The sequence below is a fragment of the Streptomyces sp. NPDC086787 genome, from assembly GCF_044745865.1.
Taxonomy (GTDB): Bacteria; Actinomycetota; Actinomycetes; order Streptomycetales; family Streptomycetaceae; genus Streptomyces.
This window is the reverse complement of record NZ_JBIVBC010000015.1, coordinates 57,672-164,711: the sequence shown is the minus strand read 5'-3', so window position 1 is coordinate 164,711 and position 107,040 is coordinate 57,672. Positions and strand designations below refer to the sequence as shown.

Here is a 107,040-nt window from a genome sequence, read left to right as displayed (position 1 = left end):
AGGAGATCACCCAGAACGGCCTCGGCGGCGCCGACGTGCACGCCGAGACCTCCGGGGTGTGCCACTTCGCCTACGACGACGAGGAGACCTGCATCTCCGAGGTGCGGTACCTGATGTCGCTGCTGCCGCAGAACAACCGCGAGAACCCGCCCCGGGCGGAGGCCTCCGACCCCGCCGACCGGCGCGGTGACGCCCTGCTCGACCTGGTCCCGGTCGACGGGAACCGGCCCTACGACATGACCAAGGTCATCGAGGAGATCGTCGACGACGGCGAGTACCTCGAGGTCCACGAGCGCTGGGCCCGCAACATCATCTGCGCGCTGGCCCGGCTCGACGGCCAGGTCGTCGGCATCATCGCCAACCAGCCGCAGGTCCTCGCGGGTGTCCTGGACATCGAGGCGAGTGAAAAAGCTGCGCGTTTCGTCCAGATGTGTGACGCTTTCAATATCCCGATCATCACGTTCCTGGACGTACCGGGGTTCCTCCCCGGCGTCGACCAGGAACACGGCGGAATCATCCGGCACGGCGCCAAGCTGCTCTACGCCTATTGCAACGCGACCGTTCCGAGGATCTCGCTCATCCTGCGCAAGGCCTACGGCGGTGCCTACATCGTGATGGACAGCCAGTCCATCGGTGCCGACCTGACCTACGCCTGGCCCACCAACGAGATCGCCGTCATGGGTGCGGAAGGTGCGGCCAACGTCATCTTCCGCCGTCAGATCGCCGAGGCCGAGGACCCCGAGGCGACGCGGCAGAAGATGGTCAAGGAGTACAAGGCCGAGCTGATGCACCCGTACTACGCGGCCGAGCGGGGTCTTGTCGACGACGTGGTCGATCCCGCCGAGACCCGCGAGGTGCTCATCAAGTCGCTGGCGATGCTGCACTCCAAGCACGCCGATCTGCCGTCCCGCAAGCACGGCAACCCCCCGCAGTAACCCCGCGGAAACCTCTCTCACGGAGACTGACACCCATGGACAACGCTGACATCCGCGTCGAGAAGGGCCACGCCGAGCCCGAGGAGGTCGCCGCCATCACGGCGGTCCTGCTCGCCCGTGCCGCCGTCCGCGGCTCGGAGCCGACGCCGGCCCACCGCGGCCGCGCCAAGGCAGGCTGGCGCCGCCTGGAACGTGAACCCGGCTTCCGCGCCCCGCACAGCTGGCACTGAGCCGGAACCCGTACGACTCGAAGGGCCCCTCTGGAAACAGAGGGGCCCTTCGGCGTGCCCGGAGGCGGGGGACATGCGCCCGTTTCGGTGCGGCCACATGCCCGGTATGACGGGTGTGAACCGGCATTACCGCAGGTAACGTGCCCGAGTGCGAGACAAGCGCGCCCGTATCGCCCTGAAAGTGTGCCCGGTTGCGGTGGGCTTGTACTGGAGGTGTGACAGACACGTGCTTGGATACGCCTCGTGTGCGCCCCCACTACGACCGAAGTTTGGCCGAATGCGACTGGAAGGGGCGCCCTTCCGACCGAAGGGCGCCCCTTTCCACGCGTATGGCTCCCGCTAGCGCAGCCGCGCCATCAGCGCGTGCTCGACCAGCGTGATCAGCGCCGACTTCGCGTCGGCGCGGTGCCGGGCGTCCGTGGTGATGATCGGCGTGTCGGGGCCGATCTGGAGGGCCTCGCGGACCTCGTCCGGGTTGTACGGCTGGTTGCCGTCGAAGCCGTTGAGGGCGATCACGAACGGCAGGCCGCTGTTCTCGAAGTAGTCGACGGCGGGGAAGCAGTCGGCGAGGCGGCGGGTGTCGACCAGGACGATCGCGCCGATGGCGCCGCGTACCAGGTCGTCCCACATGAACCAGAAGCGGTCCTGGCCGGGCGTGCCGAACAGGTACAGGATGAGGTCCTGGTCCAGGGTGATGCGGCCGAAGTCCATGGCGACCGTGGTGGTCGTCTTGTCCCCGGTGTGGGTGAGGTCGTCGATGCCCGCCGAAGCTGACGTCATGACGGCCTCTGTGCGCAGCGGGTTGATCTCCGAGACGGCGCCCACGAACGTGGTCTTGCCCACGCCGAAGCCGCCCGCCACCACGATCTTCGCGGACGTGGTGGAGCGGGAAGGACCGCCGCTAGAGCTTGCGAAGTCCACTGAGCACCCTTTCGAGCAGTGTCACGTCTGGCTGGCCGCCGGCGTTCTCGTCGCCGCCGGGCTGATGGATGGCGACCAGGCCCGCCTCCGCCAAGTCGGCGACGAGGATCCTGGCCACGCCGAGAGGAATGGTCAGCAGTGCCGAGATCTCGGCGACCGACTTGATCTCCCGGCAGAGGTTGCAGATCCGCTGATGCTCGGGCAGCTGGCCCTGCATCTGGTGCGGCTGCGCGGTGGTGTGCACCAGCGCCTCGATGGCGAGCTGGTACCGCGGGCGGGTCCGGCCACCTGTCATGGCGTACGGACGCACCAGGGGGTTGTGCGACGCGGCGGGCGCCGGCTCAGGACGACGCTGGGGCTGCACCGGCTGGATGCGCGGCGCCGACGGCTGGTCGTACGGCGAGGGTCCGGGACCCTGCGGCGAGTACGGCTGCCGGTGGCTCGGGGCGGAGGGGAAGTTGTACCGGTTCGAGCCGTCGCCCTGACCCTGGGCAGGGCCGTACGACCAGTTGCCCGAACTCGAACCGCCTGGGGGTGTGTCCACTTTTTCTCCTCCTCCGACCCTGCCGGGCACCCATCCCTGTGGAGCCGCGTCCCGAAACCTTAAGGCCCCGGGACGCGAAACCGCACCGTCTGTCTGTTAGTTGAGAAGGCTTCCCTGGAGTTCCGCACGCAGGTCCGGAGTGAGGACCGTGCCCGCGCGGTCGACCAGGAGTGCCATTTCGTACCCAACGAGGCCGATGTCCGCCTCCGGGTGCGCCAGGACCGCCAGCGAGGAACCGTCGGAGATGGACATGAGGAAGAGGAATCCCCGTTCCATCTCCACAACCGTCTGGTTCACGCTGCCCCCCTCGAAGATCCGGGAGGCGCCTGCCGTCAGAGACGTCAGACCGGAGGCGACGGCCGCGAGCTGGTCGGCGCGGTCGCGGGGGAAGCCTTCGGACATAGCCAGAAGGAGTCCGTCGGCGGAGACCACCACCGTGTGGGACACACCAGGGGTGTTGTCCACGAAGTTGGTGATCAACCAGTTGAGGTTCTGCGCCGCCTGGCTCATCGGGCTCACACTAACGCTCCTGGTTGTAGGTGCTGTCAGGGCCGAAGCCCTGGCCGTTCGTTTCACTGCCTGCGCTGCGTCCGCGCTGGACGCCTCGACGCAGGTTGCTCAGCCTGCCCCGGACGTCCTCCGGGGCACGGGAGACCTGGGGTCCGCCCTGGGGGGTGCTCTCCGCCGTGCCCTCGACCAGGTTGGCCTTGGGTACCCGGCGCGGCAGGCCGGAGGAGGTGACTCCGCCCGCCTTGGGCTTGCGAAGCTGCGACGCCTGCTGCCAGCGCTCGTCGTTGGCCGAACGCCAGCTGCTGTCGCCGTTGCTCTCCGGTGCGGAAGCCGGCGGTTCCTGGCGGCCGCGCGCCACACCGTTCGAGCCGTTGGTGCCGTTCGCGGTGGATCCGCGGCGGGGCAGCCCGGCGTCGGTCAGCTGGTGCGGGGCGCTGGAAGCCGGTCCCGGACGGTCGAAGCCTACGCGGTCCGGCTCGCCCACGTCACGGGCCTGCGCGGATTCCGCTTCGGGAGCGTACTGGGGGGAGTACCCGTTCCGGTAGGTGTCCTGCTGCGGCCAGTCGTCCTGGTGGGACGGCTGCTCGTAGGCCTGGTACGCCTCGGAGGCACCGTTGTGCGTCGGGGCGGGAGCCTCCTGGGCGGATTCCGCATAGGTGGACTCCGGGTAACCCGCGCCCGCGGAGAACGTGTCGTTCTGCGACAGGCCGCCGTTCGGCGCGAAGTACTGCTCGTCGTACGCCGACTGCTGCTGTCCGTCGTACGCCGACTGCTGGTGACCCTCGTACGACGACTGGGTGTCGTACGCCGACGGCTGCTCCTGGTACCCCGTGGGTCCGGCGTCGTAGCCCTGACGGGTGTCGAACCCGTCGCCGTACGCCGGATTCTCGGACGCCTCGACGCCCTCCTGCCCGTGGGCCTGGGCCTCCAGGGCCGCCCGGCGCTCCTCGCGCATCAGCGAGCGACCCACCGGGTCCAGCTCACGGATGTCGTCGGGGACCTCGGTGTACCGGCTGTCGTCGAAGCCCAGCTCGGCCGCGGTACGCATCGGCGGCTGCTGCTGCTGAAGGGCGAAGCTCTCACCCTGGAACTGCTGCTCCGGGATGATCTGGGAGACCGTGAACTCCTCACGGTCCAGCTGCTGCTCGCCACCGCCACCGTGCGTGATCGCGTCCGGCAGCATGACCAGCGAGGTGGTGCCGGCCTGCTCGCCCGAGGGGCGCAGCTGGACGCGGATGCCGTGCCGGTCCGACAGTCGGCCGACCACGAACAGGCCCATGCGCTGGGATATCGCCGCGTCCACCGTGGGCGGGTTGGCGAGCTTGTGGTTGATGTCCGCGAAGTCCTCGGCCGTCAGACCGATGCCCTTGTCGTGGATCTCGATCATGACGCGGCCGTCGGGGAGACGGGTCGCGGTGACGCGCACCTTGGTCTGCGGGGAGGAGAACGTCGTGGCGTTCTCCAGCAGCTCGGCCAGCAGGTGCACGAGGTCGGTCACGGCGCGGCCGTGGATCTCGGCCTCCGGAACGCCGGAGAGCTCGATGCGCTCGTACTGCTCCACCTCGGAGGAGGCGGCGCGCAGCACGTCGACCAGCGGTACCGGCTGGTCCCAGCGGCGGCCGGGCTCCTCACCGGCGAGGACCAGGAGGTTCTCGCCGTTGCGGCGCATACGGGTGGCGAGGTGGTCCAGGCGGAAGAGGTTCTCCAGCTGGTCCGGGTCGGCCTCGTTGTTCTCCAGGTCGGTGATCAGGGTCAGCTGGCCCTCGATCAGCGACTGGTTGCGGCGCGACAGGTTGGTGAAGATCGCGTTGATGTTGCCCCGGAGCAGAGCCTGCTCGGCGGCGAGCCGGACCGCCTCGCGGTGGACCTGGTCGAAGGCGCGGGCGACCTCGCCGATCTCGTCCGTGGTGGTGATCGGGATCGGCGCCACGCGGGTGTCGACCCGGCCGGGGTCGGTACGGGAGAGCTGGTCGACCAGCATCGGCAGGCGCTGCTCGGCGATGCCGAACGCGGCGTTGCGCAGCTGGCGCATCTGGCGGCTCATCTGGCGGGCGACCAGACCGGCCAGGATGAACGCGGCGAGCAGGGCGATCACGACGACCGCACCGGTGATGAACGCCGAGGTCTTGGCGTCGTCGGCGATGTCGGAGGCCTCGTTCACCGCCTTGTCCGCGAGGTCGAACTCGAGCTGGCGGTAGGCGTTGTACTTGAGCGTGTTGAACGCCCACCAGTTCTGCGCGGTGATGCCCTTCGCGGCGAGGTCGGCACGCGTGGAGTTGCTGGTGTCGCTCAGCGTGGACAGGGCCACGACCATTTTGGTCGGGTCGGACGGCGGGGCCACGTAGTCCGGGTTCTTGCCCTTGGCCTGCTCGATCAGGTCCTTGCCGTCGGACTTGATCTTGCTGATGGCCTCGACGAGCTTCCGCGCGTCGGCGGTGGTGCCACCGCCCTTGTACTCCTCGATGGCAATGCCCTCGAGGTAGGCGTACGAGGAGAGGGAGACCCGCTGGGTCGCCAGGTTCGGCTGGTCCGGACCGGGCTTGACCAGCAGGTGCATGCCGATCGACCGCTCCAGCGACGTGGCGGCCTTGGTCAGCGAGATGGCGTAGACGGTACGGCCGTAGGACGTGATGTTGCCGGTACCCAGACCGAGCTCGTTGGCGAACTCCATCAGGGGGTGGGCGACCGCGACGTAGCCCTCCTCGGTCTTCACGCCGGTCAGCTTGGTGGTGTAGGCCGCCGTGCGCAGCGTCTCGAGCTGCGGCTCCGCGTCGTGGACCAGGTCCAGCCGACGCTTCAGGCCCGAGGTCTGCGGCATGTCCTTCGCCGCCTCCTCGAACCCGGCGGAAGCCTTGTCGGTGAGCTTGCGGGCGGCCACGACGTCGCCGTTGTCCTGGCCCTTGCCCTGGAGGAGGGGAGCGGCCGTGACGTCACGCTCGTTGTAGAGGGCGTCGGCGTAGTTGAGGGCGGCACGCACCAGGCGGGCGGTGTTCTCGGCGTCCCGGGCTTCCTGCCAGGTGTCGATCGAGCCCTTCACCTGGAAGCCGCCCATCACGAGGCCGACCAGCACGGGTATGAGCAGGATCGCGTTCAGCCTCGCCGGGACCCGCCAGTTGCGCGGGGAGAACCGGCTCCCGCTCGGCGCGGGGGCGGCCGCCGGCTCCGAGCCGGGTACGGGGGAGGGCGCCGCAGCGCGCGGCGGCGGGGTGAAGTTGCCCCGGGCCGACGGCTCGGGACCGTTCTTGCTTCGCCTCACTCGACCAACAACCTCTCGGCGGCGGGCACCTTACGTCGTGCCGCAGTCTCTCAGAGCCCGGTGTGTCATCGACAGTTACTTACGTCTTTGACTATTGGGTAGTTCAGGCATTCCAGCACGACGACCAGCGCACTTCCAAACAGTGCGAATGCCGGAGAAGGGCCGCTGGCCGCCACAGATAAATCGGTCATAAAGAGCGAGGCGCGTCAAAAGGCGGGGCCTTCGTGAGCACAGGGGCACCACGTGACAGCGACGCGTGGTGAGGTCGGCCGAACTCTCTGCTGAAACGTTATGAACACCGAAGCCGGCCGTGTCCAAGGCCACAGCCGGCTCCGTAAACGTATACGACAACTGCCGTATCGCGCTCCACACTTATGTACTAGCGCAACCGTGCCATCAGTGCGTGCTCGACCAGCGTGATCAGCGCCGACTTCGCGTCCGAGCGGTGCCGGGCATCCGTCGTGATGATCGGGGTGTCCGGTCCTATCTGGAGGGCCTCGCGCACCTCTTCGGGCTGGTACGGCTGCTGTCCGTCGAAGCCGTTGAGCGCGACGACGAACGGCAGGCCGCTGTTCTCGAAGTAGTCGACGGCGGGGAAGCAGTCGGCGAGGCGGCGGGTGTCGACCAGGACGACGGCGCCGATGGCGCCGCGTACCAGGTCGTCCCACATGAACCAGAAGCGGTCCTGGCCGGGCGTGCCGAACAGGTACAGGATGAGGTCCTGGTCCAGGGTGATGCGGCCGAAGTCCATGGCGACCGTGGTGGTCGTCTTGTCCCCGGTGTGGGTGAGGTCGTCGATGCCCGCCGAAGCTGACGTCATGACGGCCTCTGTGCGCAGCGGGTTGATCTCCGAGACGGCGCCCACGAACGTGGTCTTGCCCACGCCGAAGCCGCCCGCCACCACGATCTTCGCGGACGTGGTGGCCCGGCCCGCGTCAGAGCTTGCGAAGTCCACTGAGCACCCTTTCGAGCAGCGTCACGTCAGGTGCGCCGCCGTTGTTCTCGTCGCCACCCGGCTGGTGGATGGCGACCAGGCCGGCCTCGGCGAGGTCGGCGACCAGGATCCGGGCCACACCGAGCGGCATGGCGAGCAGCGCCGACACCTCCGCGACGGACTTCACCTCACGGCACAGATGGCAGATGCGCTGGTGTTCCGGGAGCAGCCCCATGAGCGCTGCCGGGTCGGCCGTGGTGCTGATCAGCGCCTCTATGGCGAGCTGATAGCGCGGCCGGGTCCGGCCGCCGGTCATCGCGTACGGACGTACCAGCGGCTGGTCGCCCTCGTCCCCGTACGGCTCCGCGTACGGATCATGAGAGGCGGTGGGCGGGGTCATGAATCCTCCGGGCTGGACAGCAGGTCGGTCAGTCTTGCCGTCAGATGGGGCCGGTGGGGGGATTGTGGCGGCCGGACGGTGGTTTGGTGAGACGGGTGGTGCCGGGGTCGGTCAGTGGAGCAGACTGCCCTGGAGTTCGGCGCGCAGGTCGGGCGTGAGGACCGCCCCGGCACGGTCGACGAGCAGGGCCATCTCGTAGCCGACGAGGCCGATGTCGCACTCGGGGTGAGCCAGCACGGCCAGGGACGAGCCGTCCGAGATGGACATGAGGAAGAGGAAGCCGCGCTCCATCTCCACGACCGTCTGCGCCACATTGCCGCCCTCGAAGATCCGGGAGGCCCCGGCGGTCAGCGAGGTGAGGCCGGACGCGACGGCCGCCAGCTGGTCGGCGCGGTCCCGCGGGAACCCTTCCGACATCGCCAGAAGGAGACCGTCGGCGGACACGACGACGGTGTGGGACACACCAGGGGTGTTGTCCACGAAGTTGGTGATCAACCAGTTGAGGTTCTGTGCCGCCTGGCTCATCGGGCTCAACTAACGCTCCTGCTGGTGAGTGGGGCTCGGGTAACTCCCGGTCTGCGGACCGTTGCCGGCCTGCCGACCCTGAGCGATGCCCCGACGGAGATTGGTCAGCCGGCCGCGTACGTCGTCAGGCGCACGCGAGACCTGCGGACCTGCTTGGTGCTGTTGCTGCTGAGCCGTGCCCGGGACGAGGTTCGCCCGGGGCACCCGGCGCGGCAGGCCGGAGGTGGTGACACCGCCCGCGGCAGGCTGCCTCACGCGCTCGGCCTGCCGGACGAGTTCATCGTTCGGCGAGCTGCGCCAGGAGCTTGCGGCGGGACGCTCGGGGGCCGCCGGAGGGGCGGCGGGGGCCGGTGCGGGAGCCTGCGGCTGCGCCGGGACCGGAGCCGTGCCGTTGTTCTGCGGCTGCCGCTCCTGCTGGCCGTGGCCCTGCTGGCTGTGGCCTTGCTGGGCCTGCCCCTGCTGACCGTGCTCCTGCTGGGCGCCGTGGAACCAGTTGGTCTCCAGGGTGTCGTACAGCGGGGTACGGCCGTCGCCCGGGCTGGTCGCCGGCGGCAGCGCCTCGGGCTCCTGACGCACCGGTCGCTGCTGCTGTTGCGGCTGCTGCGCCTGCTGCTGTGGCTGCTGCGGGGCCGGGATGCGCGGCATCTCCGCGGCGCCGTACCCGCCCGCCTGCGTCCGCTCGAACTGGCCCGTCTGCTGGGCGTCGTGCTGCGGACCCTGCTGGCGTCCCGGCAGGGAGTGCTGCCCGGTGTTGCCGGAGCCGTTGTCGTAACCCGGCGTCGTGAACTGGCCGGTGGAGCCGTTGTCGTAGGCCTGCGGGGCGGCGAACTGGCCCGTGGTGGAACCGTTCTGCTGCCCGCCCGGGGTGCCGTAGACGTCGGAGCGGACGAACGAGCCGGTGTTCTGCTGGCTGTTCGTGCCGGGGCGGGCGAACTGGCCCGTGTTCTGGCCGGTGTTGTTCTGGGCGCCGTTGGCGCCACCGTTGGCACCGCCCAGGTCAGGACGGGGGAACTCGCCGGTGTTGCCGGGGCCCTGGGCCTGCGCCCGGGGTATCGCCGGCCGCTGGGCCGTCGCGTCCGGCCGGTCCTCGATGCGCGGCATGGGCGCGGTCTGCGCCGTGTCCGGCTCGTCGTGGCCGCGCGGGGTGTCCAGCGAGGCGCGGGACCCCTGCGGGCGCGCCTGGTCGTCGTGCCAGCCCGGGTTGGGCTGCTGCTGGCTGGGGCCACCGGGCAGCTCGGGCCGGGCCCCGCCACGCGGCGGGAGCTGCGGCCGGCGGCCCTGGCCGGAGGCGTTGTCGCCGCGCTTCGCGGTCACGGGGCCGCGGCCGCCGAACAGGTCCTGCTGCGGTGCGGCCGTACCCGCGGCCTGAAGGTCCTGCGGAGCGGCCGGCGTCTGCCCGCCGCCGAACATACCGGCACCCGCGCCGGCCGGAGCGGGCCGACCTTGCTGGTTCGTCGTGGGGCCCTGCTGGTTCGTCGTGGGGCCCGGCTGCTGCGGGCCACGGGGTCCGCCCTGGCCGGTGCCGGGCAGTGCGGCCCGCGGGCCCTGGCCGGCGCCGACCTGGCCGCGCGCACCGGCGGCCGCGCCGAGACGTCCGCCGGACGCCGATCCGCCGGCCGGGGCGCCGCCGAAGGCACCGCCGCCGAACGCGCCACCGCCCTGGCCGCCGGACTGGCGGGCCGCAGCCGCACCGGCCGCGGCCTGCGCGGCGGCCGGGCCGCCGGTCGGCAGGGAGGGGCCGGGCTTGCCCGGGGCGGGCTTCTTGCCGCCCTGGGCGACGTCCACGGGCAGCATGACCAGCGCGGTCGTACCACCGGAGTCGGAGGGGCGGAGCTGGATGCGGATGCCGTGCCGCTGGGACAGCCGGCCGACCACGAACAGACCCATGCGGCGGGACACCGACACGTCCACGGTGGGCGGCGAGGCGAGCCGCTCGTTGATCGCCGCGAGGTCCTCGGGGGAGAGGCCGATACCGGTGTCGTGGATCTCGATCAGCACCCGGCCGTCGGGCAGCGCGTGACCGGTGACCTTGACCTTGGTCTGCGGCGAGGAGAAGGAGGTGGCGTTCTCCAGCAGCTCGGCGAGCAGGTGCACGAGGTCGTTGACCACGCGGCCGGCGACCTCGGTGGTCGGCACGGAGGCCAGCTCGATGCGCTCGTACTGCTCCACCTCGGACGCGGCGGCGCGGAGCACGTCGACCAGCGGGACCGGGCGGGTCCACCGGCGACCGGGCTCCTCACCCGCGAGGACGAGAAGGTTCTCACCGTTTCGGCGCATACGGGTGGCGAGGTGGTCGAGCTTGAAGAGGGAGGACAGCTGGTCCGGGTCGGCCTCGCGGGACTCCAGTTCGGAGATGAGCGACAGCTGACGCTGGATGAGGCCCTGGGAGCGGCGCGAGAGGTTGGTGAACATCGCGTTGACGTTGCCCCGCAGCAGGGCCTGCTCGGCGGCGAGGCGGACCGCCTCGCGGTGCACGTCGTCGAAGGCCGCGGCCACCTTGCCGATCTCGTCCCGGGAGTGCACACCGACCGACTCCACGGACGTGTCCACGTCCTGCGGGTCGGACTCGGACAGCTGCTTGACCAGCTCGGGCAGACGGTCCTGGGCGACCTTGGTGGCGGTGTCCTGGAGGCGGCGCAGCGAGCGGATCATGGAGCGGGCCACGACGAAGGCGCCGACCAGCGACACGCCGAGGACGAGGAGGATCAGCGCACCGGAGATGATCGCGTCGCGCTCGGTGGCGTTGCGCAGCTCGCGGGCCTTCTGCTCCATGTCCTCGAGCAGCGTGTGCTCGATCTTCTTCATCTGCTCGATCTTGGTCGAGCTGTCGTCCACCCAGTCGCGGTAGGAACGCTTCGGCTGGTCCTTGATGCCGTTCGTGGCGGCGAGGCTTCGCCTGGCGTACGTGTCCGAGGCCGTGATGGTCGGATTGCCGCTGGCGATGGGGTCGAGCAGCTCCGCGGCGTTGCCGCTGTAGATCTGCTTGAAGATGGCGACCTCGGAGTCCTGGCTGTCGAGCGCCGAGTTCGCGTAGAGGCGGTCGTTCTCGGAGAGCCTGCCGGCCTCGGTGTTGTTGTCGGGCAGGGCCGCGGCGATCACGGCGCGCTGCACGGACGCCCACTCCTTGGCGGTGGAGAACGCCGCCAGGGCGCGGGTGCGCTGGATCATCTCCGGGTTGCTGGACGCCTCCGCCATGTCCTGCGAGAGGTCGATCAGCTGGGTGATCAGGCGGTGGTACTCGTCGACGGTCTGCGTCGAGTTGTTCGTGGACTGGTACGCGGACTTGCGGATCTTCGCCAGCCGCTCCAGCTGGGCGCTGATGCCGACGATGCTGGCGCGGACGCCGCGGAGCTGGCCGTCCTTGCCGGCTTCGGTGATCGCCTCGGAGGTGTCCTTGAAGTTCTGGGAGGCGCGGTCGGTCTTGTCCTGGTAGCCCTTGACCGTGTAGTCGGTCGCCTTCAGGCCGTGCGACAGGGGACCGGCGGACTGGTCGCGCTCCTCCTGGAGTGCGGCGGCCAGCTCGGTGGCCTGCTTGGTGATGTCCGTCAGCAGCTTCATGTTGTCGAGCTGCTGGATGTCGTCCAGGTTGTCGCCGATGCGCAGCGCGCCCAGCGAGGTGGCCGCGACGACCGGCAGCGCGAGCAGCGACACCAGGCGCGTGGAGATGCGCCAGTTGCGCAGTGCCAGGCGCGAGCCGGTGCCGGTCGGGCCGGCGGCGGGCTTCACCTCGGGTTCCGGGTTCGCCGGTCCGGCCGCTCCGACCGCTCCGACCGCGCCGGGACGCCCGGAGCGCTCGCCGCTGTCGCCGGCCGTGGCCGGGCCTGGGTTCTGGGCGTGCTGGGGCGAGGAACCGCGGTCGGTCCCGCCGTGCGGCTCCGGCTCGGCCGAAGCGCTGCCATTCCTCTTGAAACGTCCCTGCACTAGCGTCGCAACCTCTGGACCAGGCACCCCTCCGCAGGAACGGAGGGACACGGTGTCGGCGTTTTGGGGAGCGTCCTGAATACGCGCCCCTGGGTGTTACTTGAGACCGGCGCCGGCTCCCCCCTGCTCGGCCGCCACTCGGCGCTGCGTTGCGCCGTTGCGCCCCGGCTCGTTCCCGCGGCGGTCCGTGGAATTCCAGCACAGTGCCGGATCTCCAACAAGGCCCGTGGACCGAGCTGTGACCTGAGTGACGGTATGTGAGGGACGTGTCACGAGACGTGGAATATGATCTCGTACATACCGGACTTAACCGTGCGAGTGAAGGGTCACGAGGGGGTGCTCGGACGGTGTCCCAGTCGCCATGATCAGGAGCGGAATGATGGCTTCAGGGGGCCAATGTCCGTTTCGTTGCGGTGATTTGTAGGCCTGAATTGACCATTTTGTTCCCATGTTCGTGAGCAAACTCACACGCTAATCATGGGTAGTTCACGACCCCGGCGGGGAATCCGCTGTCTAGCCTGGCGCTTTACAAGAGGGCGCCTTCTGTCAACCCGGCGGAGGTGCCCACCCACCACCACGACAGGGCTCTCTCCACCGTGAAGACGATGATGTTCCGCACCATAGCCAACCCCCGTCGCACGACTCTGGTGCACCTCGACGACGCCGGCGAGCTGATGACCGCGGAGCTGCCGGAACACTCCATCGATCTTCCCGCCCAGACCGCCAACCCCCGGCGCACCATCCTCATGGAGGCTCCCCTCGCCTCCTCCGCCGTGCGGTAGTACGGCCCACGCCTGCCGGGCGTTCAGGACGACCGACGCCCGGCCCCGATGGGCGGGGCACCGCCTCCTTGCCGCGTTAGCCTGGAGCGTCAGACTCCAGCTCAGTTAAGGGGCGCAAGGATCCCGTGCGCATCGCCAGGTTCTCCATCGACGGGAATGTCGCCTTCGGCGCCGTCGAGGGCGACAAGCAGGACGAACTCGTTCTCGACATCATCAAGGGCATTCCGTTCGCGGATTTCGAGCTCTCCGGCATCAAGGTGCCGCTGAGCAAGGTCAGGCTGCTCCCGCCGGTGCTCCCCAACAAGGTCGTGGCCTTCGGCCGGAACTACCCGGAACACGCCAGGGAGCTGGGCAACGAGGTGCCCGACGCCCCGTTCGCCTTCTTCAAGCCGTCCACCTCGGTGATCGGCCCCGGTGACGAGATCCAGTACCCCTCCTTCTCCGAGGAGCTCCATCACGAGGCCGAGCTGGCCGTGGTCATCGGCCGTATGTGCCGTGAGGTGCCGCGCGACCGGGTCAAGGACGTGATCTTCGGCTTCACCTGCGCCAACGACGTCACCGCCCGCGACGTCCAGCGGCGCGAGAAGCAGTGGGCCAGGGCCAAGGGCTTCGACACCGCCTGCCCGCTCGGCCCCTGGGTGGAGACGGACCTGGACCTCGCCACCGCGAACGACCTGACCATCCAGCTCACCGTCAACGGCGAACAGCGCCAGCTGGGCCGTACGAGCGAGATGAGCCACCCGGTCGAGGACCTGATCGTCAACATCTCCGAGGCCATGACGCTGCTCCCCGGCGACGTGATCCTCACCGGCACACCCGCTGGGGTCGGCCCCCTGCACGTCGGCGACGAGGTCGCCGTCACCATCGAAGGCATCGGCACTCTCACCAACAAGGTTGTCAAGCGTGGCTAGCGCACCCGGCTCTCACATTCGCCTGCGTTTCTGTCCCTCCCCCACCGGTAACCCCCACGTGGGCCTGGTCCGCACCGCCCTGTTCAACTGGGCGTACGCCCGGCACCACCAGGGCACGCTGGTCTTCCGCATCGAGGACACCGACGCCGCCCGCGACTCCGAGGAGTCGTACCAGCAGCTGCTCGACGCGATGAGCTGGCTGGGCTTCGACTTCGACGAGGGCCCCGAGACCGGCGGCCCGCACGCGCCGTACCGCCAGTCGCAGCGGATGGACATCTACCAGGACGTCGCCCGGAAGCTGCTCGACGGCGGCCACGCGTACCACTGCTACTGCTCCCAGGAGGAGCTGGACAGCCGCCGCGAGGCCGCCCGCGCCGCCGGCAGGCCCTCCGGCTACGACGGCCACTGCCGCGACCTGAGCGACGGGCAGGTCGAGGAGTACCGTGCGCAGGGCCGCGAGCCCATCGTCCGCTTCCGTATGCCCGACGAGACGATCACCTTCACCGACCTTGTCCGCGGCGAGCTGACCTTCACCCCGGAGAACGTCCCGGACTACGGCATCGTCCGCGCCAACGGCGCCCCGCTGTACACCCTGGTGAACCCGGTCGACGACGCGCTGATGGAGATCACCCACGTCCTGCGCGGCGAGGACCTGCTCTCCTCCACCCCGCGCCAGATCGCCCTGTACAAGGCGCTGATCGAACTCGGCGTCGCCAAGGACGTCCCGGCCTTCGGCCATCTGCCCTACGTGATGGGCGAGGGCAACAAGAAGCTGTCCAAGCGCGACCCGCAGTCCTCGCTGAACCTCTACCGCGAGCGCGGCTTCCTGCCCGAGGGCCTGCTCAACTACCTCTCGCTCCTCGGCTGGTCGCTCTCGGCCGACCAGGACATCTTCACGATGGACGCGATGGTCGCGGCCTTCGACGTCGCCGACGTGAACCCCAACCCGGCCCGCTTCGACCTGAAGAAGGCCGAGGCGATCAACGCCGACCACATCCGGCTGCTCGACGTGAAGACCTTCGCCGAGCGCTGCCGCCCCTGGCTCCAGGCCCCCGTCGCCCCCTGGGCGCCGGAGGACTTCGACGAGGCCCAGTGGCAGGCGGTCGCGCCGCACGCGCAGACGCGTCTCAAGGTGCTCTCCGAGATCACCGAGAACGTCGACTTCCTCTTCCTGTCCGAGCCGGTCCACGACGAGGCCAGCTGGACCAAGGCGATGAAGGAGGGCTCCGACGCGCTGCTGCGCACCGCCCGCGAGAAGCTCGACGCGGCCGACTGGGCGTCGGCGGAGTCCCTGAAGGAGGCCGTCCTGGCCGCGGGCGAGGCGCATGGCCTCAAGCTCGGCAAGGCCCAGGCCCCGGTCCGGGTGGCCGTCACCGGCCGCACGGTCGGCCTCCCGCTCTTCGAGTCCCTGGAGATCCTGGGCAAGGAGAAGACGCTGGCCCGCATCGACGCGGCGCTGGCCAGGCTCGCCGCCTGACCGGCCCGAACCCCGAGGGGCGGCAACCGGAGTTCCGGTCGCCGCCCCTCGGGCGTGATGCCCGTCACCGGCCGTGACGGCCGCCCCTCGTGTGCGGAGCCCCTCCGGGCGCTACCGTCGGTGTCATGGCGATCCGAGCCGTCGTCTGGGACATCGACGACACCCTCTTCGACTACACGTCCGCCGACCGGGCGGGCATGCGCGCACACCTGGTGGCCGAGGGGCTGTTCGGCGGGTACGCCACCGCCGAGGAGGCGCTGACCCGGTGGCGCCAGGTCACCGACCAGCAGTGGGCGCGGTTCTCGGCGGGGGAGGTCTCCTTCGGAGGGCAGCGCCGCGACCGTGTACGTGCCTTCCTGGGCCGGGAGATGGCCGACGCCGAGGCCGACGCGTGGTTCGAGCGCTACATCGGCCACTACGAGGCGGCCTGGGCGCTCTTCCCGGACGTGCTGCCGGCCCTGGACGTGCTGGCCGCCAGCCACCGGCACGCGGTGCTGTCCAACTCCAGCATCGCCGTGCAGGACCGCAAGCTGCGCACCCTCGGTGTGCATCACCGCTTCGAGGTCATCCTGTGCGCCGCCGAGCTGGGCGTCTCCAAACCCGATGCCGGTGCCTTCCTGGCGGTCTGCGACGCCCTGGAACTGCTTCCGCGCGAGGTGGCGTACGTCGGCGACCACCCGGAGATCGACGGGCGGGGCGCCGCCGAGGCCGGTCTGCTGTCCGTGTGGATCGACCGCGGCGGGGTGTACGCGGACGGCACGGCGGCGGCCGTGACGCACCGGATCTCGACCCTTGCCGAACTACCCGCGATCGTCGGCACGGATAGTCGTTTTGGAGCCCCGTCCACCTTCGGGTAATGTTCTTCCTGCGCCCAGGGAAGCAGGCCGAAAAGCCGGAAGCCCGGGGCGCGAAACTAGAACGACATCCCCTCAGGGACTTGCGTTCCAGTGGCCTATGGTGTAATTGGCAGCACGACTGATTCTGGTTCAGTTAGTCTTGGTTCGAGTCCAGGTAGGCCAGCTCGCAGAGCTCATCTGCGCCCAGCGGATCACATCCGCGAGCCCCCGTTGTGTAGCGGCCTAGCACGCTGCCCTCTCAAGGCAGTAGCGCCGGTTCGAATCCGGTCGGGGGTACTGGTTCCGATCAACTCGGAATCGCTAGGGCCCCCGTTGTGTAGCGGCCTAGCACGCCGCCCTCTCAAGGCGGTAGCGCCGGTTCGAATCCGGTCGGGGGTACTGAACTGGTCTAAACCATCATTGGTCTATGGTGTAATTGGCAGCACGACTGATTCTGGTTCAGTTAGTCTTGGTTCGAGTCCAGGTAGACCAGCTCGGACCTGCGGAAACGCAGTGTCCAGGCCCCCGTTGTGTAGCGGCCTAGCACGCCGCCCTCTCAAGGCGGTAGCGCCGGTTCGAATCCGGTCGGGGGTACGCACGGATGAAGGCCCCCCACTTCGGTGGGGGGCCTTCGTCGTTGTCCGGGACGGTTTCCGCCGGGCGTCACGTCACTCGAAGCCGTACCGTCGGGCGGACTCCTCCTCCTGGGCCAGCCGGTGCAGCGCCTGGAGCATCGGCTCGATGAGCACCGCCGAGACCACCGCGCATTCCGCCTTCTCCGCCTCCGAGGGCTGCGACTCGACGAAGTCCAGGTCGAGCCCGGCCGCCTCGTGCATCAACCGGGCGTAGAGCAGGAGCCGTTGGGCGTCCCAGTCGTAACCGAGCCGACGGAACGCCGCGATCGCCACCACCAGTGAGCGGTACGCGGGGGAGACCGTCGTCAGCATCATGGAGTTGGTCCAGCCCAGCGACTCCAGCAGTGCGCCCGCCTCCCGGTGCGCGGCCCGGACGAAGGCGTCGTCCTCGTCCGGCTCCGGCACCTGCGGCAACGCCCACAGGGCCGCCCCCAGCCGGATCGTGCGGCCCAGGGAGTCGTCGTCCACATGGCGCAGTACCTCGCGCGCCGTCGCCACCGGCATCCGGCCGACCTGGATCATCGCCCGCACCAGCCGCAGCCGGCGCACATGCTCCGCGTCGTACTCGGCGGTCGTCGCGTTGACCTGGCGGCCCGGCGGCAACAACCCTTCGCGCAGGTAGTACTTGATCGTCGCGGTGGACACACCGCTGTGCTCACTCAGCTCGGCAAGCCGCATGTCTTGCGCCCCTCCTTGGACAGTGCGACTATCCAAGCATCACTCAAAGGATAGCGGCGCTATCCGACAGGAGCAGGGGGCCCTCATGTCCGCGAAACCGGTACTCGGACGCACCACCGCAGCCGCCGACGGCGATGTCGTCGTCCTGCTGATCGGCATGCGGGTCAACCGCTTCCGGGCGGTGCACCAGTGGCCGTTCGTGTTCACCGCGATGTCCCGCATGCTGCGGGAGCTGTCCAAGGCGCCGGAGCGGGGCATGCTCGGCCACGTTCTGCTCACGGCGTCGCCGCGGACGTACTACGTCGTCCAGTACTGGGAGTCCAAGGAAAAGCTGTACGCCTACGCCGCCGCACCCGACGCCTTCCACCACAGGGTCTGGCAACTGGTCAACCGCAAGGACCGGGCCGGAAAACTGCGCGGACACGTCGGCGTGTGGCACGAGACGTACGTGGTGCCGGAGGGCTCGTACGAGTCGGTCTACGGCGACATGCCGCCCTTCGGCCTGGCGGCGGCCCACGGCCAGATCCCGCTGGAACGCCGCGGCCGCTACGCGAAGGACCGCTTCGCGTACCGCTCGGGCCGGACGGCCGAAGCGGAGAAGACGGGCTGACGGGGTCGCGGTGCGGCGATGCGGCGGACCCCGCGGGTCGGGGGAGGGGGCGGACGTGCCCTGAGGCTGAGAGCTCTCGCCGGCGCCGGGCTTCCGGCACTCGGCTTCCGGCGCCGGGTTTCCGGCGCCGGGTTTCTGGCACTCGGGCTCCGGCATTGAGCCTGCGGCGGGCTCCGGCCCCGGGTTTCCGGCACTCGGGCTCCGGTATTGGTCCTGCGGCACCCGGCACCCGGCACCCGGCTTCCGTCGCCCGCTTCCGGCGCTCGGGCTCCGGCATTGAGCCTGCGGCACTCGGGCTCCGTCGCCGGGTTTCCGGCGCTCGGGCTCCGGCACCGGGCCTCGGGCACCGGCACGGAGCCCCGGAGGCGACGCCTGGCGTCGAAAAGGGCCCGCCGCGGCGTTGAGGCGGGCCCCTTTCGGTGCTGTTGTCGTCTCTGAGGGCCCCGAAGGGGCCGAGGGGGTCGAGAGGGCGGGGGGTCAGCCCGAGCGGCGCAGGGCCTCGGAGAGGCGGCCGGCGGCGTCGATGACCGCCTGGGCGTGCATACGGCCCGGATGGCGGGACAGGCGCTCGATGGGGCCGGAGACGGACACCGCGGCCACCACACGGTTGGACGGACCACGCACCGGCGCGGAGACCGAGGCGACGCCCGGCTCGCGCTCGCCGATGGACTGGGCCCAGCCCCGGCGCCGTACACCCGAGAGGGCCGTGGCCGTGAAGCGGGCGCCCTGGAGACCCCGGTGCAGCCGCTCCGGCTCCTCCCAGGCGAGCAGGATCTGCGCCGACGAGCCCGCCTTCATCGTGAGCGTCGAGCCGACCGGAACCGTGTCCCGGAGACCGGACAGACGTTCCGCCGCGGCCACGCAGATCCGCATGTCGCCCTGGCGCCGGTAGAGCTGCGCGCTCTCGCCGGTGATGTCGCGCAGGTGCGTGAGCACCGGGCCCGCCGTCGCCAGCAACCGGTCCTCGCCCGCGGCCGCGGCCAGCTCGGCCAGCCGGGGTCCGAGGATGAACCGGCCCTGCATGTCCCGCGCCACCAGCCGGTGGTGTTCCAGTGCCACGGCCAACCGGTGGGCCGTGGGCCTTGCCAGTCCGGTGGCCCCGACCAGACCCGCGAGGGTGGCCGGACCGGACTCCAGAGCGCTCAGGACAAGGGCTGCCTTGTCCAGAACGCCGACGCCGCTACTGTTGTCCATGCAACGATACTCGCGTCTCACTCTGTGAAACGCAAGTTCAATTTTCCGCGAGACGCGCAACCCTGGTTATGCACAGCAGGCCGCACAGCCGAAGGGAATGCGATGGGTAGGACACTCGCGGAGAAGGTCTGGGACGACCACGTCGTCCGGCGCGCCGAGGGCGAGCCCGACCTCCTCTTCATCGATCTGCACCTGTTGCACGAGGTGACCAGCCCGCAGGCCTTCGACGGCCTCCGCAAGAACGGCCGCCCGGTGCGCCGCCTCGACCTCACCATCGCGACCGAGGACCACAACACCCCGACCCTCGACATCGACAAACCCATCGCCGACCCGGTCTCCCGCGCCCAGCTGGAGACCCTGCGCAAGAACTGCGCCGAGTTCGGGGTGCGCCTGCACCCGCTCGGCGACGTCGAGCAGGGCGTCGTGCACGTCGTAGGCCCGCAGCTGGGCCTGACCCAGCCCGGCACGACGGTGGTCTGCGGCGACTCCCACACCTCCACGCACGGCGCCTTCGGCGCGCTGGCGTTCGGCATCGGCACCTCCCAGGTGGAGCATGTGCTGGCCACCCAGACGCTGCCGCTGGCCCGCCCGAAGACCATGGCCATCACGGTCGACGGCGAGCTGCCCGACGGCGTCACCGCCAAGGACCTGATCCTGGCGATCATCGCCAAGATCGGTACGGGCGGCGGCCAGGGCTACATTCTGGAATACCGCGGCTCCGCCATCGAGAATCTCTCGATGGAGGCCCGGATGACCATCTGCAACATGTCGATCGAGGCCGGCGCCCGCGCGGGCATGATCGCCCCCGACGAGACCACCTTCGACTACCTCAAGGGCCGCCCGCACGCCCCCGAGGACGCCGACTGGGACGCGGCCGTCGCCTACTGGAAGACCCTGCGCACCGACGAGGACGCGGTCTTCGACGCCGAGGTCGTCATCAACGCCGCCGAACTGTCGCCGTTCGTCACCTGGGGCACCAACCCCGGCCAGGGAGCGCCGCTTTCGGCATCGGTCCCCGACCCGGCTTCGTACGAAGACGCATCGGAGCGGCACGCCGCCGAAAAGGCCCTGGAATACATGGGGTTGGCGGCCGGCCAGCCGCTGCGCTCCATCGGTGTGGACACCGTCTTCGTAGGTTCCTGCACCAACGGTCGTATCGAGGACCTGCGCGCCGCCGCGGACATTCTGCGCGACCGCAAAGTCGCCGACGGCGTAAGGATGCTGGTCGTCCCGGGCTCCGCGCGGGTGGGCCTCCAGGCCGTCTCCGAGGGTCTGGACGTGGTCTTCAAGGAAGCCGGCGCCGAATGGCGGCACGCGGGCTGCTCGATGTGTCTCGGCATGAACCCGGACCAGCTCGCCCCCGGAGAGCGCTCCGCCTCCACCTCCAACCGCAACTTCGAGGGCCGGCAGGGCAAGGGCGGACGCACCCACCTGGTGTCGCCGCAGGTCGCGGCCGCCACCGCCGTCCTCGGCCACCTGGCCTCCCCGGCCGATCTGACCGCGCAGACCGCCGCCCCCGCGCCCGCTGGAGTCTGAGAGCCATGGAAGCATTCACCACCCACACCGGCCGGGCCGTCCCGCTGCGCCGCAGCAACGTGGACACCGACCAGATCATCCCTGCTCACTGGCTCAAGAAGGTGACCCGGGACGGGTTCGAGGACGGGCTGTTCGAGGCCTGGCGCAAGGACCCGGAGTTCGTGCTCAACCGTCCCGAGCGGCAGGGCGCCACGGTCCTGGTCGCAGGCCCCGACTTCGGTACCGGCTCCTCCCGTGAGCACGCCGTCTGGGCGCTCCAGAACTACGGCTTCAAGACCGTGATCTCCTCCCGCTTCGCCGACATCTTCAGGGGCAACTCGCTGAAGAACGGCCTGCTCACGGTGGTTCTGGAGCAGTGGACCGTGGACGCGCTGTGGGATCTCGTGGAGAAGGACCCGCAGGCCGAGATCACCGTCGACCTGGAGGCCCGCGAGGTGCGCGCCGAAGGCGTCACCGCCGCCTTCGAGCTGGACGAGAACTCCCGCTGGCGGCTGCTGAACGGCCTGGACGACATCTCCATCACCCTCCAGAACGAGGGCGACATCGCCACTTACGAGGCCAAGCGGCCGTCGCACAAGCCGCGGACGCTCCAGGCCTGATTCCTGGACCCGCCGGGGTCGGTATCCGGCCACCGCAACCTCCTCTCCGTACCCCCGATCGCCACGATTGGGGGTACGGCCATGTCTGCACCCGAACGGCCCTGGGCGTTCCCGCAGGTCCGCTCAACTTGGCGCGTTAGCAGGGTGATTACTGGGGTACGTGAGTACTGTGATCACAGTCTTGGCAAGTGCCTGGAAGGCCATTTGAGCGGCAGTTGCACCCTGCGCAGGCGACAACTCGCCCCAGATGGCACAATCTGTGCATGGAACGTGACGGCCAACTCGAGCTCCACGCGGTGGTCGCGGACCAACTCAAGGAAGCGCACACAAGAGTGCGCGAACTGCAAGTCCCGGAGGGCGTACGGATGGCGCTGACCCGGAAGCTGCTGGTCATTACGGCCGCGGCCAAACACGATCTCGCCGCTGCGGCAAGGCGTCTGGATCGGTTCCTGGCGGACCTCGACGAGGGGCGAATCCCCGGCGGGGAACGCTGAACCGCCCGAGCCGGCCGAGTCCGTTGCGGCACAAGGGTGATTAGGCCGTTTCGTGTTTGATTTGCGGTATATATCTGCCTAACGTGCGAAAAAGCTTGAACACTTTCGTTCTGGCGATGTCTCCGAAGGGGAAGACGTGAACAAGGCGCAGCTCGTAGAAGCGATTGCCGACAAGATGGGCGGCCGCCAGCAGGCCGCCGATGCTGTCGACGCGGTCCTGGACGCCATCGTCCGCGCGGTCGTCGGCGGGGACCGGGTCTCGGTCACCGGCTTCGGGTCCTTCGAGAAGGTGGACCGTCCCGCTCGCTACGCCCGCAACCCCCAGACGGGCGAGCGGGTTCGGGTCAAGAAGACCTCCGTTCCGCGCTTCCGCGCCGGTCAGGGCTTCAAGGACCTGGTCAGCGGTTCGAAGAAGCTCCCGCGCGGTGGAGAGGTCGCCGTCAAGAAGGCCCCCAAGGGCAGCCTGACCGGGAGCGCCGCCGCGACGGTCAAGAAGGCCGCCGCGAAGAAGACCACCGCCAAGAAGGCCACCGCCGCGGCGAAGAAGGTCACGGCGAAGAAGACGACCGCCAAGAAGACCACCGCGGCCGCCAAGAAGGTCACGGCGAAGAAGACCACCGCCAAGAAGGCCACCACCGCGAAGAAGGCCACCGCGACAGCGAAGAAGACCGCCGCGAAGAAGGCCCCCGCGAAGAAGGTCACGGCCAAGAAGGCCCCCGCCAAGAAGTCGACCGCGCGCAAGACCACCGCCAAGAAGGCCACGGCCGGCCGCTAGAGCTTCTCTTTCGGATCCTTGTCCGATCCGAAGGACTCGGGGCAATCACACGCCGGGTCGGACTCCCGCGGGAGCCCGGCCCGCGGCGCGTCCGGGTTCCGGGGGCCGGTCAGAACGTCTGGAGGGTCACCAGCGTCACGCGGACGTCCGCCGCGGCACCCCGCTCCGGCTCCATCTCGATCCGCACCCGCTGCCCCGGCCGCAGCAGCCGAAGACCCCCCGCGTCGAACGCCGCCGCGTCGAAGGGCACCGGCGTGCCGTCGTCGAGCAGCACCTGACCGCAACGGGTCTCGGGGTCGTACGTGTACGCGGTCGCCTGCATGACGGCAGCGTACTCCCGGCACATCCCTCCCCACCGCCCCCAGCCCCAAGCCCCCCGGGCACCCCACCCCAGCACCGCCCCCGACGCCACTTCCGGTACCGGCCACCTGGCTCGGCCCCGGCACCGCCTGCGGCGCCGACCCCAGTCCCGGGCGCGGTTCCCTGGCTCGGCCCTGGCCCCCGGCCCCGGCTCCGCCCGCGATGCCGACCCCAGTCCCGGGCGCGGTTCCCTGGCTCGGCCCCCGGCTTGGCCCCCGGCCCCCGGCTTGGCCTCCGCCCCCGGCTCCGGAGCTTGGCCTCAGCGTGGGGCTGGTCCCGGCGCCCGCTCCCGGCACCTGGCCGCTGGCCGGGTTCGGCCGCCCGGCTCGGCCTCCGACCTCGACTCCGGCGCCTGGCTCCAGTGGCTGGCCCCGGCCCCAGCTCGGGCCTGGGCTACGGCTCGGCTCACCGGCCCCGGTGCCCGGCCCCCGCCGCCGGTCCTGACCTGGGGCCCTGACCTGACCTGGGGCCCTGACCCCGGCTCTGGCCCCGGCCTGAGTCCCAGCCTCGGCGCCCGGTCCCCAACTCTGGCCTCGGCCCGCGGCTCGACTTCTGGCTCCGGCCCAGCTTCTGGCCATGGCCCTGGATACGGTTCTGGGCCGGTCTCGGCTCTGACTCCGGCCCGGTCGGGCCCCTGATTCCGCCTTGGCTCTGTTTTTGGCCCCGGCCAGGCTCTGTTCCGGCGTCGGGCCTTTTGCCCGGCCACCTGGCCTCTGGGCCTCCGCTCCCGCGCGGCACGTGCTTCCGAGGGCCCACACCCGCCGAGCACCAGACGTCGTGATGGGCAGGGCCGAGCAACCGGGCGTGACAGCCCGGTGATAGCCCGCTGACCTGTCTCACCTCCACCGCTCCGGGCTCCGAGTCTGGGTCCCCTGAATCGGCTCCGGTTCCGGCCCGGCCTCGCACCCGGCTCCCGCTTCGGCCCCAGCCCTAGCCCTGGCTCGGCTCGGCCCTGCCCCTGGCTCGGCCCCGGTCAGGTCCCGTTCCCGCCTCGGCCCTCAGCCCTGGCTCGGCTTCAGCCACGGTTCGGCTCCGGCCAGGGCCCTGCTCCGGCCTCGGCCCCAGCCTTGGCTCGGCTTCAGCCACGGTTCGGCCCCGGTCAGGGTCCTGCTCCGGCCTCGGCCCCAGCCATGGCCCGGCTCCGGCCAGGGTCCCGCTCCGGTCGCGGTCGGCACCTCCTCGGCCGTCCTGGCGGCTCAGGATCCCGGGATCAGGAGTCCCGCCGTTGCCGTCGACGTATGAGGCCCCACGCCCAGGGTCAGGGCCGCCCGGAGGTCTTCGCCGGTGTCGACGTCCTGGCGTACCGAGTCGACGTCGGCGAGGGGCAGCTCCGTGGCGCCGGAGGCGTGGTGACGGGAGCGGGAGTCGCCGCCGAAGAGCGGGCGCAATTCCGTGCCCGGGATCGCCGCCAGCAGCGTGGTGCCGATTCCTGCCGCGTCCGGGAGAAAAGCGCGCGGGAATTCCGCCGCCGAGTTCAGCACCCGGGACAATTCCGCGGGGCGCAGGGCCGGCAGGTCGGCGTTCAGGGCCGCCACCGCCGCCGCGGGATGCCAGGAACGCACGACGCGTGCCCCGTGCGCCAGGGCGGCGTTCAGCCCGCCGCCCGGCTCGTCCGGGACGATCCGGGCGCCCAGCGCCGCCAGCTCACGGCCGGCCAGTGGGTCGTCCGTGACGACTGCCACATCGCCAACCTCCGGGCAGGCCAGCGCCGCGGCCACGGTGTCCTGCGCGAACGCGAGGGCCAGCCCCGGGCGAACCCCCTCGGCGGCCGTGTCCGCGAGCCTGCTCTTGGCCCGCGCCAAGGGTTTGAGGGGTATGACCAAGGTCCACCGCACCGTCGTACCGTCCCTCCCGCGCCCTCCCGTGTCGCCGTCATTGTCCCCCGGGTCCCGCGGCGGTCCCGGTCGCGGGGCGTACGGTGTTCTCGACAGACCGGCTGCCCGGGGCGACACTTGTGCGGCTCCCGGTCCGGGGAAACCCCCGGAGGAAGTCCTAGAGGAAGGTGTCCGCGTGTCCCGCCGCAGAATCGGGTTCTGGTACCGCTTCGCAGCGGTCCTGTGCAAACCCCCCCTGGTGGTTCTGATCAAGCGGGACTGGCGCGGAATGGAGAACATTCCAGCCGACGGCGGATTTATCACCGCGGTGAACCACAATTCACACGTGGACCCCTTCGCGTACGCGCACTATCAGTACAACACCGGACGGGTTCCGCGTTTCCTGGCGAAGAGCGGGCTTTTCAAGAAGGGATTCGTCGGGGCCGCGATGCGCGGCACCGGACAGATCCCGGTCTATCGCGAGAGCAGCGACGCGCTCAGCGCGTTCCGCGCCGCGATCGACGCCGTGGAACGCGGCGAGTGTGTCGCCTTCTACCCGGAGGGCACCCTCACCCGCGACCCGGACGGCTGGCCCATGACCGGCAAGACCGGTGCCGCGCGCGTCGCGCTCCAGACCAGGTGCCCGGTCATCCCGGTCGCCCAGTGGGGCGCCAACGAACTTCTGCCGCCGTACGCCAAGAAGCCCAACCTCTGGCCGCGCAAGACCCACCGCGTCCTGGCCGGCCGGCCGGTCGACCTGACCCGTTTCTACGGCCAGGAGATGACGCCTGAGCTGCTCAAGCAGGCGACCGAGGCCATCATGGCCGACATCACCGGCCTGCTGGAGGAGATCCGCGGCGAGAAGGCCCCCGAGGCGGCCTACGACCCGCGGCGGGAGCGGATCGAGCAGCGGCGCCGGACGGCGGAGCAGACGCACAGCGGTCAGGTGGGCAGCCAGCCGGACAGGCAGGCGGAAGGGCAGAGCAAGTGAGCAAGCCGGTCAAGGCGGCGGTCTTCAGCGCGGGTTCGTGGGGCACGGCCTTCGGCATGGTGCTCGCCGACGCGGGCTGTGAGGTCACCGTCTGGGCGCGCCGCCCGGAGGTCGCCGAGGCGATCAACTCCACCCGGACGAACCCCGACTACCTGCCGGGTGTCGAGCTCCCGGAGAACCTGCGGGCCACCACCGACCCGGCCGAGGCCGCGGCCCTCGCCGACCTCACCGTCCTCTCGGTCCCCGCCCAGACGCTGCGCGCCAACCTCGCGCAATGGCGGCCGCTGCTCGCCCCCGACACCGTCCTCGTCTCCCTGATGAAGGGCGTCGAGCTGGGCTCCGCGATGCGGATGAGCGAGGTCATCGAGGACGTCACGAAGGTCGGCGCGGACCGGATCGCCGTGGTCACCGGGCCCAACCTGGCCCGCGAGGTCGCCGCCCGCATGCCCGCCGCCGCCGTGGTCGCCTGCACCGACGAGACGGTCGCCCAGCGGCTCCAGGCCGCCTGCCACACGCCCTATTTCCGCCCCTACACCAACACCGACGTCGTCGGCTGCGAACTCGGTGGCGCGGTCAAGAACGTGATCGGGCTCGCGGTCGGCATCGCCGACGGCATGGGGCTCGGCGACAACGCGAAGGGCTCGCTGATCACCCGGGGCCTCGCCGAGACCACCCGGCTCGGCCTGGCGCTGGGCGCCGACCCGCTGACCCTCTCCGGACTCGCGGGCCTGGGCGACCTGGTGGCCACCTGCTCCTCACCGCTCTCCCGCAACCACACCTTCGGCACCAGCCTCGGCCGGGGCATGACCCTGGAGGAGGCGAGCGCGGTCACCAAGCAGACCGCCGAGGGCGTCAAGTCCTGCGAGTCCGTGGTGGATCTGGCCCGCAGGCACGGGGTCGAGATGCCGATCGCGGAAACCGTGGTGGACATCGTGCACGAGGGCAAGCCGCCGGTCGTCGCGCTCAAGGAGCTGATGTCGCGCAGCGCGAAGCCCGAACGACGCTGAGCGACCCGGCCAACCGAACGCTGTATCGAGGTTGTACCACCGGGTACTCTCAACCCGATATGAGCACCGAGAACCTCCCCCAGAGCCCTGAGCAGCAGACTCGCAAGCCGCGCGTGGCCGTCGTGTTCGGCGGCCGCAGCTCCGAACACGGGATCTCCGTGGTCACCGCGGGCGCCGTACTGCGCGCCATCGACCGGACCAAGTACGACGTCCTGCCCATCGGCATCACCAGTGACGGCCGGTGGGCGCTCACCGCCGACGAGCCGGACCGTATGGGCATCACGGACCGCCGTACCCCGGAGGTGACGGATCTCGCCGAGTCCACCGAGGGCGCCGTGGTGCTCTCCGTCGACCCGGCCAACCGCGAGGTCGTCTACAGCGAGCCCGGATCGGTGCCCAAGGCGCTCGGCGAGGTCGACGTGGTCTTCCCGGTGCTGCACGGCCCCTACGGCGAGGACGGCACACTCCAGGGGCTCCTGGAGCTGTCCGGGGTGCCGTACGTGGGTTCCGGTGTGCTCGCCTCGGCCGTCGGCCAGGACAAGGAGTACATGAAGCGGGTGTTCACCTCCTTCGGGCTCAAGGTCGGCCCGTACGTGGTGATCCGGCCCCGCGAGTGGCAGCTGGACGAGTCGGCCGCCCGCAAGAAGATCGTGGACTTCGCCGGGGAGCACGGCTGGCCGCTGTTCGTGAAGCCCGCGCGCGCGGGTTCCTCGATCGGCATCACCAAGGTCGACGACATCTCCGGCCTGGAGGAGGCGATCGCCGAGGCACAGCGCCACGACCCCAAGATCCTCGTGGAGGCCGCCCTGCGCGGCCGGGAGATCGAGTGCGGTGTCCTGGAGTTCGAGGACGGCCCACGCGCCTCCGTGCCGGCCGAGATCCCGCCGCCGGACGCGCACGCCTACTACGACTTCGAGGCCAAGTACATCGACTCCACGCCCGGTGTCGTCCCGGCGCCGCTCAGCGGCGAGGAGACCGCCGAGGTGCGGCGGCTCGCGGTGGACGCCTTCGAGGCGGCCTCCTGCGAGGGCCTGGTCCGCGCCGACTTCTTCCTCACCGAGGACGGCGAGTTCGTGATCAACGAGATCAACACGATGCCCGGCTTCACGCCGATCTCGATGTATCCGGCGATGTGGCAGGCGACCGGGATCAGCTACCCGGAGCTCATCGACCGGCTGCTGTCGGCGGCGCTGCGCCGCTCGACGGGGCTGCGCTGACACCGCGCGGAGTCACGGAAGTCGGGCCGGCCAGGTCGTTCCGGCCGGTCAGTTCATGGAGGCGATCCCGGTCGGGATCGCCTTCTTGACGCCGGGCGCCATCCCGGTGAGGACCCGTGCGCTGTCGTCCTGACCCGACAGTTCCTTCGGCAGGGTCAGCTGTACATAGGCTTCGCGCTCGGTCGTGGTGAACCGCCACGTTCCGTCGTCCCGCTTCTCCATGAGCCAGCCGACGCCGTCGACGTCCCCGCCGATCGCGTTCGGGTCCTCGCCCTTGGCCACCTCGGGGTCGATCATCTTCGGCGGCCGGGTGACACCGCAGCGCAGTATGATCGCCGGGCTTCCCCAGCCCGCCGTGTAGGCGGACCGGGGCTCGGGGTCGTTACGGCTCCGTCCGTCCAGCTTCCGCGGCAGGGCCTCGTGCAGGTCCCGGCAGATCCTGGCCGTCTTGGCGTCGGGGGTGGGAACCGCGACGTCGGCACTGTCGTCTGCCGAGGAGCAGCCCGCGACGGTGACCAGCAGGGCGAGTACGGACGACCCCGCGAGAGTGCGGCGCCGGTGACGGAAGATGTTCACCGGCCAAGGGTAGACGGGGGCTACAGATGCACGACCGGGCAGGTCAGGGTGCGGGTGATGCCGTCCACTTGCTGGACCTTGGCGACCACCATGCGGCCGAGGCCGTCGACGGTGTCGGCCTGTGCGCGCACGATGACGTCGTAAGGTCCCGTCACGTCCTCGGCTTGGAGGACTCCGGGGATCTTGCCGATCGTCTCGGCGACGGTCGACGCCTTGCCGACCTCGGTCTGGATCAGGATGTACGCCTGTACCACGGAACCTCCAAGGCGGCCACGAGGATCATGTGGGGAAAAGGAACGCCACGGTATCGCGTCGCCGCCCACCACGGGGAGACCCCGGGCGACCGGGGCCCCCGCCCCAGGGTAAAGGCGCGGCACAGGTTGACGGTCACCTCGACCGTATCGGGGACGATGAAGACACGCGAGCCGGTCGACAAGGTACGGACAGGTATAGAAGGGGCGCCAGGACATGAAGGGCACTGTTGGTGAGCTGGGGGAGTTCGGGCTCATCAGGGAGCTCACCTCCCGTCTGACGACCACCCCGGTGGTCCGGGTCGGCCCCGGTGACGACGCCGCGGTGATCGCGGCGCCCGACCGCCGGGTCGTGGCGAGTACCGACATCCTGCTGGAGGGGCGGCACTTCCGCCGCGACTGGTCCACGGCGTACGACGTGGGACGCAAGGCGGCCGCGCAGAACCTCGCGGACATCGCGGCCATGGGCGCCGTACCGACCGCGCTGCTGCTCGGCCTGGTCGTGCCCGCCGAACTCCCGGTCGCCTGGCCCAGCGAACTGATGGACGGCCTGCGCGACGAGTGCCAGGTGGCGGGTGCCGCGGTGGTCGGCGGCGACGTGGTGCGGGGTGACACGATCACGGTGTCGATCACCGCGCTCGGCGATCTGCGCAACCAGGAGCCGGTCACCCGGGGCGGTGCCCAGCCCGGCGACCTGGTCGCGGTGACGGGCTGGCTGGGCTGGTCCGCTGCCGGGTACGCGGTGCTGTCCCGGGGTTTCCGCTCACCGCGCGCCTTCGTCGAGGCCCACCGCCGCCCCGAGCCGCCCTACCACGCGGGTCCGGCGGCCGCCGCGCTCGGCGCCACGGCGATGTGCGACGTGAGCGACGGGCTGATCGCCGACCTCGGGCACATCGCGGAGGCCAGCAAGGTCCGCATAGACATCCGCTCCGGCGCGATCGACATCCCGTCGCAGATGAACGACATCGGGCAGGCCGTCGGCGTCGACCCCATCCAGTGGGTGCTGACCGGCGGAGAGGACCACGCGATCGTGGCGACCTTCCCGCCGGACGTGAAGCTGCCGGCCCGCTGGAAGGTGATCGGCGAGGTCCTCAACCCCTCGGCGCTGCCCCAGGTGACCGTGGACGGGGCGCCGTGGACGAGCCGGGGCGGCTGGGACCACTTCGGGAGCATCGAGTCGTGAGCGCACCGCTGCCCGGGTCCGGCACTCCGGACCCGGGCAGCGGCACTTGTGCGAAAAGGCCCGGCCCACCGTGAGGTGGACCGGGCCTTTTCGAGCGAACCAGCAGTGGCCGCGCGCTTAGCGATTGGTCAGCGCGAGACCTTGCCGGCCTTGATGCACGAGGTGCAAGCGTTCACGCGCTTCGGCGTCCCGCCCACCACGGTACGAACGCGCTGGATGTTCGGGTTCCAGCGACGGGGCGTACGGCGGTGAGAGTGCGAGATGTTGTTGCCGAAGCCCGGGCCCTTGCCGCAGACGTCGCAGTTGGCAGCCACGGGTCACTCCAAAGACTTCAGATGCATTTACGGTCGATCCCGGCAGGCCGGGGTCGAGATCCTAGAAGCTGAGATCTTGAGTGGCGTTGCCAGGGGGAATGGCCCGATCAGATCGGGCAACCGGAGCAGCATACAACGCCTGCTCCGGTACCGCGAAACTATCACGCAGCTCAGGGCCCCGACCTCGGCCCTCCTCCGGCGGCGACCCGTCCGGGGGCTACCCTGCGATGCGACGGCCGAGGCGGCTCAGGGAGGCTCAGGTGGCGCGGGTGCCGCGGACATTCGACGCTGTCGCGGTGCGCACCTGGTGCGCTCTCGCGCTGCGGGCGCTGGGGCAGGCGCGCGAGGAGATCGACGCGATCAACGTCTATCCGGTGGCCGACGGTGACACCGGCACGAACCTGTATCTGACCCTGGAGTCGGCTGCGGCGGCGGTCGAGGCCGTGTTCGCCGGACACGAGGCGGGCCCGGCACAGGGCGCGCAGCCTTCGCTGGCCGACGCCGTGCACGCCATGGCGCACGGCGCTCTCATCGGGGCCCGGGGCAACTCCGGGACCATCCTCGCCCAGCTGCTGCGTGGCATGACCCAGGTGCTCACCGCCGACGCCGGGACGGCCCACGCGGACGGGCCGCTGCTGCGGCTGGCCCTGCGGCACGCGGCGGATTCCGCCCGCCGGGCGGTGGCCCACCCCGTCGAGGGCACGGTCCTGTCCGTGGCCTCCGCCGCCGCCGAGGCCGCCGAGGCCGCCGAGGCCGCCGAGGCCGCCGAGGGGGACTGCGGGACGGTCGCCCGGGCGGCCCACCAGGGGGCCTGTACGGCCCTCGCGGCCACCCCCGGGCAGCTCGCCGTCCTGGAGCGGGCGGGAGTGGTCGACGCCGGCGGGCAGGGCCTGGTGGCGGTGCTGGCGGCCCTGGTCGAGACGTTCACGGGGGAGGCGCCCCGGGACGATTCCGCGCCGTACGCGCGCGTGGAGCCCGCGGCCGGTCCGGAGGGCTGCGCCGACCGGGACGCCACGACCGGCCCCGCCTTCGAGGTGATCTACCTCCTGGACGCCGACGACACCGCCGTGGCGCGGCTGCGGGAGCGTCTCGACGCGCTCGGGGACTCCCTGGTCGTGGTCGGCGGGGACGGCCTGTGGAACGTCCATGTGCACGTCGACGACGCGGGTGCCGCCGTGGAGGCGGGCGTCGAGGCCGGACGGCCGCACCGGATCCGGATCACGCACTTCGCGACCGCGGGCGAGCCCACCGGAGGCGGGCGGCCGCCCCGCGAGCGAGTACAGCGGGCCGTCGTGGCCGTGGTGCCCGGGGAGGGCCTGGCCGGGCTGTACGCCGAGGCCGGCGCGACCACCGTCCTCGCGCGCCCCGGAGAGCCGCCCGCCAGCGGGGAACTGGTCGAGGCCGTACGGCGCGCCCACGCGCGCGAGGTGGTGCTGCTGCCCAACGACGCCGAACTGCGGCACACGGCGGCCGCGGCGGCCGAGCAGGCCCGCACCGAGGGCATCCGCGTCGCCCTCATCCCGACCCGCTCCGCGGTCCAGGGAATGGCGGCGCTGGCCGTGCACGAACCGCAGCGCCGGTTCGACGAGGACGTCGTCCAGATGACCTCGGCGGCGGGCGCCACCCGCTACGCCGAGGTCACCGTCGCCGAGCACCAGTCCTGGACCATGGCCGGCATCTGTCAGGCCGGAGACGTCCTGGGCCTCATCGACGGCGATGTGGCGGTCATCGGCACGGACGTCATCGCCGCCGCCGAGACCGTCCTGGACCGCATGCTCCAGGCGGGTGGTGAACTGGTCACCCTCGTCCTGGGCGACCAGGCCCCCCAAGCCGTCACCGACCGCCTGGAGTCCCGCGTCCGCGAGTCCTACCTGGCCGTCGACACGGTCGTGTACCAGGGCGGCAGGCAGGGGTCGCTCCTCCTCATCGGCGTGGAGTGACCCCTTCGCCGGTGCGCTCCGCGGCGGCCGTCACCGTGCGCCGAGCCGCAGGATCCTCTGTGCCTCGGCCCGGCGCGACCGAACCGTCTCGTCCGAGGCGTCGGCGTCCTCGTAGGCGTTGAGCACCTCGCGCGCGCGTGCGGTCGCGTTCTCCCGGTGGCCCAGTTCCTCCTCCAGCCAGCCCGCGACCAGCAGGGCCGCCGTGCGGTCGGGCAGGGCGGCATCGCCCAGGGTGCCGAACACCGCGGCCGCCCGGGCCAGCTGGTCGAGGGCCTGCTCGGCCGCCCCGGCGTCCTCGGGTGCCGAACGGGCCAGCAGCTCACCGAACTGGCGGTGCGTGTGGCCGAGTTCGGCGGTCATCCGCTGCCGCTCCGCCGGATCGTCGCAGTCGGCCGCCACCGCGCACTCCTCGACCGCGCCGGCCATCAGCTCCCGCGCCCCGGCCGTCCCGCCCTCGGTGCGCAACGCCAGCCACGCGCGGGCGCGCAGCGAGCGGACGAGGCCGAACACACTGCCCAGTGAGCGCCACAGATCGCCCGCGCGCGTGTAGGCACGGTCCGCGTCGTCCGCGAGCCCCGCCTGTGCGAGCGACTCGGCGGCGAGATGGGCGAGTGTCGCGTGGTCGTCCTGCTCCGGCCACAGCCGGGCGATCTCGGCGGCCCGCAACCGCTGCTGGGCGGCCTCACGGTGCTCGCCCAGCTCGCCGAGGCAGTCCCCGAGCCACCACCGCGCCTGTACGACCGCCCCGTCCCCGTGCGTCTCGGCGGTCAGGTCGGCCAGCGAGGCCTCCAGCACCTCGGCCGCCTCCGCGAACCGCCGCTGCCCCAGCAGGAAGCCGCCCAGCAGATGCCGTGCCCAGGCGCCCAGGGTCGTGCTCTCGCCCGCCGCGTCGGCCCAGTGCGCGGCCTCCAGGGCGTGCTCGGCCGCCTCCGGCACCGCGCCCCGGGCACCGACCACCTCGGCGAGCTGGAGGTGCAGCTGGGCCCGCCCGACCGGCTCCAGATGGGGCCCGCCGTGTTCCAGGGCCGCCCGCAGCGCACGCTCCGCCCCGGCCGGGTCGCCGAGCCGATGCGCGAGGGCGGCGACCCGCACCTCGTACTCGACCGAGAACCACGGCAGCCCCGCCGCCACGAACCCGCGCACCGCCGCCCGGAACAGCTCCGTTGCCCGCTCCGGCTCACCGGCCCGCTCCGCGAGTTCGGCGAGCATCGCCCGCCCCTCGGCGGCCCGCGCGGCCAGCCGTACATCGTCCCCGGCGCGTCCGTCCACCAGGGCCAGCAGCTCGCGTACGGCCCCCTCGGCTTCGGAGTCCGCGCCCGGGGCGTCCGCGTGCACCGCCCGCATCAGGATCCGCGCCCGCCCGATCAGCACGGACGCGGTCTGCCGTACCCCGGTGCCGTCCGCCGCGTACAGCGCGAGGATCCGCTCGTACGGCTCCGCGACCGCCGCCAGCGCCTCCCCGACCTCACCCGCCAGCGCCCGTACGTATGCGGCACGCGCGCGTGCGGCGAGAGCCTCGCCGGGATCGCCGGCCTCCGCGTACAGTTCCGCGGCCCGCTCGAACAGGCCCGCGCCCCCGGGCCCCAGGTCCATCGCCCGGTGATCGGCGATCTCCGCCCGGTCCCGGGCGTCCAGGGCCACGCCCTCGGCCGCCCGCGCGACCGCCGCCCACGCCTCCACCGCGTTCGGCTGGAGAGTGTCCGACAGCCGACGGGCCCCGGCGAGCAGCGCGGGCAGGTCCGGCGCGTCCGCCTCGGCCGACGTCACCGGGTCCTGCGGGGACGGCACGGCGGAGCCCCCGGTGCGCACGGCACCCGTCCGCACCCCGAGCGGCAGCCGCTCCACCAGCGGCGGCTGGTCCATCCGGGCGCGCGCCATCTCACCGACGTACGAGGAGCCGTTGCGCAGATCGAACCGTCCCGCCAGTTCCAGGGCCTCAGCGCGCGCGTGGACGGCGAGTTCCCGCGCGGTCCACGCCCGGCCGGCGGGGCCGGGCACCCGCTGCTCCCCGTGCCCGAGCCCGGTCAGCCGGTCCATCAGCAGCGCCACCACACCCATGAAGTCCACCCGGCTGCGCGGCTGCCCGGTGTCCGTGAAGTACGCGGGCCGCTCCGCGAGCAGTTCGAGCCCGCGTGCCTCGTTGCCGGTCAGCGCGCAGAACTCCACATGGTCCGCGTAGGCGCCGCGCATGCTCTCCATCGGCCGTACCAGCCGGAAACCGCGCAGATGGTGGGCGCGGGCCTCGTCCACGCGGCCCAGCCGCAGCAGGGGCGTCAGGGACGACGCGAGGACGTTGTGCGGTTCGTGGGCACAGGAGTACTCGCCCGTCAGCACCGGCCGCCACAGCTCCAGCGCCTCGGCGTCCCGGCCCTGCCGCACCTGCCAGGTGCCCTGCCCGTGCAGCTCGCACGCGTGGCAGTCGGCCATCCGGTCCCGGTCGGCGGCGAGCCACGCGTCGTACGCCCGTCCGGCGCGCGCCAGGTCCCCGATGTGCTCGCCCACGTTGAACTCGGCGCTGCGCACCGCCCGTTCCGAGTGTCCGGCCAGCCGGTAGCGGTGCTCCATCTCGCCGAGCCACTTCTCGACCGAGGCGAGCGGGATGTGCGGCTGGTCCAGCATCCCGGCCGTCACCCACTTGAACACCCAGTGCAGCGAGTGCGTCTCGTACTCGTCGAACTCCTCGGGCCGCTCGTCCCACATGCGCAGCAGTCGCGCGAACGGGACGAACATCCTGTCCTTCTCGGAGCTGTAGTTGTAGACCTTCAGCTGGTGCCCGAGCGCCTCGATCACGGCGAGCGGTATGCCGAGCCGCTCCGCGTCGGCGAGCAGCTGCTCCGCGCGCGCGTTGCGCGCGGGTCCCTCCGGCTGTTCGCCGTTCTCCGCCATGGCACGGCGCAGCGAGTCGAAGTCGGTGATCCCGGTGTTCCCGGTCATCGGCGGCCGTCCTCCCCGTGTGTGGCCCACTCCAGGAGCCCGATGAAGGCGCGGTTGAGCAGCGCCGAGTCCGCCGGCCGCAGCGGGCGCTGCGCCATCAGCAGCGCCTGCCCGTACAGCGACTCGGTCGCGGTGCCGATCAGCTCCGGGTCCTTCAGTGAACTGATCCGCCGGATCAGCGGGTTGAGATGGTTGAGCACCAGACGCGCACGCGGGGCGCTGCCGCGCAGCGAGCCGAGGATGCCGGCCCACAGGTCGTCGGCCTGCTCCTCGGCGTCGGCCCGCGCCTGCTCGTGCCGGGCCGACCGGTCGTCCAGGTGCAGCACCGGCACCGACAGCGGATGAAAGGCACGCAGCACGACATCACAGCCCAGGGGGTCGAGTTTCGCCCGCGCGGTCGCGAGGAAGCCGGACAGGGCCAGCTCCTCGGCCGCGTCGACCGCGTCCAGATGGGCGGTCACGGTGTCCGCGTCCAGCTCGGCGACCACCGTCCCCGGGCGCACCGACGGCAGCGCCTCGACCAGCTCGCTGTCGTACGTGTAACCGCCGTTGACCACGCCGATGCCCTGCGCGGAGGCGATCGGCGCGACCTGCCGGTACTCCTCCACCGTCCGCGTGAAGTGCACGACGGGGTGCCGCTGCGCGAACTCCTCCAGGGACAGCCGTCCGTCGGTGGTCTCGAACGGCAGCCACGGCAGCATCGTGCGCAGCATCTCGCCGTCGTGCCGGGCCAGCGACTTCACGCCCAGATGGTGCACCGACAGGAACGCGGCCAGCCGCTCCGGATCGCCCGCCGCCAGCCCCGTCAGCCAGGAACGGATCCGCTCGCCGAGCGCCTCCCGCACGGCGGCGAGGGTCTCGTCCTCGTACAGGGACTCGCGTGAGGCGGTGGGCCGCAGGCTGTCCGTGTCGAGGACGCAGCGCACGAAGAACGCCCAGTCCGGCAGCAGCTGTTCGGCCCGCTCGGTGAGCAGCATGCCCTTCAGGTGCACCCGGTGCGTGGCCCGCTGCGCGGGACTGACCGCCGCGGGCAGCACGTACGCCACGCCGCGGATCCCGGCCAGCGGCACGTCCAGGCCGATCGAGTCCAGCGGTGTGAACCCGAACAGTTCATGGCAGTGCCGGGCCAGCGCCACCCGGCGGGTGGCGGGGGAGGGGTAGGGACGGTCCCAGGGCGCCGGCAGGTCGGTGACCGGCTCGCCGCCCACGCGCACGTCGTACGGCAGCAGCGACCCGAAGTCCCGCGCCAGCGCGCGCACCCGTTCGGGCGAGAGCCACTCGGCGGCCCCGGCCCGCGCCTCCAGGTGCACGGTGGTGCCCGGTTCGGGCCGTGCCTCGTCGGGAAGCGTCCGCACGGTGTAGGAGCCGTCGTCGCGCGCCGTCCACTCCACGGGCGGCGCGCCGGGCGTACGGGCGCTGCGGCTGACGACCCGGATCCGCTCGGCGACCACGAAACAGGCGAGCAGTCCTATGCCGAACTGGCCGAGGAAGTCCGAGCGGGCCTCCTGCAGACCCTCCGCACGCTTGGAGCTGCGGCCGATCGTCGCCAGCAGGCTGTGCACGTCGGACTCGGTCAGCCCGACGCCGGTGTCCTCCACCCGCAGGGCACCGTCCTCGGCGTACAGCCGCACCCGGGCCGGGGCGCCGGGCTCCTCGCCCCGCCGGGCGGTGATGGCGTCCACCGCGTTCTGGAGCAGTTCGCGCAGGTAGACCTTGGGGCTGGAGTACAGGTGATGGGACAGCAGGTCCACCAGACCACGCAGGTCGACCTGGAACGAATGAGGGGACGCCGGTGAGGCCGGGGATGACTGAGAGGTCTGGAAGTCCATCGTCGCAGCGCCGGTGGGGGGAGGTGCGTCGGCGCGGGGTCGGGCGGTCCCGGACTGGGGCGGTGACCGCGGGGATGGCCGGAGCGAGTCATCCTAGGGCTGGAACAGTCCGTGCGACCAGGGGTTTCCCGGCGCGTATACGGCGATGTCGGTGGCGTGGTGTGCAATGGATCTCGTGCCCGCACCGGAAGAACCACTGACCCGACCGCTGAAGTCGGTGCTCGGCCCCGCCACCGCGAAGGTGATGGCCGAGCACCTCGGCCTGCACTCCGTCGGCGACCTGCTGCACCACTACCCGCGCAGATACGAGGAGCGCGGCCAGCTCACCCACCTCGCCGACCTCCCCATGGACGAGCACGTCACGGTGGTCGCCCAGGTCGCCGACGCCCGGCTGCACAGCTTCGCCTCCAGCAAGGCGCCCCGAGGCAAGGGCCAGCGGCTGGAGGTCACCATCACCGACGGCAGCGGCCGTCTCCAACTGGTCTTCTTCGGCAACGGTGTTCACAAGCCGCACAAGGAGCTGCTGCCGGGCACGCGCGCGATGTTCGCGGGCAAGGTGTCCGTGTTCAACAGGCGCCTCCAACTGGCACACCCGGCGTACGAGTTGCTGAAGAGCGACACCGAGGAGACGGCGGAGAGCTGGGCCGGGGCGCTCATCCCCATCTACCCGGCCACCGCCAAACTGGAGTCCTGGAAGATCGGCAAGGCGGTCCAGACGGTGCTGCCGAGCTCCCAGGACGTCCTCGACCCCCTGCCCGCCCCGCTCCGCGAGGGCCGCGGCCTGGTCACCCTCCCCGAGGCCCTGCTCAAGATCCACCGCCCGCACACCAAGGCCGACATCGCCGACGCCCGCGCCCGCCTCAAGTGGGACGAGGCCTTCGTCCTCCAGATCGCCCTCGCCCGCCGCCGGCACGCCGACGCGCAGCTGCCGGCGGTGTCCCGTGCACCGAAGGCCGACGGGCTGCTCACCGCCTTCGACGACCGCCTCCCGTTCACCCTCACCGAGGGCCAGCGGAAGGTCTCCGCGGAGATCTTCACCGACCTGGCCACCGAGCACCCGATGCACCGGCTGCTCCAGGGCGAGGTCGGCTCCGGCAAGACACTGGTCGCGCTGCGCGCCATGCTCGCCGTGGTCGACGCGGGCGGTCAGGCCGCGATGCTCGCCCCCACCGAGGTGCTCGCCCAGCAGCATCACCGCTCGGTGGTCGAGATGATGGGCGATCTGGCCGAGGGCAGCATGCTCGGCGGCGCCGAACACGCCACCAAGATCGTGCTGCTCACCGGGTCCATGGGCGCGGCCGCGCGCCGTCAGGCACTGCTCGACCTCGTGACCGGTGAGGCCGGGATCGTGATCGGCACGCACGCGCTGATCGAGGACAAGGTCCAGTTCCACGACCTCGGGCTGGTGGTCGTGGACGAACAGCACCGATTCGGCGTCGAGCAGCGGGACGCCCTGCGCGGCAAGGGCAAGCAGCCGCCGCACCTGCTGGTCATGACCGCCACGCCGATCCCGCGGACGGTCGCCATGACCGTCTTCGGCGACCTGGAGACCTCCGTCCTCGACCAGCTCCCGGCCGGCCGCTCGCCCATCGCCACCCATGTCGTCCCGGCCGCGGACAAGCCGCACTTCCTGGCGCGGGCCTGGGAGCGGGTGCGCGAGGAGGTGACGGGCGGACACCAGGCCTATGTGGTCTGCCCGCGCATCGGGGACGACGCCGACGAGGCCGCGGAGGCCAAGAAGTCCCCGGAGGGCGACGCCGAGAAGCGCCCCCCGCTCGCCGTGCTCGACGTGGCCGACCAGTTGGCCAAGGGCCCGCTCCAGGGCCTCGCGGTGGAGGTGCTGCACGGCAGGATGCACCCCGACGACAAGGACGCCGTGATGCGCCGCTTCGCGGCGGGGGAGACCGACGTCCTGGTGGCCACCACCGTCATCGAGGTCGGAGTCAACGTCCCGAACGCCACCGCGATGGTGATCATGGACGCCGACCGCTTCGGTGTCTCCCAGCTGCACCAGCTGCGCGGGCGTGTCGGCCGTGGCTCCGCCCCCGGCCTGTGCCTCCTGGTCACCGAGATGCCCGAGGCGAGCCCGGCCCGCCGGCGTCTCAACGCCGTCGCCGCCACCCTCGACGGCTTCGAGCTCTCCCGCATCGACCTGGAACAGCGCCGCGAGGGCGATGTCCTCGGCCAGGCCCAGTCCGGCGCCCGCACCTCGCTGCGCGTCCTGGCCGTCATCGAGGACGAGGAGGTCATCGCGCAGGCCCGGGACGAGGCGGTGTCCGTGGTGACGGCGGACCCCGACCTGACGTCCCACCCGGGCCTGCGCACGGCCCTGGACGCACTTCTGGACGCGGACCGGGAGCAGTATCTGGACAAGGGATGAAAGGGAGGCAACGGAGACACGGGAGGCAAGCGGGACAGGAGGCCGCACGGGGTGTCCCGGCGAAAGCCGCGTGTGCCTGACAGACTGAACCGGTGACCGCCCAGAACACCCGGACAAGGACCCCGAGATGACCCGCGTGATCGCCGGCACGGCCGGCGGACGTCGCCTGGCGGTGCCGCCAGGAACCGGCACCCGCCCCACCTCCGACCGCGCGCGTGAGGGTCTCTTCGGCACCTGGCAGTCCCTGCTCGGCGGCCCCATGGACGGTGAGCGTGTGCTCGACCTGTACGCCGGCTCCGGCGCCGTGGGCCTGGAGGCGCTGTCCCGCGGCGCGGGCCACGCCCTGCTCGTCGAGGCCGACGCCAGAGCCGCCCGCACCGTCCGCGAGAACGTGCACAGCCTCGGCCTGCCCGGAGCCGAGGTCAGGGCGGGCAAGGCGGAGCAGGTCGTTCGGACCTCGGCGCCCGCCGAGCCGTACGACATCGCCTTCCTCGACCCGCCGTACGCGGTGACCGACGACGATCTTCGCGAGATTCTGCTCACACTCCGCACGCAGGGGTGGCTCGCGGAGGAAGCCCTCGTCACCGTGGAGCGCAGCACCAGAGGCGGCGAATTCCACTGGCCGGACGGCTTCGAGGGACTCCGGTCCCGTCGTTACGGCGAGGGAACGTTTTGGTACGGTCGCGCCGCCTCTACGTGCGAAGACGCACGATGACCGGACCGGAGAGCGAGGGATCACAAGTGCGCCGCGCCGTCTGTCCCGGGTCGTTCGACCCGATCACCAACGGACATCTCGACATCATTTCCCGCGCCTCCCGTCTGTATGACGAGGTCTATGTCGCGGTGATGATCAACAAGTCCAAGAAGGGCCTGTTCGAGATCGAGGAGCGGATCGAACTGATCCGCCGGGTCACCGCCGACTACGGCAACGTACGGGTCGAGGCCTTCCACGGCCTGCTCGTGGACTTCTGCAAGCAGCGCGACATCCCCGCCATCGTCAAGGGCCTGCGCGCCGTCAGCGACTTCGACTACGAGCTTCAGATGGCCCAGATGAACAACGGCCTCTCGGGCGTCGAGACCCTCTTCGTGCCCACCAACCCCACCTACAGCTTCCTGTCGTCCTCCCTGGTCAAGGAGGTCGCGACCTGGGGCGGCGACGTCTCCCACCTGGTCCCGCCCATGGTCCTCGAAGTGCTCACCGAGCGCCTGAAGCAGGACGGGAAACAGGACTGAGGGCATGACGGGAAACAGGACTGAGGGCATACAGTCGTCCCGTCCGTCTCCAACCAGCTGTAGAGAGTGGCGAGCACAGGTGGACGTACAGAAGAAGCTCGACGACATCGTGGCCGTCGTCTCCGGCGCCAGAGCCATGCCGATGTCGGCGTCGTGCGTGGTCAACCGCGCCGACCTGCTCGCGCTGCTCGAAGAGGTGCGCCAGGCACTGCCCGGCTCTCTCGCCCAGGCCCAGGAGCTGATCGGCGACCGCGACCAGATGGTCGAGCAGGCCCGACAGGAGGCCGAGCGGATCATCGAGCACGCGCACACCCAGCGCGGCTCGCTGATCTCCGACACCGAGGTCGCCCGCCGCTCCCAGGCCGAGGCCGACCGGATCCTCGCCGAGGCCCGCAAGGAGGCCGAGGACGTGCGCGCCGAGGCCGACGACTACGTCGACTCCAAGCTCGCCAACTTCGAGGTCGTGCTCACCAAGACCCTCGGCTCGGTCGGCCGCGGCCGGGAGAAGCTCCTCGGTACCGGCCCCGGCCTGGACGAGCAGGGCTACGAGGACGAAGACGCCCCCGAACGCAGCCACGACCCGGAGACACTGCGCCGCGACGCCGACGCCTATGTGGACGTCAAGCTCGGCGCCTTCGAGGCCGTCCTGGCCAAGACCCTGGACGCCGTCGGCCGCGGCCGCCAGAAGCTGCACGGCCGGATCGCGAGCGACGACCTCGGCGCGCTCTCCGCCGACGGCGCCACGTTCCAGCACTCGAGCGACGCCGACTACCTGGCCGACCTCGCGGCCCTCGCCGACCGGGACGCCGCCCGGGAGGCCGCCCCGGCCGAGCAGCCCGCGCAGCAGCAGCCCGTCGTACCGCACCAGTACGAGCCGCAGGCCGCCTACGGCTACCAGCAGCAGGACGTCTACGGCGGCTACCCGCAGCAGCCCGACTACGCCCCCCAGGCGCAGTACGGCTACCAGCAGGACCCGTACGCCTACCAGGCCTATGACGGCGGGCAGCCGGCGTACGACCCGCAGCAGGCCGTGAACCAGCAGCAGCAGGGCTACGCCCTGGACGAGACCAGCCTCTTCGACACCAGCATGATCACCCCCGAGCAGCTGCGCGCCTACGAGCGGGAACGCGGCCTCTAGGGTCCGAAGACCCCGGATTGGGCCGACAGCGAAAGGTCCAGTATCCTGGCTCTTCGGTCGCGTGTACGTCCGCGATCAACGCTGCCCCCAGAACATCGAGGGGCAGGGTTCCCTCTGAGCTCAGAAGACCGAAAGCAGGATGACCTCCAACGCACGCCTTGACCATCGCGACCCTCTCGTGTTCGACACACACGAGCTGGGGAGGCGTCCCGGTGCGCTGCGGCGGCTGACCCGCACGGTCGACGCTCCTGTGGATCTGGGGATCCCCGGGGTCGTCGGAGTGCCGGAAGGCACCCCGCTGGAGCTCGAGATCAGGCTTGAGTCGGTCATGGAAGGTGCGCTTGTCACAGGCACCGCCCGTGCACTGGCCAAGGGGGAGTGCGTAAGGTGTCTGGAGCCGCTCGGCCTCGATGTCGAAGCGGACTTCCAGGAGCTGTTCTCGTACCCTGACGCCGACGACCGGGGCCGCACGATCGCGGAACCGGGCGACGACGCCGAGGACGACGAGGACAGGTTCTTCCTCGAGGACGGACTTTTCGACCTCGAACCGGTGCTGCGCGATGCGGTGGTGCTCGCACTGCCGATGCAGCCGGTGTGCCAGGAAGACTGCCCGGGACTGTGCGCCGAGTGCGGTGCACGCCTTGCGGATGACCCGGACCACCACCACGACGCCGTCGACATCCGTTGGGCGGCATTGCAGGGACTCGCCGAGACCATGACGGACGGCGAGAAGGACGAGATGAGCGGCGATGCGCCTCGATCAGCGCACGCCGCCGAGAAGCAGGAGAAGTAGCCGTGGCTGTTCCGAAGCGGAAGATGTCGCGCAGCAACACGCGCCACCGCCGGTCGCAGTGGAAGGCTGCGGTCCCCACCCTGGTTGCGTGCGAGCGCTGCCACGAGCCCAAGCTGCAGCACATCGCGTGCCCGTCTTGCGGCACCTACAACAAGCGCCAGGTCCTCGAAGTCTGAGCGGCCGGTGACAGGGACCGTGTCCACTGCGAAAAAGACGGAGAACGCCGAAGTCGGCAGCACCCGCAAGCGTGGCGCTGACTCGGCGGACAGCACGGCCTCGTCCCACACGCTTCTGGAAGGGCGGCTCGGCTATCGGCTCGAGTCCGCCCTTCTGGTACGCGCGCTGACCCATCGTTCCTACGCGTACGAGAACGGCGGTCTGCCGACGAACGAGCGGCTGGAGTTCCTTGGTGACTCCGTCCTCGGCCTCGTCGTCACGGACACGCTGTACCGCACTCACCCCGATCTGCCCGAGGGCCAGCTGGCCAAGCTTCGGGCCGCGGTGGTGAACTCGCGGGCGCTCGCGGAGGTGGGTCGTGGCCTCGACCTGGGTTCCTTCATCCGGCTCGGCCGTGGTGAAGAGGGCACGGGCGGCCGGGACAAGGCGTCCATCCTTGCCGACACCCTGGAAGCGGTGATCGGCGCGGTCTATCTCGACCAGGGCCTCGAAGCGGCGTCCGAGCTGGTGCACCGGCTCTTCGACCCGCTGATCGAGAAGTCCTCGAACCTCGGAGCCGGCCTGGACTGGAAGACCAGTCTCCAGGAGCTCACCGCGACCGAGGGGCTCGGCGTGCCCGAGTACCTGGTCACGGAGACCGGCCCCGATCACGAGAAGACCTTCACTGCTGCCGCCCGCGTCGGAGGCGTCTCGTACGGCACCGGCACCGGCCGCAGCAAGAAGGAGGCGGAGCAGCAGGCCGCCGAGTCCGCCTGGCGGGCCATCCGGGCCGCAGCCGACGAGCGGGCCAAGGTGGCCGGGCAGGCTGTCGACGCGGCACATGCGGCCGTCGGCGACCCTGTGCCGCCGCCCGCCTCCGCCTGAGGCGTCGCCTGAGGCGACACAACAGCGTGACCCGAGCGCCCGTCCCCGCCCCGGGGGCGGGCGCTCGGTCCGTACCTGGTCCGTCACGGGGGTACCCATGCCAGAGTTGCCCGAGGTCGAGGTCGTACGGCGCGGTCTTGAGCGGTGGGTCGCCCATCGCGTCGTCGCCGACGCCGTGGTGCTGCACCCGCGCGCCGTACGCCGGCACACCGCGGGGGCCGACGACTTCACGCACCGCCTGAAGGGGCACCGCGTGGGCGTCCCCCGCCGCCGCGGCAAGTACCTGTGGCTGCCGCTGGAGGACACCGACCAGTCGGTGCTGGCCCACCTGGGCATGAGCGGCCAGCTGCTCGTGCAGCAGCACACGGCCCCGGACGAGAAGCACCTGCGCATCCGCATCCGCTTCGCGGACACCCTGACATCGGTCGCCACCGAGGCGGTGGGCACCGAACTGCGCTTCGTCGACCAGCGCACCTTCGGCGGGCTGTCCCTGCACGCCAACACCCCCGACGGGCTGCCCGACGTCATCGCGCACATCGCCCGCGACCCCCTCGACCCGCTGTTCGACGACGAGGCCTTCCATCAGGCCCTGCGCCGCAGGCGGACCACTGTCAAACGGGCGCTTCTCGACCAGTCGCTGATCAGCGGGGTCGGCAACATCTACGCGGACGAGGCCCTGTGGCGCTCGCGCGTCCACTACGAGCGCCCCACCGCGAACTTCACCCGCCCGCGCACCGCCGTGCTCCTCGGTCATGTGCGGGACGTGATGAACGAGGCGCTGTCCGTCGGCGGCACCAGCTTCGACAGCCTGTACGTCAACGTCAACGGCGAGTCGGGCTACTTCGACCGTTCACTCGATGCCTACGGGCGCGAGGGCCTGCCGTGCCGGCGGTGCGGCACGCCGATACGCCGGCGTCCCTGGATGAACCGGTCCAGTTACTTCTGCCCGGCGTGTCAGAGGGCGCCGCGCGTCTCGTCGTAGCGCCCGCGCGCCGCCAGTACGTCGTCCATGTTGCCCTCCACCAGGTGGATGAGGGCCAGCAGCCGCTCGGCGACCTCGCGGCCGAGTGCGGTCAGTTCGTAGTCCACGCGCGGCGGGTTGGTCGGCTGGGCCTCGCGGTACACCAGTCCGTCGCGCTCCAGCGCGTGCAGCGTCTGGGACAGCATTTTCTCGCTGACGCCCTCCACCCGGCGGCGCAGCTCGTTGAAGCGCAGGGAACCCTCGTACAGCGCGCCGAGCGTGAGCCCGCCCCAGCGGCCCGTGACGTGCTCCAGCGTGCCGCGTGACGGGCAGCTCTTGGCGAACACGTTGTAGGGGAGGTCCTGGTCCTCCGTGCGCTCCGGGGTGCTGTTCATGACATGAGGGTACTGGAGTACGACTCCGAAGCGCAGCGCTCGCCGACAGGTTGCGCTAACTTCTGGTTAGTGCTTTCCTGTGGTTATCGCTTTCGAGCTGCCCGCCTTCCCCAGGTTTCCCGAGGAGTTGCATCATGACTGCCCCCGTTGCCCCCCGTGTTCCGGTCGTCGCCATCGCCTACCACTCCGGATACGGCCACACCGCCGTGCTCGCCGAGGCGGTGCGGGCCGGAGCGGCCGAGGCGGGTGCCGAGGTGCACCTGATCAAGGTCGACGAGATCACCGACGAGCAGTGGGCGACCCTCGACGCCGCCGACGCGATCGTCTTCGGCTCGCCCACCTACATGGGCACGGCGTCCGGCGCGTTCCACGTGTTCGCGGAGGCGTCCTCGAAGCGCTGGTTCGGGCAGGACTGGAAGGACAAGCTGGCCGCCGGCTTCACCAACTCCGGCTCCAAGAGCGGCGACAAGCTGCACACCCTCCAGTTCTTCCAGATCCTCGCCGCCCAGCACGGCATGAACTGGGTCAATCTCGGCCTGCACCCGGGCTGGAACAGCAGCGAAGCCTCCGAGCACGACCTGAACCGACTCGGCGTGTTCGCGGGAGCGGCCGCCCAGACCAACATCGACGAAGGCCCCGACGGCGTCCACAAGGCGGACGTCGCCACGGCCGAACACCTGGGCCACCGGGTCGCCGAAACGGCGAAGGTGTACCTCCGCGGCCGGGCGGAAGCGGCCGCCTGAGCGGCCTGATGCTCGCGCGGGAGCGCCCCGCAGCGCGTGGCTGCGGGGCGCTCGGCGGGGATTAGTCGACCATCTGCCCGTCGTACGAACCGCCCTTGCACGTGTTGTTGGCCCAGTTGACCGTTCCGCCGCCCTGCTCGCACTCACCCGGGGTGAGGCTGGCGGCGGATGCTGTGGCTGCGCTTGAGAGGCCGAGTCCGGCGAGGGCTGCCGTGGCGATGACGGCGGCGAGGATTCGTCGAATGCGCATGTGGTTCCCCTTTCACGGATTGCCTCAATCGGGGCACTAGCCAGCTTGATCTTCACCCATCCGGGTGGCACGCCATATTGCGCCATTCGGGTGACATCGCCGGCGGCTGCGGGGCCGTCCTGCGGTTGTCTCAGTAGCCGAAGTCCTGCGTCCACCAGGGGCCGCCGGAGCCGAGGTGGACTCCGACGCCCAGGGTCTTGAAGTCGCAGTTCAGGATGTTGGCCCGGTGGCCGGGACTGTTCATCCAGGCGTCCATGACGGAGTCCGCGTCGGTCTGGCCCCGGGCGATGTTCTCGCCGCCGAGACCGCTTATCCCGGCGTCCTCGGCCCGGTCCCACGGGCTCGCGCCGTCCGGGTCGGTGTGGTCGAAGAAGTCCCGCGCGGCCATGTCGTCGCTGAAGGCCCTGGCCAGTCCGGTCAGTGAACCGCTCGCGGACAGCGCGTCGCAGCCCACCTTGGAACGCTCCTGGTTGACCAGCTTCAGCACCTCGGCCTGGGCTGCGGCCTGCGCGGAGATCGGCGCCGGGATGGCCGCCCGCGCCGGTGGCTTCGATGCCTGTCCGGTCGGCTCGGGCGTCCGCTGGGACGGGACGACGGCCGGTGCCGACGGCTCGGCGGGTGGGGCGGTCGACGGAGTGGGCGTGGGAGCCGGGGCCGCCGGAGCGGACGATGCCGGCGGGACCGAGCGCCCTGAGCCGCGACTCGTCGAGGAGTCGGCCGAGCCGTCGGCCCGGCCGCCGTCGGTGCTGCCGGAGGTGCCGCCCTGCTCGGCGGCCGCGTTGCCGGTCCCGTCCGCGGCCTGCACCTGGCCGCTGCCACCGCCGGTACCGCCGCCGAACCGGTAGTTGTCGAGGCCGGGCACCGCTCCCGCGGCCACCGCGACCGTACCGAGCGCGACCGCGGCCGAGACCCCGAGCAGTCCCGTACGCACCGGGGTGGCGGCCTTCCTACCGCGGCGCCGGTGCCCGCCGCCCGCGGGGGAGAACCCGGTGGCGGGGAAGGCGGCCGTCTCCGTGACCGGCGGATACGCCGAACCGTGCGTGTGCGCGTTGGCCTTGGCGTAGGCCTCCGGGTTCAGATACGGGGCGATACCCATCGGGGCGGGGGGTGCCGCGTACGAGGCCCGCGAGTCGTGAGCCGCGTCGGCACGGCCGGCGGAGCGTCGGTGGCGTCCCATGTCGTTGCCTTCCCGCTCATACGACCTTGCAGAGCAAGCCAACCCACTCGATCGAGTGAGTTTCATATGAGATTCACTTGGGTGGGGACGGTACCGCATGACGCCAGGGGAGGAAGTGCCCCCCGGGAACATTGACCGGTTGGGCCGGTTAGGTTGCACCCATGAGCGAGGATGTGCGGATGGTCGCCTGGGTGCGCGGCCGTGTCCAAGGTGTGGGTTTTCGTTGGTTCACACGTGCCAAGGCCCTGGAGATCGGCGGCCTGCGCGGATTCGCTCTCAACCTGGGCGACGGACGGGTCCAGGTGGTCGCCGAGGGGCCGCGCGACGACTGCGAAGGGCTACTCGACTGGCTCCAGGGTGACGACACGCCCGGCCGCGTTGACGGTGTCACCGAGATATGGGACACACCCCGTGGCGGTTACGACGGCTTCGCGATTCGCTGACCCCGCTCCGCCGAGGCCCCGCGGGCCCACCTGCGGAGGTCCCGGCCGACCGCCGTCCGGGACGGAAACTGGCTGGTGGTTGCCAAGAACCGCGCATCGTGGCAGGCTCCGCCGTTAAGCGTGATCGCCGTGCCCCGAGGGCCCCGCGGAACTCGAAGTGCCGCCGCCTCTCCGGCCGCGCACGCCCGGGACGCCCGCCGATACGGGGTGTGATCGTGTTGACCGTCAAACTTTTTGGTGAGACGCTGAAAGCCCCGCGCACCTTAGCTGTTTGGCATGTAGCAACGCCAGAGAAACACTCGACTGTGCCAGGCACCGCGGGTGCGAATCCCTCACGACCCACACCGCTTCGGTCGGTCACTCAGTGTGGAGGACCATCCATCATGGCAAAGGCGCTTCTCGGTTACGTCGGCGGCTCCGACCCTCGACTCCTCGCCGAGATGCGACGGCTCCAGCAGCGCGTCCAGGACCTGGAATCCGAGCTCGTACGAATCCAGGCGGAGAACGACGCGCTGGCGGCTGCCGCTTCTCACGACAGGATCATGGAGAGCATCGACGCACACCAGGCGGAGCCTGCGCTCACCTGATCGCTGCATCGCTCCACGACAGCACACGCAGTGGTTGGGCTGCCCGTATCAACCGCTAAGTTGTCAGAGTTGCAAGGGACGCTTCGGCGTCCCTTCCTTTTTGTACTGCGCACATCCTTTCACTCTCTTTAACGTCTGATGTGCCCTGCATGTTCATGGGCGAAACCGCATGGTCGTGACGGTTCCTGCGGTGGGCAACCGGTGGAAGGTAGAGTCCAGCGCCGTGCACCTCAAGGCCCTGACCCTTCGCGGGTTCAAGTCGTTCGCCTCGGCCACCACGCTCCGGTTCGAGCCGGGGATCACCTGCGTCGTGGGACCGAACGGCTCGGGCAAGTCCAATGTCGTGGACGCGCTCAGCTGGGTCATGGGCGAGCAGGGAGCCAAGTCGCTGCGCGGCGGCAAGATGGAGGACGTCATCTTCGCCGGCACCACCGGGCGCCCCCCGCTGGGCCGTGCCGAGGTGTCCCTGACCATCGACAACTCAGACGGGGCACTCCCCATCGAGTACGCCGAGGTCACCATCACGCGGATCATGTTCCGCAACGGCGGCAGCGAGTACCAGATCAACGGCGACACCTGCCGGCTCCTCGACATCCAGGAACTGCTCTCCGACTCCGGCATCGGCCGCGAGATGCACGTCATCGTCGGCCAGGGCCAGCTCGACTCCGTTCTGCACGCCGACCCCATGGGCCGCCGCGCCTTCATCGAAGAGGCCGCGGGCGTCCTCAAGCACCGCAGGCGCAAGGAGAAGGCGCTCAGGAAACTGGACGCGATGCAGGCCAATCTCGCCCGCGTGCAGGACCTGACGGACGAACTGCGCCGCCAGCTCAAACCGCTGGGCCGGCAGGCGGCGGTGGCCCGTCGGGCCGCCGTGATCCAGGCGGACCTGCGCGACGCGCGCCTGCGGCTGCTCGCCGACGATCTCGTACGGCTCCGCCAGGCCCTGACGGCCGAGGTCGCCGACGAGGCCGCGCTCAAGGAGCGCAAGGACTCCGCCGAGCAGGAGCTGAAGAAGGCGCTCCAGCGCGAGGCGCTCCTGGAGGACGAGGTACGGCAGCTCACCCCGCGCCTCCAGCGCGCCCAGCAGACCTGGTACGAGCTGTCCCAGCTCGCCGAGCGGGTACGCGGCACGATCTCGCTGGCCGACGCCCGGGTGAAGAGCGCCACCTCGGTGCCCGCCGAGGAACGGCGCGGCCGCGACCCCGAGGACATGGAGCGCGAGGCCGCCCGTGTCCGCGAGCAGGAGGCCGAGCTGGAGGCCGCCCTGGAAGCGGCCCAGCGGGCACTGGACGACACCGTCGCCCACCGCGCGGACCTGGAGCGCGAACTGGCGGTCGAGGAACGACGCCTCAAGGACGTCGCCCGCGCCATCGCCGACCGGCGCGAGGGTCTGGCCAGGCTGGGCGGGCAGGTCAACGCGGCCCGCTCGCGCGCCGCCTCCGCCCAGTCCGAGATCGACCGGCTGGCCGCCGCCCGGGACGAGGCACAGCAGCGGGCCGTCACCGCACAGGAGGAGTACGAGGCCCTGAAGGCCGAGGTCGACGGCCTCGACGCGGGGGACGCCGAACTCGCCGAGCGGCACGACGAGGCCAGGCGTGCGCTCGCGGATGCCGAGTCCGGCCTCGCCGCGGCCCGCGAGGCGGTCACCGCCGCCGAGCGCGCCCGGGCCGCGACCCGGGCCCGCCACGAGGCACTGTCCCTGGGCCTGCGACGCAAAGACGGTACCGGCATACTGCTCGGCGCCGGTGACCGGCTGACCGGACTGCTCGGCCCCGCGGCCGAACTGCTCACGGTGACACCAGGTCACGAGGTCGCGCTCGCGGCCGCGTTCGGCGCGGCCGCCGACGCCATCGCGGTGACCACCCCCGCGTCCGCCGCCGAGGCGATCCGGCTGCTGCGCAAGCAGGACGCCGGACGGGCCTCCCTACTGCTGGCGGGAGCACCGGACCAGCCGGAGGACGGCCGCCCGGAGGCCGGTACGGGTCGGGGTTCCCCGGCGGGCGGTCCCCCCTACGCGGCCGACCTGGTGCGCGGACCCGCCGAACTCATGCCCGCCGTACGCCGGCTGCTGCGCGGCATCGTCGTCGTGGGCACCCTCGAAGACGCCGAGGACCTCGTGTACGGCTGCCCCGGTCTCACCGCCGTCACCGCCGAGGGCGACCTGCTCGGGGCGCACTTCGCGCACGGTGGGTCGGCCGGGGCGCCCAGTCTGCTGGAGGTACGGGCCTCCGTGGACGAGGCCGCCGCCGAACTGGCCGAACTGGCCGTGCGCTGCGAGGAACTGGCCGAGGCACAGGACCGGGCCGCCGCGCGCCGCGCCGAGTGCGCCGCGCTGGTCGAGGAACTGGGGGAGCGGCGCCGGGCCGCCGACCGGGAGAAGTCCGCCGTGGCCCAGCAGCTCGGCAGGCTCGGCGGGCAGGCGCGCGGCGCGGCGGGGGAGGCCGAGCGGTCCGCCGCGGCCGCGGCACGCGCACAGGCCGCGCTCGACAGGGCCGTACAGGAAGCCGAGGAGCTGGCCGAGCGGCTCGCCGTCGCCGAGGAGATGCCGGTCGAGGAGGAACCGGACACCTCCGCGCGCGACCGGCTCGCCGCCGACGGTGCCAACGCCCGGCAGACCGAGATGGAGGCCAGGCTCCAGGCCCGTACGCACGAGGAGCGGGTCAGGGCGCTCGCCGGGCGGGCCGACGCGCTCGACCGGGGCGCCCGCGCCGAGCGCGAGGCACGCGCACGTGCCGAACAGCGGCGGGCCCGGCTGCGCTACGAGGCCACGGTCGCGGAGGCCGTCGCCGCGGGCGCCCGGCAGCTCCTCGCCCATGTCGAGGTGTCGCTGGGCCGGGCCGACGAGGAACGGACGGTGGCCGAGGCGGCCAAGGCCCGCCGGGAGCAGGAGCTGACCGCCGCGCGCGGTGCCGGACGTGACCTCAAGGCCGAGCTGGACAAGCTGACGGACTCGGTGCACCGCGGCGAGGTGCTCGGCGCCGAGAAGCGGCTGCGGATCGAGCAGCTGGAGACCAGGGCGCTGGAGGAGCTCGGCGTCGAGCCTGCCGGACTCGTCTCCGAGTACGGCCCGCACCAGTTGGTACCTCCCTCCCCGGCCGCCGAGGGCGAGGAGCTGCCGGAGGACCCCGAGGACCCGCGCAACCAGCCGAGGCCGTTCGCGCGCGCCGAGCAGGAGAAGCGGCTCAAGGCGGCCGAGCGGGCCCACCAGCAGCTCGGCAAGGTGAACCCGCTGGCCCTGGAGGAGTTCGCGGCGCTGGAGGAGCGGCACAAGTTCCTCAGCGAGCAGCTGGAGGACCTGAAGAAGACCCGCGCCGACCTGCTCCAGGTCGTGAAGGAGGTCGACGAGCGCGTCGAACAGGTCTTCACCGAGGCCTACCGGGACACCGCCCGGGAGTTCGAGGGCGTCTTCAGCCGGCTGTTCCCGGGCGGCGAGGGACGACTCGTGCTGACCGACCCCGACAACATGCTCACCACCGGCGTGGACGTGGAGGCCCGGCCGCCGGGCAAGAAGGTGAAGCGGCTGTCCCTGCTCTCCGGCGGCGAGCGCTCGCTGACCGCCGTGGCGATGCTGGTGTCCATCTTCAAGGCGCGGCCCAGCCCGTTCTATGTCATGGACGAGGTCGAGGCGGCACTCGACGACACCAACCTCCAGCGGCTGATCCGGATCATGCAGGAACTCCAGGAGTCCTCGCAGCTGATCGTGATCACGCACCAGAAGCGGACCATGGAGGTCGCCGACGCGCTGTACGGCGTCTCCATGCAGGGCGACGGTGTGTCGAAGGTCATCTCGCAGCGCCTGCGTTGAAATCGCGGTTTGCGGTTACCCGAACTGCACTTCTATGACACGCAATTCTTGATTCCTTCACTTCTTGAAGTCAGTGACCTTGTTCGCCTGGTGAATGTCATTGGATCCCCCCTCTTGACTTCGAAACTTGAAGGCATAGTCTCTGCAACGTTACTTTTACCTTCAGGTCTCACCTGTAAGGGCTGACCCCCACCTCGGCAGCGCTGCCGAGGGCCCGAGGAGTACACGTGACCAGCACAGCGCAGGCACCCCAGCCAGGAGCCAGGTCGGCTCACCCCGAGCATCTCGGGCACGTCATCTTCATCACGGCGGCCGCCGCGATGGGCGGCTTCCTGTTCGGCTACGACAGCTCCGTCATCAACGGCGCCGTGGAGGCCATCCGGGACCGCTACGGCATCGGCTCCACAGCGTTGGCCCAGGTCATCGCCATCGCGCTGATCGGCTGTGCCGTCGGCGCCGCGGTGGCCGGCCGCATGGCCGACCGCCTCGGCCGTATCCGCGTCATGCAGATCGCCGCCGTGCTGTTCACCGTCAGCGCCGTCGGCTCGGCGCTGCCCTTCGCGCTGTGGGACTTCGCCCTGTGGCGCGTCGTCGGCGGCTTCGCCATCGGCATGGCCTCGGTCATCGGCCCGGCCTACATAGCCGAGGTGGCACCGCCCGCATACCGCGGCCGCCTCGGCTCCTTCCAGCAGGCCGCGATCGTCATCGGCATCGCCATCTCCCAGCTGGTCAACTGGGGCCTGCTCAACGCGGCCGACGGCGACCAGCGCGGCGAGCTCATGGGTCTCGAGGCCTGGCAGGTCATGCTCGGCGTGATGGTCGTACCGGCCGTCCTCTACGGCCTGCTCTCCCTCGCCATCCCCGAGTCCCCGCGCTTCCTGATCTCCGTCGGCAAGCACGACCGCGCCCGCGAGATCCTCGCCGAGGTCGAGGGTCGGCACGCCGACCTGGACGCCCGCGTCACCGAGATCGAGCACGCCATGAAGCGTGAGCACAAGTCCGCCTTCAAGGATCTGCTCGGCGGCGGCTTCTTCTTCAAGCCGATCGTCTGGATCGGTATCGGCCTGTCGGTCTTCCAGCAGTTCGTCGGCATCAACGTGGCGTTCTACTACTCCTCGACGCTGTGGCAGTCGGTCGGCGTCGACCCGACGGACTCGTTCTTCTACTCCTTCACGACGTCGATCATCAACATCGTCGGCACCGTCATCGCGATGATCCTCGTGGACCGCGTCGGCCGCAGGCCGCTCGCCCTCGTCGGCTCGGCCGGCATGGTCGTCGGTCTCGCGCTGGAGGCCTGGGCGTTCAGCTACCACCTGGTCGACGGCAAGCTCCCGAGCACCCAGGGCTGGGTCGCCCTGATCGCCGCCCACATCTTCGTCCTCTTCTTCGCCCTCTCCTGGGGCGTGGTGGTCTGGGTCTTCCTCGGCGAGATGTTCCCGAACAAGATCCGTGCCGCCGCCCTCGGCGTGGCCGCCTCCGCCCAGTGGATCGCCAACTGGGCCATCACCGCGAGCTTCCCGTCGCTGGCCGACTGGAACCTGTCCGGCACCTACATCATCTACACCGTCTTCGCGGCCCTCTCCATCCCGTTCGTCCTGAAGTTCGTCAAGGAGACGAAGGGCAAGACGCTGGAGGAAATGGGCTGAGTTACCCCCGGAAAAGACCCGGAAAGACCGGGAAAGTCCGGCAAAGACTCGGGGGGAGGGGCCAAGTCCCCGCTGCCCCTCCCCCCGTAACCCCTCCACCGCTCACCAGATCAGAACGCCGCCGCCGGCCTCGAGGGCCTTGTCGAGGCTCTCCTCGATGATCCGCAGCCGGACGTCGATCTGGTGGCGGTGCTCCACGACCGTCCGCGGCCGCTCGGTGCCGTGGGCGATCTCGTCGAGACGGGAGCGCAGCAGAGCGACCTCACGCCGGAACTCCGGCACGTCGACGGCCTCCACATACAGGTCCCGTTCGGACAGCACGGGCAGGAAGCGGGCGCCCAGTGAGCGTACGAACTCCGATCCCCACACCGTCGTACGCCACGACTCGAAGCCACCGGACCGGTACACCTCGACCGGCACGTCGAGAATTCGCAGTTCACCGTCCGGCTCCCGGACGAACACATCCAGCAGCAGACTCATGGCTCGAGTCGATCACCGACGGTTCCGGCTGAGCAATCGGATATCGCCGCAGGTCAGCCCTCCAGCCGCGGGACCACCCGCTCCGCGAACAGCCGCAGGCTCCGCCATCCCTCCTCCACCGGCATCCCGCCGGCCAGCGGGTGGAGCACCACGCTGTCGAGGCGCTCGGCCACGCACTGCTCCGGTGTGAGGATCCGGTACACGCCCTCCGCGCGCAGCTCGTCCACGGTGGTGGACCCCGACCGCACCGCCGACGTGATGTCCCCGGACTGCCAGGAGGCGTAGGTGCGCGCCTCGTGCAGGAAGTGCTCGCCGTACTCGGCCCACGCCCGGTCCGGGTCCTCGGCGAGGTGCAGCAGGGGAGTCTCGGCCGCGGGCATCATGACCCAGCCCTCGGTGCCGTACTCCGTGAGCCGCTCCTTGTAATACGACTCCAGCTCCGGCAGGTGCGCGCTGGGGAAGAACGGCAGACCCAGCCGGGCGGCCCGCCGGGCGGCGGCCTTCGAGGAGCCGCCGACCAGCAGCAACGGGTGCGGATCGGTATACGGGCGGGGGGTGAGCCGTACGGTACGGCCGCGGTACGTGAACTCCTCGCCGGACCACGCCCTCAGCAGCGTCTCCAGCAACTCGTCCTGGAGCCTGCCGCGCCGCTTCCAGTCGACACCGAACAGGTCGTACTCCTCGGGCCGGTAGCCGATCCCGGCCACCGTCACCAGCCGTCCGCCGCTGAGCAGATCGAGCACGGCGATGTCCTCCGCCAGCCGCAGCGGGTCGTACAGCGGGCCGATCACCGCCGACACGGTGACCGCGATCCGGCGGGTCGCCCCGAACACCGCGCCCGCGAAGGCGAACGGCGACGGCAGCCAGTTGTTGGCGGCCCCGTGGTGCTCCTCCGTCTGCACGGTGGTGATTGCGTGCTCGTCGGCGTACGCGGCCATCTCCACGGCCGCCCGGTAGCGGGCGGACAGCGAGGCGGGGGTCGCGCCGGGTTCGACGAGATTGAAGCGTACGACCGTCACGGGCATGGGACGCCCCCTTCGCAGGCGGGTGGGGTACCGGCGAGCGGGGAGGTTAGCTGACGGCGCGTCAGATGGCCATACGGCCACCCACTCGGAGGAACCCACGAAAAATCGCTTCCGCAGGAGCAGAGGGTGCCCCGGGGGAGGGATGGATACTGGACGCGTTATGGAAACCGTCATCCTTGCTGTAGTCATCGCCGTGATCGTGCTCGGTGCGCTCGGCGGGCTCATCGTCGGCAGCCGGCGCAAGAAGCACCTGCCCCCGCCGCCTCCCGCAGCGCCCGACATCACCGCACCTCCGGCCGAGCCGCACGTCGGCGAAGAGGCCGAGACGCCGCGCGACGAAGCGCGCCGGACGATCGAGGAAGTGGACCTTCCCGGCGGCGCCCCGACCGCCGTCGAGGAACCCCCCACCGCCGAAGCCGTCGAAGCTCCCGAGATCGAGATCCCGGAGCCCACCGCGGGACGCCTGGTCCGCCTGCGCGCCCGCCTCTCCCGCTCGCAGAACGCACTGGGCAAGGGTCTGCTCAGCCTGCTGTCCCGTGAGCACCTGGACGACGAGACCTGGGAGGAGATCGAGGACACGCTGCTCACCGCCGACGTCGGCGTCCAGCCCACCCAGGAACTCGTGGACTCCCTGCGTGAGCGCGTCAAGGTGCTCGGCACCCGCACCCCCGCGGACCTGCGCGCACTGCTGCGCGAGGAACTCCTCAAGCTGGTCGGCACCGATGTCGACCGCACCGTGAAGACCGAGCCCGACGACCGCAAGCCGGGCATCGTGATGGTCGTCGGCGTCAACGGCACCGGCAAGACCACCACCACCGGCAAGCTGGCCCGGGTCCTGGTGGCCGACGGACGCACCGTCGTGCTGGGCGCCGCCGACACCTTCCGTGCCGCCGCCGCCGACCAGCTCCAGACCTGGGGCGAGCGGGTCGGCGCCTACACCGTGCGCGGACCGGAGGCCGGGGACCCCGCCTCCGTCGCCTTCGACGCGGTGAAGGAGGGCAAGGAGATGGGCGTCGATGTCGTGCTCATCGACACCGCCGGCCGGCTGCACACCAAGACCGGCCTCATGGACGAGCTCGGCAAGGTCAAGCGCGTGGTCGAGAAGCACGCGCCGCTGGACGAGGTGCTGCTCGTCCTCGACGCGACCACCGGACAGAACGGCCTGGTCCAGGCCCGGGTCTTCGCCGAGGTCGTGAACATCACCGGCATCGTCCTGACCAAGCTGGACGGCACCGCCAAGGGCGGCATCGTGATCGCGGTGCAGCGCGAGCTGGGCGTCCCGGTCAAGCTGATCGGTCTCGGCGAGGGCGCGGACGACCTCGCCCCCTTCGAGCCGGAGGCGTTCGTGGACGCCCTGATCGGCGACTGAACCAGGCGACTGATCCAACCGCACACGGCAAGGCGCCCGGCCCCGAGGTCCAGTGGGAGGCGGGCGCCTTGTCGTATGACTCCCAACCCCGGGTGACTCCCAACCCCGGGTGACTCTCAGACCCGCGACCGATGGGCCACGTAGGCCAGCGTCCCGAGGAGCAGTCGTGCCGCCGGGGGGTGGGACACCGAGTCGATGGCGGGGGCCCTGAGCCATCGCACCGGGCCCAGGCCGCCCCGGTCGGACGGCGGGGCCGTGATGTACGTGCCGGGGCCGAGGCCGCGCAGGTCCAGGGAGGTGTGGTCGTCCCAGCCCATGCGGTAGAGCAGGGCGGGCAGCTCGGCGGCGGCGCCCGGGGCGACGAGGAAGTGGGCGCGACCGTCCGGCGTCGCGGTCACCGGGCCGATCGGGAGACCCATCCGCTCCAGCCGGGCCAGGGCGTGACGGGCGGCCGGCTCGGCGACCTCGATGACATCGAAGGCGCGCCCTACCGGCAGCATCAGCGAGGCGCCCGGGAACTCGCCCCAGGCCCTGGTCGCCTCGTCGAGCGTGGCCCCGGCGTGAATCCGGGGCGCGAAGTCCAGCGGGTGCGCCCCCGGTGCGCCGCAGTCCGCCAGACCGCAGGAGCAGACGCCCGCCGCGGCCCGTGCGCCCGGCACCACGTCCCAGCCCCACAGCCCGGTGAACTCGGCGACAGCCGTGCACTCGGAGGAGCGGCCGCGTCGACGCGTACCGGTGCGGATCTCGCGAATGCCGCCGATCGTGAAGCCCATGCCCCCTCCAACGGGTCCAGCGCGCCGGTGGTTACGTCGCGGAGCGACGGGGATGCGAAGCGTGACTCCGGGTAGCCGTGGGGGGTGGTGCATCCGGTCATGCGCGCCCCTGAATGCGCTGCTGCATCCACTCGCAATCGCCCTGTGTCAAGTGAATCGCGCCTGGGCAAGCGTGAGTTCATTCGAAGGGGTGGCGAATGGTGGCGTTTTCGGGATCGCCGTGGCCCTGCCCGTGATCGTAGGATTACGTTGAGTGCACGAGGCCTGGGGGCACATGCCCCTGTGGGTATGCCGGAGGCAAGTCGGCATCCCGTTCGAAGAGTGAGAAGTACCGGACGGGCAGCCGTATTCAAAGGCACTCTGATAGGGCTTGGCGCACTCGGCGACAAGTGGTCTCAGGGATGGGGGCGTTCCAGTGGGCGGCAACGGCGGTGGCGGTACAAACGCTGACAAGCGCCCCAATGAGCTGCTCAGCTCGTGGTTCATGCGCAGTGGCTGGTCCAAGGGCGAGCTGGCCCGGCAGGTGAACCGCCGGGCGCGCCAGCTGGGCGCCAACCACATCTCCACGGACACCTCACGGGTACGCCGCTGGCTGGACGGCGAGAACCCGCGCGAGCCGATCCCCAGAATCCTCTCCGAGCTGTTCTCCGAGCGGTTCGGATGCGTCGTGTCGGTCGAGGACCTCGGTCTGCGCGCCGCCCGCCAGACACCCTCCGCGTCCGGCGTCGACCTGCCCTGGACGGGTCCGCAGACCGTGTCCCTGCTCAGCGAGTTCTCGCGCAGCGACCTCATGCTGGCGCGACGCGGCTTCCTCGGGACCTCGCTGGCGCTGTCCGCGGGCCCCTCCCTCGTCGAGCCCATGCAGCGCTGGCTGGTCCCCACCCCGTCGGGCCCGCAGCCGCTTCGCGAGCCCGAGCCGACCCTCGACCACGGCAGCCCGGGCCACCTCTCCAGGCCCGAGCTGGACCTGCTGGAGTCCACCACCCGGATGTTCCGGAAGTGGGACGCCCAGTGCGGCGGCGGCCTGCGCCGCAAGGCGGTCGTCGGACAGCTCCACGAGGTCACCGACCTGCTCCAGGAACCCCAGCCCGAGGTCATCGGCCGCAAACTCTTCAAGGTCGCCGCCGAGCTGGCCGAGCTGGCCGGCTGGATGAGCTACGACATCGGGCTCCAGCCCACCGCCCAGAAGTACTTCGTGCTCGGTCTGCACGCCGCCAAGGAGGCCGGTGACAGACCCCTCGGCTCGTTCATCCTCTCCAGCATGAGCCGTCAGATGATCCACCTGGGCAGGCCCGACGACGCCCTGGAACTCATCCACCTCGCCCAGTACGGCAGCCGCGACTGCGCGAGCCCCCGCACCCAGGCCATGCTGTATGCGATGGAGGGCCGGGCCTACGCGAACATGGGACAGCCCGGCAAGTGCAAACGGGCGGTCAGAATGGCCGAGCACACCTTCGCCGAGGCCGAGGACTGGGACGAGCCGGAACCCGACTGGATCGGCTTCTTCAACGAGGCCGAGCTGTACGGCGAGAACTCCCACTCGTTCCGCGACCTCGCCTACAACGCGGGCCGCAGTCCCGCCTACGCCTCCATGGCCGAGCCGCTGATGCAGCGCGCGGTCGAGCTGTTCGCCAAGGACAGCGTGCACCAGCGGTCGTACGCACTGAACCTGATCGGCATGGCCACCGTGCACCTGCTCCAGCGAGAGCCCGAGCGCAGCACCGAGTACGCCGCACAGGCCATGCGGGTCGCCAAGAAGGTCCGCTCCGAACGGGTGACCACCCGTATCCGCAAGACAGTCGACTCGGCCGTACGCGACTACGGCGACCTCGGCGCCGTGATCGACCTCGCCGAGCAGCTCGCCATCGAGCTGCCGGAGACCGCCGAAGCGGTGTAACCCCTGAACCCCGGCCGCGGCCGGTCCTCCCGAACTGCCCGACTCGGCTCCCCCATGCCAGGTCATCGGAAGGCCGGCCGCGACCGGTCCGCGTTTCACCTCCGCGTAACGCGCTGGATGGCTTCGTCACATCCAGGAAACACTTCCACGCGCTGGGCGAAACCGGCCTGCGTCAGTCTCCTGAGCACAGTCGGCCCATGTCACAAGGCATCCGCGCAGGGCCGTTCCGCAGAAGGAGTCTCAGGCCTTGAATGTTGGAGATACCGGATTCGTGCTGATCAGCGCCGCGCTGGTCATGGTGATGACGCCGGGCCTCGCCCTCTTCTACGGTGGCATGGTCCGTACCAAGAGCACTCTGAACATGCTCATGATGTCCTTCGTCTCTCTCGGCATCGTCAGCGTGCTGTGGGTCCTCTACGGCCACTCGCTCGCCTTCAGCGGTGACGTCGGCGGCTTTGTAGGCAACCTCGACCTCGTCGGCCTGAAGGGCGTGCACTCGGACACGCTGATGGACAACTTCGCGGGCCGCAAGATCCCGGTGTTCGCCTTCTCGCTGTTCCAGATGCTCTTCGCGATCATCACGCCCGCCCTGATGAGCGGTGCGCTCGCCGACCGGGTGAAGTTCAGCTCCTGGATGGTCTTCGTCGCCCTCTGGGTCACCGTGGTCTACTTCCCGGTCGCCCACTGGGTGTGGGGCGGCGGCTGGCTCGCCAAGCTGAACCCCGCCGTCATCGACTTCGCGGGCGGTACCGCCGTCCACATCAACGCGGGCGCCGGCGCCCTGGCCGCCGTCCTGGTGGTCGGCAAGCGGGTCGGCTTCAAGAAGGACCCGATGCGGCCGCACAACCTGCCGATGGTCCTGATCGGCACCGCCCTGCTGTGGTTCGGCTGGTTCGGCTTCAACGCCGGCTCCGAACTCGCCGCCGACGGCACCGCCGCCAGCATGGCCCTCAACACCCAGATCGCCACCGGCGCCGCCATGCTCGGCTGGCTGGCCTACGAGCGCATCCGGCACGGCGCCTTCACCACCCTCGGCGCCTGCTCCGGCGCCGTGGCGGGCCTGGTCGCCATCACCCCCTCCGGCGCGAACGTCAACGTCTTCGGCGCGCTGCTGATCGGCGTCGTCGCCGGCGCGGTCTGCTCCTGGGCCGTCAGCCTCAAGTTCAAGCTGGGCTTCGACGACTCCCTCGACGTGGTCGGCGTCCACATGGTCGGCGGTGTGCTCGGCACCCTCCTGGTCGGCTTCCTCGCGATCAACGGGGCCGGCGGCTGGAAGCAGTTCGGTTCGCAGGCGATCGGCGCCTTCTCCGTCATGGGCTACACCTTTGTGGTGACCTTCATCCTGGCCTATGTGATCCAGAAGACGATCGGGTTCCGCGCAGGCGAGGAGGACGAGGTCACCGGCCTCGACCAGACCGCCCACGCCGAGACCGCCTACGACTACAGCGGCTTCGGCAGCGGCGGGGCCGCCATGGCCTCCCTGGCCGCCAAGCAGACCAAGAAGGTGGACGCATGAAGCTCATCACCGCCGTCGTCAAGCCCCACCGGCTGGACGAGATCAAGGAAGCCCTCCAGGCCTTCGGTGTCCACGGCCTGACGGTGACCGAGGCCAGCGGCTACGGCCGCCAGCGCGGCCACACCGAGGTCTACCGCGGCGCCGAGTACACCGTCGACCTGGTTCCGAAGATCCGAATCGAGGTACTCGCCGAGGACGACGCCGCCGAACAGGTCATCGATGTGATCGTCAAGGCGGCCCGCACCGGCAAGATCGGAGACGGCAAGGTCTGGTCCCTGCCGGTCGACACGGCCGTACGTGTCCGCACCGGCGAGCGCGGCCCGGACGCGCTCTGAGCGGACACCGCGAAATCCGCCAGGACGCACGGCAGAGAACAGGAGTCGCTGGGTGACGGGTACACATGTGCGGAACGAAGCGGACGACACGGGACCCAGCGGCTACGCGGCGGCCCGGCTGCGCCTCCTCACCGAGGAGGCGCGGTCCGGGCCGCCGCGCCGTACCGCGCTCGCCGGACTCACCGACGACTGGCTCACCGGCCTGTTCACCACGGCGGCCGCGGGCGGCCTGAAAGGTGTCTCACTCCTCGCCGTCGGCGGGTACGGCCGCGGTGAACTCTCCCCGCGCAGCGACCTCGACCTCGTCCTGCTGCACGACGGAAGCGACCCCGGCGCGGTCGCCGCACTCGCCGACCGCCTCTGGTACCCCGTCTGGGACCTCGGTCTCGCCCTCGACCACTCCGTGCGCACCCCCGCCGAAGCCCGCAAGACGGCCGCCGAGGACCTGAAGGTACAGCTCGGCCTCCTCGACGCCCGCCACCTCGCCGGCGACCTCGGACTCACCGCCGGACTGCGCACGGCCGTACTCGCCGACTGGCGCAACCAGGCCCCCAAACGCCTGCCCCAGCTCCAGGAACTCTGCGCCGAACGCGCAGACCGCCAGGGCGAACTGCGCTACCTGCTGGAACCCGACCTCAAGGAGGCCCGCGGCGGCCTCCGGGACGCCACCGCACTGCGCGCCGTCGCCGCCTCCTGGCTCGCCGACGCCCCGCGAGAGGGCCTCGCGGACGCGCGTCGCCACCTGCTCGACGTGCGCGACGCACTGCACCTGACCACCGGCCGCGCCACCGACCGCCTCGCCCTCCAGGAACAGGACCAGGTCGCCGCCGAACTCGGCCTGCTCGACGCCGACACACTGCTGCGCCAGGTCTACGAGGCCGCGCGTGTCATCTCCTACGCCAGCGACGTCACCTGGCGCGAGGTACGGCGCGTGCTGCGCTCGCGCGCGGTCCGTCCCCGGCTGCGCGCCATGCTCGGCGGCGGCAAGCCGGCCCCCGACCGCTCCCCGCTGGCCGAGGGCGTCGTCGAACAGGACGGCGAAGTGGTGCTGGCCCGCACCGCACGCCCCGAACGCGACCCCGTACTCCCGCTGCGCGCCGCGGCGGCCGCCGCCCAGGCCGGCCTCCCGCTCTCCCCGCACGCCGTACGGCACCTCGTGGCGACCACCCGTCCCCTGCCCACACCCTGGCCCGCCGAGGCCCGCCAGCACCTGGTCACCCTGCTCGGCTCGGGCCGTTCAACCGTCGACGTCTGGGAGGCACTGGAGGCCGAGGGCCTGATCACCCGCCTCCTGCCCGACTGGGAACGCGTCCGCTGCCGCCCGCAGCGCAACGCCGTCCACGTCTGGACCGTCGACCGCCACCTGATCGAAACGGCCGTGCGTGCCTCCGAGCTCACCCGCCGCGTCAGCCGACCCGACCTGCTCCTCGTCGCCGCCCTCCTGCACGACATCGGCAAGGGCTGGCCCGGCGACCACTCCACGGCGGGCGAGATCATCGCCAAGGACGTCGCCACGCGCATCGGCTTCGACCGCGCCGACGCCGAGGTGCTCGCGGCCCTCGTACGACACCACCTGCTGCTCATCGAGACGGCCACCCGTCGTGACCTGGAGGACCCGGCCACCGTCCGCAAGGTCGCCGACGCCGTGCGCACTCACGGCACCCTGGAGCTCCTGCACGCCCTCACCGAGGCGGACGCCCTGGCCACCGGCCCGGCCGCCTGGTCGTCCTGGCGCGGATCCCTCGTCACCGACCTCGTCGAACGGGTCTCGGCGGTCCTCGCCGGCGAAACCCCCGGCGAACCCGAGCCCCTCGCGACCACCGCCGAACAGGAACGCCTCGCCGTCGAGGCCTTCCGCACCGGAGGCCCCGTACTCGCCCTGCGCGCCCAGACCGAGCCCCCGGCCGGTGCCGAACCCACCGGGGAACCCGAGCCGCTCGGCGTGGAGCTGGTCATCGCCGTACCGGACCAGCCCGGCGTGCTCCCCGCCGTCTCCGGAATCCTCGCGATGCACCGTCTGACCGTCCGCACCGCCGAACTGCGCACCCTGTATCTGCCCGACACCGTGGACGACGGCTCCGTGCTGCTGCTGAACTGGCGCGTCTCGGCGGAATACGGCTCCCTGCCCCAGGCGACCCGCCTCCGCGCCGACCTGGTCCGGGCCCTGGACGGCAGCCTGGACATCGCGGCCCGCCTGGCCGAGCGCGACGCGGCCTACCCGCGCCGCCGCGGCCGGACGGCGCCCGCCGCACGGGTCACGGTGGCCCCGGCCGCCTCCCGGCACGCCACGGTGATCGAGGTCCGGGCGCAGGACGCGCCGGGGCTGCTGTACCGGGTCGGCATGGCCCTGGAGAAGGCGAAGGTCAGGGTGCGCAGCACACACGTGTCGACGCTGGGGTCCAACGCCGTGGACGTCTTCTACGTGACGAGCGGCACCGGCGAGCCCCTGTCCGGGGAGGAGGCGGCGTCCGTGGCCGGGGAGCTGGAGGACGTACTACGGGCGTGACCCCACGTGCGCGCGGGGCCAGATACCCTGGAAGGCGCTCATACTGCCGCCGACACCGAGGACCGACGACGCCGTGTTCGATACTCTCTCCGACCGCTTGTCAGCCACTTTCAAGTCACTTCGGGGCAAAGGTCGGCTCAGCGAAGCGGACATCGACGCCACGGCCCGCGAGATCCGTATCGCGCTCCTCGAGGCCGACGTCGCCCTGCCGGTCGTCCGGACGTTCATCAAGAACGTCAAGGAGCGGGCCCTCAGCGCCGATGTCTCCAGGGCCCTGAACCCCGCCCAGCAGGTCCTCAAGATCGTCAACGACGAGCTGGTGACGATCCTGGGCGGCGAGACCCGTCGCCTCCGCTTCGCCAAGCAGCCCCCCACCGTGATCATGCTGGCGGGTCTCCAGGGTGCCGGTAAGACCACCCTCGCGGGCAAGCTCGCCAAGTGGCTCAAGGAGCAGGGCCACTCCCCGCTGCTGGTCGCCTGTGACCTCCAGCGCCCCAACGCCGTCAACCAGCTGAGCGTCGTCGCCCAGCGCGCCGGTGTCGCGGTCTACGCGCCGGAGCCGGGCAACGGGGTCGGTGACCCCGTCAAGGTCGCCAAGGACTCCATCGAGCACGCGAAGACCAAGGTCCACGACATCGTGATCGTGGACACCGCCGGCCGCCTGGGCATCGACCAGGAGATGATGCAGCAGGCCGCGGACATCCGGGACGCCGTCAGCCCCGACGAGATCCTGTTCGTCGTCGACGCGATGATCGGTCAGGACGCCGTCAACACGGCGGAGGCCTTCCGCGACGGCGTCGGCTTCGACGGTGTGGTGCTCTCCAAGCTCGACGGTGACGCCCGCGGTGGTGCCGCCCTCTCCATCCGGCAGATCACCGGCAAGCCGATCATGTTCGCGTCGAACGGCGAGAAGCTGGACGACTTCGACGCGTTCCACCCCGACCGGATGGCCTCCCGCATCCTCGACATGGGTGACCTGCTCACCCTGATCGAGCAGGCGGAGAAGACGTTCAGTCAGGAAGAGGCCGAGAAGATGGCCTCGAAGCTGGCGTCCAAGAAGGGCCAGGACTTCACCCTGGACGACTTCCTGGCCCAGATGGAGCAGGTCAGGAAGATGGGCAGCATCAGCAAGCTGCTCGGGATGCTGCCCGGCATGGGCCAGATCAAGGACCAGATCAACAACCTGGACGAGCGGGACGTCGACCGCATCGGCGCGATCATCAAGTCGATGACCCCGGGCGAGCGCCAGGACCCGACGATCATCAACGGTTCGCGCCGCGCGCGTATCGCCAAGGGTTCCGGCGTCGAGGTCAGCGCGGTCAAGGGGCTCGTGGAGCGGTTCTTCGAGGCGCGCAAGATGATGTCCCGCATGGCCCAGGGCGGCGGTATGCCGGGCATGCCGGGGATCCCGGGCATGGGCGGTGGCCCCGGCCGCACCAAGAAGCAGCCGAAGAAGGCCAAGGGCAAGCAGCGCTCCGGCAACCCGATGAAGCGCAAGCAGCAGGAGATCGAGGAGGCGCAGCGCCGTGAGGCGGCCGCGCAGGGCGGCGGCGCGCTGGGTCTGCCGCAGCAGGGCGGCAAGGACTTCGAGCTGCCGGACGAGTTCAAGAAGTTCATGGGCTGACGCCGCGGGGTGGTCGTACGACAACGAGGGCGCTCTCCCGCCGGGAGGGCGCCCTCAGCGCGTGCCGTGGTGCGCTGTGTGCCGTAACGTCCAGATATGAGCAATGCTCCGCCACCTCGTAAGGCACCTGACCAGCCGTGGCGTTGTGAGGGCACTCCTGACGACCAGTCGCCCCAGCGGCCCGGCGGCCGGCGAATACGCGCCAGATGGTGGGGGCTGGCCGTCACCGCGGTGATCGTCTTCCTGCTGGCCTACATCGGGCTGAACTACCTCGGCCAGAGCACCGAGCCGACGATCGCGTACACGGAGTTCAGCAGGCAGGTCGATGCCGGGAACGTCGCCAAGATCTACGCCAAGGGCGATGCCATCCAGGGCGAGCTGAAGAAGGCCGAGCCCAAGCCGGGGGGTGGCGGTGACTACCGCGAGTTCCGCACGCAGCGTCCGGCCTTCGCCGACGACACGCTGTGGCAGAGCCTGCGCGGCCACGGGGTGACGGTGACCGCCAAGCCGGTCGTCGAGGAGCGGAGCGTTCTGTCCAACCTGCTGATCTCGCTGATCCCGATCGTGTTGCTGGTGGCGTTGTGGATCTTCTTCGCCCGGCGGTTCGGCGGAGGCGGGGGAATCGGCGGCGGGGGCGGCCTCCTCGGCCGCAAGACTCCGCCGCGGCCGGTCGGCCTGACGCCGGGTACCCAGCGCACGACGTTCGCCGACGTGGCCGGCATCGACGAGGTCAAGGGCGAGCTGGACGACGTCGTGGACTTTCTCGAGCACCCGGACGCCTATCGCAAGATGGGCGCGAAGATGCCGCGCGGAGTGCTGCTGGCGGGCCCGCCGGGCACCGGCAAGACGCTGCTGGCGCGCGCCGTGGCGGGTGAGGCGGGGGTGCCGTTCTTCTCGGCGTCGGCGTCCGAGTTCATCGAGATGATCGTGGGCGTGGGCGCGTCACGTGTGCGTGAGCTGTTCACGGAGGCGCGCAAGGTGGCGCCGTCGATCATCTTCATCGACGAGATCGACACCATCGGCCGGGTCAGGGGCGGCGGGGCGTCGGTGAGCGGCCATGACGAGCGTGAGCAGACGCTGAACCAGATCCTCACCGAGATGGACGGGTTCTCCGGTTCGGAGGGCGTGGTCGTGGTCGCGGCGACCAACCGCGCCGACATCCTGGACCCGGCGCTGACCAGGCCTGGCCGCTTCGACCGGGTGGTGCACGTGTCCCCGCCGGACCGCGGCGGGCGTGAGTCGATTCTGCGGATCCACACACGGGACATCCCGCTCGATCCGGATGTCGACCTGACCCAGGTGGCCCGCACGACCCCGGGAATGACGGGTGCGGATCTGGCCAATCTCGCGAACGAGGCGGCGCTGATCGCGGTGCGGCGCAAGCAGCAGACGGTGACCAGGTCCGATCTGTCCGAGGCCCTGGAGAAGGTGCAGCTGGGGGCCGAGCGCACGCTGGTGATGCCGGAGGAGGACCGCAGGCGTACGGCGTTCCACGAGAGCGGTCACGCGCTGCTCGGCATGCTGCAGCCCGGTGCCGACCCGGTCCGCAAGATCACGATCGTGCCGCGCGGACGGGCACTCGGCGTGACGATGTCGACCCCGGAGGTGGAGCGGTACGCGCACTCGGAGGGCTATCTGCGCGGCCGGATCATCGGCGCGCTCGGCGGGATGGCGGCGGAGCAGGTGGTCTACGGCGTGGTGACCACGGGTGCGGAGAACGACCTGGAACAGGTCACGGCGATCGCGCGGGGCATGGTGGCCCGGTGGGGGATGAGCGAGAGGATCGGCCGGCTGTCCGCGCTGCCGAGCGACGCCCAGCAGGCGTACGGGCTCTCGGCCGCCCCGCAGACGCTCGACGCGATCGACGAGGAGATGCGCCGGATCGTGGACGGGTGTTACGAGGAGGCCTGCCGCAAGCTGCGCGATCACCGCAGCCAGCTGGACGCGCTGACGGAGGCGCTGCTGGAGAACGAGACGCTGGAGGAGGCGGACGCGTACCGGATCGCGGGGATCACTCGTCTGTCGAAGGAACCGGAGGCGTGAGGCCGCTCAGGGCGTGCGGGCGATGAGGTAGCGGAAGACGTTCGGCATCCACACGGTCCCGTCGGGCCGTTGGTGGGGATGGAGTGCTTCCGTCACTTCCTTGTCGACCCGCTCCTGGTCGGTGGCCGTGATCGCGGCGTCGAACAGGCCGGTGGAGAGCAGACCGCGCACCGCGCTGTCGAGGTGGGCGTATCCGAACGGGCAGGAGACCCGGCCGGAGCCGTCGGGCCTGAGCCCGGCGCGTTGGGCGACTTCCTCCAGGTCGTCACGGTGGGCGGGGCGCCAGCCGCGGGCGGTGCGACGTGGTTCGGCCAGTTTCGTGGCGACGCGCAGGACGGACGAGGTGGCGCAGCGCTCGGGCGGGCCCCAGCCGGTCAGGACGACGGCCGTGCCGTGCCGGGCGAGCGGCGTCGCGGCGGCGAGCAGTTCGGCGAGCCGCGCGGCGTCGCCGGCCTGGCATCCGACGGGCTCGAACGCGGTCAGCACGTCGAACGGCTCCGCCGGGTCGGGCAGGGTGTCGGTGAGGGTGCGGTCGGCCGTACGCACGCGTGTGCCGCCGGTGTCGGGCCGCAGGCGTTCGCGGGCGAGGGCGAGCCGTTCGGGACGGGTGGCCTCGACCCCGGTGACCGAGGCTCCTGCGGAGGCCGCCATCAGCAGGGCGAGCCCGGAGCCGCAGCCGAGGCCCAGCAGCCGGGTGCCGGGGCCCACTTCAAGTCGCTCGTAGACGGCCTCGTAGAGCGGGACGAGCATCCGCTCCTGGATCTCCGACCAGTCACGCGCGCGTGCGTCCAGGTTCACGCGGGGTGTGGCTCCCGCGTGAGACAGGGTGTGCCGCACGAGCGTAGGAGTCATAGGAAAGCGCCCCATTCCGCGGAGAGTTGGTGGTGTGCCCGATCCGTGGCCCCCGTGCCGTGCCCTCGCACCCACGTATGCCAGGTAACTCCCGGCTCGCGGTGGCGTCCAGGGGTCGAGGGGCCCGGTTTGCCGCCTGTCCGCGGACGTGGCGAGATTTCACGCTCCCGTAATCCGGGCTCGTACCATCACGCCATGGACGTTCTCGGTGACAGGGCGCGTCCGGGTAACACCACGGGCCTCGCGCACGCTGACTTGGACAGTGGCTCCGATACGGTTGCGGCCGAAACATCTCTTGCGCGACCGCCGAACACGGCCGTCGCGGCATGCGTAGGAGGGCTACGCGCCGGGTCGTACGTCAGGCTACGCACCGGCTTGTGCGGAGGTGTGGTGGCTTCTCCGCAGTTCGGCGCACCCGCCCTCGTCGGGACGCATCAGTGCCAACTGACCAGTAAGTGCAAATTATTTGGGATGCCCCGGAATCGGAACACAGGGGCACCCAGGCTCGTTGTCATTACGTGAGCACGACACAGACACCACCTGTTCTCGCCGCAGAGCTGGCGCAGGCGTGGGCCGACATCCAGCGGTACCACCCCGAGCTGCCCGACCTTGCCGCGCCAGAGTCCCTGATCGGAGAGTCGTCGTCCGCCTGCGGTCACGAACTCTCCTTCGAACGACTGCTCCATGAGGCAGTCCATGGCATCGCCGCCGCCCGAGGGATCCGCGACACCTCCCGCGCCGGCCGCTACCACAACCGCAGGTTCCTCGCGATCGCCGAGGATCTCGGTCTGGATCACCCCGACGAACCGCACCCCAGCAGCGGCTTCTCACTGGTCACGCTCAACCCCGAGGCGAAGCGCCGTTACCGGCCGACCATGGAGCGGCTCCAGCGCGCCCTCAAGGCCCACACCGCGGCCACCTCCGACGACACCTCCCGCAGCTTCCGGGGCCCGGCCGCCCGGCACGGCTCATCCGGCGGTGGCGTCCGGGTCAAGGCGGTCTGCGACTGCGGGCGCAATGTCCGGGTCGTTCCGTCGGTTCTGGCGCAGGCCCCGATCGTGTGCGGCGGCTGCGGGAAGCCGTTCCGCATCCCGGAGGTAGTGGGAGTGGCGGTGGGCTGAACCGCGACTGCTCGTGGCAGCCGCGGTCCGCTCGCCATAAATGGCCGGCAGCGCGCCGGCGCCGAGAGGCGCACCCGACGTACGGTCACCTCCACGCCGGGTGCCCCTCAGGCATGCCCGGGGCCGTCCGGCCCCTCGGCCGGAGCGGTCCGCGGCGTATGGCACAATGGCTAGCTGTACTCGACAGTCGCACAGGACCCCTCTCTCCTCCGGCTGACGCGTCCGTCGGGCACTCGGGTACCGCAACCCCACGCGGCAATCTCGCCGTGCCCAACCACGTCAAATCCAGGAGAATTCACTCCCGTGGCAGTCAAGATCAAGCTGAAGCGTCTGGGCAAGATCCGTTCGCCTCACTACCGCATCGTCGTCGCCGACTCCCGCACCCGCCGTGATGGCCGTGCGATCGAGGAGATCGGCAAGTACCACCCGACCTACAACCCGTCGGTCATGGAGGTGGACGCCGAGCGTGTGGCGTACTGGCTGGGTGTCGGCGCGCAGCCGACCGAGCCGGTTCTCGCCATCCTGAAGAAGACCGGCGACTGGCAGAAGTTCAAGGGCGAGCCCGCCCCGGCGCCGCTGCTCGTCGCCGAGCCGAAGGCCACGCGTCCGTCGTTCGAGGCTCTCGGCGGTGACGACGAGGGCAAGGGTGAGGCCATCACCCAGAAGAAGAAGGCTGAGAAGAAGGACGAGGCTGCGGCTGAGTCCGAGTCGACCGAGGCCTGAGCACCATGCTCGAAGAGGCGCTTGAGCACCTCGTGAAGGGCATCGTCGACAACCCCGACGATGTGCAGGTCGCCTCGCGCGATCTGCGCCGCGGGCGCGTTCTCGAGGTTCGGGTCCATCCCGACGACCTCGGCAAGGTGATCGGCCGCAACGGCCGCACCGCGCGCGCCCTGCGCACCGTCGTGGGTGCCATCGGTGGCCGTGGTGTTCGCGTCGACCTCGTCGACGTGGACCACGTCCGCTGACGCTCATCGCAACACCGGCTCGGGCCGGGGAGGGCCACTGGGCCGTCCCCGGCCCGTAGTCGTATGACAGGAGATCAAGCACAGTGCAGCTGGTAGTCGCACGGATCGGCCGTGCCCATGGCATCAAGGGCGAGGTCACCGTCGAGGTGCGCACCGACGAGCCGGAACTCAGGCTCGCGCCCGGTGCGGTGCTCGGCACCGACCCCGCCTCCGCCGGACCGCTCACCATCGCGACCGGCCGGGTGCACAGCGGCCGGCTGCTGCTGCGCTTCGAGGGCGTCGCCGACCGAACCGCCGCCGAGGAGCTCCGCAACACCCTCCTGATCGCCGACGTCGATCCGGAGGAGCTGCCCGAGGAAGAGGACGAGTACTACGACCACCAGCTCATCGACCTCGACGTGGTCACCCGGGACGGCACCGAGGTCGGCCGGATCACGGAGATCTCGCACCTGCTCTCCCAGGACCTGTTCATCGTGGAGCGCCCCGACGGCAGCGAGGTGATGATCCCCTTCGTGGAACAGATCGTCACCGAGATCGACCTGGCCGAGCAGAAGGCCGTCATCGACCCGCCACCGGGCCTGATCGACGACCGCGCGGAGATCGCCACGTCGCGGGGCGAGGACGAGGGCGAGCCCACATGAGGCTCGACGTCGTCACGATCTTCCCCGAGTACCTGGAACCACTGAACGTCTCCCTGGTCGGCAAGGCACGCGCACGCGGGCAGCTGAACGTCCATGTGCACGACCTGCGCTCCTGGACGTACGACCGGCACAACACGGTCGACGACACCCCGTACGGCGGTGGCCCCGGCATGGTCATGAAGACCGACCCCTGGGGAGACGCCCTCGACACCGTCGTCGCCGACGGCTACGAGACCGGCGCCCACGGCCCTGCCCTCATCGTCCCCACCCCGAGCGGCCGCCCCTTCACCCAGGAACTCGCCGTCGAGCTGTCCGAGCGCCCCTGGCTGATCTTCACCCCGGCCCGCTACGAGGGCATCGACCGCCGTGTCATGGACGAGTACGCCACCCGCGTCCCGGTGTACGAGGTGTCCATCGGCGACTACGTCCTCGCCGGCGGCGAGGCGGCCGTACTGGTGATCACGGAGGCCGTGGCCAGGTTGCTGCCCGGCGTCCTCGGCAACGCCGAGTCCCACCGCGACGACTCCTTCGCGCCCGGCGCGATGGAGAGCCTCCTGGAGGGCCCCGTCTACACCAAGCCGCCCCTGTGGCGCGGCCGGGACATCCCCGACGTGCTGCTTAGCGGCCACCACGGGAAGATCGCCCGCTGGCGCCGGGACGAGGCGCTGCGGCGCACGACGGCCAACCGGCCCGACCTCATCGAGCGCTGCGACCCCAAGGCGTTCGACAAGAAGGACCGTGAGATGCTCTCCATCCTCGGCTGGTCCCCGGATCCGGAGGGCGAGCCGTACGGCCGATTTTGGCGCAGGCCAGAGGGCATGGAAGAATAGACCGCTGTTGTGTGTCCGTCCGGCGTGCGCCCCTGCCACAGGGGGAAACGACGCCCGTTCCGACCCGCACGGCAGTCCTTGTGAAAACCTAGTTGCCGTTGATGACCTGTGGCATCAGCGAAGAAAGCAGACGAAATGTCTCACCTGCTCGACACCGTCGACTCCGCGTCGCTGCGCACCGACATCCCGCCCTTCCGCCCGGGTGACACCGTCAACGTCCACGTCCGCGTCATCGAGGGCAACCGCTCCCGTGTGCAGCAGTTCAAGGGCGTTGTCATCCGTCGCCAGGGCGCCGGTGTCCGCGAGACCTTCACGGTCCGCAAGGTCTCGTTCTCCGTCGGCGTCGAGCGCACCTTCCCGGTGCACACCCCGATCGTCGAGAAGATCGAGCTGGTGACCCGCGGTGACGTGCGTCGCGCCAAGCTGTACTACCTGCGCGAGCTCCGCGGCAAGGCCGCGAAGATCAAGGAGAAGCGCGACAACTGAGCGCGTCCCGGTCGTCCCGCCGGAGCCGGATAACATCTGGCTCCGATGGACACCGAAGTACAGCAGACGGAACGCGACCGCTCCTCCCTCCCCGGCCAGCCGGGTACGGAGGGCCGGTCGCGTTTCGCGTTGCCGTCGCGGATCACCGCATGGGTGCCGGGCGGACGGATCACCCTCACCGTCCTCACCGGCCTGCTGTTCCTGTTGCTCGTCAACGCCTTCGTGGCGCAGCCCTTCCAGATTCCCAGCGGATCCATGGAGCGGGGATTGAGGATCGGGGACCGCGTTCTCGTAAACAAGTTGGCGTACCGTTTCGATGCCGGGCCGCGGCGCGGTGACGTCGTGGTGTTCGACGGCACCGAGTACTTCGGGCACGCCGACTACGTCAAACGCGTTGTGGGTGTGGGGGGAGACCACGTGGTGTGCTGCGACAGGAAGGGAAGGATCGAGGTGAACGGCCGGCCGGTCGACGAGACGTCGTTCCTCTATCCGGGGGACAGTCCGTCCACCGTCACCTTCGACGTCCTGGTGCCCGACGGCACGCTGTTCGTCCTCGGCGACCACCGCGGCCGGTCCAGCGACTCCCGAGACCACCTCGGCGCCCCGGGCGGCGGCATGATCCCCGTCGGCCGGGTGATCGGCCGCGCCGACTGGATCGCGTGGCCCGTCGGCCACTGGACGCGCCTGCGCCGCCCCGCCGCCTACGCGCGCGTGCCCGCGCCGCGGTCCACCGGGGCGGACGCCCATGGGTAACCGTGGCAAACCCCGCGGGGTGCCCACCGACGCCGCCGCCAACCTCCTTCCCACCGGGGTCCGTCGCGCCACCGGTCCGGCCGGCGGCCGCACCCGCGCGGAACGGCGCAAGCTCCAGCGCAAGGTCAAGCGCAAGCGCAGGCGCAGCGCGGTCCGGGAAATACCGCTGCTCGTAGGCGTCGCCGTCCTCATAGCTCTGGTGCTGAAGACGTTCCTCGTCCAGGCATTCGTCATCCCTTCGGGATCGATGGAGCAGACGATCCGGGTCGGCGACCGCGTGCTGGTCGACAAGTTCACCCCGTGGTTCGGCTCCGAGCCGAAGCGCGGGGACGTCGTCGTGTTCCGCGACCCGGGCGGCTGGCTCAAGGACGAGAAGACCACCAAGAAGAACGACCCGGTCGTCGTCAAGCAGATCAAAGAAGGGCTCAGCTTCATCGGGCTGCTGCCCTCCGACGACGAGAAGGACCTCATCAAGCGGGTCATCGGAGTCGGCGGAGACCACGTCAAGTGCTGTGACACCCAGGGCCGGGTGACCGTCAACGGCGTGCCCCTGACCGAGGGTGACTATCTGTTCCCCGGCAACGCCCCGTCGGATACGCCCTTCGACATCACCGTCCCCCAGGGCCGACTGTGGGTGATGGGCGACCACCGGGGCAACTCCGCCGACTCCCGTTTCCACCAGGACACCGACTACGGCGGCACGGTCTCCCTCGACTCGGTGGTGGGCCGGGCGATGGTGATCGGCTGGCCCGTCGGTCACTGGACCAGGCTGTCGGAACCTAAAACCTTCGCAAGCGTGTCGAACTCCGTGTCGGGGTCGACCGCCGCTCCCTCGTTGTCGCATAGGGTTGCCTCGGACGAACCGAACGGAAACATCCAACTCCCGACCCCTGCGGAACTCCCGCTCGTTATGGGAGTGGTGGGCCTGCACCGCAGATGGGGCAGGCGGCGGCACGGAGTAAGGAGCTGGCGTGGGGGATGTGGCGGTTGGCGCACGGTCGGGACACGACGGCGAGGAGCACCACGGGCATCCCGCGGACGAGAGTCTCCCCCTCCAGGACGGCGCGGTGAACGGGTCCGGGAGTGACGGGAGCGACCAGCCCGGAGCGGACGACGGCGGACAGGGCGGTTCGACCGCCAGGCCCAGCAATACCCGCTCCTTCTGGAAGGAACTGCCGATCCTCATCGGGATCGCCCTGGTGCTGGCGCTGCTGATCAAGACGTTCCTGGTGCAGGCGTTCTCGATTCCGTCCGACTCGATGCAGAACACTCTCCAGCGGGGCGACCGGGTCCTGGTGGACAAGCTCACCCCGTGGTTCGGCTCCGAGCCCGAGCGCGGCGAGGTCGTCGTCTTCCACGACCCGGACAACTGGCTGCAGGGCGAGCCGACGCCCAATCCGAACATCGTCCAGAAGGCGCTCAGCTGGATCGGCCTCATGCCGTCCGCCGAGGAGAAGGACCTGATCAAGCGGGTCATCGGCGTCGGCGGCGACACGGTCGAGTGCAAGGGCAGCGGCCCGGTGAAGGTCAATGGCCTCGCGCTGAACGAGCAGTCGTACGTCTACCCCGGCAACACGCCGTGCAGCGTCGACGAGGGCGGCCAGTTCAAGGTGAAGGTCCCCGAGGGCTTCCTCTGGGTGATGGGCGACCACCGCCAGGACTCCCGTGACTCCCGGTACAACCGGAATGACAAGAACCACGGCATGGTTCCGGTCGACAAGGTCGTCGGCCGTGCCATCGTCAAGGCCTGGCCGATCAACCGCTGGGGCACGCTGCCGGTCCCGTCCACCTTCGACCAGCCCGGCCTCGACCAGCACTCCTCCGCCGCGCTCCTCCCGGCGGCCCCGCAGACCGTCGCCCTCGCGGGCGTGGTGCCGGTGGCGCTGTGGCGGCGCAGGCGGATCTCCTAGGGTCTGTCGTTCGGATCAGGTCGCAGGATTCCGGCGGTGCTTGTCTGCGGGGGTGAGCGGGGTCCGGTGCCTGCGGCTGCAAGGCGGGAGGAGGGAGTCGACGCGGCGCGTCGGCGATCGACGACAACGCGGCAGACGTGCGTGCCGGGCCCCGCGTCTGCGGCCTGATCCAAACGACAGGCCCTGTCCTTCCGCTGGCGTCCTTCGAGCCCCCGGCTGCCCACCGGGGGCTTCGCTCTGTGAGCCGAGTCGCGGAAACGGGGCTCCCCCCGTCGCGTACCGCCGGGTAGGGTGCGGGTCCATGGGTGGCGAGAGCTCGACAAGTACGGCCCCGCGTGGCGGCGGCGCAGGCACGGCGCGGACCGGAAGCAGCCTCGGACAGCGCTTGTCCGGTGTGGCGGTTGCGCTGGGTCTGGTGCTGTTCCTCGGCGGGTTCGGATGGGCGGCGGTGGTCTACCGGCCGTACACCGTCCCCACCAGTTCGATGTCGCCGACGATCGGTGTGGGCGACCGGGTGGTCGCCCAGCGGATCGACGGCGACGAGGTGCGCCGCGGAGACGTCGTCGTCTTCAAGGACACGGCCTGGGTCAGCGGCTCGAAGGTGGTCAAGCGCGTGGTCGCGGTCGGCGGCGACACCGTCTCCTGCTGCACCAACGGCAAGCTCACCGTCAACGGCAAGCAGATCGACGAGCCGTATCTGCCCGAGGGCAGCCTCGCCGAGATCAAGAACTTCCCGACCGTGAAGGTCCCCGAGGGCCGGCTCTTCCTCCTCGGCGACGAACGCCAGGGCTCCCTGGACTCCACCGCCCACCTCACCGACGCGGCCGGCGGCACCGTCTCACGGAACGCCGTGAGCGCCCGCGTCGACGCCGTCGTGTGGCCGATGAACGGCATGCTGAAACGCCCCACCGGTTTCGAGGCCATCGGCACCCTGTCCCAGCCCGGCCCGCTGCGCGTCATCGTGTACCTGATCGTCGGCGGTGCGCTCCTCATCCTCGCCGGCAGTCTGTACGGCCCGGTCGCCAAGCTGGCGGGCCGCTCCGGCGCCCGCGGGCGCGCGGAAGCCGTCCGTGCCGGCTGAGTCCGCCGGTACGGCCGGTACGGGCGGTCCGCGCAAGGTCGCCCGCGTGGTCCTGCTCGACCACGAGGACCGCATCCTGCTCCTGCACGGCCACGAACCGGACGATCCGGCCGACGACTGGTGGTTCACACCGGGCGGCGGTCTGGAGGGCGACGAGACCCGTGCGGAGGCGGCTTTGCGGGAACTCGCCGAGGAGACCGGCATCACCGAGGTCGAGCTGGGGCCGGTGCTGTGGCGGCGCAGGTGCTCGTTCCCGTTCGCCGGCCGTCGCTGGGACCAGGACGAGTGGTACTACCTGGCCCGTACGGCCCACACGGTGCCCGTCGCCACGGCCCTCACCGAGCTGGAGCGGCGCAGTGTCGCCGGAGCGCGTTGGTGGACGTGCCGGGAACTGACCCGGGCGCATGAGACGGTGTATCCGACCAGACTCGCCGAGCTACTGCAGACGCTGCTCGACGAAGGTCCCCCGGCCAGGCCGGTGACCCTTGACCCGGAAATCGTCTAGGGGCCCGCGGGACTGGCGCACAATGGTGGGATCGCACGGCTGAAGGGGAACATGCCATGAGCGCCGAGGACCTCGAAAAGTACGAGACCGAGATGGAGCTGAAGCTCTACCGGGAGTACCGCGATGTCGTCGGTCTGTTCAAATACGTGATCGAGACCGAGCGGCGTTTCTACCTCACCAACGACTACGAGATGCAGGTGCACTCGGTCCAGGGCGAGGTGTTCTTCGAGGTGTCCATGGCCGACGCCTGGGTGTGGGACATGTACCGGCCCGCCCGCTTCGTGAAGCAGGTACGGGTCCTCACGTTCAAGGACGTGAACATCGAGGAGCTGAACAAGAGCGACCTGGAGCTCCCGGGAGGGTGACGGGGTTTTCCACAGAGGCCCCGCCGTCCACCAAGATCCACTTCTTGGGGGCGGGTGAGTGACCGTTGGCACCGGAGGTGGTGCCGACATGAACACAAGCACTGCACGAGGGGCGCTCGGCGCGTACGGGGAGGACCTGGCCGCGCGACGGCTCACGGACACCGGAATGACGGTCCTGGAGCGCAACTGGCGCTGCGGCCGGTCCGGGGAGATCGACATCGTGGCCCGGGACGGCGACGCGCTGGTCGTCTGCGAGGTGAAGACACGGCGCGGCGGGGCGTATGAGCACCCGATGGCCGCGTTGACGCCTGTGAAGGCGGCACGCCTGCGGGACCTGGCGGAACGCTGGATCCAGACGCATGGGGGCGCCCCGCCCGGCGGCGTCCGCATCGACTTCGTCGGTGTGCTCGTGCCCGACCGCGGCGCTCCCGTGGTCGAGCACGCCCAGGGGGTGGCCTGACCATGGGATTCGCACGTACGTGTGCGGTGGCGCTGGTGGGCGTCGAGGGCGTGGTGGTGGAGGTCCAGGCCGACCTGGAGCCCGGTGTCGCGGCCTTCACTCTGGTCGGTCTGCCGGACAAGAGCCTCACGGAAAGCCGTGACCGGGTGCGGGCGGCCGTCGTGAACTCCGGCGGCGACTGGCCGCAGAAGAAGCTCACGGTCGGCCTGAGCCCGGCCTCCGTGCCGAAGGCCGGCAGCGGCTTCGACCTCGCCGTCGCGTGCGCGGTGCTCGGCGCCGCCGAGCGGATCGACCCGAGGGTGATCGCCGACATCGTGATGATCGGTGAACTGGGACTGGACGGCCGGGTACGCCCGGTCCGGGGCATCCTGCCCGCGGTGCTGGCCGCCGCCGACGCCGGATACGAGCAGGTGGTGGTGCCCGAGTGCGCCGCCGCCGAGGCCGCCCTGGTACCCGGCGTCTCGGTGCTCGGCGTGCGCAGCCTGCGTCAGCTGATCGCCGTCCTCGCCGACGAGCCGGTGCCCGAGGAGGAGCCCGACACGCAGGGCCGCCCGGATCCGCTGCTGGCCGGCCTGCGGGTGCCCGGCACCGGTGCGGCCACCGGCATGCACAGCCTGGGCTCCGCACAGCCCGACCAGGGCCACGACCTGGCCGACGTCGTCGGCCAGCGGTCCGCCCGCACCGCGCTGGCGGTCGCCGCCGCGGGCGGCCACCACCTGTTCCTCGAAGGGCCGCCCGGGGCCGGAAAGACCATGCTCGCCGAGCGGCTGCCCCATGTGCTGCCCAGGCTCACCCGACAGGAGTCCCTGGAGGTCACGGCGGTCCACTCGGTGGCCGGACTCCTGCCGCCGGGCAAACCGCTCATCGACGTCGCGCCGTACTGCGCCCCGCACCACTCGGCCACCATGCAGTCCCTCGTCGGCGGCGGCCCCGGCATCGCGCGGCCGGGTGCCGTGTCGCTGGCGCACCGCGGGGTGCTCTTCCTGGACGAGGCGTGCGAGTTCCACGGCCAGACGCTCGACGCCCTGCGGCAGCCCCTGGAGTCGGGGCATGTCGTGATCGCGCGCAGCGCGGGCGTGGTGCGGTTCCCGGCGCGGTTCCTGATGGTGCTCGCGGCCAACCCGTGCCCCTGCGGCCGCCTCTCGCAGCGCGACACCCTGTGCGAGTGCCCGCCGTCGGTGATCCGCCGCTACCAGGCCCGGCTGTCCGGCCCCCTGCTCGACCGGGTCGACCTGCGGGTGGAGGTGGAGCCGGTCACCCGCGCCGAGCTCACCGCGCCCGGCGCCGGGGGCGAGTCCACCGCCCTGGTCGCCGACCGGGTCCTGGCGGCCAGGGAGCGGGCGGCGGCACGGCTGGCCGGCGGCCCCTGGCGGACCAACAGCGAGGTGCCGGGACACGAGCTGCGCAGCCGCTGGCACGCGATGCCCGGCGCCATGGACGAGGCCGAGCGAAACCTCGAACGGGGCGTGCTGACCGCCCGGGGACTCGACCGCGTCCTCCGGGTCGCCTGGACGATCGCCGACCTGAACGGCCACGACCGCCCCGACGCCACGGACGTGACCCTGGCACTGCAACTGCGCACCGGAGTTCCGCGCGGGGTACCCATGACCATCGGAGCGCCGGTGTGAACGGAGCGGGGGAGGACGATGGCGTCGCCGGGGCGGAGAGGGCCGCCCGTGTGGATGGAGCTGCGGAGGGCGTCGGCGTCTCCGGAACCGGGGAGGGCGCTGGTGCGGCCGGAGCGTGGAGGGCCGCCCGTGTGGCCGGAGCTGCGGAGGACGTCGGCGTGCTCGGCGCCGGGGAGGGCGTCGGTGTGCCCGGAGTGGCGAGGGGCGTGCCCGGAGCTGCGGAGGATGTCGGCGTCTCCGGAGCCGGGGACGGCGCTGGTGCAGCACCGGTCGGTGGAGTCGGTGGTGTGCCCGGAGGCGGGGTGGTGGACGGTGATCTTATTGCCCGGGTGCTGCTCACCCGTGTGTTCGAACCCGGGGACGAGACCGCCGGTCGGTGGCTGCGGGAACAGGGGGCGCCGGAGGTCGCCCGGCGGCTGCGAGAGGGCGGAGCGGCCCTTCCCGGGGTGAGCGGGACGCGGTGGGCGGGGCTGCTGGCGCGGGCCGGACGGGCCGAGCCACGGCGCGATCTGGACCTCGCCCACGAGGCCGGTGTGCGGTTCGTCCGTCCCGGGGACGGGGAGTGGCCGGCCCAGCTCGACGACCTCGGCGACGCCCGGCCGCTCGGGCTCTGGGTGCGCGGGCGGCCCAGCCTGCGGGTCTGGGCGCTCGGCTCGGTCGCCGTCGTCGGCGCCAGGGCCTGTACGGAGTACGGCGCGCACATGGCGTCCGTGCTCGCCGCGGGGCTCGCCGAGCGCGGGTGGGTGGTGGTGTCCGGCGGCGCCTACGGGGTCGACGGCGCCGCCCACCGGGCGGCCCTGGGCGCGGGCGGCGCCACCGTCGCCGTGCTGGCCTGCGGTGTCGACCGGCCCTATCCCCGCGGGCACACCGAACTGATCGCCAGAATCGCCGAACAGGGACTGGTGATCGGCGAGCTGCCGCCCGGCGACCATCCGACGCCATGCCGGTTCGTGCAGCGGAACAGGGTGATCGCCGCGCTCACCCGGGGCACCGTGGTCGTCGAGGCCGCGCTGCGCAGTGGCTCGTTGGTGACGGCGCGGGCGGCACTGCGCCTGGGCCGGCACGCCATGGGGGTTCCCGGGCCCGCCACCAGCGGCCGCTCGGCGGGCGTGCACGAACTGCTGAGAGGGGAGGCGGTGCTGGTCACCGACGCCGCGGAAGTCGTCGAGCTGGTCGGCGCCATGGGCGAGCTGGCGCCCCCGAGGCGCGGCCCGGTTCTGCCCCGCGACCTACTGGATCCGGCCGCCCGGCGGGTCCTGGCGGCCCTGCCCGGAGCGCGCGCGGCACGGCCCGCGGAGATCGCGTTCGGCGCCCGGACCACCGAGGACGAGGCGATCGCGAGACTGTACGAACTCCGATCACTTGGTTATGTCGAACGACACGGCGATGGCTGGAAGTTGACACGCCAGGCGGTGATCTCGGTCCGGACGGACCGCGGCCCGTGTTGACCGAGTGTGTTCGGCCGTCCGGGGGAATCCCGGAAGTCCTTGGGATTTCCCGGAGTTGACACCACCTGCCAGTCACACTGCGCGACGTACGAGGTGCGGTGGAACGCCCCGGCGAGGGCGCCCGCGCAAGGGTGGTGCCTTGTTGTTCGCACACCGCGACTCCTCAGTCACGCTACGCTCACGAAGACCCCGACGCAGACCGCGCCAACCCGACACTCTTCATCCCTGTTCACGGCACTTCACTGCAGAACGGCACAAGGCGACGAATGCCCCAGCACACCTCCGGGTCCGACCGGGCGGCCATCCCCCCAGCCGCCCGCGACGGCGGCAGCGTGCGGCCGCCCGCTCCGTCGACGCTCGACGAGCTGTGGCGGTCGTACAAGTCGACGGGGGACGACCGGCTGCGGGAACAGCTGATCCTGCACTACTCACCGCTGGTGAAGTACGTGGCCGGGCGGGTGAGCGTCGGTCTGCCGCCCAACGTGGAGCAGGCCGACTTCGTGTCCTCGGGGGTCTTCGGCCTGATCGACGCGATCGAGAAGTTCGACATCGAGCGGGAGATCAAGTTCGAGACGTACGCGATCACCCGGATCCGCGGCGCCATGATCGACGAGCTCCGGGCGCTGGACTGGATCCCCCGCTCCGTGCGGCAGAAGGCGCGGAACGTGGAGCGCGCGTACGCCACGCTGGAGGCCCGGCTCAGACGCACGCCCACAGAGGGCGAGGTGGCCGGCGAGCTGGGTATCGAGGTCGAGGAACTGCACGCGGTCTTCAGCCAGTTGTCGCTGGCCAACGTGGTGGCCCTGGAGGAGCTGCTGCATGTGGGCGGCGAGGGCGGGGACCGGCTGAGCCTCATGGACACGCTGGAGGACACCGCCGCGGACGACCCGGTGGAGGTGGCCGAGGGCCGGGAGCTGCGGCGCTTTCTGGCGCGGGCGATCAACACGCTGCCGGAGCGGGAGAAGACCGTGGTCACCCTCTACTACTACGAGGGGCTCACGCTGGCCGAGATCGGGAACGTACTCGGGGTCACCGAGAGCCGGGTCAGCCAGATTCACACCAAGTCGGTGCTCCAGCTGCGCGCGAAACTGGCGAGTTTCGGCAGGTGAACGTGCGGAAACGCGGTGCGCCGGACGGAGTGCCTCCCGTCGCGGGCGACGCCTCCGTAGAGTGGTGGACGTGCCAAGGATTCGAGCGGCCTCCGTGGCCGAGCACCGGTCGATGCAGCGAGCCGCCCTGCTGGACGCGGCACGGTCCCTGTTGTCCGAGGGCGGGACGGAGGCGCTGACCTTCCCCGCGCTCGCCGAGCGGACGGGGCTGGCGCGGTCGTCCGTGTACGAGTACTTCCGGTCACGGGCCGCCGTGGTCGAGGAGTTGTGCGAGGCCGACTTCCCGGTGTGGGCGGCCGAGGTCGCGGCGGCCATGGAGCAGGCGGAGTCCGCCGAGGGCAAGGTCGAGGCGTATGTGCGCCGACAGCTGGCGCTGGTCGGGGACCGGCGGCACCGGGCCGTCGTGGCGATCTCGGCGAGCGAGCTGGACGCCGGCGCCCGCGAGAAGATCCGCGCCGCTCACGGCGGACTCGTCGCGATGATCGTCGAGGCGCTGGCCGACCTGGGTCACGGGCAGCCCCGACTCGCGGCGATGCTTCTCCAGGGAGTCGTGGACGCCGCCGTGCGCCGCATCGAACTGGGCGCGGCGGAGGATCCCACGGCCATCACCGACGCGGCCGTGTCGATGGCCCTGCGGGGCGTACTCGGCTGAAGGCGGCTGAAGGTTCCGCGCCAGGCGCCCTGCCGCGCGCTCAGGGCGGCTGGGGCACTCCCAGCACCGGCAGCAGCCTCGACGGGCCCCCGTTCAGCAGCCGGGGCGGCAGCAGGGACAGCGGGTTGAGGTAGGTCCCGCCCCGGAGCAGGCCCCAGTGGAGGCAGGCGGACGCGCAGTGCCAAGCCGCCGGTTCCACCGTCCCGACCACTCCGATCACCTCGCCCGCCGCCACCTCGGCGTCCTTCGTCACGGACGGTTTCACCGGCTCGTACGTCGTCCGCAGGTCCGTTCCCGTCAGCTGCACGGACACCACGCCTCGGCCCGCCACCCGGCCCGCGAAGGACACCCGGCCCGCCGCCACCGAGCGGACGGGGGTCCCGGGCGCCGCCGCGAGATCCACGCCCCGGTGGCCGGGACCGTACGGTGTCGCCGGAGGCTCCCAGCCCCGCAGGATCGCGGGGCGGGTCCCCGTCGGCCAGCTGCGGCCGATCGCGGGCACACGGTCCGGCCCGGCCGGCGGCGGGACATCCGCACCGGCGAGCGGGGCGAACGCCACCATCGCCGATCCCAGCAGCAGGACCGGCCACGCCGTCCACGGCCGGCCGCGTCGCATCACCTGTCGCATGACAGAACCGTGCCGCACCCCGCCGATCCCCGATGATCATGGCCGGCATCTGTGGACGACCGTCTTGTTGTGGACAGCGGCGTCATCCGGGGGCCTCCGGGTCCCGTACACTTCACTTGGCGATCCGGGTCACCGGGTCGACTTCGCACGCCCCGACACCGGGCCCTCACCGGGCCCCGAGTCAGCGCCTCTCGGTCCTTAGCGGCACGGCGCAAAACGGGCGTCAGGCGCGGAAGCCGTCCGGCATCCGCGGCACAACCGAGAAACTCAAGGAGAACGGCCATGGCCGTCGTCACGATGCGGGAGCTGCTGGAGAGCGGCGTCCACTTCGGTCACCAGACCCGTCGTTGGAACCCGAAGATGAAGCGCTTCATCTTCACCGAGCGCAACGGCATCTACATCATCGACCTGCTCCAGTCGCTGTCGTACATCGACCGCGCCTACGAGTTCGTCAAGGAGACCGTCGCCCACGGTGGCACGGTGATGTTCGTCGGTACGAAGAAGCAGGCGCAGGAGGCCATCGCCGAGCAGGCCACCCGCGTCGGCATGCCCTACGTCAACCAGCGCTGGCTGGGCGGCATGCTCACCAACTTCTCGACCGTCTACAAGCGTCTGCAGCGCCTCAAGGAGCTCGAGCAGATCGACTTCGAGGACGTCGCCGCGTCCGGTCTGACCAAGAAGGAGCTTCTCGTGCTCTCGCGCGAGAAGGCCAAGCTGGAGAAGACCCTCGGTGGTATCCGCGAGATGCAGAAGGTGCCCAGCGCCGTCTGGATCGTGGACACCAAGAAGGAGCACATCGCGGTCGGCGAGGCCCGGAAGCTCAACATCCCGGTCGTCGCCATCCTCGACACCAACTGCGACCCCGACGAGGTCGACTACAAGATCCCGGGCAACGACGACGCGATCCGCTCCGTCACCCTGCTCACCCGCGTGATCGCCGACGCCGTCGCCGAGGGACTCATCTCCCGCTCGCGCGTCGCCACCGGTGACAAGGGCGAGAAGGCCGCCGCCGAGCCGCTCGCCGAGTGGGAGCGCGACCTGCTCGAGGGTGAGAAGAAGGACGAGGCTCCGGCCGCCGAGGCTCCCGCCGCGGAGGCCGCTGAGGCTCCCGCCGCGGAGGCCACCGAGGCTCCGGCCGCGGAGGCTCCGGCCGCCGAGGCCACCGAGGCTCCGGCCGCCGAGGGCGAGCAGGCCTGACCTCGTCGGCGTCAGCGTTGACGGCGGGGGCGGCTGCATGAAGCACGCCCCCGCCGTTCACCCGTGGATCAGCGGAGCGTCAGCGGTCCTGGACAAATGGGAACCGCGGAACCCCTGACCCCTGATCTTCGATCCTTCAGACTTCGAGAAAGATTCACAGACTCATGGCGAACTACACCGCCGCCGACGTCAAGAAGCTCCGCGAGCTCACCGGCGCCGGCATGATGGACTGCAAGAAGGCGCTGGACGAGGCCGAGGGCAACGTCGAGAAGGCCGTCGAGGCGCTGCGCATCAAGGGCCAGAAGGGCGTCGCCAAGCGCGAGGGCCGCTCCGCCGAGAACGGCGCCGTGGTCTCCATCATCGCCGACGACAACTCCTCCGGCGTCCTCGTCGAGCTGAAGTGCGAGACGGACTTCGTCGCCAAGGGCGACAAGTTCCAGGCCGTGGCCAAGGCCATCGCCGAGCACGTCGCCAAGACCTCCCCGGCCGACCTGGAGGCCCTGCTCGCCTCCGAGATCGAGGCCGGCAAGACCGTTCAGGCGTTCGTGGACGAGGCCAACGCCAACCTGGGCGAGAAGATCGTCCTGGACCGCTTCGCGCAGTTCACCGGCGGCTACGTCGCCGCGTACATGCACCGCACGATGCCCGACCTGCCGCCGCAGATCGGTGTCCTCGTCGAGCTGGACAAGCCGAACGCCGAGGTCGCCAAGGGCATCGCCCAGCACATCGCCGCCTTCGCGCCGAAGTACCTCGCCCAGGAGGACGTCCCGGCCGAGGTCGTCGAGTCCGAGCGTCGTGTCGCCGAGGAGACCACCCGCGCCGAGGGCAAGCCCGAGGCCGCGATCGCCAAGATCGTCGAGGGTCGCCTCAACGGCTTCTTCAAGGACGCCACGCTGCTCGGCCAGCCGTACGCGCTCGACAACAAGAAGTCGGTCCAGAAGGTCCTGGACGAGGCCGGTGTCACCCTGGCGCGCTTCTCGCGCATCAAGGTCGGCATCTGAGTCCGTACCGCGATCGACGGACGACCCCGATAGGGTCGACAGCAGCCGGTCGTGACGTACGCGTGTGCCGATCCGCACATGCGCGCCACGGACGACAGCAGATCTGACGAGGAGGCCATTGCCGCGCATGGGAGCGAAAAACGACCCCACCGGCAATGGCCTTCTTTGTATGTGCACCACGTGAAAGAGGCGGGATCTCGATGACCACCAAGTCCCAGAAGAGCGACGACGGCAAGGCAAGCGGCCGGTTTCTGCTGAAGCTGTCCGGAGAGGCTTTCTCCGGTGGCGGCGGCCTGGGCGTCGACCCCGACGTGGTGCACGCCATCGCCCGTGAGATCGCGGCCGTCGTCCGGGACGGCGCGGAGATCGCGGTCGTCATCGGCGGCGGCAACTTCTTCCGCGGCGCCGAACTCCAGCAGCGCGGCATGGACCGGGCCCGCTCCGACTACATGGGCATGCTCGGCACCGTGATGAACTGCCTCGCCCTCCAGGACTTCCTGGAGAAGGAGGGCATCGACAGCCGGGTGCAGACCGCCATCACCATGGGCCAGGTCGCCGAGCCGTACATCCCGCTGCGCGCCGTGCGTCACCTGGAGAAGGGCCGCGTGGTCATCTTCGGCGCCGGTATGGGCATGCCGTACTTCTCCACCGACACCACCGCCGCCCAGCGTGCCCTGGAGATCGACGCCGAGGCGCTGCTCATGGGCAAGAACGGTGTGGACGGGGTCTACGACTCCGACCCCAAGACCAACCCGGACGCCGTCAAGTTCGACTCCCTCGGCTACGGCGAGGTCATCACCCGCGAGCTCAAGGTCGCCGACGCCACCGCCATCACGCTGTGCCGCGACAACAAGCTGCCGATCCTGGTCTTCGAACTCCTGGCCGCCGGCAATATCGCGCGCGCCGTCAAGGGTGAGAAGATCGGCACGCTCGTGGGCGAGCAGGACAGCCGGGACTGACCGCACGACCGCACGACCCCGGCACCGGCCGGGTGATGGACAATGTCCTGCCGGTCGGGAACCGTGCAGGAAGAAGACGCGACGCAGCCGGCCGCCGCCTCCGACAGGGAACCGCAGCCGGGCCTACTCAAGACGCAGGAGCAAGTGGTGATCGAAGAGACCCTCCTCGAAGCCGAGGAGAAGATGGAGAAGGCCGTCGTGGTCGCCAAGGAGGACTTCGCCGCGATCCGCACCGGCCGTGCGCACCCGGCGATGTTCAACAAGATCGTGGCCGACTACTACGGTGCGCCGACGCCGATCAACCAGCTGGCCTCGTTCTCCGTGCCGGAGCCGCGGATGGCGGTCGTGACCCCGTTCGACAAGAGCGCCCTGCGCAACATCGAGCAGGCCATCCGCGACTCGGACCTTGGCGTCAACCCGAGCAACGACGGCAACATCATCCGCGTGGTGTTCCCCGAGCTCACCGAGGAGCGTCGCCGCGACTACATCAAGGTCGCCAAGCACAAGGCCGAGGACGCCAAGGTGTCCATCCGCTCCGTGCGCCGCAAGGCCAAGGACGCCATCGACAAGCTCGTCAAGGACGGCGAGGTCGGCGAGGACGAGGGCCGCCGTGCGGAGAAGGAGCTCGACGACACCACCGCGAAGTACGTCGCGCAGGTGGACGAGCTCCTGAAGCACAAGGAAGCGGAGCTGCTCGAAGTCTGATGAACGACTCATCCTGGGGGGCGCCGCCGCAGACCGGGTACTGGGAACCCACCGACCAGGGGCCCGGCCACGGACACGGTCACGGGCATGTCCACGGACACGTCCACGGCCACGTCCACGTCCACGCCCGGGGAGCCGCCCCGGCGGGTCCCGCGTACGATGCGCATGACGCGCAGCACACTCGCCCCATGCCCATCGTGCCCGACGACGTACCCGAGTACGGCGGAGACCAGGATGAGGACCGGGGGGCCGCTCGGCTGGGCGGCCCCTTGTTCCGAGACAAGACCCCGTCGGCGAGGCCCCACCCGGCCGCGTCGCAGAATCCGGAGCCCATGCCCGACGCCCCGCACCCGGCGCCCGCGCCCGCGCCTCAGAAGAAGAGCGCGGGCCGCGACCTCGGCGCGGCCATAGGCGTCGGCGTCGGACTCGGCGTGGTGATCATCGCGTCCCTGTTCATCGTCAAAGCGGTGTTCGTCGGCGTGATAGCGGTCGCCGTCGTGGTCGGCCTGTGGGAGCTGACCAGCCGGCTCCAGGAACGCAAGGACATCAAGGCGCCCCTGGTCCCGCTGGCGGTCGGCGGTGCCGCGATGGTCGTCGCCGGGTATGTCCGGGGCGTCGAGGGCGCCTGGGTGGCCGTCGCCCTGACCGCGCTCGCGGTCCTGGTCTGGCGCATGACCGAACCGCCCGAGGGCTATCTCAAGGACGTCACGGCCGGTGTCTTCGCCGCCTTCTACGTGCCGTTCCTCGCCACCTTCGTCTCGCTGATGCTGACGGCGGACGACGGTCCCTTCCGCGTGCTGACCTTCCTGCTCCTGACCGTGGTCAGCGACACCGGCGCCTACGCCGTCGGCTGGCGCTTCGGCAGGAACAAGCTCGCCCCACGCATCAGCCCCGGCAAGACCCGCGAGGGCCTGTTCGGCGCCATCGCGTTCGCCATGGCCGCGGGCGCCCTGTGCATGCAGTTCCTGATCGAGGGCGGCATCTGGTGGCAGGGTCTGCTGCTCGGCCTCGCGGTCGCGGCCAGCGCCACGCTCGGCGACCTCGGCGAGTCCATGATCAAGCGGGACCTGGGCATCAAGGACATGGGCACCCTGCTCCCCGGTCACGGCGGCATCATGGACCGCCTCGACTCCCTGCTGCCCACCGCCCCCGTGGTGTGGCTGCTCCTGGTGGCCTTCGTCGGCTCGGCCTGACCACGCCGACCGCCCCCGCCGCCCGACCCACCCGGGCCCCCGACCGAGCACGGCCGGGGGCCTGCGGTTCCGACCGCCCATGACCGCCCGCGGCCCGACCGCCCGCGGCCCGACCGCCCGCGGTCCCGACCGGCCGCGGTCCGGGGTCACCCAATTGGATCTGCGACACTGGTACCGCCATGCCTAAGCCCGGAGAACTCACTTTCGTCGCCCCCCGCGGAGCCAAGCAGCCGCCGCGGCACCTCGCCGACCTTTCGCCCGCCGAGCGCAAGGAGGCCGTCGCCGCGATCGGGGAGAAGCCGTTTCGCGCCAAGCAGCTCTCGCAGCACTACTTCGCGCGGTACGCGCACGACCCGGAGCAGTGGACCGACATCCCCGCCGCCTCGCGGGGCAAGCTCCGGGAGGCGCTGCTTCCCGAGCTGATGACGGTCGTACGGCATCTGTCGACCGACCAGGGGACCACCCGCAAGACCTTGTGGCGGCTGTTCGACGGCACGCTCGTCGAGTCGGTGCTGATGCGCTACCCGGACCGGGTGACGATGTGCATCAGCTCGCAGGCGGGCTGCGGCATGAACTGCCCGTTCTGCGCCACCGGGCAGGCGGGGCTGGACCGGAACCTGTCCACCGCCGAGATCGTGCACCAGATCGTGGACGGGATGCGCGCACTCAGGGACGGCGAGGTGCCCGGCGGGCCTGCCCGGCTGTCCAACATCGTGTTCATGGGCATGGGCGAGCCGCTCGCCAACTACAAGCGGGTCGTGACGGCCATCCGGGCGCTCACCGACCCGGAACCGGACGGCCTCGGGCTGTCCCAGCGCGGCATCACCGTGTCGACCGTCGGACTCGTCCCGGCGATCCACCGCTTTGCCGACGAGGACTTCAAGTGCCGTCTGGCGATCTCCCTGCACGCGCCCGACGACGAACTGCGCGACACCCTGGTCCCCGTGAACACCCGCTGGAAGGTGCGCGAGGTGCTCGACGCCGGCTTCGAGTACGCCGCCAAGTCCGGGCGCCGGCTCTCCATCGAGTACGCCCTGATCCGCGACATCAACGACCAGGCGTGGCGCGGTGACCGGCTCGGCCGGATGCTCAAGGGCAGGCCCGTGCACGTCAACCTGATCCCGCTCAACCCCACGCCCGGGTCCAAGTGGACCGCCTCGCGGCCGGAGGACGAGAAGGCGTTCGTGGAGGCCATCGCGTCCCACGGAGTTCCGGTCACCGTCCGTGACACCCGAGGTCAGGAGATCGACGGTGCCTGTGGCCAGCTGGCGGCCACCGAGCGGTAACCTGACCCGGTCAGTACATCTTCATATTCCGACAGGGGAGCGCCACAGCGCTGAGAGTGCGGCAGACGGGCCGCAGACCCTCTGAACCTCGCCCAGGTCATTCTGGGTAGGAAGTTCGGTCGTTACTCAAGCTGTTGCGCCCTGCCCGGGCACCCCGGGCAGGGCCGCGTCTCTTCCTGGACACCCAGGAGGAAATCCAGTGCACCGCAAGACCTTCGTGGCCGTCGCCGCCGGGCTCGGCCTGCTCACGCTGTCCGCATGCGGTTCGTCCGCGGACAAGGGGGCGGCGGACTCCAAGACCGTCGTCCTCGTCAGCCACAGCTCGTGGGCCGTCTCGAAGAACGTGCTCAAGGACTTCGAGAAGCAGTCCGGCTACAAGGTCAGGGTCCTCACGGACGGGGACGCCGGCCAGGCCGTCAACAAGGCGATCCTGACCAAGGACAACCCGCAGGGCGACGTCTTCTTCGGCGTCGACAACACCCTGCTGTCCCGCGCGATCGACAACGGTCTGTTCCAGCCGTACGAGGCCAAGGGGATCGGGACGGTCGACGCCGAGTACCAGCTCGACAAGGGCAGGCACCGGGTCACGCCCGTCGACTACGGCGACATCTGCGTCAACTACGACAAGGCGTACTTCGGCGAGCACGGGCTCACCCCGCCGCGGACGCTCGACGACCTGGTGAAGCCCGAGTACAAGAACCTCCTCGTCACCGAGAACGCCGCCACCTCCTCGCCCGGCCTCGGATTCCTCCTCGCGAGCGCGGCCCGGTACGGCGACGACAGCTGGCCCGAGTACTGGACGAAGCTCAAGGCCAACGGCGTCAAGGTCGTCGACGGCTGGGAGCAGGCGTACAACCAGGAGTTCTCCGGGTCCGCCGGCGGAAAGAAGGCCAAGGGCGACCGGCCGCTCGTGGTGTCCTACGCCTCTTCACCGGTCGCCGAGGTCGTCTACGCCAAGCCACGGCCGGCCACCGCCCCGACGGGTGTCGCGGACGGCACCTGCTTCCGGCAGACCGAGTTCGCCGGGCTGCTGAGCAACGCGAAGAACACCAAGGGCGGCAAGGCGCTCATCGACTTCCTGGTCGGCAAGGAGTTCCAGGAGGACGTACCGCTCAACATGTTCGTCTACCCGGTGGTCCGGGGCGCCAAGGTGCCTGCCGAGTTCACGGAGTACGGCCCGGCCGCCAAGGCCCCCGCGACCCTGACGCCCGGCAGGATCGCCGACAACCGCGACCAGTGGGTCAAGACGTGGACGTCGCTCGTACTGAAGTAGCCGGTCGACGGCGCCGTATGGAGAACGTGGCACGGCTCGCGCTGATGGCCGGGCCGGTCGCGTTCTTCGCGCTGTTCTTCGCCTACCCCGTCACCGCCATCGTCGCCCGTGGCCTCAGGGCCGACGGGGTCTGGCGGCTCGGCCCGATCGCGGACGTCGTCGCGCGGCCGGACATCCGGCACGTCCTGTGGTTCACCACCTGGCAGGCGCTCGCCTCCACCGCGCTCACCCTGCTGGTCGCGCTGCCCGCCGCATATGTCTTCGCGCGCTTCGCCTTCCCGGGAAAGCAGGTCCTGCGCGCCGTCGTCACCGTCCCGTTCGTGCTGCCGACCGTCGTGGCCGGTACGGCGTTCCTCGCGCTGCTCGGCCGTGGCGGGCTGCTCGACGAACTGTGGGGCGTACGGCTGGACACGACCGTGTGGGCGATCCTGCTCGCGCACGTCTTCTTCAACTACGCCGTCGTCGTACGCACCGTCGGCGGCCTGTGGTCCCAGCTGGACCCGCGCCAGGAGGAGGCCGCGCGGATGCTGGGCGCCTCACCGCTCGGCGCCTGGCGCAAGGTGACCCTGCCGGCCCTCGCGCCCGCGGTGGCCGCCGCCGCGCTGATGGTGTTCCTGTTCACCTTCACCTCCTTCGGCGTGGTCCAGACCCTTGGCGGCCCCACCTTCTCCACCCTCGAGGTCGAGATCTACCGGCAGACCTCGGAGCTGCTCGACCTGCCCACCGCCGCGGTCCTCACCCTCGTCCAGTTCGCCGCGGTGGGCGCGATCCTCGCCGTGCACGCCTGGACGGTACGGCGCCGGGAGACCGTGCTGCGGCTGGTGGACCCGTCGGTGACGGCGCGCCGGCCGCGCGGGGCCGGGCAGTGGGCGCTGCTCGCGGGTGTCCTCGCCACCATCGCCGTACTTCTCGTCCTGCCGCTCGCCGTGCTGGTCCGGCGCTCCCTCGACGCCCCCGGCTTCGGCTACTACCGGGCGCTGACCAGCGAGGACGGCAACATGTTCCTGGTGGCGCCGATCGCCGCGATCGGGAACTCCCTCCAGTACGCCGCCGCGGCCACCGCCATCGCCCTGCTGGTCGGCGGGCTCGCCGCGGCCGCGCTCGCCCGGCGCGACGCGGGCCGGCTCGTCCGTGGATTCGACGCGCTGCTGATGCTGCCGCTCGGGGTGTCCGCGGTGACCGTCGGCTTCGGCTTCCTCATCGCGCTCGACAGGCCACCGCTGGACCTGCGCCAGTCCTGGATCCTCGTACCGCTCGCGCAGGCGCTGGTCGGGGTGCCCTTCGTCGTGCGGACCATGCTGCCCGTGCTGCGCGCGGTGGACGGGCGGCTGAGGGACGCGGCGGCCGTGCTCGGGGCGTCGCCCTGGCGGGTGTGGCGGGAGATCGACCTGCCGCTGGTGCGTCGGGCGCTGCTGATCGCGGCCGGCTTCGCCTTCGCCGTGTCACTGGGGGAGTTCGGAGCCACCGTGTTCATCGCGCGGCCCGACAGCCCGACGCTGCCGGTCGCGGTGGCCCGGCTGCTGGCCCGGCCCGGCGACCTCAACTACGGGCAGGCGATGGCCCTGTCCACGATTCTCATGGTGGTGTGCGCGGTGGCGCTGCTGGTCCTGGAGCGGCTGCGCACCGACCGGACGGGGGAGTTCTGATGCTGCTGAGCCTCGCGGCCGCGACCGTGCGCTTCGGCGGGCGGCCGGTGCTGGACGCCGTCGACCTCGACGTGGCCGAGCACGAGACGGTGTGCGTGCTCGGGCCGAGCGGCAGTGGCAAGTCGACGCTGCTGCGCGCGGTGGCCGGACTCCAGCCGCTGGACGCCGGGCGGGTGTCGCTCGACGGACACGACCAGACGAGGGTGCCCGCGCACCGGCGGGAGGTCGGGCTGATGTTCCAGGACCATCAGCTGTTCCCGCAGCGCGACGTGGGCGGCAACGTGGCGTTCGGGCTCCGGATGCGTGGGGCGGCCAAGGCTCGGCAGCAGGCCGACGTACGGGAGTTGCTGGAGCTCGTGGGGCTGCCGGGCGCCGAACGCCGGGCCGTGGCCGCCCTCTCCGGCGGTGAGCAGCAGCGGGTGGCGCTGGCCCGCGCCCTCGCACCCCGCCCCCGGCTGCTGATGCTCGACGAGCCGCTCGGCCAGCTGGACCGCTCGCTGCGGGAACGGCTTGTCGTCGAACTGCGCGAGCTGTTCTCCCGGTTGGGCACCACCGTGCTGGCCGTGACGCACGACCAGGGAGAGGCGTTCGCGCTCGCCGACCGGGTGGTGGTGATGCGGGACGGCAGGATCGCCCAGTCCGGCACGCCACTTGAGGTGTGGCAGCGTCCGGCGGACGAGTTCGTTGCCCGCTTCCTCGGCTTCGGGAACGTGGTGACGGCGACCGTCACGGGCACCGCTGCCGACACGCCGTGGGGCAAGCTCCCGGTGCCCGAGGGCGCGCCGCAGGGGAAGCGCTCACTGCTGGTCCGTCCCGCCGGAGTACGGCTCGTGCCACCCGGCGCGGGTCTGCCCTGCACGGTGACCGCCCGCACCTTCCGGGGCACGCACGTCACCGTGCACCTGCGCCCCGGGCACGACGGCCCCCGACTGGAGGCGGCCTGCGCGCTGCGCGAGGCGCCGGAGGCCGGGGCGGCGGTCGGGGTGGAGTTCGACCCGGCCGAAGTAGTGGTGCTCGGCTGATCGCGCGCGGCACGGTGCCGGAGTCCAGGCCGGAGCGGCCCCGGGCCCGGCTGAACGGCGGTGGCCCGCCCCCGGTGGTACGGGGACGGGCCACGGCGATGTGCGGGTACGGCTCAGCGGCCGCTCTTCGCTCCGCGCCGGCGCATGCCGAGGAACACGGCACCGCCGCCGACGACGACCAGGGCGGCCGCGACACCGGCGATCAGACCGGTGTTGGAGTTGGCACCGGTCTCGGCGAGGTTCGACTCACCGACCGCCGGGGACGGCTCGTTGGGCGCGGTCTTGGCCGGGGTGGTGCTCTCCGACTGCGACGGGGTCGGCGTCGCGGTCTTCGGCGGCTTCGAGGTGGGCGGGGTGGTCTTCGGGGGCTGGCTGGCCGGCGGCTTCGACGGCACGTCGGCCTTGCAGGCCGTGGACGGCGTGGTCAGGTCGGGCTTGATGTCCGCGTCGACCTTGCCGTCGTCGGTCCTGACGTGGATGCGGTACGTCGCGTTCGGCTTCCAGGCCTCGGCGAAGCTGACCTTGGTGCCTTCCTTGGAACCCTTGACCGGCTGCTCGCCGACCTTCTTCGCGTCGGCGCCGTTGTTCTCCAGGAAGACGGAGATGGTGGCCGGGGTGGCGGCGGCGTCCTCGTCGGTGACGACGATGAAGCCCTTCGCGCCGTCGCAGCCGGCTTCGGCGGAGAACTCACGGATGTTGCAGGCGAGAGCGCTGCTCGACAGGCCCAGGACCAGCGCGGCGGACGCGGAGGCGACGCCCAGGATGCGAACGGAACGACCTGCGCTGCGGCGAGTTATGGACACGTTTGTCCTTTACGTATTGCACAAAAGCGGGGGCGTCAGGGCCGGTGGGACGTCAATCGGAGGTGAGGCCCCTCCGCCTCAGGGGAATCACAGGTTTATAAGCGGTCCATGACGGGTGTCAACGTATCCGCCGCCCACAGGCGTTGACTTTGCCTACTTGTTAACCGCCGAGACGTTTCAGCGCGTCCGGAGCCTCCTCGATCCGGTCAACCAGGGCTATTCGGGCCTCCATCGGCCGCTCCTCCGCCAGCGCCCGCAGCAACGGCCAGGCGGGCAGCCGCTTCGTCCAGTGCTCCCGGTCCACGAGCACCATCGGGGTGGGCTCGCCACGCGACTCGTAGTAGTTGGGGGTCGCGTTGTCGAATATCTCCTGTACGGTCCCCGCGGCGCCCGGCAGGAACACCACCCCCGCGTTGGAGCGGGCCAGCAGGCCGTCCTCGCGGGTGGCGTTGGCGAAGTACTTGGCGATGTGCGAGGCGAACGCGTTCGGCGGCTCGTGACCGTAGAACCAGGTGGGGATGCCCACCGACATGCCGCCGCCCGGCCGGCGGCCACGTACCTCGAACGCGGCGCGAGCCCAGTCGGTGACCGACGGCCGGAACGACGGAGCCCCGGCGAGCAGTTCGAGCGCCTCGGTGAGCATCGCGTCCTCGAAGGGGGCCGCGTACGCGCCGAGGTTGGCCGCCTCCATGGCGCCAGGGCCGCCGCCGGTGGCCACCGTGAGACCGGCGCGCGCCAGTTCGCGACCGAGCCGCGCGGCACCGGCGAACTCCTCCGTCCCGCGCGCCATGGCGTGCCCGCCCATGACGCCCACCACGCGCGCCCCCGCGAGGAGTTCGTCCAGCGCGTCCGAGACGGCGTCGTCGTGGACCGCGCGCAGCATGGAGCCGAACACGTCCCCGTCGGCCTTCCTCCGCTGGAACCAGTCGTACGCCAGCGCGTCCGGAGTGCTCTCGTATCCCTCGGCGAGCGAGTCGAACAGCTCGTCGGGGGAGTAGACGAATCCCCGGTACGGGTCGAAGGGCAGACCGGGCACCGGCGGGAACACCAGCGCCCCGGACGCGCGCACTCGCGCGGCGGCCTCGGCGTCCATCGGGCACCCGAGGAACACGGCGCCGTCGGCGTCGACGGAGAGCAGGATGTCCGTGCGGTCCGTCAGGTCGACGGCCTGGACGCGGAACCGGGCGAGCGAGCCGTGTTCGGCGACGACCTGGTCGAACTCGGCGAGCGTCTCTATCTCGTGGTCGTGGGCGGCGCGGTGCGGCTGGGCGGGTGTCGGATTCACCCGCCCATGCTGGCACAGGGGTTCGGCCCGGTGGCCCTGCGGTCCGAAGGCCGGTGAAGCGGTCGCCGAATCAGCCCTGGACGGCCGCCGGGTCCATCCACATGACCTCCCAGGTGTGGCCGTCGAGGTCGTCGAACGCGCGGCCGTACATGAAGCCCTGGTCCTGCGCCTCGCCGCTCGCCGTGCCGCCCGCCGCGACCGCCTTCCCGACCAGCTCGTCCACCTTCTCGCGGCTCTCGGCGCTCAGACACAGCAGCACCTCGCTGGACTTGGCCGAGTCGACGATCTCCTTCTTGGTGAAGTCGGCGTAGCGCTTCTTGCTGAGGAGCATCGCGACGATGGTGTCGCTGATGGCCACGCAGACGCATTCGTCGGTGCTGAACTGGGGGTTGATGGTGTAGCCGAGCGCGGTGTAGAAGCTCCTGGACGCCGCGACGTCGTTGGTGGCCAGGTTCACGAAGATCATCTGCTGGTACATGGGGGCCTCTCCCTGTGGGGTTGTGCGGTTCGCCGGGGTAGACCTGGGGCCGCCGGGAATCTCATCGCCGGCCGGCGGACTTTTTCCGGCGGACTTTTCCGTCGGACTTTGTTCCGTGTGGTTTCTCAGGACGCCAGCGGCAGGGCGGCGAGCCGCGCGATCAGCAGGGTGAGCGGGCCGAACAGGGCCAGCAGGGCGCCCGCGCGCAGGGCGGCGGCGCCGCGCAGCACCTGTGCGCGGGCGCCCAGGCGGAGCAGCGTGGCCGTGGTGTCGGCGCGGGACTGCCTGGCCTCCACGGCGGCGGTGAGCAGGGCGGCCACGGCGCAGCCGGTGACCTGGAGGGCGCCGAGCGCGCTCAGCGGACCGAGGGCGGCCGAGGCGCCGCCGTACAGCGCGGTCATCGCGTACGCGCCCGAGCCGACCGCGCAGACCACGCCGAGCGGGCGTCCGATCCGGGTGGCCTCCGCCATCAGCCCGCGGCCCGCGAGGAGCCGGAGTGCGCCCGGCCGCGCCTCCTGGAGCAGGCGGCCGCACAGATGGGTGAGGCCGGGAGCGGCCAGCACCAGGCCCAGAGCCGTCAGCGCCCAGCCGCCCAGCATTCCGGCGGTACCGACGGCGCTGCCATCGGCGGCGGACCGGCTCGCGTACGCCTCCACGGCGAGACCCGCCGCGAGGACCGCGACACCCCACGGGAGACCGGACGGCGCGGCGGACGGGGCCGGGGCGGCGCCGTCGGCGGAGCCGGACCGACCGGCGGTGTCCGCGGTCCCGGTCGCCTGGCCCGGGGCAGGCTGTGACTGTGACTGTGACTGTGACTGTGACTGTGACTGTGACTGTGACTGTGACTGCGGGGCGGGCAGGCGGGCGGCCGTGGCGGCGCCCCGGGCCCGTCCGCCCCGGCGGCCGTCCGCCGCGAAGGTCCCCCGTGCACCGCGCGATCCCGTGGGCGAGGGACGGGGGTCCCGGGGGCGCAGGGCGACGGCCACCGCGGCCGACGCGATCACCGGGGCCAGCACCAGCAGGGTGAGCGCGGCCGGCAGCGGGAGGGGCTCGCCCACCGCCAGGAACCCGGAGGCCGCGCCGTCGAAGGACAGGCCGGGGAGGTCGCCCCGCAGATGCAGGAAAAGCAGCAGCGCCAGCGTCGAGCCCAGCGCGCAGGACAGGACCGTGGTGAGCGCCGAGACCGCCATCAGGCGGCCCGGCCCCAGCCCGAACGCCGACAGCCCGGTGCGGGGCCGGGTGCCCGGGTCGGTACGGGCGACGGCGACCGCGAGATACGCGGTGGCGGCCAGCGGCACCGCGCACCACGCCAGCCGCACCCCCGAGTCGGCGGGCAGGTCGGGGTGGCCCAGCGCGAAACCGAGCGCGGACAGCAGCAGGAAGCCCGCGGCCGCCGCGGCCGCCGTCACGGTGAGCCGGCGCAGATGGACGGCGGGACGCGCGATTCGGATCAGACGGAGAGCGAGCACGCGGCCCGGCCTTCCGGTTCATGCACCGGTGGCAGGTGCACGGTGTTCACACAGCGGCCGTCCAGCAGCGACACCGCGCGGTCCGCCTGGGCCGCGGTGTCGGGGTCGTGCGTGGCCAGCAGCACCGTGATGCCGTGCGAGCGGGCCGCGGTCGTCAGGGTGCGCAGCACCTGGGCCCGGTCGGCGCGGTGCAGCGGAGCCGTGGGCTCGTCGGCGAAGATGACCGTCGGGCCGGTGGCGATGGCCCGCGCGATCGAGATGCGCTGGCGCTCGGACTGACGCAGTTCGTGCGGGCGCCTGCGCGCGGTGTCGCCGATGTCGAGGCGCTCCAGCCACTCCAGGGCGGCTGTCTTGGCCCGGCGCCGGCCGGTGCCGCGCAGCATCAGGGGCAGGGCCGCGTTCTCCCAGGCGTTCAGCTCCGGGACGAGCCGGGGCTCCGGGTCGATCCAGGCGAAGCGGTCCCGGCGCAGCCGTTCCCGGGCGAGCGGACCCAGGGTGTGCACGGGCACGCTGTTGAACCAGACCTCGCCGCGCTGCGCCCGGAGCAGACCGGCCAGGCAGCGCAGCAGGGTGGTCTTGCCGCTCCCGCGCGGGCCACCGACGGCGAGGATCTCGCCCTCCCGTACGCCGACCGAGACGCCGGCGAGCGCGGGTGAGCCGTCGGCGTGCTGGAAGTGCAGGGCGCGTGCCCAGAGCACGTCGTTGTCCGGCGGGGCCTCCATGGGCGTACACCTCGGTTCTGATCCGTTTCCCGTGCCTGGTCCCTCGTGGGCCTTCCGGAGGAACGAAGACCGGGCCGATCGGTCACTGGCACGCTAGGCAGGTCCCGGCGGGGGTCCGGACAGCACACGGCCCCGGGCATCCGTTCTCACTCGAACGGACGACACCGGGGCCGGTGTTGATCATCCAGGCGGATGATCGGAGCGGCGAATGCCGCGCAGACGGTCAGAGCTTCGTCCACGCCTCCGTGAGCGTCGCGCGCAGGATCTGCTCGATCTCGTCGAACGTCTCCTGGTTGGAGATCAGCGGCGGGGCGAGCTGCACGACCGGGTCGCCCCGGTCGTCCGCACGGCAGTAAAGGCCGTTCTCGAACAGGGCCTTGGAGAGGAAGCCGTACAGGACCCGCTCGGTCTCCTCCTCGTTGAAGGACTCCTTGGTGCTCTTGTCCTTCACCAGCTCGATGCCGTAGAAGAAGCCGTTGCCGCGGACGTCGCCGACGATCGGCAGGTCGTGCAGCTTCTCGAGGGTGGACAGGAAGGCGGACTCGTTGTCCAGCACGTGCTGGTTGAGGCCCTCGCGCTCGAAGAGGTCCAGGTTCGCGAGACCCACGGCCGCGGAGACCGGGTGGCCGCCGAAGGTGTAGCCGTGCAGGAAGGTGTTGTCACCCTTGTAGAACGGCTCCGCGATGCGGTCGGAGACGACACAGGCACCTATCGGGGAGTAGCCCGAGGTCATGCCCTTGGCGCAGGTGATCATGTCCGGGACGTAGCCGAACTTGTCACAGGCGAACATCGTGCCGAGGCGGCCGAAGGCACAGATGACCTCGTCCGAGACGAGCAGCACGTCGTACTTGTCGCAGATCTCGCGGACCCGCTGGAAGTATCCGGGCGGCGGCGGGAAGCAGCCGCCCGCGTTCTGCACCGGCTCCAGGAAGACGGCGGCGACGGTGTCCGGGCCCTCGAACAGAATCTCCTGCTCGATCTGGTCGGCGGCCCAGCGGCCGAACGCCTCCGGGTCGTCGCCGAAGAGCGGCGCGCGGTAGATGTTGGTGTTCGGCACCTTGTGCGCGCCCGGCACCAACGGCTCGAAGGGGGCCTTCAGGCCCGGCAGGCCGGTGATGGACAGGGCGCCCTGCGGGGTGCCGTGGTAGGCGACCGCGCGGGAGATGACCTTGTACTTGGTCGGCTTGCCGGTGAGCTTGAAGTACTGCTTGGCGAGCTTCCAGGCGGTCTCGACCGCCTCGCCGCCACCGGTGGTGAAGAAGACCTTGTTCAGGTCGCCCGGGGCGTAGTCCGCGATGCGCTCGGCCAGCTCCACGGCCTTGGGGTGGGCGTACGACCACACCGGGAAGAACGCCAGCTCCTGGGCCTGCTTGAAGGCGGCCTCGGCGAGCTCCACGCGGCCGTGGCCGGCCTGGACCACGAACAGACCCGCGAGACCGTCCAGGTAGCGCTTGCCCTTGTCGTCGTAGATGTAGGTGCCCTCGCCCCGGACGATCGTGGGAACGGGGGAGTTCTCGTACGAGGACATGCGGGTGAAGTGCATCCACAGGTGGTCGTACGCGGTCTGGCTGAGGTCCTTTGAGCTCACGGTTATCGGGTTCCCCACATGTAGGTCTGCTTCTTGAGCTTGAGGTAGACGAAGCTCTCGGTGGAGCGCACTCCGGGCAGGGCCCGGATGCGTTTGTTGATGACGTCCAGCAGGTGGTCGTCGTCCTCGCAGACGATCTCGGCGAGGATGTCGAACGAGCCCGCGGCCATCACCACGTACTCCACTTCCGACATGGCGCTCAGCGCGTCCGCTATCGACTCGACATCGCCCTCGACGTTGATCCCGACCATCGCCTGCCGGCGGAACCCCACGGTGAGCGGGTCCGTGACGGCGACGATCTGCATCACGCCCTGGTCCAGCAGCTTCTGGACGCGCTGGCGCACGGCCGCCTCGGACAGGCCCACGGCCTTGCCTATGGCGGCGTACGGCCGGCGGCCGTCCTCCTGGAGCTGCTCGATGATGGCGAGGGAGACGGCATCCAGCTGGGGAGTGCCGTTCCTGGACTCGCGGGACGAGTCCCTCTTTTCTGCGCTTCGACTGCCCACGACCTCACTGTGCACGAGGTCTCGACAGTTCCGCAAGGCTGTATCGATGAAATTCGTTGTCTGGGCGATCCATATCTGCGGATTCCGCAGTACGGACTCCGGTGGGGCTGTTGAAAACGTGGTACGGCGGATTAGGGTGGGTGTCTCAGAGACTGGACAGCACGACATCTTGATCAGGAGGCCGGCAGTGAGCACCGAGCCGCGTGGGCTGCGCACACTCCGCAACTACATCGACGGTGAGTTCCGGGACGCCGCGGACGGACGGACCACCGAGGTCGTCAACCCCGCGACGGGCGAGGCGTACGCGACCGCGCCACTGTCCGGACAGGCCGACGTCGACGCCGCCATGGCGGCCGCCGCCGCCGCGTTCCCCGGCTGGCGGGACACCACGCCCGCCGAGCGGCAGAAGGCCCTCCTCAAGATCGCCGACGCGTTCGAGGAGCGCGCCGAGGACCTGATCGCGGCCGAGGTGGAGAACACGGGCAAGCCGACCGGGCTGACCCGCTCCGAGGAGATCCCGCCGATGGTCGACCAGATCCGCTTCTTCGCGGGCGCCGCCCGCATGCTGGAGGGGCGCAGCGCGGGCGAGTACATGGAGGGCATGACCTCCATCGTGCGCCGTGAGCCGGTCGGCGTCTGCGCGCAGGTCGCGCCGTGGAACTACCCGATGATGATGGCCGTGTGGAAGTTCGCCCCGGCGCTCGCCGCAGGCAACACGGTCGTCCTCAAGCCCTCGGACACCACTCCCGCCTCGACCGTCCTCATCGCCGAGATCATCGGCTCGGTCCTGCCCAAGGGTGTCTTCAACGTCATCTGCGGCGACCGCGACACCGGTCGCCTGATGGTCGAGCACCGGACCCCGGCGATGGCCTCCATCACCGGCTCCGTGCGCGCGGGCATGTCGGTCGCCGAGTCGGCGTCCAAGGACCTCAAGCGGGTCCACCTGGAGCTCGGCGGCAAGGCACCGGTCGTGGTCTTCGAGGACCTCGACAGCGAGGCCATCGCCAAGGCCGTCGAGGACATCTCGGTCGCGGGCTTCTTCAACGCGGGCCAGGACTGCACCGCCGCCACCCGCGTGCTGGTCCAGGAGTCCATCCACGACGAGTTCGTGGCCGCCCTCACCAAGGCGGCCGCGGAGACCAAGACCGGTCAGCCGGACGACGAGGACGTGCTGTACGGCCCGCTCAACAACCCGAACCAGCTCAAGCAGGTCGCCGGGTTCATCGAGCGGCTGCCCGCCCACGCCAAGGTCGAGACGGGCGGCCAGCAGGTCGGCGACAAGGGTTACTTCTACGCCCCGACCGTCGTCTCCGGTCTGAAGCAGGACGACGAGATCATCCAGAACGAGGTCTTCGGGCCGGTCATCACCGTCCAGTCCTTCCGCGACGAGGACCAGGCCGTCGAGTGGGCCAACGGCGTCGAGTTCGCCCTCGCCTCCTCGGTGTGGACCAAGGACCACGGCCGCGCGATGCGCATGTCCAAGAAGCTCGACTTCGGCTGTGTGTGGATCAACACCCACATCCCGCTCGTCGCCGAGATGCCGCACGGCGGCTTCAAGAAGTCCGGCTACGGCAAGGACCTGTCGGCGTACGGCTTCGACGACTACACCCGCATCAAGCACGTGATGACCTCGCTGGACAGCTGACGCCTCCTCGCCGGCGGCTCCGGTGCGCCGTTCCCCGTGACCGCGTGAAGCACGCGTCGCGGGGAACAGCGTGTGGACGGAGATCATCGACAGGGTGTCGGATCCCCGCCGTCGCGCTCGACGCAGCGTCGATTGCCCGCCGAGTGACCGGAACGGCATCCTGAAGAGGTGCCCCAGACCCGTCCCGGCGCGTTCGCGCCCTCCCGCCGCTCCGTGTTGCGCGCGCTCGGTGGCGCCGCGGCGCTCGGCGCCCTCGCGGGCTGTGGCGTGCCCGCCGCGTACGTCGAACCCGGTGACCGGGCCGTCACGGACAGGTCCGCTCAGGAGAAGAGACTGACCTGGGCGAGCTGGCCGCTCTACATCGACACCGACGACGACCACCCGAACCGGCGGCCCACGCTGGACGGCTTCGAGAAGCACAGCGGGATCTCCGTCGAGTACGTCGAGGAGATCAACGACAACGACGAGTTCTTCGGCAAGATCAGTCCCTCGCTGATGAACCACCAGTCCACGGGGCGCGACCTCGTCGTGATCAGCGACTGGATGTGCGCCCGGTTCGTGCGGCTCGGCTGGGTCCAGAAGATGGACCGCGCCGCCCAGTCCAACGTGGCCGAGCACCTGGACCCGCTGCTGCGCTCGCCCCGGTTCGACCCCGGCCGCCAGTACACGGTGCCCTGGCAGTCGGGCATCACCGGCATCGCGTACAACCGCCGCAAACTCGGCCGCGACATCCACCGTGTCTCCGACCTGTGGAACAGCGACATCAAGGGCCGGGTGACCCTCCTGTCCGGCCTGGACGAGGCCTACGCGCTGCTGATGCAGGGCAACGGCGTCGACGTCACCAAGTGGACGGCCGACGACTTCCACAACGTCTGCGACCAGGTGGAGCGGGAGGTGCGCCGGGGTCAGATACGCCGCTTCACCGGCAACGACTACACCAAGGACCTGGTCAGCGGTGACGTCCTGGCCTGTCAGGCGTACTCCGGCGACGTCATCCAGCTCCAGGCCGACAACCCCGACATCCGCTTCGTCGTCCCCGAGGAGGGCGCCGAACTCTGGTCGGACTCCCTGATGATCCCCGACCGCGCCCGCCACAAGGCCAACGCCGAGCGTCTGGTCGACTACTACTACACCCCCGAGGTCGCCGCCGAACTGGCCGCCTGGGTGAACTACGTCTGCCCCGTCCCGGCCGCCCAGGGCGTCCTCGCCGACTCCGACGACAAGGAGACCGCGGCCCTCGCCGACAACCCGCTGATCTTCCCGGACACCGAGATGCGCAAGCGGCTGGTGATCTCGCGGGACATCAGGCAGTCGGAGCTGCCGGAGTTCTCGAAGCGGTGGAACCGGATCGTGGGGCTGTAGGGCAGGCCTTTCGGAGCCCGCGGGGTTCATGCGCTCCGTGGGGCCGAATTTTGAACGTGTTCAATTTCAGGCGTAGGCTCGGATCATGAGCGACAGAGTGGCCCTGTTGAAGGGCATCCGTGTCTGGCTTGCCCTGTTCGTCGTGTGTCTGGTGCTCAGCGGATCGACCGCCTTCGCGCTGGTGCACGAACTGCGCTGGACCGAGAGCGCGTTGCGGTCCCTGTCGGTGCCCGAATACCTGCCCGCCCTGTCGGACTGGATCACCCGTGTCCGGCAGGGGCTGGACACCGCCGACGCCGATTACCCCTTCGTGCTCTACGGCACGGACTGGCTGGCGTTCGCCCATCTCGTCATCGCGGTCGCCTTCATCGGTCCCTACCGCGACCCCGTCCGCAACATCTGGGTCGTCGAGTTCGGGATGATCGCCTGTGCGGGGATCATCCCGCTCGCGCTGATCTGCGGGCCGATCCGGGGCATCCCCTTCTGGTGGAGCGTGCTCGACATGTCCTTCGGGGTGTTCGGAGTCGTCCCGCTCCATGTCGTACGGAAGAAGATCAAGCGACTGGAGGCGCTGACCCCGGCCCCCACAGCCGTGCTCGTCTCAGGCTGAGGGGCGTCGCCGGGGGAGGTGTCATCGGAGCGCGCACAGCACGTCGACCCGGTTCGTGGTGATCGAGTCGACGCCCAGGTCGAGGAGCCGGCGAAGGGAGCGGCCGGTGTCGGGAGTCCACACGGAGAGCAGACGGCCGTCGCGGTGCACACGGGCGGCGAGGTCGCGGTCCACCAGCGTGAACCGGTAGTTGAGCCAGCGCGGGCGCACCGCGTCCAGCAGCCCGGGACGCGGCGGCGCCAGGCTCTTCCAGGTCAGGGCGATCTCCGCGGACGGGTCGGCGGCGCGGACCGCGAGCATCGCCTCGGCGCCCGCGCAGTAGTGGACGCGGTCCTGTGCACCGCACTGGCGGACGTCGTCCAGTACGGCGTTCACGGTCCGCCGGTCGACGGGCCCCGGCAGGTCGATCATCACCTGGCTGCCGTCGGTCGCGGCGAGCGCCTCCGCCAGCGTCGGCACCCCGCCCGCCGTCAGTCCGCGGACCTCGTCCGCGGACAGCGACCGCAGCGGCCGGTCGTGCCCCCACAGACGCTTCAGCGTCTCGTCATGGAGCAGCACGGGTACGCCGTCACGGGTGAGGCGTACGTCGATCTCGACCGCGTCCGCGCCCTGCTGAAGCGCGGCGCGCAGCGAGTCGGTGGTGTTCTCACGGAAGCGGTAGGGGGCGCCGCGGTGCGCGACGGCGGTCACGGTCTGCATGCGCCCATTGTGCTCACGGGGCGAGCCATGCCTTGGTGTAGGTGTCGATCTCCTCCGCGATCCTGGCCTTGCCGGCCGGGTCCAGGAAGGAGGCCTCGACCGCGTTCTTCGCGAGGCCGGCCAGGCCGTGCTCGTCGAGGTCGAGCAGCCGGGCCGCCACCGCGTACTCGTTGTTCAGATCGGTGCCGAACATCGGCGGGTCGTCGGAGTTGACCGTGACCAGGACACCGGCGGCCACGAACTCCTTGATCGGGTGCTCGTCCAGCCTGCGGACCGCGCGGGTCGCGATGTTGGAGGTCGGGCAGACCTCCAGCGCGATGCGGTGTTCGGCGAGGTGGGCCAGCAGCTTCGGGTCCCGGGCCGAACTGGTGCCGTGGCCGACGCGTTCGGCGCGCAGCTCGGTGAGGGCGTCCCAGACCGTCTCGGGTCCGGTCGTCTCACCGGCGTGCGGCGCGGAGTGCAGCCCGGCGGCGATCGCCCGGTCGAAGTACGGCTTGAACTGCGGCCTGGGCACGCCGATCTCGGGGCCGCCGAGACCGAAGGAGACCAGGCCCTCGGGGCGGATCCGGTCGTCGGTGGCGAGTCGCGCCGTCTCCTCGGCGGCCTCCAGGCCTGCCTCGCCGGGGATGTCGAAGCACCACCGCAGCACGGTCCCGAACTCGGCCTCGGCCGCCTTCCGGGCGTCCTCGATCGCGTCCATGAAGCCGCGCTCGTCGATGCCCCGGCGGGTCGAGGAGAACGGGGTGATGGTCAGCTCGGCGTACCGCACCTGCTGCCGCGCCATGTCGCGGGCCACCTCGTACGTCAGCAGCCTGACGTCCTCCGGGGTGCGAATGAGGTCGACCACGGACAGGTACACCTCGATGAAGTGCGCGAAGTCCGTGAAGGTGAAGTAGTCGGCCAGGGCCTCGGGGTCGGTGGGGACCCGGGAGTCGGGGTGACGGGCGGCCAGTTCCGAGACGATCCGGGGGGAGGCGGAGCCGACGTGGTGGACGTGCAGTTCGGCCTTGGGCAGTCCGGCGATGAAGGCGTGCAGATCGCGGGCGGCGGTGTCGGTCAAGGGTCTCTCCCGGGAACGGCGCCCGTGGACCGTGATCCGGGCGCGGATGATCGGCTGATCGGTGGTTCCGGCCCATCGTAGGGCCGGTCCGCGACGCCCGGACCAGCGCCCGTAGCATGACGAGCACACAAATATGAGGGGATCCCGCACAATGGCCGACGAGGCGCCACAGTCACCGGAAAACTCCACACCGGCCTCCGGCGCACCCTCGGCCGACGCACCCTCGTCGGTGGGTACGCCCGCCGTGGGTACGGCTCCTGCGGTCCCACTGACCAAGCCCGCGGCCGACGCCGGCATGGCGGCCGGTGATTCCATACCCGGCGCTCCGGAAGCCGCGGCGGCCGAGACCGCCCCCGGTGCTTCGGCAACCTCCGCAGGTGACGCCATACCCGCGGCCCCCGCCGGTCTCCCGCCCGGCCCCTGGGCGCCCCCTGCGACCGCCGCGGGTGACGCCATACCCGTGGCCCCGGCGGCCCCCGCCGGTGACGCCGCGACTCCCGCCGGAACCCCGCCCAACCCCTGGGCGCCCCCAGCCGGTGGCGGCCACGGCCCCGGCCCGGGCGACACGGTGTTCGCCGGGGCGAGCGGTGCGCCCGCCGCGCCGACCCTGCACGGTCAGGAGACCGTCACTTCCCTCTCGCCCTTCTCGCCCCACCCGCACACCCCGCCGGCCTGGCCCGCCCCCACCCCGCCCGCCGGCCACACCGGCTTCCCGGCCCCGCCCGTCGGTCAGGGCGGCTTCCCCGTCCCGCCGCCGCCCATCGCCCCGGACGGCCCCGGCCAGATCCCCTACGGCTACCCGGGCGCCCCCGCCCCCGTCCCGTACGGTGCCCCGCCCGGCTACTACGGGTGGCCGGGCTCCCAGCCGGTGCTGAGTGACGGCATGGGTACGGCATCCCTGGTGCTGGGCATCCTTGCCGCGATCCTGTTCTGCCTGTGGCCGCTGGCCATCGTGCTGGGCGTGCTGGGCGTGATCTTCGGTGCGATCGGGCGCGTGAGGGCCCGTCGCGGCGAGGCCTCGAACCCGGGTCAGGCGCTGGCCGGCATCATCTGCGGTTCCGTGGGCGTCGTCCTCGCCCTGGTGATCCTCGCCGCGCAGATCACCGACGCGGCCTCCTGACCCGGCCGGGCAGACCTCGGGGCCCACGCCGGACCGGAGTCCTGGTGGCCCCGGATCAGCCGCCGGAGGCGATTCGTCCGCGCGCCTCCATCAGCGCGAAGCCCAGCAGATTCGGCCCCCGCCACCGCTCCGGATCCTGAGCCGCCTCGTCGTCCGCCGCGAGCCCGATGCCCCACACCCGGTCGACGGGGCTCGCCTCGACCAGCACCCGGGTGCCCGTGTTCAGCAGGAACTCCCGCAGTTCCGTGTGCGCGGAGAACTTGTGCACGCTGCCCTCCACGACGATCCGGAACCGCTCGCGCTCCCAGGCAGCCTCGTCGAAGCCGCGCACCAGCCGCCCCGCCTTCTTGGCCTGGGAGGGGTGACCGGCCGCCAGGATCCGCCGCTCCGCCTCGGCGTCCTCGAAGAGGCGGGCCTTCCCGGCCATCATCCAGTGCTCCGCCGTCGCGTACTCCACCCCGTCCACGGTGAACGGCGACGGCCACCACTGGCTCAGGCAGCTCGCGCCCACGCTTCCGTCAGGTCGCGGCCGGTGCCCCCAGAAGTGCAGGTACTTGACGCGCGTGCCCGAGTGGACCTCCCTGATCAGGGACTCCCGGCTGACGATTTCTCCCATGCACGCGAGTTTCGCAGGCACCACTGACACTCCGTCCTCCCTTTTCCAGGCCGACTCGACACCTGGTCGAAGGAATCCG

General features: G+C 70.8%; 102 protein-coding genes, 5 tRNA genes and 1 riboswitch. Of the genes, 71 read left to right on the top strand and 36 right to left on the bottom strand.

Going from position 1 to position 107,040, the window contains the following annotated elements; all coding sequences use genetic code 11:
* The coding region (locus ACIPK3_RS28310; protein ID WP_402574116.1) for an acyl-CoA carboxylase subunit beta at nucleotides 1-935 on the top strand (935 nt) is incomplete at its 5' end.
* Nucleotides 936-970: 35 nt separating this feature from the next.
* The gene (locus ACIPK3_RS28305; RefSeq protein WP_402574114.1) at nucleotides 971-1,165 is read left to right on the top strand and encodes an acyl-CoA carboxylase subunit epsilon; all 195 of its coding nucleotides are present in this window, start codon (nucleotides 971-973) and stop codon (nucleotides 1,163-1,165) included.
* Between the two features lie 339 nt (nucleotides 1,166-1,504).
* Here ACIPK3_RS28305 and ACIPK3_RS28300 read toward each other — a convergent pair whose 3' ends face one another.
* The 8 genes from ACIPK3_RS28300 to ACIPK3_RS28265 all read right to left on the bottom strand — a co-directional run bounded on the left by ACIPK3_RS28300 (nucleotide 1,505) and on the right by ACIPK3_RS28265 (nucleotide 12,176).
* Nucleotides 1,505-2,086, bottom strand: a complete 582-nt coding sequence (locus ACIPK3_RS28300; RefSeq protein WP_026248371.1) for an ATP/GTP-binding protein — start codon at nucleotides 2,084-2,086, stop codon at nucleotides 1,505-1,507.
* The gene (locus ACIPK3_RS28295; protein ID WP_402574113.1) at nucleotides 2,067-2,630 is read right to left on the bottom strand and encodes a DUF742 domain-containing protein; all 564 of its coding nucleotides are present in this window, start codon (nucleotides 2,628-2,630) and stop codon (nucleotides 2,067-2,069) included. The genes ACIPK3_RS28300 and ACIPK3_RS28295 overlap by 20 nt, the downstream gene beginning before the upstream one ends.
* 96 nt (nucleotides 2,631-2,726) lie before the next feature.
* A complete protein-coding gene (locus ACIPK3_RS28290; protein ID WP_100595178.1) occupies nucleotides 2,727-3,140 on the bottom strand; it encodes a roadblock/LC7 domain-containing protein in 414 nt (137 codons plus the stop codon).
* 10 nt (nucleotides 3,141-3,150) lie between these two features.
* The gene (locus ACIPK3_RS28285) at nucleotides 3,151-6,396 is read right to left on the bottom strand and encodes a nitrate- and nitrite sensing domain-containing protein (protein ID WP_402574111.1); all 3,246 of its coding nucleotides are present in this window, start codon (nucleotides 6,394-6,396) and stop codon (nucleotides 3,151-3,153) included.
* Nucleotides 6,397-6,775: 379 nt separating this feature from the next.
* On the bottom strand, nucleotides 6,776-7,351 hold the full coding sequence (locus ACIPK3_RS28280; RefSeq protein ID WP_073889865.1) for an ATP/GTP-binding protein: 576 nt from the start codon (nucleotides 7,349-7,351) through the stop codon (nucleotides 6,776-6,778).
* Nucleotides 7,332-7,730 carry a DUF742 domain-containing protein gene (locus ACIPK3_RS28275; RefSeq protein ID WP_019058642.1) on the bottom strand — a complete coding sequence of 133 codons (399 nt, stop codon included), beginning with the start codon at nucleotides 7,728-7,730 and terminating at the stop codon, nucleotides 7,332-7,334. Before ACIPK3_RS28275 ends, ACIPK3_RS28280 begins: the two co-directional genes overlap by 20 nt.
* A gap of 111 nt (nucleotides 7,731-7,841) precedes the next feature.
* Nucleotides 7,842-8,255: a roadblock/LC7 domain-containing protein gene (locus ACIPK3_RS28270; RefSeq protein ID WP_030382516.1), complete on the bottom strand. Its 414-nt coding sequence runs from the start codon at nucleotides 8,253-8,255 to the stop codon at nucleotides 7,842-7,844.
* 9 nt (nucleotides 8,256-8,264) lie between these two features.
* On the bottom strand, nucleotides 8,265-12,176 hold the full coding sequence (locus ACIPK3_RS28265) for a nitrate- and nitrite sensing domain-containing protein (RefSeq protein WP_402574108.1): 3,912 nt from the start codon (nucleotides 12,174-12,176) through the stop codon (nucleotides 8,265-8,267).
* Nucleotides 12,177-12,736: 560 nt separating this feature from the next.
* Between ACIPK3_RS28265 and ACIPK3_RS28260 the strand changes: the two genes are divergently transcribed.
* The 9 genes from ACIPK3_RS28260 (at nucleotide 12,737) to ACIPK3_RS28220 (ending at nucleotide 16,776) form a co-directional block, all read left to right on the top strand.
* A complete protein-coding gene (locus ACIPK3_RS28260) occupies nucleotides 12,737-12,958 on the top strand; it encodes a hypothetical protein (protein WP_402574129.1) in 222 nt (73 codons plus the stop codon).
* A gap of 125 nt (nucleotides 12,959-13,083) precedes the next feature.
* Nucleotides 13,084-13,869: a fumarylacetoacetate hydrolase family protein gene (locus ACIPK3_RS28255; protein ID WP_402574107.1), complete on the top strand. Its 786-nt coding sequence runs from the start codon at nucleotides 13,084-13,086 to the stop codon at nucleotides 13,867-13,869.
* Nucleotides 13,862-15,346, top strand: coding sequence for a glutamate--tRNA ligase (gene gltX / locus ACIPK3_RS28250; protein ID WP_402574106.1), 1,485 nt, complete (start codon nucleotides 13,862-13,864; stop codon nucleotides 15,344-15,346). Before ACIPK3_RS28255 ends, gltX begins: the two co-directional genes overlap by 8 nt.
* Before the next feature lie 125 nt (nucleotides 15,347-15,471).
* The gene (locus ACIPK3_RS28245; protein WP_402574105.1) at nucleotides 15,472-16,203 is read left to right on the top strand and encodes an HAD family hydrolase; all 732 of its coding nucleotides are present in this window, start codon (nucleotides 15,472-15,474) and stop codon (nucleotides 16,201-16,203) included.
* Between the two features lie 91 nt (nucleotides 16,204-16,294).
* Nucleotides 16,295-16,366: transfer RNA gene (locus ACIPK3_RS28240), tRNA-Gln, on the top strand.
* A gap of 40 nt (nucleotides 16,367-16,406) precedes the next feature.
* Nucleotides 16,407-16,479: transfer RNA gene (locus ACIPK3_RS28235), tRNA-Glu, on the top strand.
* A 29-nt stretch (nucleotides 16,480-16,508) separates the two neighbouring features.
* Nucleotides 16,509-16,581, top strand: a tRNA-Glu gene (locus ACIPK3_RS28230).
* A gap of 22 nt (nucleotides 16,582-16,603) precedes the next feature.
* Nucleotides 16,604-16,675 (top strand) — tRNA-Gln (locus ACIPK3_RS28225).
* A gap of 28 nt (nucleotides 16,676-16,703) precedes the next feature.
* A tRNA-Glu gene (locus tag ACIPK3_RS28220) sits at nucleotides 16,704-16,776 on the top strand.
* Between the two features lie 74 nt (nucleotides 16,777-16,850).
* Here ACIPK3_RS28220 and ACIPK3_RS28215 read toward each other — a convergent pair.
* Nucleotides 16,851-17,495 (bottom strand): MerR family transcriptional regulator, encoded by a 645-nt coding sequence (locus ACIPK3_RS28215; RefSeq protein ID WP_402574104.1) that lies wholly within the window; start codon nucleotides 17,493-17,495, stop codon nucleotides 16,851-16,853.
* An 85-nt stretch (nucleotides 17,496-17,580) separates the two neighbouring features.
* Between ACIPK3_RS28215 and ACIPK3_RS28210 the strand changes: the two genes are divergently transcribed.
* Nucleotides 17,581-18,105 (top strand): DUF4188 domain-containing protein, encoded by a 525-nt coding sequence (locus ACIPK3_RS28210; protein WP_402574102.1) that lies wholly within the window; start codon nucleotides 17,581-17,583, stop codon nucleotides 18,103-18,105.
* A gap of 477 nt (nucleotides 18,106-18,582) precedes the next feature.
* On the opposite strand, the gene ndgR is transcribed toward ACIPK3_RS28210, so the two are convergent.
* Nucleotides 18,583-19,299 (bottom strand): IclR family transcriptional regulator NdgR, encoded by a 717-nt coding sequence (gene ndgR / locus ACIPK3_RS28205; protein ID WP_402574100.1) that lies wholly within the window; start codon nucleotides 19,297-19,299, stop codon nucleotides 18,583-18,585.
* Nucleotides 19,300-19,401: 102 nt separating this feature from the next.
* On the opposite strand from ndgR, the gene leuC reads away from it, so the two are divergent.
* The 4 genes from leuC (at nucleotide 19,402) to ACIPK3_RS28185 (ending at nucleotide 22,703) form a co-directional block, all read left to right on the top strand.
* Nucleotides 19,402-20,835, top strand: a complete 1,434-nt coding sequence (gene leuC, locus ACIPK3_RS28200; protein ID WP_402574098.1) for a 3-isopropylmalate dehydratase large subunit — start codon at nucleotides 19,402-19,404, stop codon at nucleotides 20,833-20,835.
* 5 nt (nucleotides 20,836-20,840) lie between these two features.
* Nucleotides 20,841-21,434: a 3-isopropylmalate dehydratase small subunit gene (leuD, locus tag ACIPK3_RS28195; RefSeq protein ID WP_402574096.1), complete on the top strand. Its 594-nt coding sequence runs from the start codon at nucleotides 20,841-20,843 to the stop codon at nucleotides 21,432-21,434.
* Between the two features lie 263 nt (nucleotides 21,435-21,697).
* Nucleotides 21,698-21,928, top strand: coding sequence for a hypothetical protein (locus ACIPK3_RS28190; RefSeq protein WP_402574094.1), 231 nt, complete (start codon nucleotides 21,698-21,700; stop codon nucleotides 21,926-21,928).
* 136 nt (nucleotides 21,929-22,064) lie between these two features.
* The gene (locus tag ACIPK3_RS28185; RefSeq protein ID WP_402574092.1) at nucleotides 22,065-22,703 is read left to right on the top strand and encodes an HU family DNA-binding protein; all 639 of its coding nucleotides are present in this window, start codon (nucleotides 22,065-22,067) and stop codon (nucleotides 22,701-22,703) included.
* A 109-nt stretch (nucleotides 22,704-22,812) separates the two neighbouring features.
* Here ACIPK3_RS28185 and ACIPK3_RS28180 read toward each other — a convergent pair whose 3' ends face one another.
* The gene (locus tag ACIPK3_RS28180; protein WP_402574090.1) at nucleotides 22,813-23,025 is read right to left on the bottom strand and encodes a hypothetical protein; all 213 of its coding nucleotides are present in this window, start codon (nucleotides 23,023-23,025) and stop codon (nucleotides 22,813-22,815) included.
* 1,234 nt (nucleotides 23,026-24,259) lie between these two features.
* Nucleotides 24,260-24,898, bottom strand: coding sequence for a 2-phospho-L-lactate guanylyltransferase (gene cofC / locus ACIPK3_RS28175; RefSeq protein ID WP_402574088.1), 639 nt, complete (start codon nucleotides 24,896-24,898; stop codon nucleotides 24,260-24,262).
* 175 nt (nucleotides 24,899-25,073) lie between these two features.
* Here cofC and ACIPK3_RS28170 point away from each other — a divergent pair, with 175 nt between their 5' ends.
* The 3 genes from ACIPK3_RS28170 to ACIPK3_RS28160 are packed head-to-tail and all read left to right on the top strand — an operon-like array spanning nucleotide 25,074 to nucleotide 28,092.
* Entirely contained in the window at nucleotides 25,074-25,868 is a 795-nt protein-coding gene (locus ACIPK3_RS28170) for a lysophospholipid acyltransferase family protein (protein ID WP_402574086.1), read from the top strand.
* A complete protein-coding gene (locus ACIPK3_RS28165) occupies nucleotides 25,865-26,875 on the top strand; it encodes an NAD(P)H-dependent glycerol-3-phosphate dehydrogenase (RefSeq protein ID WP_402574085.1) in 1,011 nt (336 codons plus the stop codon). The genes ACIPK3_RS28170 and ACIPK3_RS28165 overlap by 4 nt, the downstream gene beginning before the upstream one ends.
* Before the next feature lie 59 nt (nucleotides 26,876-26,934).
* Nucleotides 26,935-28,092 carry a D-alanine--D-alanine ligase family protein gene (locus ACIPK3_RS28160; RefSeq protein WP_402574083.1) on the top strand — a complete coding sequence of 386 codons (1,158 nt, stop codon included), beginning with the start codon at nucleotides 26,935-26,937 and terminating at the stop codon, nucleotides 28,090-28,092.
* Nucleotides 28,093-28,140: 48 nt separating this feature from the next.
* Here the strand turns inward: ACIPK3_RS28160 and ACIPK3_RS28155 are convergent, their stop codons facing one another.
* Both ACIPK3_RS28155 and ACIPK3_RS28150 read right to left on the bottom strand, forming a co-directional pair.
* The gene (locus tag ACIPK3_RS28155; protein ID WP_402574081.1) at nucleotides 28,141-28,668 is read right to left on the bottom strand and encodes a DUF3515 domain-containing protein; all 528 of its coding nucleotides are present in this window, start codon (nucleotides 28,666-28,668) and stop codon (nucleotides 28,141-28,143) included.
* A 20-nt stretch (nucleotides 28,669-28,688) separates the two neighbouring features.
* The gene (locus tag ACIPK3_RS28150; protein WP_402574079.1) at nucleotides 28,689-28,922 is read right to left on the bottom strand and encodes an Lrp/AsnC family transcriptional regulator; all 234 of its coding nucleotides are present in this window, start codon (nucleotides 28,920-28,922) and stop codon (nucleotides 28,689-28,691) included.
* A 214-nt stretch (nucleotides 28,923-29,136) separates the two neighbouring features.
* On the opposite strand from ACIPK3_RS28150, the gene ACIPK3_RS28145 reads away from it, so the two are divergent.
* Complete coding sequence (locus ACIPK3_RS28145; RefSeq protein ID WP_402574078.1) at nucleotides 29,137-30,102, top strand: thiamine-phosphate kinase; 966 nt, start codon at nucleotides 29,137-29,139, stop codon at nucleotides 30,100-30,102.
* A gap of 128 nt (nucleotides 30,103-30,230) precedes the next feature.
* Here the strand turns inward: ACIPK3_RS28145 and rpmB are convergent, their stop codons facing one another.
* Nucleotides 30,231-30,416 (bottom strand): 50S ribosomal protein L28, encoded by a 186-nt coding sequence (rpmB, locus tag ACIPK3_RS28140; RefSeq protein WP_004924906.1) that lies wholly within the window; start codon nucleotides 30,414-30,416, stop codon nucleotides 30,231-30,233.
* Nucleotides 30,417-30,676: 260 nt separating this feature from the next.
* Between rpmB and ACIPK3_RS28135 the strand changes: the two genes are divergently transcribed.
* Entirely contained in the window at nucleotides 30,677-32,356 is a 1,680-nt protein-coding gene (locus ACIPK3_RS28135; RefSeq protein ID WP_402574076.1) for a DAK2 domain-containing protein, read from the top strand.
* Nucleotides 32,357-32,386: 30 nt separating this feature from the next.
* Here ACIPK3_RS28135 and ACIPK3_RS28130 read toward each other — a convergent pair whose 3' ends face one another.
* Both ACIPK3_RS28130 and ACIPK3_RS28125 read right to left on the bottom strand, forming a co-directional pair.
* Nucleotides 32,387-35,290: a tetratricopeptide repeat protein gene (locus ACIPK3_RS28130; RefSeq protein ID WP_402574074.1), complete on the bottom strand. Its 2,904-nt coding sequence runs from the start codon at nucleotides 35,288-35,290 to the stop codon at nucleotides 32,387-32,389.
* On the bottom strand, nucleotides 35,287-37,119 hold the full coding sequence (locus ACIPK3_RS28125) for an HSP90 family protein (RefSeq protein WP_402574072.1): 1,833 nt from the start codon (nucleotides 37,117-37,119) through the stop codon (nucleotides 35,287-35,289). Before ACIPK3_RS28125 ends, ACIPK3_RS28130 begins: the two co-directional genes overlap by 4 nt.
* A 166-nt stretch (nucleotides 37,120-37,285) precedes the next feature.
* Here ACIPK3_RS28125 and recG point away from each other — a divergent pair, with 166 nt between their 5' ends.
* From recG to mutM, 8 genes are all read left to right on the top strand, one after another.
* Nucleotides 37,286-39,499 carry an ATP-dependent DNA helicase RecG gene (gene recG, locus ACIPK3_RS28120; RefSeq protein WP_402574070.1) on the top strand — a complete coding sequence of 738 codons (2,214 nt, stop codon included), beginning with the start codon at nucleotides 37,286-37,288 and terminating at the stop codon, nucleotides 39,497-39,499.
* A 127-nt stretch (nucleotides 39,500-39,626) separates the two neighbouring features.
* Entirely contained in the window at nucleotides 39,627-40,214 is a 588-nt protein-coding gene (gene rsmD / locus ACIPK3_RS28115) for a 16S rRNA (guanine(966)-N(2))-methyltransferase RsmD (protein ID WP_402574069.1), read from the top strand.
* Nucleotides 40,215-40,240: 26 nt separating this feature from the next.
* Nucleotides 40,241-40,732 carry a pantetheine-phosphate adenylyltransferase gene (gene coaD, locus ACIPK3_RS28110; protein WP_402574127.1) on the top strand — a complete coding sequence of 164 codons (492 nt, stop codon included), beginning with the start codon at nucleotides 40,241-40,243 and terminating at the stop codon, nucleotides 40,730-40,732.
* Between the two features lie 79 nt (nucleotides 40,733-40,811).
* Nucleotides 40,812-41,870 carry a cell division initiation protein gene (locus ACIPK3_RS28105; RefSeq protein ID WP_402574067.1) on the top strand — a complete coding sequence of 353 codons (1,059 nt, stop codon included), beginning with the start codon at nucleotides 40,812-40,814 and terminating at the stop codon, nucleotides 41,868-41,870.
* A gap of 139 nt (nucleotides 41,871-42,009) precedes the next feature.
* A complete protein-coding gene (locus ACIPK3_RS28100) occupies nucleotides 42,010-42,663 on the top strand; it encodes a YceD family protein (protein WP_402574066.1) in 654 nt (217 codons plus the stop codon).
* Nucleotides 42,664-42,665: 2 nt separating this feature from the next.
* Complete coding sequence (gene rpmF, locus ACIPK3_RS28095) at nucleotides 42,666-42,839, top strand: 50S ribosomal protein L32 (protein ID WP_007493396.1); 174 nt, start codon at nucleotides 42,666-42,668, stop codon at nucleotides 42,837-42,839.
* Nucleotides 42,840-42,846: 7 nt separating this feature from the next.
* Complete coding sequence (rnc, locus tag ACIPK3_RS28090; RefSeq protein ID WP_402574065.1) at nucleotides 42,847-43,704, top strand: ribonuclease III; 858 nt, start codon at nucleotides 42,847-42,849, stop codon at nucleotides 43,702-43,704.
* A gap of 97 nt (nucleotides 43,705-43,801) precedes the next feature.
* On the top strand, nucleotides 43,802-44,686 hold the full coding sequence (gene mutM / locus ACIPK3_RS28085; protein ID WP_402574063.1) for a bifunctional DNA-formamidopyrimidine glycosylase/DNA-(apurinic or apyrimidinic site) lyase: 885 nt from the start codon (nucleotides 43,802-43,804) through the stop codon (nucleotides 44,684-44,686).
* Here mutM and ACIPK3_RS28080 read toward each other — a convergent pair.
* Nucleotides 44,659-45,060, bottom strand: coding sequence for a winged helix-turn-helix transcriptional regulator (locus ACIPK3_RS28080; RefSeq protein WP_402574061.1), 402 nt, complete (start codon nucleotides 45,058-45,060; stop codon nucleotides 44,659-44,661). The genes mutM and ACIPK3_RS28080 overlap by 28 nt on opposite strands.
* Before the next feature lie 134 nt (nucleotides 45,061-45,194).
* Here ACIPK3_RS28080 and ACIPK3_RS28075 point away from each other — a divergent pair, with 134 nt between their 5' ends.
* Nucleotides 45,195-45,803 (top strand): flavodoxin family protein, encoded by a 609-nt coding sequence (locus ACIPK3_RS28075; RefSeq protein WP_402574059.1) that lies wholly within the window; start codon nucleotides 45,195-45,197, stop codon nucleotides 45,801-45,803.
* 61 nt (nucleotides 45,804-45,864) lie between these two features.
* Here the strand turns inward: ACIPK3_RS28075 and ACIPK3_RS28070 are convergent, their stop codons facing one another.
* Together ACIPK3_RS28070 and ACIPK3_RS28065 are read right to left on the bottom strand one after the other, a co-directional pair.
* Nucleotides 45,865-46,053, bottom strand: coding sequence for a hypothetical protein (locus ACIPK3_RS28070; RefSeq protein WP_402574057.1), 189 nt, complete (start codon nucleotides 46,051-46,053; stop codon nucleotides 45,865-45,867).
* Between the two features lie 130 nt (nucleotides 46,054-46,183).
* A complete protein-coding gene (locus tag ACIPK3_RS28065; protein ID WP_402574055.1) occupies nucleotides 46,184-47,230 on the bottom strand; it encodes a CAP domain-containing protein in 1,047 nt (348 codons plus the stop codon).
* Nucleotides 47,231-47,391: 161 nt separating this feature from the next.
* Here ACIPK3_RS28065 and ACIPK3_RS28060 point away from each other — a divergent pair, with 161 nt between their 5' ends.
* The 4 genes from ACIPK3_RS28060 (at nucleotide 47,392) to ACIPK3_RS28045 (ending at nucleotide 53,711) form a co-directional block, all read left to right on the top strand.
* Entirely contained in the window at nucleotides 47,392-47,673 is a 282-nt protein-coding gene (locus tag ACIPK3_RS28060) for an acylphosphatase (RefSeq protein WP_402574053.1), read from the top strand.
* Nucleotides 47,674-48,056: 383 nt separating this feature from the next.
* Entirely contained in the window at nucleotides 48,057-48,260 is a 204-nt protein-coding gene (locus ACIPK3_RS28055) for a hypothetical protein (protein ID WP_016432419.1), read from the top strand.
* Nucleotides 48,261-48,483: 223 nt separating this feature from the next.
* Nucleotides 48,484-52,065 carry a chromosome segregation protein SMC gene (smc, locus tag ACIPK3_RS28050; protein ID WP_402574051.1) on the top strand — a complete coding sequence of 1,194 codons (3,582 nt, stop codon included), beginning with the start codon at nucleotides 48,484-48,486 and terminating at the stop codon, nucleotides 52,063-52,065.
* Nucleotides 52,066-52,292: 227 nt separating this feature from the next.
* The gene (locus ACIPK3_RS28045; protein WP_402574049.1) at nucleotides 52,293-53,711 is read left to right on the top strand and encodes a sugar porter family MFS transporter; all 1,419 of its coding nucleotides are present in this window, start codon (nucleotides 52,293-52,295) and stop codon (nucleotides 53,709-53,711) included.
* A gap of 102 nt (nucleotides 53,712-53,813) precedes the next feature.
* On the opposite strand, the gene ACIPK3_RS28040 is transcribed toward ACIPK3_RS28045, so the two are convergent.
* Both ACIPK3_RS28040 and ACIPK3_RS28035 read right to left on the bottom strand, forming a co-directional pair.
* A complete protein-coding gene (locus tag ACIPK3_RS28040) occupies nucleotides 53,814-54,191 on the bottom strand; it encodes a hypothetical protein (protein ID WP_402574047.1) in 378 nt (125 codons plus the stop codon).
* Nucleotides 54,192-54,244: 53 nt separating this feature from the next.
* On the bottom strand, nucleotides 54,245-55,216 hold the full coding sequence (locus ACIPK3_RS28035; protein ID WP_402574046.1) for an LLM class flavin-dependent oxidoreductase: 972 nt from the start codon (nucleotides 55,214-55,216) through the stop codon (nucleotides 54,245-54,247).
* A gap of 160 nt (nucleotides 55,217-55,376) precedes the next feature.
* Between ACIPK3_RS28035 and ftsY the strand changes: the two genes are divergently transcribed.
* The gene (gene ftsY / locus ACIPK3_RS28030) at nucleotides 55,377-56,585 is read left to right on the top strand and encodes a signal recognition particle-docking protein FtsY (protein ID WP_402574044.1); all 1,209 of its coding nucleotides are present in this window, start codon (nucleotides 55,377-55,379) and stop codon (nucleotides 56,583-56,585) included.
* Between the two features lie 116 nt (nucleotides 56,586-56,701).
* Here ftsY and ACIPK3_RS28025 read toward each other — a convergent pair whose 3' ends face one another.
* Nucleotides 56,702-57,358, bottom strand: coding sequence for a bifunctional DNA primase/polymerase (locus ACIPK3_RS28025; protein WP_402574042.1), 657 nt, complete (start codon nucleotides 57,356-57,358; stop codon nucleotides 56,702-56,704).
* Nucleotides 57,359-57,773: 415 nt separating this feature from the next.
* Here ACIPK3_RS28025 and ACIPK3_RS28020 point away from each other — a divergent pair, with 415 nt between their 5' ends.
* The 6 genes from ACIPK3_RS28020 to ftsH all read left to right on the top strand — a co-directional run bounded on the left by ACIPK3_RS28020 (nucleotide 57,774) and on the right by ftsH (nucleotide 67,279).
* Nucleotides 57,774-59,255, top strand: coding sequence for a hypothetical protein (locus ACIPK3_RS28020; protein WP_402574041.1), 1,482 nt, complete (start codon nucleotides 57,774-57,776; stop codon nucleotides 59,253-59,255).
* 247 nt (nucleotides 59,256-59,502) lie between these two features.
* Complete coding sequence (locus ACIPK3_RS28015; RefSeq protein WP_402574040.1) at nucleotides 59,503-60,771, top strand: ammonium transporter; 1,269 nt, start codon at nucleotides 59,503-59,505, stop codon at nucleotides 60,769-60,771.
* On the top strand, nucleotides 60,768-61,106 hold the full coding sequence (locus tag ACIPK3_RS28010; RefSeq protein ID WP_402574038.1) for a P-II family nitrogen regulator: 339 nt from the start codon (nucleotides 60,768-60,770) through the stop codon (nucleotides 61,104-61,106). Before ACIPK3_RS28015 ends, ACIPK3_RS28010 begins: the two co-directional genes overlap by 4 nt.
* A gap of 52 nt (nucleotides 61,107-61,158) precedes the next feature.
* Nucleotides 61,159-63,612: a [protein-PII] uridylyltransferase gene (locus tag ACIPK3_RS28005; protein WP_402574036.1), complete on the top strand. Its 2,454-nt coding sequence runs from the start codon at nucleotides 61,159-61,161 to the stop codon at nucleotides 63,610-63,612.
* Between the two features lie 73 nt (nucleotides 63,613-63,685).
* Nucleotides 63,686-65,236: a signal recognition particle protein gene (gene ffh / locus ACIPK3_RS28000; protein WP_402574034.1), complete on the top strand. Its 1,551-nt coding sequence runs from the start codon at nucleotides 63,686-63,688 to the stop codon at nucleotides 65,234-65,236.
* Between the two features lie 96 nt (nucleotides 65,237-65,332).
* Nucleotides 65,333-67,279 (top strand): ATP-dependent zinc metalloprotease FtsH, encoded by a 1,947-nt coding sequence (ftsH, locus tag ACIPK3_RS27995; protein WP_402574032.1) that lies wholly within the window; start codon nucleotides 65,333-65,335, stop codon nucleotides 67,277-67,279.
* Nucleotides 67,280-67,285: 6 nt separating this feature from the next.
* On the opposite strand, the gene ACIPK3_RS27990 is transcribed toward ftsH, so the two are convergent.
* Nucleotides 67,286-68,131, bottom strand: coding sequence for a methyltransferase domain-containing protein (locus ACIPK3_RS27990; RefSeq protein ID WP_402574030.1), 846 nt, complete (start codon nucleotides 68,129-68,131; stop codon nucleotides 67,286-67,288).
* A gap of 518 nt (nucleotides 68,132-68,649) precedes the next feature.
* On the opposite strand from ACIPK3_RS27990, the gene ACIPK3_RS27985 reads away from it, so the two are divergent.
* The 17 genes from ACIPK3_RS27985 (at nucleotide 68,650) to ACIPK3_RS27905 (ending at nucleotide 82,088) form a co-directional block, all read left to right on the top strand.
* A complete protein-coding gene (locus ACIPK3_RS27985) occupies nucleotides 68,650-69,252 on the top strand; it encodes a hypothetical protein (RefSeq protein ID WP_402574029.1) in 603 nt (200 codons plus the stop codon).
* Nucleotides 69,253-69,555: 303 nt separating this feature from the next.
* Nucleotides 69,556-69,975 carry a 30S ribosomal protein S16 gene (gene rpsP / locus ACIPK3_RS27980; protein WP_361234953.1) on the top strand — a complete coding sequence of 140 codons (420 nt, stop codon included), beginning with the start codon at nucleotides 69,556-69,558 and terminating at the stop codon, nucleotides 69,973-69,975.
* Nucleotides 69,976-69,980: 5 nt separating this feature from the next.
* Nucleotides 69,981-70,220, top strand: a complete 240-nt coding sequence (locus tag ACIPK3_RS27975; RefSeq protein WP_005479813.1) for an RNA-binding protein — start codon at nucleotides 69,981-69,983, stop codon at nucleotides 70,218-70,220.
* Between the two features lie 83 nt (nucleotides 70,221-70,303).
* On the top strand, nucleotides 70,304-70,861 hold the full coding sequence (gene rimM, locus ACIPK3_RS27970) for a ribosome maturation factor RimM (RefSeq protein WP_402574028.1): 558 nt from the start codon (nucleotides 70,304-70,306) through the stop codon (nucleotides 70,859-70,861).
* Nucleotides 70,858-71,691 carry a tRNA (guanosine(37)-N1)-methyltransferase TrmD gene (gene trmD / locus ACIPK3_RS27965; RefSeq protein WP_402574027.1) on the top strand — a complete coding sequence of 278 codons (834 nt, stop codon included), beginning with the start codon at nucleotides 70,858-70,860 and terminating at the stop codon, nucleotides 71,689-71,691. The genes rimM and trmD overlap by 4 nt, the downstream gene beginning before the upstream one ends.
* Before the next feature lie 135 nt (nucleotides 71,692-71,826).
* Complete coding sequence (gene rplS / locus ACIPK3_RS27960) at nucleotides 71,827-72,177, top strand: 50S ribosomal protein L19 (protein WP_402574025.1); 351 nt, start codon at nucleotides 71,827-71,829, stop codon at nucleotides 72,175-72,177.
* A 45-nt stretch (nucleotides 72,178-72,222) separates the two neighbouring features.
* Nucleotides 72,223-72,930 carry a signal peptidase I gene (gene lepB / locus ACIPK3_RS27955; protein WP_402574023.1) on the top strand — a complete coding sequence of 236 codons (708 nt, stop codon included), beginning with the start codon at nucleotides 72,223-72,225 and terminating at the stop codon, nucleotides 72,928-72,930.
* Nucleotides 72,923-74,017 (top strand): signal peptidase I, encoded by a 1,095-nt coding sequence (gene lepB, locus ACIPK3_RS27950; protein WP_402574022.1) that lies wholly within the window; start codon nucleotides 72,923-72,925, stop codon nucleotides 74,015-74,017. The genes lepB (ACIPK3_RS27955) and lepB (ACIPK3_RS27950) overlap by 8 nt, the downstream gene beginning before the upstream one ends.
* Entirely contained in the window at nucleotides 73,902-74,840 is a 939-nt protein-coding gene (gene lepB / locus ACIPK3_RS27945; protein ID WP_402574021.1) for a signal peptidase I, read from the top strand. Before lepB (ACIPK3_RS27950) ends, lepB (ACIPK3_RS27945) begins: the two co-directional genes overlap by 116 nt.
* Before the next feature lie 301 nt (nucleotides 74,841-75,141).
* Nucleotides 75,142-75,921, top strand: coding sequence for a signal peptidase I (lepB, locus tag ACIPK3_RS27940; RefSeq protein WP_402574019.1), 780 nt, complete (start codon nucleotides 75,142-75,144; stop codon nucleotides 75,919-75,921).
* The gene (locus tag ACIPK3_RS27935) at nucleotides 75,911-76,426 is read left to right on the top strand and encodes an NUDIX hydrolase (RefSeq protein ID WP_402574017.1); all 516 of its coding nucleotides are present in this window, start codon (nucleotides 75,911-75,913) and stop codon (nucleotides 76,424-76,426) included. The genes lepB (ACIPK3_RS27940) and ACIPK3_RS27935 overlap by 11 nt, the downstream gene beginning before the upstream one ends.
* 56 nt (nucleotides 76,427-76,482) lie before the next feature.
* Nucleotides 76,483-76,791: a DUF2469 domain-containing protein gene (locus tag ACIPK3_RS27930; RefSeq protein ID WP_003965949.1), complete on the top strand. Its 309-nt coding sequence runs from the start codon at nucleotides 76,483-76,485 to the stop codon at nucleotides 76,789-76,791.
* A gap of 58 nt (nucleotides 76,792-76,849) precedes the next feature.
* Nucleotides 76,850-77,251: a YraN family protein gene (locus ACIPK3_RS27925; protein ID WP_402574015.1), complete on the top strand. Its 402-nt coding sequence runs from the start codon at nucleotides 76,850-76,852 to the stop codon at nucleotides 77,249-77,251.
* Nucleotides 77,252-77,253: 2 nt separating this feature from the next.
* Complete coding sequence (locus tag ACIPK3_RS27920; protein ID WP_402574013.1) at nucleotides 77,254-78,879, top strand: YifB family Mg chelatase-like AAA ATPase; 1,626 nt, start codon at nucleotides 77,254-77,256, stop codon at nucleotides 78,877-78,879.
* A 287-nt stretch (nucleotides 78,880-79,166) separates the two neighbouring features.
* The gene (gene dprA / locus ACIPK3_RS27915) at nucleotides 79,167-80,327 is read left to right on the top strand and encodes a DNA-processing protein DprA (protein WP_402574125.1); all 1,161 of its coding nucleotides are present in this window, start codon (nucleotides 79,167-79,169) and stop codon (nucleotides 80,325-80,327) included.
* 266 nt (nucleotides 80,328-80,593) lie between these two features.
* On the top strand, nucleotides 80,594-81,436 hold the full coding sequence (gene whiG, locus ACIPK3_RS27910; RefSeq protein ID WP_402574011.1) for an RNA polymerase sigma factor WhiG: 843 nt from the start codon (nucleotides 80,594-80,596) through the stop codon (nucleotides 81,434-81,436).
* Nucleotides 81,437-81,530: 94 nt separating this feature from the next.
* The gene (locus tag ACIPK3_RS27905) at nucleotides 81,531-82,088 is read left to right on the top strand and encodes a TetR/AcrR family transcriptional regulator (RefSeq protein ID WP_402574124.1); all 558 of its coding nucleotides are present in this window, start codon (nucleotides 81,531-81,533) and stop codon (nucleotides 82,086-82,088) included.
* 40 nt (nucleotides 82,089-82,128) lie between these two features.
* Here the strand turns inward: ACIPK3_RS27905 and ACIPK3_RS27900 are convergent, their stop codons facing one another.
* On the bottom strand, nucleotides 82,129-82,716 hold the full coding sequence (locus ACIPK3_RS27900; protein WP_402574009.1) for a murein hydrolase activator EnvC family protein: 588 nt from the start codon (nucleotides 82,714-82,716) through the stop codon (nucleotides 82,129-82,131).
* Between the two features lie 282 nt (nucleotides 82,717-82,998).
* On the opposite strand from ACIPK3_RS27900, the gene rpsB reads away from it, so the two are divergent.
* The 4 genes from rpsB to frr all read left to right on the top strand — a co-directional run bounded on the left by rpsB (nucleotide 82,999) and on the right by frr (nucleotide 86,578).
* Nucleotides 82,999-83,913 carry a 30S ribosomal protein S2 gene (gene rpsB, locus ACIPK3_RS27895; protein WP_402574007.1) on the top strand — a complete coding sequence of 305 codons (915 nt, stop codon included), beginning with the start codon at nucleotides 82,999-83,001 and terminating at the stop codon, nucleotides 83,911-83,913.
* A 164-nt stretch (nucleotides 83,914-84,077) separates the two neighbouring features.
* Nucleotides 84,078-84,914, top strand: coding sequence for a translation elongation factor Ts (gene tsf, locus ACIPK3_RS27890; protein ID WP_402574005.1), 837 nt, complete (start codon nucleotides 84,078-84,080; stop codon nucleotides 84,912-84,914).
* A 200-nt stretch (nucleotides 84,915-85,114) separates the two neighbouring features.
* Entirely contained in the window at nucleotides 85,115-85,873 is a 759-nt protein-coding gene (gene pyrH / locus ACIPK3_RS27885) for a UMP kinase (RefSeq protein ID WP_402574003.1), read from the top strand.
* 147 nt (nucleotides 85,874-86,020) lie between these two features.
* Nucleotides 86,021-86,578: a ribosome recycling factor gene (frr, locus tag ACIPK3_RS27880; RefSeq protein ID WP_402574001.1), complete on the top strand. Its 558-nt coding sequence runs from the start codon at nucleotides 86,021-86,023 to the stop codon at nucleotides 86,576-86,578.
* An 8-nt stretch (nucleotides 86,579-86,586) separates the two neighbouring features.
* On the opposite strand, the gene ACIPK3_RS27875 is transcribed toward frr, so the two are convergent.
* On the bottom strand, nucleotides 86,587-86,745 hold the full coding sequence (locus ACIPK3_RS27875) for a hypothetical protein (RefSeq protein WP_402573999.1): 159 nt from the start codon (nucleotides 86,743-86,745) through the stop codon (nucleotides 86,587-86,589).
* A 21-nt stretch (nucleotides 86,746-86,766) separates the two neighbouring features.
* Between ACIPK3_RS27875 and ACIPK3_RS27870 the strand changes: the two genes are divergently transcribed.
* The 5 genes from ACIPK3_RS27870 (at nucleotide 86,767) to ACIPK3_RS27850 (ending at nucleotide 92,998) form a co-directional block, all read left to right on the top strand.
* Nucleotides 86,767-87,771, top strand: coding sequence for a phosphatidate cytidylyltransferase (locus ACIPK3_RS27870; RefSeq protein WP_402573997.1), 1,005 nt, complete (start codon nucleotides 86,767-86,769; stop codon nucleotides 87,769-87,771).
* A gap of 179 nt (nucleotides 87,772-87,950) precedes the next feature.
* The gene (gene rlmN / locus ACIPK3_RS27865) at nucleotides 87,951-89,057 is read left to right on the top strand and encodes a 23S rRNA (adenine(2503)-C(2))-methyltransferase RlmN (RefSeq protein WP_402573995.1); all 1,107 of its coding nucleotides are present in this window, start codon (nucleotides 87,951-87,953) and stop codon (nucleotides 89,055-89,057) included.
* A gap of 23 nt (nucleotides 89,058-89,080) precedes the next feature.
* A riboswitch (TPP riboswitch) is annotated at nucleotides 89,081-89,188 on the top strand.
* A gap of 68 nt (nucleotides 89,189-89,256) precedes the next feature.
* Entirely contained in the window at nucleotides 89,257-90,330 is a 1,074-nt protein-coding gene (locus ACIPK3_RS27860) for a thiamine ABC transporter substrate binding subunit (RefSeq protein ID WP_402573993.1), read from the top strand.
* 44 nt (nucleotides 90,331-90,374) lie between these two features.
* Nucleotides 90,375-91,976: an ABC transporter permease gene (locus ACIPK3_RS27855; protein WP_402574123.1), complete on the top strand. Its 1,602-nt coding sequence runs from the start codon at nucleotides 90,375-90,377 to the stop codon at nucleotides 91,974-91,976.
* The gene (locus tag ACIPK3_RS27850) at nucleotides 91,976-92,998 is read left to right on the top strand and encodes an ABC transporter ATP-binding protein (protein WP_402573991.1); all 1,023 of its coding nucleotides are present in this window, start codon (nucleotides 91,976-91,978) and stop codon (nucleotides 92,996-92,998) included. The genes ACIPK3_RS27855 and ACIPK3_RS27850 overlap by 1 nt, the downstream gene beginning before the upstream one ends.
* A gap of 113 nt (nucleotides 92,999-93,111) precedes the next feature.
* On the opposite strand, the gene ACIPK3_RS27845 is transcribed toward ACIPK3_RS27850, so the two are convergent.
* The 7 genes from ACIPK3_RS27845 to ACIPK3_RS27815 form a co-directional block, all read right to left on the bottom strand.
* Nucleotides 93,112-93,801, bottom strand: a complete 690-nt coding sequence (locus ACIPK3_RS27845; RefSeq protein ID WP_402573989.1) for an LAETG motif-containing sortase-dependent surface protein — start codon at nucleotides 93,799-93,801, stop codon at nucleotides 93,112-93,114.
* Between the two features lie 160 nt (nucleotides 93,802-93,961).
* Nucleotides 93,962-95,086 (bottom strand): LOG family protein, encoded by a 1,125-nt coding sequence (locus tag ACIPK3_RS27840; protein WP_402573987.1) that lies wholly within the window; start codon nucleotides 95,084-95,086, stop codon nucleotides 93,962-93,964.
* A 70-nt stretch (nucleotides 95,087-95,156) separates the two neighbouring features.
* Nucleotides 95,157-95,564, bottom strand: coding sequence for a VOC family protein (locus ACIPK3_RS27835; RefSeq protein ID WP_402573985.1), 408 nt, complete (start codon nucleotides 95,562-95,564; stop codon nucleotides 95,157-95,159).
* Nucleotides 95,565-95,689: 125 nt separating this feature from the next.
* Nucleotides 95,690-97,033, bottom strand: coding sequence for a hypothetical protein (locus ACIPK3_RS27830; protein WP_402573984.1), 1,344 nt, complete (start codon nucleotides 97,031-97,033; stop codon nucleotides 95,690-95,692).
* A complete protein-coding gene (locus ACIPK3_RS27825) occupies nucleotides 97,015-97,755 on the bottom strand; it encodes an ABC transporter ATP-binding protein (RefSeq protein WP_402573982.1) in 741 nt (246 codons plus the stop codon). Before ACIPK3_RS27825 ends, ACIPK3_RS27830 begins: the two co-directional genes overlap by 19 nt.
* Before the next feature lie 223 nt (nucleotides 97,756-97,978).
* Nucleotides 97,979-99,343 (bottom strand): aspartate aminotransferase family protein, encoded by a 1,365-nt coding sequence (locus ACIPK3_RS27820; protein WP_402573980.1) that lies wholly within the window; start codon nucleotides 99,341-99,343, stop codon nucleotides 97,979-97,981.
* Between the two features lie 2 nt (nucleotides 99,344-99,345).
* On the bottom strand, nucleotides 99,346-99,864 hold the full coding sequence (locus ACIPK3_RS27815; protein WP_402573979.1) for an Lrp/AsnC family transcriptional regulator: 519 nt from the start codon (nucleotides 99,862-99,864) through the stop codon (nucleotides 99,346-99,348).
* A 172-nt stretch (nucleotides 99,865-100,036) separates the two neighbouring features.
* Here ACIPK3_RS27815 and ACIPK3_RS27810 point away from each other — a divergent pair, with 172 nt between their 5' ends.
* The 3 genes from ACIPK3_RS27810 to ACIPK3_RS27800 all read left to right on the top strand — a co-directional run bounded on the left by ACIPK3_RS27810 (nucleotide 100,037) and on the right by ACIPK3_RS27800 (nucleotide 103,466).
* Nucleotides 100,037-101,494, top strand: a complete 1,458-nt coding sequence (locus tag ACIPK3_RS27810; protein ID WP_402573978.1) for a gamma-aminobutyraldehyde dehydrogenase — start codon at nucleotides 100,037-100,039, stop codon at nucleotides 101,492-101,494.
* Between the two features lie 168 nt (nucleotides 101,495-101,662).
* Nucleotides 101,663-102,856, top strand: coding sequence for a spermidine/putrescine ABC transporter substrate-binding protein (locus ACIPK3_RS27805; protein WP_402573977.1), 1,194 nt, complete (start codon nucleotides 101,663-101,665; stop codon nucleotides 102,854-102,856).
* A gap of 85 nt (nucleotides 102,857-102,941) precedes the next feature.
* Complete coding sequence (locus ACIPK3_RS27800; RefSeq protein WP_402573975.1) at nucleotides 102,942-103,466, top strand: hypothetical protein; 525 nt, start codon at nucleotides 102,942-102,944, stop codon at nucleotides 103,464-103,466.
* A gap of 21 nt (nucleotides 103,467-103,487) precedes the next feature.
* Here ACIPK3_RS27800 and ACIPK3_RS27795 read toward each other — a convergent pair whose 3' ends face one another.
* On the bottom strand, nucleotides 103,488-104,165 hold the full coding sequence (locus ACIPK3_RS27795; RefSeq protein ID WP_402573973.1) for a glycerophosphodiester phosphodiesterase: 678 nt from the start codon (nucleotides 104,163-104,165) through the stop codon (nucleotides 103,488-103,490).
* Between the two features lie 13 nt (nucleotides 104,166-104,178).
* Nucleotides 104,179-105,261, bottom strand: coding sequence for an adenosine deaminase (locus ACIPK3_RS27790; protein WP_402574121.1), 1,083 nt, complete (start codon nucleotides 105,259-105,261; stop codon nucleotides 104,179-104,181).
* Between the two features lie 208 nt (nucleotides 105,262-105,469).
* On the opposite strand from ACIPK3_RS27790, the gene ACIPK3_RS27785 reads away from it, so the two are divergent.
* Entirely contained in the window at nucleotides 105,470-106,345 is an 876-nt protein-coding gene (locus ACIPK3_RS27785) for a DUF4190 domain-containing protein (protein WP_402573972.1), read from the top strand.
* Between the two features lie 55 nt (nucleotides 106,346-106,400).
* On the opposite strand, the gene ACIPK3_RS27780 is transcribed toward ACIPK3_RS27785, so the two are convergent.
* Nucleotides 106,401-106,961, bottom strand: coding sequence for an NADAR family protein (locus ACIPK3_RS27780; protein ID WP_402573971.1), 561 nt, complete (start codon nucleotides 106,959-106,961; stop codon nucleotides 106,401-106,403).
* Between the last annotated feature and the right edge of the window lie 79 nt (nucleotides 106,962-107,040).

What these genes read in the sequence shown, in the direction of transcription:
- ACIPK3_RS28075 (WP_402574059.1), top strand. Translation starts at nt 45,195, where the DNA reads ATGACTGCCCCCGTTGCCCCCCGTGTTCCGGTCGTCGCCATCGCCTAC.
- ACIPK3_RS27850 (WP_402573991.1), top strand. Translation starts at nt 91,976, where the DNA reads ATGCTGCTGAGCCTCGCGGCCGCGACCGTGCGCTTCGGCGGGCGGCCG.
- ACIPK3_RS27920 (WP_402574013.1), top strand. Translation starts at nt 77,254, where the DNA reads ATGGGATTCGCACGTACGTGTGCGGTGGCGCTGGTGGGCGTCGAGGGC.
- trmD (WP_402574027.1), top strand. Translation starts at nt 70,858, where the DNA reads ATGAGGCTCGACGTCGTCACGATCTTCCCCGAGTACCTGGAACCACTG.
- lepB (WP_402574023.1), top strand. Translation starts at nt 72,223, where the DNA reads ATGGACACCGAAGTACAGCAGACGGAACGCGACCGCTCCTCCCTCCCC.
- ACIPK3_RS28100 (WP_402574066.1), top strand. Translation starts at nt 42,010, where the DNA reads ATGACCTCCAACGCACGCCTTGACCATCGCGACCCTCTCGTGTTCGAC.
- ACIPK3_RS28190 (WP_402574094.1), top strand. Translation starts at nt 21,698, where the DNA reads ATGGAACGTGACGGCCAACTCGAGCTCCACGCGGTGGTCGCGGACCAA.
- ACIPK3_RS27795 (WP_402573973.1), bottom strand. Translation starts at nt 104,165, where the DNA reads ATGCAGACCGTGACCGCCGTCGCGCACCGCGGCGCCCCCTACCGCTTC.
- whiG (WP_402574011.1), top strand. Translation starts at nt 80,594, where the DNA reads ATGCCCCAGCACACCTCCGGGTCCGACCGGGCGGCCATCCCCCCAGCC.
- ACIPK3_RS28060 (WP_402574053.1), top strand. Translation starts at nt 47,392, where the DNA reads ATGAGCGAGGATGTGCGGATGGTCGCCTGGGTGCGCGGCCGTGTCCAA.
- ACIPK3_RS27900 (WP_402574009.1), bottom strand. Translation starts at nt 82,716, where the DNA reads ATGCGACAGGTGATGCGACGCGGCCGGCCGTGGACGGCGTGGCCGGTC.
- ACIPK3_RS27825 (WP_402573982.1), bottom strand. Translation starts at nt 97,755, where the DNA reads ATGGAGGCCCCGCCGGACAACGACGTGCTCTGGGCACGCGCCCTGCAC.
- ACIPK3_RS27835 (WP_402573985.1), bottom strand. Translation starts at nt 95,564, where the DNA reads ATGTACCAGCAGATGATCTTCGTGAACCTGGCCACCAACGACGTCGCG.
- recG (WP_402574070.1), top strand. Translation starts at nt 37,286, where the DNA reads ATGGATCTCGTGCCCGCACCGGAAGAACCACTGACCCGACCGCTGAAG.
- ACIPK3_RS28040 (WP_402574047.1), bottom strand. Translation starts at nt 54,191, where the DNA reads ATGAGTCTGCTGCTGGATGTGTTCGTCCGGGAGCCGGACGGTGAACTG.
- ACIPK3_RS28080 (WP_402574061.1), bottom strand. Translation starts at nt 45,060, where the DNA reads ATGAACAGCACCCCGGAGCGCACGGAGGACCAGGACCTCCCCTACAAC.
- ACIPK3_RS28055 (WP_016432419.1), top strand. Translation starts at nt 48,057, where the DNA reads ATGGCAAAGGCGCTTCTCGGTTACGTCGGCGGCTCCGACCCTCGACTC.
- ACIPK3_RS28245 (WP_402574105.1), top strand. Translation starts at nt 15,472, where the DNA reads ATGGCGATCCGAGCCGTCGTCTGGGACATCGACGACACCCTCTTCGAC.
- ACIPK3_RS27855 (WP_402574123.1), top strand. Translation starts at nt 90,375, where the DNA reads ATGGCCGGGCCGGTCGCGTTCTTCGCGCTGTTCTTCGCCTACCCCGTC.
- ACIPK3_RS28125 (WP_402574072.1), bottom strand. Translation starts at nt 37,119, where the DNA reads ATGGACTTCCAGACCTCTCAGTCATCCCCGGCCTCACCGGCGTCCCCT.
- ACIPK3_RS28070 (WP_402574057.1), bottom strand. Translation starts at nt 46,053, where the DNA reads ATGCGCATTCGACGAATCCTCGCCGCCGTCATCGCCACGGCAGCCCTC.
- ACIPK3_RS28145 (WP_402574078.1), top strand. Translation starts at nt 29,137, where the DNA reads ATGAAGGGCACTGTTGGTGAGCTGGGGGAGTTCGGGCTCATCAGGGAG.
- rsmD (WP_402574069.1), top strand. Translation starts at nt 39,627, where the DNA reads ATGACCCGCGTGATCGCCGGCACGGCCGGCGGACGTCGCCTGGCGGTG.
- lepB (WP_402574019.1), top strand. Translation starts at nt 75,142, where the DNA reads ATGGGTGGCGAGAGCTCGACAAGTACGGCCCCGCGTGGCGGCGGCGCA.
- ACIPK3_RS28270 (WP_030382516.1), bottom strand. Translation starts at nt 8,255, where the DNA reads ATGAGCCAGGCGGCACAGAACCTCAACTGGTTGATCACCAACTTCGTG.
- ACIPK3_RS27780 (WP_402573971.1), bottom strand. Translation starts at nt 106,961, where the DNA reads ATGGGAGAAATCGTCAGCCGGGAGTCCCTGATCAGGGAGGTCCACTCG.
- rplS (WP_402574025.1), top strand. Translation starts at nt 71,827, where the DNA reads ATGTCTCACCTGCTCGACACCGTCGACTCCGCGTCGCTGCGCACCGAC.
- rlmN (WP_402573995.1), top strand. Translation starts at nt 87,951, where the DNA reads ATGCCTAAGCCCGGAGAACTCACTTTCGTCGCCCCCCGCGGAGCCAAG.
- ACIPK3_RS28035 (WP_402574046.1), bottom strand. Translation starts at nt 55,216, where the DNA reads ATGCCCGTGACGGTCGTACGCTTCAATCTCGTCGAACCCGGCGCGACC.
- ftsY (WP_402574044.1), top strand. Translation starts at nt 55,377, where the DNA reads ATGGAAACCGTCATCCTTGCTGTAGTCATCGCCGTGATCGTGCTCGGT.
- rpsB (WP_402574007.1), top strand. Translation starts at nt 82,999, where the DNA reads ATGGCCGTCGTCACGATGCGGGAGCTGCTGGAGAGCGGCGTCCACTTC.
- ACIPK3_RS28065 (WP_402574055.1), bottom strand. Translation starts at nt 47,230, where the DNA reads ATGGGACGCCACCGACGCTCCGCCGGCCGTGCCGACGCGGCTCACGAC.
- ACIPK3_RS28305 (WP_402574114.1), top strand. Translation starts at nt 971, where the DNA reads ATGGACAACGCTGACATCCGCGTCGAGAAGGGCCACGCCGAGCCCGAG.
- mutM (WP_402574063.1), top strand. Translation starts at nt 43,802, where the DNA reads ATGCCAGAGTTGCCCGAGGTCGAGGTCGTACGGCGCGGTCTTGAGCGG.
- ACIPK3_RS28010 (WP_402574038.1), top strand. Translation starts at nt 60,768, where the DNA reads ATGAAGCTCATCACCGCCGTCGTCAAGCCCCACCGGCTGGACGAGATC.
- ACIPK3_RS27975 (WP_005479813.1), top strand. Translation starts at nt 69,981, where the DNA reads ATGCTCGAAGAGGCGCTTGAGCACCTCGTGAAGGGCATCGTCGACAAC.
- leuC (WP_402574098.1), top strand. Translation starts at nt 19,402, where the DNA reads ATGGGTAGGACACTCGCGGAGAAGGTCTGGGACGACCACGTCGTCCGG.
- ACIPK3_RS27930 (WP_003965949.1), top strand. Translation starts at nt 76,483, where the DNA reads ATGAGCGCCGAGGACCTCGAAAAGTACGAGACCGAGATGGAGCTGAAG.
- ndgR (WP_402574100.1), bottom strand. Translation starts at nt 19,299, where the DNA reads ATGGACAACAGTAGCGGCGTCGGCGTTCTGGACAAGGCAGCCCTTGTC.
- leuD (WP_402574096.1), top strand. Translation starts at nt 20,841, where the DNA reads ATGGAAGCATTCACCACCCACACCGGCCGGGCCGTCCCGCTGCGCCGC.
- ACIPK3_RS27990 (WP_402574030.1), bottom strand. Translation starts at nt 68,131, where the DNA reads ATGACTCCTACGCTCGTGCGGCACACCCTGTCTCACGCGGGAGCCACA.
- ACIPK3_RS27870 (WP_402573997.1), top strand. Translation starts at nt 86,767, where the DNA reads ATGCCCATCGTGCCCGACGACGTACCCGAGTACGGCGGAGACCAGGAT.
- ACIPK3_RS28290 (WP_100595178.1), bottom strand. Translation starts at nt 3,140, where the DNA reads ATGAGCCAGGCGGCGCAGAACCTCAACTGGTTGATCACCAACTTCGTG.
- ACIPK3_RS28275 (WP_019058642.1), bottom strand. Translation starts at nt 7,730, where the DNA reads ATGACCCCGCCCACCGCCTCTCATGATCCGTACGCGGAGCCGTACGGG.
- ACIPK3_RS28210 (WP_402574102.1), top strand. Translation starts at nt 17,581, where the DNA reads ATGTCCGCGAAACCGGTACTCGGACGCACCACCGCAGCCGCCGACGGC.
- ACIPK3_RS28130 (WP_402574074.1), bottom strand. Translation starts at nt 35,290, where the DNA reads ATGACCGGGAACACCGGGATCACCGACTTCGACTCGCTGCGCCGTGCC.
- ftsH (WP_402574032.1), top strand. Translation starts at nt 65,333, where the DNA reads ATGAGCAATGCTCCGCCACCTCGTAAGGCACCTGACCAGCCGTGGCGT.
- ACIPK3_RS28025 (WP_402574042.1), bottom strand. Translation starts at nt 57,358, where the DNA reads ATGGGCTTCACGATCGGCGGCATTCGCGAGATCCGCACCGGTACGCGT.
- tsf (WP_402574005.1), top strand. Translation starts at nt 84,078, where the DNA reads ATGGCGAACTACACCGCCGCCGACGTCAAGAAGCTCCGCGAGCTCACC.
- ACIPK3_RS28160 (WP_402574083.1), top strand. Translation starts at nt 26,935, where the DNA reads ATGAGCACCGAGAACCTCCCCCAGAGCCCTGAGCAGCAGACTCGCAAG.
- pyrH (WP_402574003.1), top strand. Translation starts at nt 85,115, where the DNA reads ATGACCACCAAGTCCCAGAAGAGCGACGACGGCAAGGCAAGCGGCCGG.
- ACIPK3_RS27800 (WP_402573975.1), top strand. Translation starts at nt 102,942, where the DNA reads ATGAGCGACAGAGTGGCCCTGTTGAAGGGCATCCGTGTCTGGCTTGCC.
- ACIPK3_RS28215 (WP_402574104.1), bottom strand. Translation starts at nt 17,495, where the DNA reads ATGCGGCTTGCCGAGCTGAGTGAGCACAGCGGTGTGTCCACCGCGACG.
- lepB (WP_402574022.1), top strand. Translation starts at nt 72,923, where the DNA reads ATGGGTAACCGTGGCAAACCCCGCGGGGTGCCCACCGACGCCGCCGCC.
- ACIPK3_RS28180 (WP_402574090.1), bottom strand. Translation starts at nt 23,025, where the DNA reads ATGCAGGCGACCGCGTACACGTACGACCCCGAGACCCGTTGCGGTCAG.
- ACIPK3_RS27875 (WP_402573999.1), bottom strand. Translation starts at nt 86,745, where the DNA reads ATGCGCATCGTACGCGGGACCCGCCGGGGCGGCTCCCCGGGCGTGGAC.